This window comes from Pseudomonas sp. HS6-2, assembly GCF_049325675.2.
Taxonomy (GTDB): domain Bacteria; phylum Pseudomonadota; class Gammaproteobacteria; order Pseudomonadales; family Pseudomonadaceae; genus Aquipseudomonas; species Aquipseudomonas putida_N.
In genome coordinates this window covers 1,468,272-1,578,169 of record NZ_CM143906.1, presented here as the reverse complement: position 1 = coordinate 1,578,169, position 109,898 = coordinate 1,468,272, and the positions used below count along the sequence as shown (strand labels likewise).

Below are 109,898 nucleotides of genomic sequence, written 5' to 3'. Positions count from 1 at the left end.
TGCCGATGGGGGACTTGCTGGGCAATCCGCTGCTGGCGGCGGGGATGTGGTACTACCAGATGCTTGAGAAAATGCGCTGAATTCACCGGCCTCTTCGCGGGACAAGCCCGTGAAGAGGCCAATGAAATAGATCAGGCAATCTTCTTCAAGCCCTGCTTCTTCAGTTCTTCATCACGCAGTTCACGACGCAGAATCTTGCCGACGTTGGTGGTCGGCAGCGCATCGCGGAACTCGATGTAGCGCGGCACCTTGTAGCCAGTGACATTGGCGCGCATGTGCTCCATCACCTGCTCCTTGGTCACGGTCATGCCCGGCTTGACCACGATGAACACCTTGATCACTTCACCCGACTTCTCGTCCGGCACACCGATGGCCGCGCACTGCAGCACGCCCGGCAAGGCGGCGAGCACGTCTTCCAGCTCGTTGGGGTACACGTTGAAGCCCGAGACCAGGATCATGTCCTTCTTGCGGTCGACGATGCGCATGTAGCCATCCGGCTGGATCAGCGCGATGTCGCCAGTCTTCAGCCAGCCTTCGCTGTCGAGGATCTCGGTGGTGGCGTCTTCACGCTGCCAGTAGCCCTTCATGACCTGCGGGCCCTTGACGCACAGCTCGCCGGTTTCGCCCAGTGGCAGTTCGTTGCCGGCGTCGTCGATAACCTTGCACAGGGTCGATGGCACCGGGATGCCGATGGTGCCCACCTGGTTGGCCTCGGCCGGGTTCACCGCCGCCACCGGGCTGGTCTCGGTCATGCCGTAGCCTTCGCAGATGGCGCAACCGGTGACGCTCTTCCAGCGCTCGGCCACGCTCAGCTGCAGGGCCATGCCCCCGGACAAGGTGATCTTCAGCGCCGAGAAGTCCAGGGCGCGGAATGCCTCGTTGTTGCACAGCGCCACGAACAGCGTGTTGAGGCCGACAAAACCGCTGAACTTCCACTTGCCCAGCTCTTTGACCATTGCCGGCAGGTCGCGCGGGTTGCTGATCAGCACGTTGTGGTTGCCGATCAGCATCATCGCCATGCAATGGAAGGTAAAGGCATAGATGTGGTACAGCGGCAGCGGGGTGATGAGGATCTCGCAGCCTTCCTGCAGGTTGGAGCCCATCAGCGCCCGGCACTGCAACATGTTGGCCACCAGGTTGCGGTGGGTCAGCATCGCGCCCTTGGCCACGCCAGTGGTACCACCGGTATACTGCAGCACCGCCACGTCGTTGGCTTGCGGGTTGGCTTCGGTGACCGGCTGGCCCTTGCCCAGCGCCAGGGTATCGTTGAAGCGCACGGCACCCGGCAGGTTGTAGGCCGGCACCATCTTCTTCACGTACTTGATCACGCTGTTGATCAGCAGGCGCTTGAGCGGAGGCAGCAGGTCGGCCACTTCGGTGACGATGACGTGCTTGACCTGGGTCTTGGGCACCACCTTCTCGGCCAGGTGCGCCATGTTGGCCAGGCACACCAGGGCCTTGGCACCGGAGTCGTTGAACTGGTGCTCCATTTCCCGCACTGTGTACAGCGGGTTGGTGTTGACCACGATCAGGCCGGCGCGCATGGCACCGAATACCGCTACCGGGTATTGCAGGACATTGGGCAGCTGGACGGCAATGCGGTCACCCGGCTTGAGGTCGGTGTGCTGCTGCAGCCAGGCCGCAAAAGCGCCTGACAGCGCGTAGAGCTCGCCGTAGGTGATGGTCTTGCCCAGGTTGCTAAAGGCCGGTTTATTGGCAAAGCGTTGGCAGGATTGCTTGAGTACCGCCTGGATATTGGGGAATTCGTCAGGATTGATTTCCGCCGTAATCCCGGCTGGGTATTTATCCTTCCAAAAATTTTCGATCATGGAAGCCCACTCCTTCAGCAACAGCGAAGTTCGATTCGCGCGTCGATGCGCTTATTATTGATATGCGATGGCGGTTCGTTGCAAACCGAATCATCTGAAAGCGCGCCGAGAGTAACAGCTTTGATTGGGGTCGCCTAGGGGCCAAGATCGGCCCCGCAGTCACAAAAGTGACTCAATGAACGATACAAGTCATTTTTAGAGTAATTGACCAAAATGTCGCAAATCGGGCTGTAAGGTACATGCCAGAGCACCTTACAAACGCCGGTATCAAGCGATGTCGCGCAACTCCCTGCGCAAGATCTTGCCCACCGGGGTCATCGGCAGCGACTCGCGCACCACGATGTGCTTGGGCACCTTGTAGCCGGTGAAGTTGGCCTTGCAGTAAGCCTTCAGGTCTTCGACGCTCACCCCACCCTCACGCGCCACCACGAACAGCTTCACCGCCTCCCCGGTACGCGCGTCCGGCACGCCGATGGCCGCGCAGTTGGCCACCTGCGGATGGCCCATCACCACATCCTCGATCTCGTTGGGGTAAACATTGAAGCCGGAGACGATGATCATGTCCTTCTTGCGGTCGACGATGCGGGTGAAGCCGTCCGGGTCGATCACCGCGATATCGCCGGTCTTGAACCAGCCCTCGGCATCCAGCGCCTGCGCCGTGGCCTCCGGCTGCTGCCAGTAGCCCTTCATCACTTGCGGGCCCTTGATGCACAGTTCGCCGCGCTCACCCAGTGGCTGTTCGTTGCCGTCATCATCGATGACCTTGAACACCGTGCCCGGTACCGGCATGCCCACCGTGCCCAGCCGCGCCAGCTGGCCGTATGGGTTGGTACTTGCCACCGGCGAAGTTTCGGTCAGGCCGTAGCCCTCGACGATACGGCAGCCGGTGAGTGTTTCCCAACGCTCGGCAGTGGCCTTGACCAGTGCCGTGCCACCGGAGTTGGTGACTTTCAGTGCCGAAAAGTCCAGCTGGCGGAAGCCTGGATGGTCCATCATCGCAACAAACAAGGTGTTCAACCCCAGGAGCGCCGAAAAACGCCACTTGCCCAGTTCCTTGATGAAACCGGGGATATCACGCGGGTTGGTGATCAGCACGTTGTGGTTACCGGTGACCATCATGCACATGCAGTTCGCGGTGAAGGCATAGATGTGGTACAGCGGCAGCGGTGCAATCATCACCTCCTGGCCTTCCTTGATCAGCCGCTGCCCGTCCGGGCCATGCTGGGAGAAACAGGCCAGCACCTGCAGCATGTTGGCCACCAGGTTGCCGTGCGTGAGCATGGCCCCCTTGGCCAGGCCCGTGGTACCGCCGGTGTACTGCAGCACGGCGATGTCATCGAGCGACAGCGGCACCGGCTTGTGCACCAGGCTGCGGCCTTCGCGCAGTACCTGCTTGAACGGGATGGCCTGGGGCAGATGATAGGCCGGGACCATCTTCTTCACCTTGTCGACCACGGTATTGACCAGCCAGCCCTTGGCTGCGGGCAGCAGGTCGCCCATCTTCGCCTCGATCAGGTACTCGATGCCGGTATCGGGCAGCACCTCCTGCACGCGCTTGCCGAACATGTTCAGGTACACCAGCGCCCGGGCCCCGGCATCCTTGAACTGGTGACGCATTTCGCGCTCGGTGTACAGCGGGTTGGTGTTGACCACGATCAGCCCCGCGCGCAGGGCGCCGAACACGGCGATGGGGTACTGCAGGACGTTGGGCATCTGCACCGCGATGCGGTCACCCGGCTTGAGGTCGGTGTGCTGCTGCAGCCAGGCGGCGAACGCTGCCGAATGGCGTTCGAGCTCGGCGTAACTCAGGGTCAAGCCCAGGTTGCTGAACGCCGGGCGCTCGGCAAAGCGCTTGCAGGAGCGTTCGAACACCTCAACGACCGAAGCGTACGCGTGAAGGTCGATGGTGGAAGGCACGCCCTCGGGGCGTTTGTCATTCCAGAAGTCGGCTTGCATTTATTATTGTTCCTCTGCCTGAGCCCGTACGGATTCCTTGCCCCGTTTGCCTGATGGCAAAAAGGCGTTGAACCGACGTTAGCAGGTATGCCCGAGGTGGCATATACGCCAAGTGCCGCCATTAACATTGTGAATCTTATTTGTGCCCTTCCTGCAATTCGGCCGGTTGTGCATACACTGTCCGGGTCACCATCGCGCAAAGGATTCGCCATGCCCCATGACGCCTTCTGGCTGCCTGCCAGCGAGCATTGCAAGCTGTACGTGCACCAATGGCTGCCGGCCACACCGGTCAAGGCTGTGGTGCTGCTGGCGCATGGCATGGCCGAGCATGGCGGGCGCTACCAGCGCCTGGGCCAGGCCCTCTGCGATGCCGGCTACGCCCTGCTGGCACCGGACCTGCGCGGCCACGGGCGCACCGCCGAGCAGGGCAGCCTCGGCCTGTTCGCCCGGCAACATGGCTGGAATGCCGTGGTCAACGACCTTGGCCTGCTGGCCCAGCATATTGGCCAGCAGTTCCCTTGCACACCGCTGTTCCTGTTCGGCCACAGCATGGGCAGCTATATTGTCCAGGCCTACCTCACCCACCACAGCGGCAGCCTGCAAGGGGCAATCCTCAGCGGCTCCAACTTCCAGCCCGCTGCACTGTATCGGGCGGCGCGCCTGATTGCGCGGCTGGAAGCCTGGCGCCAGGGGCCACTGGGCAAGAGCGCACTGATCGAATGGCTGTCGTTCGGCTCGTTCAACAACGCCTTCAAGCCCACCCGCACGGCGTTCGACTGGCTCAGCCGTGACCCGGCGGAAGTGGACAAGTACGTCAACGATCCGCTGTGCGGCTTTCGCTGCAGCAACCAGCTGTGGCTCGACCTGCTGCATGGGCTGGCGCAGATCAGCCAGGCGCGCAACCTCGCGCAGATCGACCCGAACCTGCCCATGCTGGTGATTGGCGGTGAATGTGATCCGGTGAGTGCCGGCAAGCGTCTCACCCATCTGGCCGACGCCCTGCGCGCGACCGGCAATCGACATATACAGCTGCTCCTCTATCCTGAGGCGCGGCACGAAGTACTCAACGAACTCAACCGCGACGAGGTCACCGCTGATATCCTCGCTTGGTTAGCGCAAGCGCTGGCCCTTGGCCGCCCTGCCCGCAGTGAATGATAGGCGCCCTCGCCCGCCCTTTAAGGAAACCCAATGACCCAGGTCACCAACACGCCTTACGAAGCCCTTGAAGTCGGCCAGAAGGCCACCTATGAGAAGTCCGTCGAAGAACGTGACATCCAGCTGTTTGCCGCCATGTCCGGTGACCACAACCCGGTGCACCTGGATGCCGAGTTCGCCGCCAAGAGCATGTTCAAGGAGCGCATCGCCCACGGCATGTTCAGCGGTGCCCTGATAAGCGCCGCAGTGGCCTGCACCCTGCCTGGCCCTGGCACCATCTACCTGGGCCAGCAGATGAGCTTCCAGAAGCCGGTGAAGATCGGCGACACCCTGACCGTGCGCCTGGAAATCCTTGAGAAACTGCCGAAGTTCAAAGTGCGTATCGCCACCAACGTGTACAACCAGAACGATGAACTGGTGGTCGAAGGCGTGGCCGAGATCCTGGCACCGCGCAAGCAACAGACCGTCGAGCTGGTGTCGCCGCCGAACTTCGTCGCCAGCTGACATCGGTGATGGATTTTTCGCGGGGCAAGCCCGCTCCTACATCGACCGCGCGGATGCTTTACCTGTAGGAGCGGCGGTGCGGCGATCCGACTTGTCCCGCGAAGAGGCCAGAAAGGCACTCACATCAGTTCGCCTAAACGCCGCTCGATATGCCGCCGCTCCGGCTCCTGCCTGGTCAACTCCAGCGCCTGCTGCCAAGCTGCCCGCGCCTCTTCGACATTCCCCAATTGCTGGTGCAGCTCAGCCCGCGCCGCATGAGCCAGGTGATAGTCGCGCAACTCCCCCGCTGCCAGAATCGCCTCCACCGCGTCCAGACCCGCCTGCGCACCGTCGCGCTTGGCCAGTGCCACTGCCCGATTGAGCGCCACCACGGCTGACGGCCAGTGCCGTTGCAGTACATCGTACAGCCCGACAATTTCCGCCCAATCAGTCTCTTCAGCCGTCACCGCCTCGGCATGTACGGCCGCGATCGCCGCCTGCACGGTGTAGGCACCAAAGGCCCGGGTGGCCAAGGCCAGGCGCACCAGCTGGCAACCTTCGGCAATCAGCTCACGGTCCCACAGGCTGCGGTCCTGCTGGTCCAGCAGCACCAGGTTGCCCTCGGCATCGCTGCGCGCGCGTTGCCGCGATGCCTGCAGCAGCATCAGCGCCAGCAAACCCACCGCTTCGGCGTCTGGCAGCAGTTGCACCAGCAGGCGCCCGAGGCGGATCGCCTCGTCACTGAGTTCCTGCTGCAGCAACGCCTCGCCCGAGGACGCCGAATAGCCTTCGTTGAACACCAGGTAGATCACCCGCAGCACGCTCTCGAGGCGCTCGGGTAGCTCATTCAGCTCCGGGACCTGATAAGGAATGCCGGCATCACGAATCTTGGCCTTGGCGCGGACGATGCGCTGGGCGATGGTCGCGGGGCTTTGCAGGAAGGCCCGGGCGATCTGCTCGGTGGTCAGGTCGCAGACTTCGCGCAGGGTCAGTGGCACCTGGGCATCGGCCGCCAGGGCCGGGTGGCAGCAAGTGAAGATCAGCCGCAGCCGGTCATCGGCCAGCAGCTCATCATCGCTGGGGTCTTGCCCCTGGCCTTCGATCAGCATGATCAGGTCGGCCTGGGAGCGGTCGAAGCGAGCACGCCGGCGCAATGCGTCGATGGCCTTGAAACGCCCGGTCGACACCAGCCAGGCCCGCGGATTGTCCGGGATGCCATCACGCTGCCAGCGCTCGACAGCGATGAAGAAAGCATCGTGCAGGGCCTCCTCTGCCAGGTCGAAATCCCCCAGCAGGCGGATCAGCGTCGCCAGGATGCGCCGCGAATCCCGCCGGTACACCGCTTCGACCTCGGCCCGGACCTGGGCCAGCTCGGCCATCAGTCAGGCATCCGCTGGGTCACGACCTCCACCAGGCGGTCCAGGCTCTCTCCCCAGCCCTGATGGAAACCCATTTCTTCATGGGCGCGGCTGTCGGCTGCATTCCAGTGCCAGGCACGGGCGGTGTAGCGGGTCTTGCCCTGCTCTTCGTCAAAGCTGATCACCGCCGTCATGAAGGCCTTGTCCGACGGCACCCAACCTGGCCCGAAGGCATCGGTGAACACCAGCCGGCGTGGGGCGGCAATTTCCAGGAACACGCCCTGGGTCGGGTACTCGGAGCCATCTGGGGCACGCATGAGGGTGCGCAAAAGGCCGCCGACCCACAGCTGCATCTCGCATTCCGGGGTGGTCATGCCGTGTGGCCCCCACCACTGCATCAGCCACTCGGGCTCGGTCCAGGCGCGGAACACCTTGGCAGGCGGGGCATCGATCAAGCGGCTGATGGACAGCTCGTGCTGCGCGGGCGCAGGTTGGGCAAGGATCATTGTTGTTGTTCTCCTTCGCTGTCAGGGTTGCAGTTCGCGCACCGGCCGCACTTCGACGCTGCCGACTCGCGCCGCTGGTATGCCCTTGGCGATGTTCAGCGCCTCGTTGAGGTCACGGGCATCGACCAGGTAAAAGCCGGCGAGCTGCTCTTTGGTTTCGGCGAACGGGCCATCGGTGATGCTCATTCGCCCGGCGCGCATGCGCACGGTGGTGGCGGCCTGCACGGTTTTCAGCGCCTCGGCCGCGATGATGCGCCCGGAGCTCTGCAGCGATTCGGCGTAGGCCATGCACTCGGCATCTTCCGGGCTGTCGGGCAGGCTATGCAGCAGCCCTTCGTCACAATAGACCAGGCACAGGTATTTCATGGTCGTCTCCAGGCGTTGGCAACGTGCATTTGGCGATAGCCGATCAAGGCTTGAGATCGAACAGTGCTTTCTGGGTCTGCATGTCGAAGGGTGCCGACCAGTGTTCGTGGATCACCTGCCACTGGCCGCCAACCTTGCGGTAACCGACGGTGGCACGCATGAAGCCGCACTGACTCTCGTCATCCCCTGGGCCGCAGCGATTCAGCCAGTGAGCCAAACCCAGGTCACCGTCAGCGTGCACGGAGAGTTGAGCAAGCTCGAATACCATGGGCCCAGGACACATGCTCATGCACATTTCCCAATGGGCCTGGTAGGCGGCCTTGCCCTTGAACTGCAGTGACTGGATGGCATCGAAGGCGACGATGTCATCGGCGTAGGGCGCGGTGATGGCGGGGATGTCACGGTCACGCACGGCCTGCATCCAGCGTTCGATAAGCTGACGGATTTCATTTTCGGCTGCCGTGTTCATCGGGTGTTCCTCCAATCGTTCATGAGCGTTCGACACAGGGGTACCTGTGTCTTCAGCTTTTGGTCGAACGGTAGCCGGAGAAATCGACAGGGCTCAGGAAAATTTTGCCTCAGAGGTGCATCCCTTGAGTGCTGTGGGCGCCTATGAGATCGAGCGCCGCCCTAGAGGCTAACGCTTATGAATTCCCGATAACCGGAAACAATCACATACACCGCGAAATAGCAGAAAATCGCCGCCGACAGCAGGTACGACCAGGTCAGCAGGCGGTCCCCCAGCAAACGCCCGCCATGGCTGGCGATGCCACAAATGCCCATGCACCAGACCATTCCGGCAGCGAAGAAGCCCCCAAGAAACAGCCCTGCGTCCAGCAGGCTGCCAGCGCCGGAGCGGGCGATCAGCACGCCGCCGACCGCTGCGAACCAAAGGATGGCGCTGGGCGACGACATGGCCAGGAAGATGCCCCGCAGGAACTCGCGCCAGCCCGACTCCACCACCACCGTCGCGCTGGCCTCCATATGCCCGCCACGCCAGGCAGCCAGCAGCATCTTGATGGCGAACCACACCAGCAACGCCGAACCGCCAATCCACAAGGTCCAGCGCACGCTGTCGAACTGCAGCAGCACGGTCATGCCGGCAAGCGCCGCAATGGCGTAGATCAAGTCGCCCACGCAGGTCCCCAGGCCCAGCCAGAACCCCTGGAAGAAACCACGCTGCATGGCCAGGGTGATCATGGCGATGTTGGCCACGCCGATATCGAGGCACAACGACAGGCTGAGGAGGAAACCGTTGGAAAATGGCATGGGCTACTCATGGCAGGCTAACTGGCGCCGTAGAGCCTGCCACGAGTAATCCAGGGATTGGAAGGGCAACGCCTCAAGTCAGTTGCTGTTTGCCAGCACCTGCGCATAGCGCTCGCGATCCACGTTGGCCCCGCTCAGCACCACGGCCACGCGCTTGCCGGCCTGGCGTTCGCGCTCCTGCAGCAACGCGGCCAGCGCCGCAGCACCGGCACCTTCAGCGGTGTTGTGGGTGGTTTCGTGATAGATGCGCATGGCCGCTGCCACTTCGCTGTCGGTGACCCGCACGATACGTGCAGCATGCTCGCGAACCAGAGCAAACGCATCCGGGTGTGGTACCCGGCAGGCCATGCCATCGGCAAAGGTATCGGCCGTGGCTGTGGTGACGATGCGGCCCTGCTCGAAACTCTGCGCATAAGCATCGGCAGCACTGGACACAACGCCGACGATTTCGGTCTTCAGCCCCAGCAGGTTGCGCGCTTGGATCAGCCCGCAGATGCCCGAGCCCATGCCGATCGGCACGTACACGCAATCCAGGTCGGCCACGGCTTCGAAAAGCTCCAGAGCATAGGTGGCCACACCGCGCACCAGCTCAGGGTGGAATGACGGCACCATGTCGTAGCCCAACTCGTCCGCCAGGCGGGCCGCCTCTTCTCGGGCCACGTCGAAGTCGACACCGTGCTCCACCAGCTCGGCGCCCAGCGCGCGCATGGCGGCGTTCTTCTCTTTCGAGTTACCCTCGGGCACCACGATCACCAGCGGCACGCCGGCCTGGCTCGCGGCCAGCGCCATGCTCTGGCCGTGGTTGCCGCGGGTGGCGGTGACCAGGCCCCGCGGTGGCTTGCCGGCGGCCAGCAGCGACCGCACATACACCAACCCGCCGCGTACCTTGAAGGCGCCGGTGGGGGCGTGGTTTTCGTGCTTGACCCACAGTTTGCAACCCACCCGCTCGGCCAGCAGCGGCCAGGCGCGCTGAGGTGTCGGCGGAACGTGCTGGTGTACGAAATCGGCGGCTTCGCGCAGGGCAACAAGGTCGAACATGGCGATCATCCCTCTTCGATAGGTGGTTGATCCGATCCTAAGCGCCGGGCATTGTATGGGTACAACCTTATATTGCATGGGTAGCAATTTCGTGTGGATTCCGCAGCTGGTCGACGATGACCAACCCCGATATCTCGCCTTGGTCGATGCCATTGCCCACGCCATCGAAAGCGGCACCCTCAAGGTAGGTGACCGCCTGCCCCCGCAACGCCGGCTGGCCTGGAAACTGGGCCTCAACCCGAGTACCACCCAGCAGGCCTACCGCGAAGCTGCCGCGCGCCATCTGGTGGCTGGCGAAGTGGGCCGCGGTACCTACGTGCTGGCAGGCAGCAAGGAAGCGACCTTGTTCCGCATCAAGCATCACGACGGGCAACGCCCGCTGATCGACCTGTCGACCAACGTTCCGGTAGCCGATCCGCACAACCAAGACTTGCAAGACTGCTTGCGCAGCCTGCTGAAACGCCCCGACAGCAACTTGCTCGATCATTACCTGGGCCCCGAGCAATTGCTGCTAGGGCGCATTCGCGGCGCCCAGTGGATGGCAAACCGCGGCCTGGCCCTTTCAGCGGACGAGATGTTGCTGTGTGGCGCAGCCCAGCAAGCGCTGACACTGGTGCTGCAGTCGTTCTGCCAGGCTGGCGAGCCGGTCATGCTCGAGGCCCTGACCGCACCGGGCATCAAGGCGGCCTGTCGGCAACTGCGCCTGCCCGTGCATGGTGTGGCACTGGACGACCAGGGCCTGCGGCCCGATGACCTGGACCGTGTGGCGCGCGCCAGCGGTGCCCGCGTGCTGGTGACCACACCGACCCTGCACAACCCCACGGGCGCCTGCATGACGGATACTCGCCGAGCGGCAATTGCCGAGGTAGTCAAACGCCTGGGGCTGTTGCTGATCGAGGATGATGTGTATGGCGCATTCAGTGACCAAGCGCCGCTCTATCCACTACTGGGCGATCAAGGGATCTACATCAACAGCCTGTCCAAGACGGTGGCCGCTGGCCTGCGATTGGGATGGATTGCGGCCAGCCCGAAGCTGCTGGCACAGGTTGACCCGCATGCCCAGGCCAGCCACTGGTCGGTGTCGCCATTGAGCCTGGTTATCGCTTGCCAATGGATCGAAGACGGCACCGCTGCGCAGCGGCTAGCCTGGCAGAAAACGGAAATTACCGAACGATGGCGCCTGGCACGCAGACTGCTGGGTGATGGACTGCACAATACCGGGCAACCTTCGCCCCACGCGTGGCTGGCCACGCCGCAGGGCGCCGAGACGGTGGTCAGGCAATGTCGCGAGCACGCCGTGGAAATCGTCCCGGCCAGTGTGTTTGCCATTGGCGCGATCGAAGTGCAGGCAGTGCGCATCAGTTTGTCGGCGGCAAGTAGCCGAGCTGAACTGAAACAAGGCCTGGAGGTGGTACACAAGGTACTGTCGGGCCGATGAACCGGGGCACGCAAGCAGCTTCTTCGCTACGGCTCAACGCGAAGAGGCCGCCGCGGTAGGACGATCAACCCTGCTGGCAACCTTCGCCCATCGCCCGGTACTGAATGGTATGCACCTGGCCATGATGGTCTTCATAGGTCATGGTCGCAGGTACCACTTCGCAGACATTGGGGATGGTCGACAGGTTGATCACCCGTTTGATGTCAAGGTTCATGGAATAGTCGTACTGCTGAGCCACAGGCTCGCTGGAGACCGGCTTGGCCTCATCGGCGAGGGCGAACGAGGACATACCGACCAGTGCAAGAATCAGTAATGGTTTCATGGGGTTTGGCCTTTAAAGCAATCCAGCTGATCGCGTGACTTCTGATGCCGTCATGGCGCGGAGAAGTTGTCATCGACTGCGAAGATGACACGAAGTACCGTTCCCGCTTCGTCTACTGCCAGGGGGAATAGTTGAAATTCTACTCCTGGCCGGGAATAGTTGAACCCTGAACTCGGACATTCACCCTTGCAGGATTTGCAACAATCTGCGACAAAGCGCAACGGCTCGATGGCCTGAAATCACCGGGCTAGAGCCAACCGTTTCAGGTATACCCCATGACTGCCCTGCACTGCGCCCTGCTCATCGGGCCCGAGCGTCGATTGCTCGAACATTTCTACAAACAGCATGGTTCACGCATGCGCGCAGCCAATGATGGTGAATCGTGGGTAGCGCGCGGCGACGGGATCGTTGCCGGCCTTTGCCTCAGTGCCGTCGCCGACGGCCACTGGCTCACCGGGCTGTTCGTTGCCCCGCAGCAGCGCAAGCGTGGCGTGGCAACGCAGTTGGTCGAGGCGGCCCTGGCCGGGCACAGTGGCCCGACCTGGCTGTTCTGCCACCCCGACCTCGTGGCTTACTACCAGCGCCTGGGTTTCAACATCACCGCACACCTGCCCGAAGCCCTGGCCTCGCGCCTGCAACGCTACCAGCGCAGCAAAACCCTGCTGGCCATGGTGCGGGCTCAGTCGTCGCTGTCATCCAGCCCGGGGAACAGCACATCGGTATAGCCGAACTTGGCAAAGTCCTGAATACGCGAGGGGTACAAGCGGCCGATCAGGTGGTCGCACTCGTGCTGCACCACCCGCGCATGAAAGCCATCGGCAAAACGGTTGATCGGGTTACCCTGCGGGTCGATGCCTTCGTAGCTGATGTGCTTGAAGCGCGGCACCACACCACGCAGGCCGGGCACCGACAGGCAGCCCTCCCAACCGTCCTCGACTTCTGTGGTCAGTGGGGTGATCACCGGGTTGAGCAGGATGGTCTGCGGCACTGGTTCGGCATCCGGGTAACGCTCGCTGCGCTCGAAGCCAAAGATCACCAGCTGCAGGTCGATGCCGATCTGCGGCGCGGCCAGGCCAACGCCACCCACGTGCTGCATGGTTTCGAACATGTCGTCGATCAACTGCTGCAGTTCGCTGCTGCCGATCAGATGCTCAGGCACCGGGGGCGCGATGCGCAGCAGGCGCTCGTCGCCCATCTTGAGAATGTCACGGATCATCGCGGGTTCGGCTCGGTCGGTTGATGCTCGACCGGGTGTTCATGGCCGAGCACGGTGATGGTTTCCTGAGGTTTGGCGCCCTCGAAATCCTTCTCGCCCGGGTTCTTGCCCTCGCTCGACATGTGCTCGATCACCGCATTCATTTCCGCCCCCAGCAACAGCACGGCGGCAGAGATGTAGAAGTACAGCAACAGCACGATGATCGCACCGATGCTGCCATACATGGCGTTGTAGTCGGCAAAGGTCTTGACGTAGTAGGCAAAGCCCAGGGAGGCGATAATCCATACTACTACTGCCAGCACCGAACCGGGGGTGATGAAGCGAAACTTCTGCTTCACGTCCGGCATCACGTAATAGATCAATGCCACCGCGACCATCATCAGGATGATGATTGCGGGCCAGCGCAGCACGGTCCATACCGTGACGATCACTTCCTGCAGGCCGACCTGTGAGGCAATCCACTCCATCACCTGCGGCCCCAGCACCATCAGCGCGGCTGCCGCCAGCAGCATGCCGGCAATGCCGACGGTGTAGACGATCGACAGCGGAATGCGCTTCCACACCGGGCGGCCCTCGGGCACGTCATAGGCAGCGTTCATGGCGCTCATCATCAAGCGCACGCCGGCCGAGGCAGTCCACAGGGCGATGACGATACCCACCGACAGCAGCCCGCCCTTGGACTGCTGCAACTGGTCGATGACCGGGTTCACCTGCTCCAGCGCCTGGGGCGGCAACACCAGTTCCGATTGCAGGCGCAACCAGGAAAAAAAGTCCGGCAGGTGCAGGAAGCCGATCAGGGCGATCAGGAACAGCAGGAACGGGAACAGCGAAAACAGCATCTGGTAGGCCATCGCGGACGCGTAGGTCGACATCTCGTCATCGAGGAATTCCTTGACGGTGCGTACCAGCACGCGGTGCAGGGGCAGGCCGCGCAGGTCGGGGAAAATCATAGCGTCTCCTTTCGCCGCTTGATTCTTGAGTACAACGGGTGAGTCTAATAGACCACGCCGATGATGTACTGCTCCCAGCCATGCCAGAAGAAAATGCCTACACCTGTTTCTGCCTCTCACAGAGGCAGAAACAGGCCATCTCAGATCAAGGCTTCTTCACTGCATCCTTCACATTGCCCTTGATTTGCTGCGCTTCGCCTTTCAGTTCCTGGGCCTTGCCCTCGGCCCGCAGCTTGTCGTTGTCGGTCACCTTGCCGACGCCTTGTTTGACGTTACCGACCGCTTCGTTGGCCAGGCCTTTCGCTTTGTCCTTGGTGCCGCTCATGGCAAATCTCCTGCAAATGGAGACACGTGAACCGTGTCGACAGTCGGTGGACTGGGGACCTTGCGAAAGAGTTTCAACAATTTGCCTGGCCCAAGCCGAACGGCGAATCTGCGGGCGAATACCGCACCGAATAGGGCCAACTGCACTGCTCAATGCCCGGCGGCTCGCCTAGAATCGCTGCCAACCTGCGTATAAAAACAACAGTTTCCGGATATTTGTACCATGCGTCTGATGCCTCTGTTCGCGGCCCTGCTGCCGCTGTTGCCCTTACCTGCCCTGGCCGCCGCACCGGCCAGCGAAACCCTGAAAGTCGAGCGTTATGCCGACGATGGCCAACCCGGCACCCTGCGCTGGGCCATCGAAACCAGCAACCAGAACCCTGGCCACTACCGCATCGAGATCGCTGCCGTAGGCAAGCCGCCCTATGTGATTCGCCCGGCCCGCGCCCTGCCGGAAATCAAGGGCCCGGTGCAGATCACCGGCCTGCCCTTCACCCGTGACGGCCAGTACATCGCCATCGACGGTGCGGGATACATCAAGGACCAAGGCGTGCGCACCTGCCCCGGTGCCCTGCCCGGCCAGTTCGGCACCAACGTGCGCACCACCACCCACCCGGGGCTGGTGCTGCGCGACACCCAGGGCGTGCACCTGAGTGGCCTGGAGGTACGTAACTTCTGCATCGGCATCCTGGTCAACCGCGCCAGTGGCAACGTCATCGAAGACAACCGCATTGTCGCCAACAAAGGCGGCGCCGGCATCATGCTCACGGGCGACGACGGTGCCGGCAATCCGACCGCCACCACCACGGTCAACAACAAGGTGCTGCGCAACCAGCTGATCGACAACGGCGATGGCCTGGAACTGACCCGTGGCGCGGCCTTCAACCTGGTGGCCGACAACCTGTTCCGCTCCACCCCGGCCAACCCCGAGCCGTCCCAGGGCATCGAGATCCTGCTGGGCAATGACAACAGCGTGGTGCGCAACCGCTTCGAGAACTATTCCGACGGCCTGCAGATCAACTGGGGCAAGCGTAACTACCTCGCCGCCAACACCTTCAGCGGCAACTCGATCGGCGTCAGCATCACCGGCGAAGGCAACATCCTCGACAGCAACCTGATCCACGGCAACCGCATCGGCGTGGCCCTGCGCCCGGAGCCGGACGTCACCGCCACGCGCCTGAGCGGCAACCGCATCTGGGGCAACAACCAGGACATCCGCCGCTGCGAGGCCGGTGGTTCGTGCGTGCCGAACCAGCGGACCGGCGCCATCGTGTTCGGCGTGCCGGCCCAGGCCCATGCCTTGTATGTAGGCTCGCGTGGCGTCGGCGCGGATTTGCCGCAGAAGGACCAGGCGATCATCTGTGATGCCACGGGTGAACCCAAGCCATGCCAGCCACTGCCCAACCACAACCAGCAGCCGCCACGGCTGATCGCGCTGGACGGCAATGTGCTGCGGGGCGAGGTGCAGGGGCCGGTGTCGAGCCTGTTGCGCATCGAGGTGTTTGGCAATGCCCAGGCAGATGGGACCGAGGCAGAACAATATCTGGGGGATGTACTGGTGAACAGTGATGACAAAGGGCAGGCGCGGTTTGCCCAGGTGCTGGAGAATATCGGCGGGCTGAAGAGCTTTACGGCGACGGTGACCACTGCGGATGGGGCTACTTCAGAGTTGAGCAGGCCGCTCAGTCGTTGAGGCAACTGGCCCTTTCGCGGGACAAGCCCGCGCCTACAGGGATTGCGTATAGCCCGAGGCATGCGCTGTACCTGTAGGAGCGGGCTTGTCCCGCGAAAGGGCCGTCAAACCTTGCCGCGCCCTCTGCCACCCCTCACAATGCAGCCCTAATCAAGCGTCAACCCGCAGGAACCTGCATGAAACTCGACAAACCAGCCGCCATCGCCCGCCGCAACCAGGCCTTGGCCAACCCGGTGCTGACCAGCGCCAACACCTTGTTCGCCATCCTCGACCGCAAGCGCAACCTGTGGTGGTTCGAGGTGCCGGTGGCATTGCTGCGCAAGGGCCAGCCCGACTGGGTCAACCTGTTGCTGCACACGCCGGAAAGCGACGAGCTGCAGCACCTTAAGGTGCCGGTCAACTTCCTCCGTGCTCACCAGGAGCAGATGGAAGTGCGCAACCCCGGCAAGCGCCGCTCGACCATCAGCCTGGCCCTGAGCGCCGACCGTGACTCACTGCTGCGCGACACCCGTCCGGGTGGCGAGCAGCTGGACTTCCGGACCTTCGTGCAGGCCTGATCAGGCCTTTTCGATGCGCTCGTCATGGATGACGATGCGGCCCTGCTTGAACAACCCGCCAATGGCCTTCTTGAAGTTGCCCTTGCTGACGTTGAACATCTGGCTGATCACTTCCGGGGCGCTCTTGTCGCTCACCGCCAGCACCCCGCCTTCGGCCTCCAGGCGCGCCATGATGCGCTCCTGCAGGTCGTCGCCAAGCGCCTTGCCGACCGGCTGCAGGCTCAGGGCGATCTTGCCGTCATGGCGCACTTCCTTGATGAAACCTTCCACGTGCATGCCCGAACGCAGGAATTTGAACACCTCGTTCTTGTGGATCAGGCCCCAGTGGCGGTTGTTGATGATGGCCTTGAAGCCCATCGGCGTTTCGCCGGCCACCAACAATTCGACCGGCTGGCCAATCTGGTATTGAGCCGGGGTAACGTCCAGGTAGCGGTCCAGACGTGAAGTGGCGGTGATGCGGCGGGTGCGTTTGTCCAGGTAGACATGCACGACGCAGTAATCGCCGATTTTCAGTTGCCGGGCTTCTTCGGAATACGGCATCAGCAAGTCCTTGGGCAGCCCCCAATCGAGGAAGATACCGGCCCCGTTGATGTCCTTGACCTTGAGGCTGGCGAACTCGCCAACCTGCACCTTGGGCTTCTCGGTGGTGGCAATGAGCTTGTCATCGCTATCCAGATAGAGGAACACGTTCAGCCAGTCGTCTATCTCGGTTTCGGCGTTCTTCGGGATGTAACGCCCTGGCAGCAGGATCTCACCGTCGGAGCCGCCATCCAGGTACAGGCCGAATTCCACGTGTTTCACGATTTGCAAACTGTTGTAACGCCCAAGCAGAGCCATTTCCGATGTTCCTCAAGACAAGGCGGCTATTCTACACCTGAAGCCACTGCGCTGCCTGATCGCTGATGCGGCGGAACCGCGCCCCCCCCCCTTGCGTCTACCGATCAGCCAGCCACAGCCAGGACCTGCACATGCCTGTACGCCTGTCCAAAGCCCTGCTCATCGCCACCGCCTGCGCCGTTGCCTTGGCGGCCTGTAGCCGCATCGACCTCGCGTACCGCAACCTCGACCGCCTGGTGCCCTGGTCGCTGGGCGAGTACCTGGCGATGAACCGCGAACAGAAGGCAATGCTCGACGAACGGCTCAAGGAGCACCTGGCCTGGCACTGCAAGACCCAGCTGCCAGGCTACCTCGACTGGCTCGACCGGGTGCGCGACATGGTCGCCGAGGACCAGGTGACCGACCAGGCCCTGCAGCAGCGCACGGTCGAAGCGCGCCAGGCGATTGGCCGGGTAGCGGAAGAAATCACCCCCTCCGCCACCGAACTGCTGCGCGGCATGAGCGATGCGCAAGTCGCGGAAATGCGTGATGCCTTCCGCGACGATATCAACCAGCGGCAAAAGGAATATGTCGACACCCCCGTGGCCAAACAGATTGCACGCCGCACCGAGCGCATGGAAAAGCGCCTGATCAACTGGTTCGACGAGCTCAATCCTGCCCAGCGCCAGCGTGTGCAGGCCTGGTCGCAGGCGCTGGGTGACCAGAACCGCCAGTGGATCGCCAACCGCCAGCACTGGCAGCAACAGCTGATGCTGGCCATGAACCAGCGCAACGACGCCAGCTTCGAGCCGCGCCTGGCGACCTTGCTGCAACGCAAGGAAAGCCTGTGGACGCCCGAGTACCGGGCGGCCTATCAGAATACCGAGCAGCAGGCGCGCAGTTTGATTGTGGACCTGGTGCACTTGAGCACACCGGCGCAGCGGCAGTTCCTTCAGGAGCGGCTGGCCAAGGTGAGGACGGACTTCAGTGAGATGAAGTGTTTGAAAAGCTGAATGTTGGTAGCAGGCCGGGCCTGGAAACCCGCGATCACCGCCCCTTGCGCCGATAGGGAAACACATCGATCACCTTGCCTTCACGGATCGCCGCCTGCAGTCCCTTCCAGTAGTCCGCGTCATACAACTCGCCATGCAAGCTGCTGAACAACCGGCGCTGGCCAATATCGGCAAACAGGAACGGCGGGAACTCTTCGGGGAACACATCGTGCGGCCCGATCGAATACCACGGCTCGCCGGACATCTCATCCTCCGGGTAGCGCGGCGGCGGGATGTGCCGGAAGTTCACCTCGGTCAGGAAGCTGATCTCGTCATAGTCGTAGAACACCACCCGCCCGTGCCGGGTAACGCCGAAGTTCTTCAGCAGCATGTCACCCGGGAAGATGTTCGCCGCCGCCAGTTGCTTGATGGCCAGCCCGTAGTCGTCCAGCGCTTCGAGGACCTGCCCTTCGCTGGCGTGCTCCAGGTACAGGTTGAGCGGGGTCATGCGCCGCTCGGTCCAGCAGTGGCGGACCAGCACTGTGTCGCCTTCCAGCGCCACGGTCGAGGGCGCCACTTCCAGTAGCTCGGCCAGGCATTCGGGCTCGAACTTGCCACGCGGGAAGCGGAAATCGGCGAACTCCTGGGTATCGGCCATGCGCCCCACCCGATCGACACTTTTCACCAGACGGTACTTGTCGATCACCGTGGCGCGGTCGACGGTCTTGGACGGCGAGAAGCGATCCTTGATGATTTTGAACACGGTATTGAAGCCCGGCAGGGTAAACACGCTCATGACCATGCCGCGCACCCCGGGGGCCATGACGAAGCGGTCGTCACTGCTGGCCAGGTGGTTGATCAGGGCGCGATAGAACTCCGACTTGCCTTGCTTGTAGAAACCGATCGAGGTGTACAACTCGGCGATGTGCTTGCCCGGCAGGATGCGTTTCAAGAAGTTGACGAACTCCGCCGGTACCGGCACGTCGGCCATGAAGTACGAGCGGGTGAACGAGAAGATGATCGACACCTCGGCCTCGTCGGTGATCAGCGCATCGGCCTCGATGCCATGGCCTTCCCGGTGCAGCAGTGCGATTGCCAGCGGCCACTGCTCGTCAACGTTGTACAAGCGGCCGACCAGGTAGGCACCCTTGTTGCGGTACAACACCGGCACGAACAGCTCCACGGCCAGGGCCGGGTCCTTGCACACCCAGTCTGGCAGGCAGTCCTTCAGTTGTTCTTCAAGGCGTGCCACATCGCCTTCGAGATCGCCATAGGCGAAGGCATAGTCAGCGAAAATGGCCCGCAACAACCCCTTGAGGCTACCGCCGGGCGTGTAGGTACGGGTCTGCGCAGCGCGCTCATGGGTGCGGATCGAAGGCCGGGTGGTGTGGATGAACATGCAGCCGTCGCTGATCTGATCATGGCTGAACAAGCTGCAGAACAGCGAGTTGTACCAGGTCTCCGCCAGCTCGTCGTCCAGCCGTGGATCGATCAGGCGGATGTAGGCGTTTTTCACCAGCGGCCACTGTTCCACATCCAGCAGCACCTCTTCGTCGAAACCATCGCGCAGCCATGCGTTGACCTCGCCGACTTTCTGTTCGTACAGGTTGATCCGCACTGCCGACGCCCGCTGGATGTCCTGCCAGCGCGCCTGCTCGAAGCGCTCACGGGCGCCGAGGGTGATACGGCGAAAGTGCTCTCGGTAGTCGTCGAAGCCGTCGAGGATCATCCGCGCGATCTCGCCGGCGGGCCAATGCTGGGTCATGCGCAACACCTCGGGGCTGGGTGAGCTATGAGCTTAGCCCGCGAAGAGGCCGGTACAGGTTTACAGCGCAAGAAAGCACAAGAATCGCCCAGGCGAGTCACGTACACTCGCGCCCTGCCCTGTACCCGGAGACCGTTGTGAGCCCCATCGCCCTAGCCCGCCTGCTGACCCTTGCCGCTGTCTGGGGGGCGAGTTTCCTGTTCATGCGCATCATCGCCCCCGAGCTGGGTACCGTTCCTACGGCGTTCTTCCGTGTATCCATCGCCTGCCTGGGCCTGATCGCCATCCTCGCCGCCACCCGGGTGCGCTGGGATTTCGACGGCAAGCTCGGCGCCTGCCTGGTGCTGGGCATGATCAACTCGGGCATCCCGGCCACCTTCTACTCCGTGGCCGCACAAGTACTACCCGCCGGCTATTCGGCCATTTTCAACGCCACCACGCCACTGATGGGCGTGTTGATCGGCGCGCTGTTCTTCCGCGAGGCAATGACCCTGCCCAAGCTCGGCGGCATTTTCCTCGGCCTGTTCGGTGTCGGCATCCTCAGCGGCGCCGGCCCGGTAGCTTTGGACATGGCCCTGGTGCAAGGTGCTCTGGCCTGCCTGGCGGCCACCACCTGCTACGGCTTCGCCGGCTTCCTCGCACGGCGCTGGATCAGCGGCCTGGACAGCCGCCTGTCGGCCCTGGGCAGCATGCTCGGCGCCACCTTGATGCTGAGCCCGCTGTTCGCCTGGAGCGCCCTGACCCAGCCACCGGCAAGCTGGGGCGGCTGGCAGGTATGGCTGTCGCTGCTGGGCCTGGGCCTGCTGTGCACCGCCTTCGCCTACATCCTGTACTTCCGCCTGCTGGCCGAGATCGGCCCGGTCAAGGCCAGCACCGTAACCTTCCTGATCCCGGTGTTCGGTGTATTGTGGGGAGCGTGGCTGCTCGACGAGCCCTTGTCGATGGCCCATATGTATGGCGGTGTGCTGATTGCCCTGGCGCTGTGGCTGGTACTGCGCCCGGCGCGCACGTGAGGCGATGCGGACCATGAGCGACACATTCAAGAAGGTGCTGTTCCGCCTGGAACAGGACGCGAGCGGCTACCCGCCAGCCTCGGTGGAAGGCTTGTGGACACAGGCGGTCGCTGGAGGCTATCGGGTCGATAGCATCCCCTTCCACGTCTACGGTATCGCCCCCGGCGACATCATCAGCATTCGCCACGAGGGTGACCAGGCCTGGTTCGACGCCTTGCAGCAGAGCGCCGGAGGGTCGGTGTTCCGGGTTGTCGTCAGGCCACCGGAAACCCTGGAGCAGGTGCACGCAGCCCTGGCCGAATTCGGCTGCGCCTGCGAGGTGGAAAAAGCAGTCAGGATGCTGGCAGTCGAAGTGCCGGCCAGGCAATCGGCCGACACCCTGCTCTACTACCTGCTGACCCAGCGCGAAGCCGGCACCCTGGACTTCGAGGAAGGCGTATTGCGCCACGCCATCCCCGAAGAGTTTCGCTAGGCCTTACGCCTCAGCCAGCCGCGCCGCCGGCTTGCGGAACACGAACAGCAGGCCGACCACGATCAGCCCCATGCCCAGCAGGCTCAACGGCGCCAGGCGGTTGCCGAAGATCAGCAAGTCCATCACCGCGGTTACGGCCGGCACCAGGTAGAACAGGCTGGTGACATTGACCAGGTTACCCTTGGCGATCAGCCGGTACAGCAGCAGGGTAGCCAGCAGTGACACCACCAGCCCCATCCACAGCAGCGCGCCGACGAAGCCGCCGGTCCATTCCACGTGCAGCGGTTGCAGCGGCGCGAACACGGCGCACATGGCAAAGCCGGCGATGTACTGCAACGGCAGTGTGCCCATCGGGTTGTCGGTAATGCGCTTCTGCAGGATCGAGCCGAAGGTCATGCTGGCCAGCGCCAGCAGGGCGAACAGCATGCCAAGCAACGAAACCCCGCCGAGGTTGATGCCCTGATAGACCACCATCACCAGCCCGCCAAGCCCCAGGCCCAGGCCGAACAAGCGGCTCCAGGAACGCTGGCGCTCCATCAGCACCACGGTAAGGATCGGTTGCACCCCCATCACCGTGGCCATCACGCCAGGGGTAACGTGGGTGTTGAGCGCCAGCAGGTAGAAGATCTGATAGGCGCCAAGCAGCACGCAGCCGGTGCCCAGGGCACGCAGGATCGCCCCGCGTGTACGCGGCCAGCGCAGGCCCAGCAACGGGCCGATCAGCAGCAGGCCGGACAGGGCCAGCGCCGAGCGCAGCAGCAGGAAGGCGAAGGGGCTGGCATGGGCCAGGCCAAGCTTGGAAACGATCGCGCCACTGCTCCAGAGCAGGACGAACAGGCTGGTGGTGGCCGCCGAGGCCACGGATGCTTTGTTGAAGACAGACATGTATTGCCACCTGATATAAGGCGAATAAGCCAGACGGCGGGCGTGAACTTCAGCGAGGGAAGGTGCCGACCGTGTTCAGTAGGTTGCGGGTGCGAAGGGATGCGGCCAAAAGCCGATCAGCCCAGCACGACCACGCAAGGAGGCGGAGCTACGCCGCCTACGACGCCACTGACAGGTGGTGGTGGGTAGTGACTGATCATGACCGGCTGCTGGCTGCCACACACGACCATGCCCGCGACTGGCGCGATGGCAAAGCTTGCGGTGGAAGGGATGGCTGGCATGATCGGGTCTTCAGGGAAGAGAAGTGTTTCGGAATATAGCGGTGAATTCGGGGTTGGGCAATAGCCTGTTCCGGCCTCTTCGCGGGACAAGCCCGCTCCTACAGGGATAGCGTAGTCTGTGTAGGCGCGGGCTTGTCCCGCGAAGAGGCCGGCCCTGCAATCAGAACAACCAGCGGTACAGCAAGTAAGCCACCACCACCGCCAGCACCGGCCGCAGAATGCGGTAGGCCTTGGGGTTGGCACGCTTGAACTGCTTCATGCGGGTGCTGATCTTGTTGCTGAAGCGCTTGCTCCAGGCGTACGCCTGGTTGATCCCGCCCACACGTTCGTCATCGGTGTTCTGCGGCGCGGTGGCGCGGCCGAGGAAGGCGCTGACCTTGCGGTTGACGCGGGTCATCAGCGGGCTGCTCAGCGGGCGCTCGATGTCGCAGAACAGAATCACCCGGGTCACGTCGGTTTCGTTCTTGACCCAGTGCACGTAAGTCTCGTCGAACATCACGTCCTCGCCGTCACGCCAGGCGTATTCCTCGCCATCGACGTAGATGCGGCAGGCGTCGGAGTTGGGGGTCGACAAGCCCAGGTGGTAGCGCAGGGAGCCGGCAAACGGGTCGCGATGCGGGTTCAGGTGGCTGCCACCGGGCAGCAGGGCGAACATAGCCCCTTTCACGTTGGGAATGCTGCTGACCAGCTCGACGGTTTTCGGGCACAGGGCTTCTGCAGACGGCAGCGGCTTGTCGTACCACTTCAGGTAAAAGCGCTTCCAGCCTTTCTTGAAGAACGAACCGAAGCCAGCGTCGTTGTCCTTCTCGGCAGCACGGATGTAACCCTCGTCGAACAGGCGCATGGCCTCCTCGCGGATTACCTGCCAGTTGTCCTTGAGCACGTCCAGTTCGGGGAAACGCTGGCGGTCCAGGTAGGGCTTGGACGGCACACCGGAAAACAGGTACATCAGGCTGTTATAAGGTGCAAACAGCGCCGAATGGTTAACGAACTGGCGCAGTACCGGCAGGCGCGCCTTACCGCGCAGGTGCACGTACAGCACGCTGCCGAAGAACACCAGCAGCACACCTGCCTTGGCGAGGAAGGAAAAGGTCATGCATCACTCCTTGGAGTGGAAGCAGGCCAGCGCTGCCTGCTTCCAGAAAAATCATCCGGCCATCATAAACCCATCCCGCCCCGGTAAAAACAACCAGGGCGGGATCTCACTCATGAAGATTTTGCAATAAACCAGGCCGCCGAATGTTGCGCCGGATCAGCGACCGGGCTGATTACTGCTGGTTTTCCTGCTCGCTGAACAGGTCGCTGAACAGCATGCTGGACAGATAACGCTCGCCCGAGTCGGGCAGAATTACGACGATGGTCTTACCCTGCATCTCCGGTTTCTCGGCCAGGCGCACGGCTGCGGCCATGGCTGCACCACAGGAAATACCGCAGAGAATGCCTTCTTCCTGCATCAGGCGAATGGCCATGGCCTTGGACTCTTCATCGGTCACGGTCTCGACCTTGTCGACGATCGACAGGTCGAGGTTTTTCGGAACGAAACCGGCGCCGATGCCCTGGATCTTGTGCGGACTGGGCTTGAGTTCTTCGCCGGCCAGGGTCTGGCTGATCAGCGGCGAAGCCACCGGTTCGACCGCCACCGACAGGATCGATTTGCCCTGGGTGTGCTTGATGTAGCGCGACACGCCGGTAATGGTGCCGCCGGTGCCAACACCTGCAACCAGCACGTCGACTGCGCCGTCGGTGTCGTTCCAGATTTCAGGCCCGGTGGTCTTCTCATGGATCGCCGGGTTGGCCGGGTTCTCGAACTGGCCCGGCAGGAAGTACTGGGCCGGGTCGGAGGCAACGATTTCGTTGGCTTTCTCGATGGCGCCCTTCATGCCCTTGGCCGGCTCGGTCAGCACCAGCTCTGCGCCCAGCGCCTTGAGCACCTTGCGGCGCTCCAGGCTCATGGACGCCGGCATGGTCAGGATCAGCTTGTAGCCACGGGCGGCGGCAACGAACGCCAGACCGATACCGGTGTTGCCCGAGGTCGGCTCGACGATGGTCATGCCCGGCTTGAGTTTGCCGCTGCTCTCGGCGTCCCAGACCATGTTCGCGCCAATCCGGCACTTGACCGAGTAGCCCGGGTTGCGCCCTTCGATCTTGGCCAGGATGGTCACCCCGCGCGGGGCGATGCGGTTGATCTGCACCAGCGGCGTGTTGCCGATGGAGTGGGCGTTGTCTGCAAAGATACGGCTCATGGCAGGGTCCTTGAACATGAGAAACAGCAGGAGTGACTTAAAGGGTAAGCCCGCCCCGGTGGCCAGTAAAGCCTGTTCGAACTCCCAGGCTTTGCCTGCGGTCAACCGTGCAACCCGCTGCGGAGAGCCTTGCGATGAAAGCTCGCTACCGCTGGCCGCTGATTGGCCTGGCCAGCCTGATCGTGCTGCTGGTAGCCCTGCAGGTGGCCCTGCCCTACCTGGTGCGCGACTACCTGAACGACAAGCTTGCCCATATGGGCGAGTACCGCGGCCAGGTGGCCGACGTCGACCTGGCCTGGTGGCGCGGCGCCTACCAGATCAACGGGCTGAAGATCGTCAAGACCAGCGGCAAGGTACCGGTGCCGTTACTGAATGCGCCGCTGATCGACCTGTCGGTGAGCTGGCATTCGCTGATCTACGACAAGGCTGTGGTTGCCAAGGTGACCTTCAGGCGCCCCGAGCTCAACTTCGTCGATGGCGGCAGCAAGCAGGCCTCGCAGACAGGCCGGGGGACCGACTGGCGCCAGCAGCTGGAAAAACTGTTGCCGATCACCCTCAACGAAGTGCAGATCGAAAATGGCACGCTGACCTTTCGCAACTTCAACTCCAAGCCACCGGTCGACCTCAAGGCCACGCAACTCGATGCCAACATCCGCAACCTGACCAATGTGCGCGACGAAAAAGGCCGGCGCGATGCCAGCTTCGACGCCAACGCCCTACTGCTGGGCGATGCCAAGGTCGAGAGCCGAGCCACCTTCGACCCGTTCAGCGATTTTGACGATTTCGAATTCCGCCTGCGTGCCACCGGCATCGAGCTGCGCAAGCTCAATGATTTCTCCAGCGCCTACGGCAAGTTCGATTTCAATGCCGGGCACGGCGACCTGGTGATCGAGGCCCAGGCCGAAGACGGCCGGCTGCACGGTTACATCAAGCCGTTATTGCGCGACGTCGATGTGTTCGACTGGCAGCAGGACGTGGAGAACAAGAACAAGAACATCTTCCGCTCGGTCTGGGAGGCGCTGGTGGGAGCCAGCGAGACAGTCCTGAAGAACCAGCCGAAAAACCAGTTCGCCACCCGCGTCGAGCTCAGTGGCAGCGTGCACAAGCAGGACATCAGTGCCTTAGAGGCGTTTCTGCAGATCCTGCGTAACGGCTTCATCCAGGCGTTCAATGCACGCTATGAACAGCCTCCACCCAAGCCTGACTGAATCTTTGTGACGAGCCATTCAGGGACTGAATACCCGGTCTGCGTTTCCAGCTGCCTGGGCCCGCGTTATAGTCGTTGGCAAACTATAGGCACCCCGCAGAGGACAGACTCATGAAGTTCGAAGGCACCCGCGACTACGTCGCCACAGACGACCTGAAACTGGCGGTCAACGCGGCCATCACCCTCGAACGCCCGCTGCTGGTCAAGGGCGAGCCCGGCACCGGCAAGACCATGCTCGCCGAGCAGCTCGCGGCCTCGTTCGGCGCACGCCTGATCACCTGGCACATCAAGTCCACGACCAAGGCCCACCAGGGCCTCTACGAGTACGACGCGGTCAGCCGCCTGCGCGACTCGCAGCTGGGCGTGGACAAGGTCCACGACGTGCGCAATTACCTGAAGAAAGGCAAGCTGTGGGAAGCCTTCGAAGCCAATGAGCGGGTGATCCTGCTGATCGATGAAATCGACAAGGCCGACATCGAGTTCCCCAACGACCTGCTGCAGGAACTCGACAAGATGGAGTTCTACGTCTACGAAATCGACGAGACCATCAAGGCCAAGCAGCGCCCGATCATCATCATCACCTCCAACAACGAAAAAGAGCTGCCCGACGCCTTCCTGCGCCGCTGCTTCTTCCACTACATCGCCTTCCCCGACCGCGGCACCCTGCAGCAGATCGTCGACGTGCACTACCCGAACATCAGCCAGTCGCTGGTCAGCGAGGCGCTGGACGTGTTCTTCGACGTGCGCAAGGTACCGGGCCTGAAGAAAAAGCCATCCACCTCCGAGCTGGTCGACTGGCTCAAGCTGCTGATGGCCGACAACATCGGCGAAGCCGTGCTGCGCGAACGCGACCCGACCAAAGCCATCCCGCCGCTGGCAGGTGCCCTGGTGAAGAACGAGCAGGACGTGCAACTGCTCGAGCGCCTGGCCTTCATGAGCCGGCGCGGCAACCGCTGACAGGAGCCGGGCCATGCTGCTCAACCTGTTCAATGAAATGCGCGCGGCCAAGGTGCCAGTTTCGGTGCGCGAGCTGCTCGACCTGCACCACGCCCTGCAAAAAGGCGTGGTGTTCGCCGACATGGACGCCTTCTACTACCTCGCCCGCGCCATCCTGGTGAAGGACGAGCGCCACTTCGACAAGTTCGACCGCGCCTTCGCCGCCTACTTCAAGGGCCTGGAAAACCTCGACCGGCACATCGAGGCGCTGATCCCCGATGAATGGCTGCGCAAGGAATTCGAACGTTCGCTCACCGACGAGGAACGCGCGCAGATCCAGTCGCTGGGCGGCCTGGACAAACTCATCGAGGAATTCAAGAAGCGCCTCGAAGAGCAGAAGGAACGCCACGCCGGTGGCAACAAGTGGATCGGCACCGGCGGCACCAGCCCGTTCGGCTCGGGCGGCTTCAACCCTGAAGGCATCCGCGTCGGCGAGGCCGGCAAGCGCCAGGGCAAGGCGGTAAAGGTCTGGGACCAGCGCGAATACAAGAACCTCGACGACCAGGTCGAACTGGGCACACGCAACATCAAGCTGGCTCTGCGCCGGCTGCGCAAGTTCGCCCGCGAAGGCGCTGCCGAAGAACTCGACATCGACGGCACCATCGACCACACCGCGCGTGACGCCGGCCTGCTGAACATCCAGATGCGCCCGGAACGGCGCAACACGGTGAAGCTGCTGTTGCTGTTCGACATCGGCGGTTCGATGGACGCCCACGTCAAGGTCTGCGAAGAGCTGTTCTCGGCCTGCAAGACCGAGTTCAAGCACCTGGAGTACTACTACTTCCACAACTTCGTGTACGAATCGGTGTGGAAGAACAACCTGCGCCGCACCTCGGAGCGCTTCTCCACCTTCGACCTGCTGCACAAGTATGGCGACGACTACAAGGTGGTGTTCGTCGGCGATGCAGCCATGGCGCCGTACGAGATCACCCAGCCGGGGGGTAGCGTCGAGCACTGGAACGAAGAGGCCGGGTATGTGTGGATGCAGCGTTTCAAGGAGAAATTCAGGAAGATCATCTGGATCAACCCGTATCCCAAGCAGGCCTGGGACTACACGGCTTCGACCCATTTGGTGCGGGATCTGATCGAGGACAAGATGTATCCGCTGACCTTGCAAGGGCTGGAAGAAGGGATGCGTTACCTGTCCAAGTGATTTCTCCTGTGCCGGCCCTTTCGCGGGACAAGCCCGCTCCTACAGAAACCGCGCAATTCCTGACATTGCGCAATTTCTGTAGGAGCGGGCTTGTCCCGCGAAAGGGCCCGTGGCCTTACAACCAACGGCCCAGATAAACCTGCTGCTCGCGCCAAGCCTGGTCCTGCACCACCGCCCTGAACCGTACCACCGCCCCCGGCATGCACTGCGCCAGCTGCGCCAACGCCAACGGCGTCACTGCTCCCAGTCGCGGATACCCGCCAATGGTCTGCCGATCATTGAGCAGCACGATCGGTTGCCCGTCTGGTGGCACCTGCACCGCCCCCAGCGGGATCCCTTCGGAAATCATTGGCGCCCCCTGGTACACCAGCTCTGGCCCCAATAAGCGAATGCCCATGCGGTCGGCGCGGCTGTCCAGCGTCCAGTCACGGTTGAACGCTTCAAACAGACTGGTCCCGCTGAAATCACCGATCTGCGCGCCCATCACCAGGTCGAGCACAGGCTTGGCCACGTAGCTCGGGCGCATGGCCGCCGGTACTTCGCGCAAGGCCGGCGAACCACCGGCAAAAGTGAGAACCTGCCCTTTCCCCAGCGCTGACCCTCGCCCATCAATCCCCCCCAGCTCCTCGCGCACGACCGTGGCACAGCTGCCCAGCACATCCTCACCGACAAACCCGCCCGGAGCTGCCAGATACGCCCGCACACCTTGCTTTGGCTGCTTCAGGGCCAAGCGTTGCCCTTTAGCCAGAACGAAGCTGCGCCACGGTAGCAGTGGCTGATCATCCACCTGTGCCTCCAGGTCGGCCCCGGCCAGCGCCAGCACGCAATCCTGCTCGGCCACCAGCGCAAAACCACCCAGCGCCACCTCGACCACCGGCGCCCCCAACGGGTTACCCAGCAGCCAGTTGGCCCAGTGCATCGCCACCCAATCCAGCGCCCCACCCTGGGTCACGCCCAGGTGCCGCACGCCAAAGCGCCCGGCATCCTGCAACTGGCACAGGGCAGTACTGGCCTCGATCTTCAACTGCTTCATCCTTGCGCCTCCACATCACCGCCCAGGGCCAGGAATTCGTCACGCGACACCGCCACGAAACGCACCCGGTCGCCCGGCTGCAGCAGGCTGTAGCCTTCACGTTCGCGGTCGAACAGGCGTACCGGGGTGCGCCCGATCAGGTTCCAGCCTCCCGGCGACACTGCGGGATAAGCCGCCGTTTGGCGTTCGGCGATACCCACGCTGCCGGCCGCCACACGCTTGCGCGGGGTGCTCAGACGCGGGCTGGCCAGGCGTTCGTCAACCAGCCCCATGAAGCCGAAACCGGGGGCGAAACCCAGGGCAAACACCGGGTACTCGCGCTCGCTGTGCAGGTGGATCACCTCCGCTTCGCTCAGCCCGCTGCGCGCTGCGAGCACAGGCAGTTCCGGGCCGACGCTAGCGTCGTACCACACCGGGATTTCATGGCGCCGCCCCGCGCTGCCGGTGTCCGGCTGCAAGCCCTCCAGCGCCTGGGTGATCAGCGCCCGCGCCTCACCCGGTGGCAGATCGAACTGCACCATCAGCGTGGTGTAGGACGGCACCAGATCTACCAAGTGCTCGCCGAACGCCGCGCTCAGACGCTGGCTGGCGGCGAGCATCCAGGGCATGTTGGCTTCGTCGATACGGTCGAACAGGCGCACCATCAGGCTGTCGATGGCCACGACTTCGATACGCAGCTTCATCGCACCTCCAGCGCATCGAGGGCGTGGCGGATCTGCCGCACGGCCGCTACCGAGCTGTCGTTGTCGCCATGGACGCAGAGGGTGCTGGCGGCCAGTTGCAGCGCGCTGCCATCATCCGCCACCAGCGTTTCACCACGGGCCAGGCGCAGGGCCTGTTCGACCACCAGCGCCGAGTCATGGTGCACCGCGCCCGGCAGACGCCGCGAGACCAGGTGGCCGCTGGCGGTGTAGGCGCGGTCGGCGAAGGCTTCGAACCACAGCGGCACGCCGACTTCATCGCCCAGGGCCTGGGCCGCGCTGTTGTCAGCTGTGGCCATGAGCATCAGCGGCAAGCCACTGCCATAGGCCGCCACGGCTTCCAGCACGGTGCGCAGCTTGAGCGGGTCGGCCATCATGTCGTTGTACAGCGCGCCGTGGGGCTTCACATAGGCCACGCGGCCGCCGAGCACCTTGCAGATGCCATCCAGGGCACCGATCTGGTAATGCAGCAGGTCGCGGATTTCTTCAGGGCTGCAGGCCATGGAGCGGCGGCCGAAGCCGACCAGGTCCGGATAGGCCGGGTGCGCGCCGATGGTCACACCGTGCTCCAGCGCCATGGCCACGGTGCGGCGCATGATGCTCGGGTCGCCGGCGTGGTAGCCGCAGGCGATGTTGGCGCAGTCGATGTAGGGCATCACCTCGGCATCCAGGCCCATGCGCCAGCTGCCGTAACTTTCACCCATGTCGCAATTGAGTAGCAGGGGTTTCACCTGACGTGCTCCCGTGTCGATGGTCATAGGCCTACCTTAGCGCGCCTGAAGTTGTTTGCCGCGTGTTTCCGGCAGGCTCAGCGCTGCCACGATCACCACGCCATAGGACACTGCAGAGAACACGCCGATGCCCAGGCCCAGGGGGATCTTCTCGCCAAGCAGGCCGATCAGCAGCGGGAACAAGGCTGCGATGACCTTGCCGATGTTGTAGCAGAAGCCCTGCCCCGAGCCACGCACCCGGGTCGGGAACAGCTCGGTCAGGAACGCGCCCATGCCGCTGAAGATGCCCGAGGCGAAGAAGCCCAGCGGGAAGCCCAGCCACAGCATCACGCCGTCGCTGACTGGCATCTGCGTATACAGCAGCACGATGATGAACGAACCCACGGCGAACAGGATGAAGTTCTTCTTGCGCCCCAGCAGGTCGGACAGGTACGCGCTGACCACATAACCGATGTAGGAGCCGACGATCACCATGGCCAGATAGCCGCCGGTGCCCAGCACGCTCAGGCCGCGCTCGTTCTTGAGGAAGGTCGGCAACCACGAGGTGATGGCGTAGTAGCCACCCAGCGCGCCGGTGGTCAGCAGCGAGGCGCGTATGGTGGTCCAGAGCATGCCGGGGGCGAAGATTTCGTAGAAATGCGACGGCGCTTCGGCGGTTTCCCCGGCCTTGGCCTGGCGATACACCTCCGGGTCCTTGACCAGGCGGCGGACGAAGATCACGAAGATCGCCGGCACCAGGCCCAGCAGGAACAGCGCGCGCCAGGCCTGTTCCGCTGGCAGCCAGGAGAACAGCAGCGCATACAGGATCGCCGTCAGCCCCCAGCCAATGGCCCAGCCCGACTGCACCATGCCCACTGCCTTGCCGCGATCCTGAGCCCGAATCACCTCGCCGATCAGCACGGCGCCAGCGGTCCACTCGCCACCGAAACCGAAGCCCATCAAGGTGCGGGCGATCAGCAGCTGCTCATAGTTCTGGGCGAAACCGCAGAGGAAGGTGAAGAAAGCGAACCACAGCACCGTCAGCTGCAGGGTGCGCACGCGGCCAATGCGGTCGGAGAGGATGCCGGCGACCCAGCCACCGACGGCCGAGGCGATCAACGTGCTGGTGTGGATCAGCCCGGCTTCTGCGGTGCTGATGCCCCACAGCATGATCAGCGTCGGGATGACGAAACTGAGCATCTGCGTGTCCATGCCGTCCAGGCCATAGCCGATCTTGCAGCTCCAGAATGTGCGCCGTTGCTGTTGGTCGATGTCACGGTACCAGGCGAACGGCCCGGTCGAAGGGGGGGATTGCACCTGCTGCTGCACGCCGCTTGGGTTCATGCTTGCCTCGGCTTGTTGGTATTGTTTTATGGGCGACGTCGAGCGTCGCGGCCTGGGTGTCATGTTCAGAGGCCGTGCTGCCTGAGTCCAACGAGAAAAACCGCCGGTCTGGAACAAGAAAAACTGATCATGAACCTTCGCTTCCTCGAAACCTTTGTCTGGGTCGCCCGTCTCAAGAGCTTCCGCCTTACCGCCGAGAAGCTGTTCACCACCCAAGCCTCGGTGTCCAGCCGCATTGCTGCACTGGAGGCCGACCTTGGGGTGAAACTGCTGCTGCGCGACTCCCGGGGTGTCAGCCTGACGCCGGAAGGCAGCAAGGTGCTGGAGTACGCCGAGCGCATGCTCGACACGGCCAAGGCCATGAAGCAGTCGCTGGACAGCGACCGGGCCAAGGTCGGGCGCATTCGCGTCGGGGTGATGGACACGGTGATTCACACCTGGATGAGCGCGCTGGTGGCGGAACTGACCGAGCGCTACCCGCAGGTGGAGATCGAACTGGTCGCCGACACCGCACTGAACCTGCGCGAGCAGCTGCAGAAGGGCTTTCTCGACGTGATCCTGCAGACCGACCTGCTGCGCGAGCAATCGATCCGCAGCCAGGACCTGGCGCGCTACCCGATGGGTTGGGTGGTAGCGGCAGGCTCGGTGTACCAGCGCGACTTCGCCTCGCTGGCCGAGCTGGGCCGTGAGCGGATTGTCACCTTCTCGAAAAACTCTCGGCCGCACCAGGAGGTACTCAGCCTACTGCAGAGTGCCGGGGCCGAGACACCGCGGTTGAACTGCGTGAATTCGGTGGCGGCGATTACCCGGTTGCTGCGTGATGGTTTCGGGATTGGCGCCTTGCCACCGGCGTTGGTGGATGCGGAGTTGAGCCGGGGTGAGCTGGTGCTGCTGGAAGGCTTGCAGCCACCGCCGAGCCTGGAGCTGGTGGTGGCCTGGCAGACCGGGGTGGCATTGGTCGATGAGGTGGTCGGCGTGTGTCGGCAGGTGCTGGCGCGCTATGCGCGTGATGTGGGTGGGCAGCGGATTGTGCTGGTCTGAAAAATCAGCGCCAGCTCTCTTTCACCGCCCCGCGCCGCCCGCCAAGAATCACCCAGCCAATCCCCAGCAGCAGGCTCTCGACCACGAAAGCCAGCACAAACCCGGCCCCGACGCCCCAGCCAATCGCCTCGGGCACGAGCAGAATCTGGTAGCTGTAGCCCTTGAGCGTCTCTTCGCGCAGCTGCGGCTCCGGCTGCACCAGCACATGCCAGGTCCGGCTCACCCAGGAGCCTTGCAGCGCCTGCCATTCGTCTTCCAGCAGCTGATTACGAATCAGCAGGCTTTCGATGCTGTTGGCATCACTGAGGAACACCGGGTCGTCACTGGTCCGGTAATGCCGCACCAAGGCCTGCAGATCACCGTTGAAGAAGCGCTCGGCAGTCTGCTTGAAGCCATCCAGCGCCTGGCGCGATTCGAACAGGTGCGCCTCGGCCCGCTGGCTGTAGTCCTTGACCAGCCCAGGCACCTGGATACCGGCCAGCAGGCCGAAGGTGAACAGCAGCAACCGCAGGTAACTTCTGAACATGCAGCGTCCTTAGCTCTGGCCTTGCACAACGCACTCGCCGTGCCGCCACAGGCCCCATTGGCCGGGTTCGTAGCGCCGCCAGGTCTCGTTCTCGGTCAAGGCCTCGGTGGCGATCACTGTGACCACGTCATTGGGGGTGGTCTCGGTGTGAAAATCGACGATCAGGTCGACATCCTTCAAGCGGGCGGCACCAAACGGCGCACGCCGGGTAATGTGTACCAGCTTGGTCGAGCAGAAGCAGAACAGCCAGTCACCGTCGCTGAGCAGGCAGTTGAACACGCCCTTGCCGCGATACTCGGCACAGGCTTCGACCAGCACCGGCAGCAGCTGTTCCACCTCGACCGGCTCGGGGAAGGCCGCGCGGATGCGGTTGAGCAGGTCGCAGAAGGCGGCCTCGCTGTCCGTGTCGCCCACCGGGCGATAGAAAGTCGCTTCGCCCTTGAAGTCGCCAAGCTGGCCGTTGTGCGCGAAGCACCAGTTGCGGCCCCACATTTCGCGGACGAACGGGTGCGTGTTGGACAGGCACACCCGGCCGACGTTGGCCTGGCGGATATGGCCGATCACCACTTCGCTCTTGATCGGATAGCGCTGCACCAGGTTGGCGACTTCCGATTCACTGCTCGCGGCCGGGTCCTGGAACAGGCGCAGGCCGCGCCCTTCGTAGAAACCGATGCCCCAGCCGTCGCGGTGCGGGCCAGTACGCCCACCGCGCTGCATCAGGCCGGTGAAGCTGAAGACGATGTCGGTGGGGACGTTGGCACTCATGCCCAGCAGTTCGCACATGGGGTGTCTCCGCTTACAGGCGTGGCTCGACCCGGCCACGGCCACCGCTCGGTGCGGCAGGTGGCGAGTCGTCGCGGTAACGGTCATGGCGCTCGGCTGCCATTGGCGCGCCAGCCGTGACTGCAGTGTCCTCGACGGCACGGCGCTGGGCGGCGGCTTCGGCCTGCGCGCGGCGCTCGCGGGCGCGCTTTTCCAACGGCCAGCGGATCAGCACGAAGACAATGTACAAGGCGAAGGCGATCATGCCGTACATGGCGAAATCGGAGATCGCCCGCCAGGCGTTGTTGCCGACCTTGAACGCAAGGTCCAGGGCGGTGATGGCGATCGCCGGGGCGAAGCTGTCCTTGACCGGGTCGACGATGGTCGGGGTCAGCAGCAGCACTGCCAGGATCACCCGCAGCGGTTCACGCAGCCAGCGCCACATCCAGCCGGTGAGTTTGAAGCCCACCAGCAGGCAGCCCAGGGCGGCGACAGCATAGAGGCCCCAGGCGAAGGTGTAGTCGTTCTCGATCATGGTGTTCGTGCAAGCCAGGCAAAGAGATGCCTATGATAAACACTTTTCAGGGCGCAGACAGCGTCTCCCTGTCCCGGTCAAGAGATCCCCGATGCCAACCAAGCCCCAGCCCCCCATTGCCCGCCAGGACCAGGCCGCCGATCCCTATGCCTGGCTGCAGCAGCGCGACAGCCCGCAAGTGCTCGATTACCTGCAGGCGGAAAACGCCTATCAGGAGGCCTGCCTGGCCGATCAGGCCGCCCTGCGCGAGCAGTTGTTCGAAGAGATAAAGGGCCGCATCCTCGAAACCGACCTGTCGCTGCCCTCGCCCTGGGGCCCGTACCTCTACTACACCCGCACCACCGCGGGCGACGAGTACCCGCGCCACTACCGCTGCCCGCGCCCGGCGGACGATTCCAACACGGTCGATGAAAGCCAGGAGCAACTGCTGCTCGACCCCAACGCCCTGGCCAACGGCGGCTTCCTGTCGCTGGGCGCGTTCAGTGTCAGCCCCGACCACCACCTGCTGGCCTACAGCCTCGATACCAGCGGCGACGAAATCTACAGCCTGTACGTCAAGGACCTGACCAGCGGCAACCTGGCCGCCCTGCCCTTCGACGACTGCGACGGCAGCATGACCTGGGCCAACGACAGCCAGACGCTGTTCTTCGCCGAGCTGGACGATACCCATCGCCCCTGCCGCCTGCGCCGCCACACCCTTGGCGAGGCCGACGCGACCACGGTGTTCGAAGAGGCCGACGGGCGCTTCTTCCTGCACTGCTACCGCACCAGTTCCGAGCGCCAGCTGGTACTGCTGCTCAACAGCAAGACCACCAGCGAGGCCTGGGTGCTCGACGCCGCAACGCCGCAGGCGGCATTCACCTGCCTGGCGCCAAGGGTCGAGGGCCATGAGTACTTCCCTGACCACGGCCAGCTCGACGGCCAGTGGCGCTGGTTCATCCGCACCAATCAGGACGGTATCAACTTCGCCCTCTGCCATGCCCCGGCCACCCCGGTCCCCAGCCGCGACCAGTGGCAGGTGCTGGTGCCGCACCACGACGACATCATGCTCGAGGGCCTGAGCCTGAATGCCGACGCGCTGACCCTGAGCCTGCGTGAAGGCGGCCTGCCGATCATCGAAGTACGCCCGCAGGGCCTGGCACCCTACCGGGTCGAATTGCCCGACGCAGCCTACAGCCTGTACGTGCAGGACAGCCTGGAGTTCGCCAGCCGCCGCGTGCGCCTGCGCTATGAAGCGCTCAACCGCCCGGCCCAGGTGCGCCAGCTGGAGCTTGCCACGGGAGCCCAGGAAGTCCTCAAGCAGACGCCGGTGCTCGGCCAGTTCGACGCCGACGACTACGTCAGCCAGCGCCTGTGGGCCACGGCGCCAGACGGCACCCAGGTGCCGATCAGCCTGGTGCGCCGTCGCGAAGATCAGGGCAAGACCGTGCCGCTCTACCTGTATGGCTATGGCGCCTACGGCGAAAGCCTTGACCCGTGGTTCTCCCACGCCCGCCTGAGCCTGCTGCAACGCGGCGTGGCCTTTGCCATCGCTCACGTGCGCGGCGGCGGCGAGCTGGGTGAAGCCTGGTACCGCGCTGGCAAGCAGGAACACAAGCACAACACCTTCAGCGATTTCATCGCCTGCGCCGAACACCTGATCGCCGAGGGTGTGACCGCGCCAGAGCGCCTGGCCATCAGCGGCGGCAGCGCCGGCGGCCTGCTGATGGGTGCGGTGCTCAACCTGCGCCCGGAACTGTTCCGCTGCGCCATCGCCGAGGTACCGTTCGTCGACGTGCTCAATACCATGCTCGACCCCGAACTGCCGTTGACCGTCACCGAGTACGACGAATGGGGCAACCCCGAGGAGCCCGAGGTGTACGCGCGCATCAAGGCCTATGCGCCCTATGAGAATGTCAGCGCCCAGGCCTACCCGGCAATGCTGGTGGTGGCCGGCTACAACGACAGCCGCGTGCAGTACTGGGAAGCCGCCAAGTGGGTCGCCCGTTTGCGTACGCGCAAGACCGACGACAACCTGCTGTTGCTCAAGACCGAGATGGGCGCCGGGCATGGCGGGATGAGCGGGCGGTACCAGGGGCTGCGCGATGTGGCGCTGGAATATGCGTTCGTGTTTGGGGAGTTGGGGGTGGAGTGAGTCTTCCTGGGTTCGCCGTTAGGGTTTCTGCGCTGGAGGTTTCGGTGGATCCTGGTGCAGGCCGGGCAAGTCCTGGTCCTTCGGCGGCCCCGGTACCGGCATCGGCGGCAGCAGCGGCGCACCCGGTGTGCTGTCGTAGGCCTTGGGTGGCATGCTCGGGGTGATCTGCGGGTAAGGCGTGGGCGTCGGCGTGCCCGGCGCACCGGGTACCGGGGTGTTCAGCCGTGGTGGCGTGCCTGCAGCTTCGGCCAGGGGCATGGCGGCGACAAGCAGCGCGGCGAGGATCGCGTGGAACATCAGCAACCTCCTGTCGGGAACCTTTCTACAGGCTACGCCGATATTCGAGTTTTCGCCTGTCCGCCTGCCCTGCAAGCGCGCTAGACTCAATGGCATAACCGTCATCTGCCTGATCAGAACAAAGGAAACACCATGAGTTCGGCTTCCACCTCCGCCGCCACCGCCCGCCTCGATCGCATCCTCGCCGACGCCAAGCGCGACAAGGAGATGGGCTACCGCGACAAGGCCCTGAAAATGTACCCGCACGTGTGCGGCCGCTGTGCCCGCGAGTTCGCCGGTAAGCGCCTGAGCGAGCTGACCGTGCACCACCGTGACCACAACCACGACAACAACCCGCAGGACGGCTCCAACTGGGAGCTGCTGTGCCTGTACTGCCACGACAACGAGCACTCGCGCTACACCGACCAGCAGTACTTCAGCGAAGGCTCGACCAGCACCCCGAGCATCGCCAAGGCCACCCACAACCCGTTCGCCGGGCTGGCAGGCATGCTCAAGAAAGACTGATCGTCGCGACTGCTGTCTGCAAATCCCCGCCGCTGCCGGCAAGCCCGTATAATCGCGCTCTTTTTTTCGCGAAGGGCCCCGGCACGTGGCAAACAAACGGTACAGCTGCATCGGCCTGTTCAACCCCAAGTCTGCGGAGAACGTCGGTTCGGTAATGCGCGCAGCGGGTTGCTACGGCGTCAACTCGGTGTTCTACACCGGCAAGCGCTATGAACGCGCGCGTGACTTCGTCACCGACACCAAGCGGGTGCACTACGACATTCCGCTGATCGGCATCGACGACCTGCAACGCATCATTCCCCTGGGGTGCACGCCAGTGGCGGTGGAGCTGGTGGACGGCGCACGGCCGCTGCCTGAATACACCCATCCGGACCGGGCGATCTATATCTTCGGGCCTGAGGATGGCTCGTTGAGCGAGGAAGTGCGGGGCTGGTGTGAAGAGACCATCTACATCCCCACCGAAGGCTGCATGAACCTGGCGGCGACGGTGAATGTGGTGCTGTATGACCGCATGGCCAAAGGGCTGAATACCCGTTCGGGTCCCAAATTCAAATAAAAGACAAATAAGAAACCGCCCTTGCAGTAAAACTGCAAGGGCGGTCAGGTGCTGAGCTCCGTCAGAACAGCACCGGTCTTGCTCAGATCACGAAGCGTTGATCCAGATGGTCTTCAGCTCCGTGTACTGGTCATGGGCCCAGATGGACTTGTCGCGCCCACCAAAGCCAGACTCCTTGTAGCCACCGAACGGCGTGGTGACATCACCCTCACCGAAGCAGTTGACCGTCACCACGCCCGCGCGGATTTCACGCGACAGGCGCAGCGCATTGCGCAGGCTGCCGGTGTAGGCCGAGGCGGCCAGGCCGTAGACGGTGTCGTTGGCCAGCTCGATCGCCTCGTCAATGGTCTCGAAGCTGGTCACGCTCAGCACCGGGCCAAAGATTTCCTCGACGAACAGCTTGTTGTCGCGGCCAACGTTGTCGACGATGGTCGGCTTCACGAACACGCCTTCCTCGGTCTCGCCACCCTGAACGATGCTGAGTTTCTGCTCGGCAGCGTATTCCAGATACGACTTCACCTTTTCGAAGTGCGACTTGCTGACCATCGCGCCCAGGCGGTTGTCCGGGTCGAGCGGGTCGCCCAGTTTCCAGTCCTTCAGGTGCTTGGCGATCAGGCCCAGCAGCTCGTCCTTGACGTCCTTGTGGACGATCAGGCGCGAGGACGCCGAGCAGTTCTCACCCATGTTCCAGAACGCACCGGCGGTGACGAACTGGGCCACTTCGTCGAGGTCTTCGCAGTCGTTCATGACCACGGCTGGGTTCTTGCCACCCAGCTCCAGGACAATGCGCTTGAGGTTGGACTCGGCGGCGTATTTCAGGAACAGGCGGCCGGTGTCGGTCGAACCGGTGAAGCTGACCATCGGGATGTCCATGTGGCGGCCAATGGCTTCGCCCACTTCACGGCCACCGCCAGGCACCAGGTTGAACACGCCTGCAGGAATGCCAGCTTCATGGGCCAGCTCGGCCACGCGCAGGGCGCTGAGGGTGGTTTCCTTGGCCGGCTTGACCACGATCGAGCAACCGGCGGCCAGCGACGGGGCGATTTTCCACGCCAGCATCAGCAGCGGGAAGTTCCACGGCAGCACCAGGCCGACCACGCCAATGGCTTCACGCACCACCAGGGTCACGGCGGCATTGCCGGTCGGGGCCGTGGCGTCGTAGATCTTGTCGATCAGCTCGGCGTGCCAGCGGATGGTGTGAATGGTTTCCGGCACGTCCACGGTCTGGCACTCGCTGACCGGCTTGCCGCTGTCCAGCGCTTCCAGTACCGCCAGTTCGTGGGCGTTGTCTTCCAGCAGCTGGGCGAACTTCTGCAGCACGTGCTTGCGGTCGTTCGGCTGCATCTTCGACCAGGTGCCCTGTTCGAACACGCGCTTGGCCGCAGCCACCGCAACGTTGACGTCGTTGACGTCGCAGGCAGCGACCTCAGCCAGCTGCTTGCCGGTGGCCGGGTTGGTGGTGACGAAGGTGCGACCGCAGATGGCATCACGGAATTTACCGTCGATGAACGCCTGGGTGCGCAGTTGCAGGTCGGCGGCGATGGCCGCGTATTGTTCCTTGCTCAGCAAATCGGCCATTTTTCCAGCCTCCTTATTTGATCTGGGCGATGGTGGCCTTCAGTTCGCTGACCACACGCTTGAGTTCGGCCTTCTCGGCGTCATCCAGGTCGTACAGTGGCTTGCGCACGCCGCCAGTCTTCAGGCCGTTCAGGGCAACGCCGTTCTTGATCGCCTGGACGAACTTGCCACCTTCGAGGACGTCCATCAGCGGCATCATGGCGGCCATGATCTTGCGGCCCTTGTCGAAGTTCTTCTCGATCACGCAGGCCTCGTACAGAGCCACGTGCTCGCGCGGGATGAAGTTGGAGCCGGCGCAGACCCAGCTCTTGGCGCCCCAGGCGAAGAATTCCAGGGCTTGGTCGTCCCAGCCGCACGACAGCTGGATGTTCGGGCGTTTGATGGCCAGGCGGTGCAGCTGGGCCATGTCACCGGAGCTTTCCTTGATGGCGACGATGTTCTTCACGTCGGCCACGGCGTCGAAGAACTCTTCACCCATGTTCACGCTCATGCGGCCTGGGTAGTTGTAGAGCATGATCGGCAGACCGGCGGCGGCGTCGACCGCTTTGACGTGCAGGGCGATTTCCTGCTGGGTCGGCAGCGCATAAGGCGGGGTGCCGACCAGCAGCGCGTCAGCCTTGATTTCCTTGGCGTGCTGGGCGAAGGCCACGGCGTCTTCGGTGCGGATACCACCGGTGCCGACGATCAGTGGCAGGCGGCCGTTGAGCACGTCCTTGGCCTGGGCGGCCAGCTCGATGCGCTCCTGGGCGGTGTGGGCGTAGTACTCGCCGGTGGAGCCGCCGATGATGACGCCATGGATCTTCGACTCGACCAGGTATTCGAGCACTTCGGCGAACGCCGCCTTGTTGATCGAGCCGTCCGCAGCCAGCGGAGTGATTGCCGGGGTGTAGATGCCTTCGAATTTCACGGTAGGTTCTCCAGTGCGTTGATCAGTGCTGTAAAGGCCACGACGGATCGACGCCGTGGCGGGTTGTCAGTCAACTCAGCCCAGCGAAGCGGCCTGTTGCAGGTTCAGCGAACGGGTTTCCGGGGCCAGGGCAACCGAGAAGGCCAGACCGACGAACGTCACGGCGGCAGCGGCATACATGGTTGCGCCGATGCCGTAGCTATCCAGAGCGATAGGCACCAGCCAGGTGCCGACGGCGGCACCGATCCGCGACATCGAGGTGCCTACGCCAACGGCGCCAGCGCGAATCTCGGTGGGGAACAGTTCGTTCGGGTAGACCAGTTGCAGCACCTGGGCACCGCCAATGAACAAGGCGTAGGCGCCGAACAGCACGAGGATGAGCATCTCGTTGCCGTTGCTGAAGGCCCCCAGGCCGAGCAGTGCCAGCCCCGACCAGAAGAAGCTGTGCAGCAGCGTGGTGCGCCGGCCGAGGGTGTTCAGCAGGCGAGTGCCGATGATGCAGCCGACCACGAACAGGCAGGTGATGGCCACCGAGCCGATCGCCGCCCAGTCCCCTTTCAGGTTCAGCGCACCCAGGACTTTCGGAGCGAAAGCGTAGACAGCGAACACCGGGATCACCGAGCAGGTCCAGAACATGGTGACGAACAACATGCGTTTGCCGTAGCCGGAGTGCAGCAGGCTGAGGAACGACAGCTTGCGGGTCTTGGGTTCCTCGGGCAGGTTCTTCAGGCCGAAACCGTTGCCGTAGACTTGCTTGATCACCTGCTCGGCCTCAGCCGAACGGCCCTTGCTGATCAGCCAGCGCGGCGATTCCGGGGTGCCCAGGCGGATGGCGAACAGCAGTGCGCCAATCACTGCGGCACTGGCCAGCACCAGGCGCCAGGCGTCGTCGCCACCGTGACGCAGGATCGCTTCACCGGTCATGTAGGCCGTGGCGGCGCCGGCGAACCAGAGTACGGTCAGGGTGGCCAGGCGTGGGCCGCGGTTCTTCTTGGGCAGGAACTCCACCAACAGCGAAGTCGCCACCGGGTATTCGATGCCCACCGCGATGCCGATCACGAAGCGCAACAGGAACAAGGCCAGCGCCGACTCCACCCAGAACTGCGCGACCGAAGCCAGCATGAACAGGACCGGGCCGACGAAGAACACCCGTTTGCGGCCCAGGCGGTCGGTCAGCCAGCCGCCAAAGAAGCCACCAAAGAAGATGCCGATCAATGCCGAGGCGGCGATCATGCCCTGCCAAAAGCTGGTCAGGTTGAGGCCGGCGGACATCTGCACCATGGCCACGCCGATGATGCTCAGCACGTAGCCATCGACGAACGAACCGCCACCGGAACGCAAAGTCAGCAACTGGTGGAAGTTGTTGATCGGTACTTCTTCAATCGAAAGATTCGGACTTGTCATTGTTAGTTCCTACCTCTTCTTGCTTGCACATATTCAAGGCGAGCGCATCCGCGAAACTGAAAACCACATTCAGCCCCGGGTGACCGGACTACGCATGTCGATCATCAAATTCGGGCAAAGGGCGCCCGTGCCGGCAAATAACCACCGGCATCAAGTTGCTTCCTGTCTACTTCAAAGAACGGTCAGCTTTCCTTGCCAGCGCGGAACTGCCCCCACATCAGGTTGGCGTTCAAGCCCAGAGAAACCAGGGGCTGCGGCGGGTTCGCACAAGGCCCGGGGGCATTGAGCAGAAACTCGATCAGTTCGTTCTTGTCACCCGCCAGCCAGTCGGCCAGCAACTTGCCGGTGACGGTGCCACGGGTAACGCCCAAGCCGTTGCAGCACAATGCGCCCACCACATTCGGCGCCAACTTGCCGAAGAAGCCCATGTGATTGCGCGACAAGGCCAGTGCACCGCCCCAGGTATATTCGAAGTTCACGCCGGGCAACATCGGGAAGCGCCGGGCGAAGGATTCGCGGTGGCGCTCGACGAAGCGTTCCAGGTATTTGCGGTTGCTGCGCCCGTCCGGGTTGTAGCTGAAGCTGTTGCGGATCAGCAGGCGGTTGTCGACGGTACGGCGCATGGTGGTGCCGAATGGGTCGGCCGGGATTACACCCCAGAAGGGCTTGCCGCCCAGGCGCGCCTGTTCGTCCTCGGTCAGCGGGCGGGTGATGCTACCGTAGGTGAACACCGGCAGCATGCGGCCCTTGAGGAAGCCGAAGCTCATGCCGAAGGTATTGGTGGTAAGCACCAGTTTGTCGGCGGTGATCGAGCCATTGGCATGGCGCAGCACGACCTTGTCGCCGTATTCGACGTCGCTGATCGGTGTGTGTTCGTAGAGGGAAACGTTGCTTGGCAGGCTGTCGGCCAGGCCTTTGACCAGTGCCGAAGGCTGCAGCAGTGCCGTGCCCGGGGTGAACAGGCCCTTGCGGTAGAAGTGGGTGCCGATGTGCTCGGGCAGGTCCCGCCCTTCGATCACTTCATAGGGCTGGCCGAGCTTGTCCAGGCCACGGCGGTAGGCATCCAGCACGGCGATGCCACGGTCTTCAATAGCGGCCTGGTACTTGCCGCAATGGCGGAACTGGCACTCGATATCGTAGCGCTTGATCAGTTCCTTGAGGTACGACTGGCCACCCAGGTTGAGCTTGAGGATGGTCTTGGCGGTGCCGATGTCGCCGATGTAGTCCTCGGCGCCAATGTCGTGTGGCAGGTCGATGGCAAAACCGGCATTGCGCCCGGAGGTGCCGAAACCGACCTCCTGGGCCTCGATCAGTACGATCTCGTCACCCGGGAAGTTCGTTGCCAGCTGCCGCGCAGCGGCCAGGCCGGTAAAGCCGGCGCCGACCACCACCCAGCGCGCCTGGCTGTGGCCACTGTGGGCCGGCCTTGGCGTGCGGGGTTTGCTCAGGTGATACCAACCACAGGTGGCATCATCGGCAGGTAACGAACTTATTCTTGTCATGTCACTAACCTGGTTCTTGTTTCGACGGGTGGTCAGCGCTGGTGGCGACGACCGGGTAATTCATATCTGAATCGGTACATCCAGCCCTTGCGGTGCGGCGTATTCGGCCATGCGCCGACGCGACAGCTCCATATGCTCGCGGGCCAGCTGGCCGGCGGTCTGCGCATCACGGCGCTCGATGGCCTCGATCATCTGTTCGTGCTGCTCACAGGCGATCTCGAGGTCCCGCTGCATGTCGTCGGTAGTCGGATGGCGGTAGAAAATCTTGCCCAGGCGGGTATGGTCGATGAGCAGGCGGCGCAGGCTTGGCATCAGGTAATCGTTGTGCGCCATCTTGCCGATTTCCAGGTGGAAGGCGTCGTTGTAGAGCACGCGGTTTTCCACATCGCGCTGTTCGATGGCCTGGCGGAACTTGGCCTGGTTGGCCTTGAGCACTTCGATTTCGTCGGCACTGGCGTAAGTGGCGGCCAGCTGGGTGGTGGCGACGTAGATAAGCGGCGCGGCAACGTAGAAGCTGTGCAGCGATTCGTGGTTCATGGCGGCGACGCGAGGTGCGCGGTTGGCTTCCAGCTCGATGTAGCCTTCGGCGGCGATCTGGCGCAGCAGCTCACGGACCGGGGGGCGCGACAGGCCGAACTCGTCGCACAACGCCAGTTCGTCAACCACCGCGCCCGGAGCCAGTTCCATGCTGAGGATCCGGCGGCGCAGCGCTTCGGCAAGGACGGCTTTGCGGTCCTGCGGCACTTCTGCAGCGAGTGGTTGGACGGTGGCTTTCATGGCGGCCTTCTTTGTTGTCATAGCGCTATGTCTACTATTTGTATAACGACTATAGGTCACTGTTAGACAATGTGTCTACAGCATTTTCGATGGACGGTGAAATCTCTCAGGGCCCTTGTTTCAAGGGGTTTGAGGGCTTTTCAGAGGTGAGATTAAACACCCTGGAGACTGCATTGCCAAACCGGACAGGTAATTATCCAAACCAGACAAATGTGCCCCGCAAAGAACCCGACACAAACAAAATAGCCACCTGCAGGCAGATGGCTTTCTTCGCCCCAGCCCGAACACGATGACGAGGTACGCCCACCTTGGAGGTGCACTGGATGTAGCCCAGCGCGTCACCGCGGTACCCAATGGGAATGACCAGTCCCCAGCGCCAGCACAACCATCCGACGACACAGCGAATGAACGCCAGCCGCCTCAGGCGGGTCAGCTACTTACATTCCACAAGGAGGGCTTGCCATGCTCGATATCCATTCCGCCCCCGGGTCACGGGAGCACAATGTTCATGGCCTGGAACGCGCCGGGTCACTTGCTGGCGGTGCGCTGATGTTCAGCAAAGGGCTGCGCCACGGAGGGCTGATCGGGCTGTTGCAGATGGTGGTAGGCGGCCTGGCGGTGGCCCGTGGGGTCAGCGGGCATTGCTCGACCAAGGCCTGGTGGCAGAGGCATCGGCGGGAATACAACCGCTTGCGTTCGGATATCGAGCGCAGTGCAGCGGAGCTGGAGGTGCTCAGGGCCAATGCCGAGGCGGCTACCCGAGGGGTGAGCGTGACCGGCAAGGATCCTTTGACTGGCAGTTGAATCTGCTCTGCCAGTTCCGGCCTTTTCGCGTGTCAAACCGCGAAGAGGCCGGTGCAGGCTAGCGCAGGGCCTTGCTCTGCAGCACGTCGGACCGGCGCCCCAGCACATTCTCGCTGATCTGCACGAACTCTTCGGTGCTCACGCTGGGCAGGCGCATCAGCGCCCGGGTCACATCATCCAGCGAACGCTTGGCCTGGGTATGGATGCGGATTTCCTTGTCCAGCGCCTGTAACACCATCACCCCGCGGGCCACCTGCGCCGGGCTGGCATGCTCGGCACGCAGCTGGGTGACCTTGCCACCCAGCTTCTGCAGACGTGCCTGCCACACCTCGTAGCGGTCATCGCTGATGCCGCCAGCACGGCGCAACAGCTCGGTTGCGTAGTACTCGGTCAGGCCTTGCCCCAGCCAGTCGCTGTTGTCGCGCACTCGAATCTGCGCAAACAGCTGCACCAGCTCGCGCAGCAACGGGCTGCTGCCATTCTCGCTGACCATCGGCCTGCTGCTGTGCAGGTAGATCGAACCGTCGGCAGCCATCGCCCCACGCCACATGCCATCACGGGCCCCCACCAGCAGCAGCTTGGCCGGGTTGCGCGGGAACACCGCCTGCAATTGCGGCCAGACGAAGGTCAGCAAGGTCAGGCTGTCCATCCGCCGCATGCCCTGCCCTACCGGCGCGGCCACGGTCACGTCGGTCTCACCCAGGCGGGCGCGGCGGCTGCCAAGGTCGCCCGCGAGCATCCAGCCGGTCGGGCGGTCGAACAGGCGGGACACGTTGTCGATGCGGAACTTGTCCTTGCCGATGCGTGGCCAGGACGTTTCGATGCTCTTCCAGCCTTCAGGCAAATCGACCGTCAGGCGTGCCACCAGCTCGGTGCCGTCCTGCTGGTCGAGGCGCGCAGGCGGTACCAGCTGATCGCCGAGGAACAGCGCCCAATGCGGGGTGATGCGTGAGGAGTAGGCGCCGCTGCGCATTTTCTGGTCCAGCTTCACCCGGTAGCTGAGGCTGGTCTTGCCCGTCGCCGGGTGCCATACGCCGCGCTCGCCCTGTTGCTGCCACTGGCCATCGGCCTGGAAGCCACTATAGGTGTCGGCCTTGCCCAGGTCGAAGTCCAGGCTGCGCACGGCACTGCCTTCGGCCAGGGTCAGGCGCACTTCGGCCTGGCCATTGGCAGGCAGCAGGCGCACCTGATAATCGAGGTCGACTTTTTTCGCCCAAGCCGGCGAACAGGCCACAAGCCCGAGGAGCAACAACCACTGGCAACGCATACCGAAACTCCTTGTTCCTCAGAGGCGACGGGGCGCCGTTCAGCTGGCGCGGAAAATCAGGTGGTCTTCCCAGTCGTCTTCGTCCACATCATGTTCACTGAGCATACGCCCCGATTGCGATATGCGCTGTTCATGCACCTGTTTGCGGTCACCGCACACCAGGTGATGCCACTCGGGCAGGTCCTTGCCCTCGCTGACCAGGCGGTAACCACAGGTGCTCGGAAGCCATTTGAACTGGTCGGCCTTGCCCGGGGTGAGCTGGATGCAATCGGGCACATGGGCGAAGCGGTTGGGGTAGTCGCTGCACTGGCAGGTATCGAGGTCGAGCAACTTGCAGGCGATGCGCGTGTAATAGACGCTGTTGTCGTCTTCATCCTCAAGCTTTTGCAGGCAGCACAGGCCGCAGCCATCACACAGCGACTCCCACTCTTGCGGGCTGAGTTGTTCGAGGGTCTTGCGCCGCCAGAACGGCGCGCTGTCAGCGATCATCACACGGGTTTCCTGCAGTCATCTTGGTGGCCGCGGTGCGCGGCGGCGCCAGTCTAGAGCCTGGCCTTCGGCAACGCCAGACCGCTTGTCAGTGCCAGGCGGACGCAGTAGCGTGCGTGCTTTGCCATCCAATTGCAGGAGCAGCCATGAGCGCCACCCCCCGCATTGCCGATTACGCCATCAACGAGCAGTTCATCAACCGCTGGTCGCCACGCGCCTTCACCGCCGAACCGATCAGCGAAGAGACCCTGCTGAGCTTCCTCGAAGCGGCACGATGGGCGCCGTCGGCCTACAACTCTCAGCCGTGGCGCTTCCTCTATGCACGCCGCGATACGTCGAGTTGGGAGCGTTATCTTAGCCTGCTGGTGCCTTTCAACCGCAGCTGGGCGCAGCAGGCGTCGGCGCTGGTACTGATCATTTCCAAGACCACTTTCGCGGCGCCGGGCGCGACCGAAGAAAAGCCGGCGCTGTGGCACACCTTCGACACCGGTTCCGCCTGGGGCCACTTGGCCCTGCAGGCCAGCATCAGCGGCTGGCACACCCACGGCATGGCCGGGTTCGACCAGGCACTGGCACGCCAGGAGCTGAAGATTCCGGAAGGTTATGAGCTGCATGCCATGGTGGCGATCGGCAAGCTGGGCGACAAGGCCAGCCTGGACGAGGCGCTGCAGGCGCGTGAAGTGCCGAGCCCGCGTCGGCCGCTGAGCGAGCTGGCGGCTGAGGGCGATTTCAGCCTGTAAGGCTTGTACAGCCTGTACTGGCCTCTTCGCGGGACAAGCCCGCTCCTACAGGGGGTAGCGTACCTCTGCAGGAGCGGGCTTGTCCCGCGAAGAGGCCGGTACAGGCCAAAGAGATCAGTAACCCCGGGCGAAGTCGACTTCGCCGCGCAACCCCTGCCCCTCTGCATACGCCCGCACATTCCCGGCAAACAACCGCACCATCGCCGCCGGCGAGGTCGGCGCCGAGCTGTGCCCGGTCAGCAACAAGCCCCAGGCGGTCCAGAACGGATGCCGTTGCGGCAGCGGCTCCTGTCGGCACACGTCGATAACCGCCCCGGCCAGGTGCCCCTCCTTCAACGCTTCGACCAAGTCGGCATCGACCACCGCCGCGCCGCGCCCGGCGTTGATGAACAGCGCCGTGGGCTGGAAGCACTGGAACAGCGCCGCGTCATACAAGTCGTGGGTGGCCGGCGTGTCCGGCAGCAGGTTGAGCACGTAATCCACCTGCCCGACCATGCGCGGCAAATCCACCAGCCCCGCGACCTCGACGAACGGCGCCTGTTCACGGGCGCTGCTGGCGATGCCATAAAGGCTCACGCCGAACGGCACGAGGAACTCTGCCACCCGCTGACCTATATCGCCGGTACCGACGATCAGCACCTTGCGCCCTTCCAGAGTGCGCCCCGGGCGGTCATCCCAGCGTCGCTCGACCTGGCTGACCAGGCGCGACAGCACTTCGCGCTCGTGGCCGAGCATGTAGGTGAGCATGTACTCGGCCATCACCTGGCCGAATATGCCCACTGCGCGAGTCAGGCGGTAATCTCGTGGCAGGCCCTCGGCCAGCAACGGCGTGATGCCCGCCCAGGTCGACTGCATCCATTGCGGCTTGTGCCCCTGGCGCAGCAGGCTCGCCAGCAAATCCGGCTGGCCCAGCCATACCGGGCACTGCGGTGCCTGGCGAGCCAGTTCGGCGGAATCGCTGCTGGTCAGGATTTCCAGCTGCGGCGCTGCCTCGCGCAATAGCTCGGCGTATCGAGCATGATCATGCTCAGCGATCAGTACACGCATGATCAGACCGGGTCGTTACGGCGCAGCAGCTCTTCGGGCAAGTGCTCGATGTACTCGTCCTCGGCCGGTGGCATCTGCAAGTGATAACCCTGGGTCTCGAGGTTTTCCAGCACCTTGGCGATGTCTTCGCGGGCCAGTTGGCGCTCCGGGGTCAACACTAGGTCGAAGGCATGCACCGGCTTGCCAAAAAACGGCAGCAGCGCCTCTGGCACCCGCTCCAGGCCTTCGGCCTTGAGCACGTAGAGGTACATTTCGTTCTTGCGTGGGCTCTTGTAGATCGAGCAGATACGTTTCATTGCTTGTCTCCGGCGCCTGCGAGGTCGTCGAGCAGGGCCTGGCCCATCCGCTCACGGCGCCAGCCGCGCAGCGAATCGGGCAGTTGGTAGGGGCCGTTGGGGTAGCCGCTCTTGAGCAGGGCTTCCAGGGCCTTCTTGCGCAGCATCAGCTCCGGGGCGATCCCCAGGCGCTCGCCTTCGGCCTGGCCGATGGCGCGCAGGCGCTTGAGGATGCCGGCGGCTTCGATCGGCAGCGGCTCAGGCAGCGGCTCAGGCCACTGTTCGGGCGGCAGGCTGCCGGCGCGCTTGATCAGCTCGAGCAGGAAGGCGCCGTCCTGACGGATGGTGCGCGGGTGCATTTCTTCAATCTTGGCCAAGGCCGAAAGGTTGTCCGGCTGGCCCTTGGCCATGGGCCACAGCGAATGTTCCTTGAGGATGCGGTTGCGTGGCACGTCGCGGCTGCGTGCTTCGCGCTCGCGCCAGGCGCACAGTTCGCGCAGCACCGCCAACTGCTGGCGGCCCAGCTTCCAGGCGAGCTTGACGTCGCGATAGAGGATCTCGGGTTCGACCTCACGGCGCAGGGCGGCCACCAGCTCGGCGCCGTCGTCCAGCACCCAGGCGTACTTGTCGTCGGACAGGCGCGGCTGCAGGGCAGTGAACAGTTCGGCCAGGTGCACGGCATCTTCGGCGGCGTAGCTGACCTGGGTTTCCGACAGCGGGCGCTGCAGCCAGTCAGAGCGGGTTTCGCCCTTGGGCAGCTCGATGCCCAGCACTTCCTGCACCAGGCGCGAATAGCCCATGGAGAAGCCCAGGTTCAGGTAACCGGCCGCCAGCTGAGTGTCGAACAACGGTTGCGGCAGCTTGCCAGTCAGGCGCAGCAGCACTTCGAGGTCTTCGCTACAGGCGTGCAGCACCTTGACCACGTTGCTGTCGTCGAGCAGTTCGCCCAGCGGCTGCCAGTTGCCGATCAGCAGCGGGTCGATGAGGAAAGCCCGCTGCCCGTCACCGACCTGCACCAGGCCGGCTTTCGGGTAGAAGGTGTCGACCCGCATGAACTCGGTGTCGAGCGCCACGAAGGGCAGTTCACGCCACTTGCGGCAGTGTTCGGCCAGGGTCTGGTCGTCACGGATCCAGTGAATTTCGATGGCCACAAGGCTCTCCCACAAACATTGGCGCGCAGTATATACGGCGCGGGCCCTGGTGGTGAAACCTGCGCCATCCCTGGACTAGATGAACGGCCTCAGCGCTGGGCGGCCAACCACGGCCGGCAGCTGGCAAACATGTCCAGCGACTGCTGGTAGACCTCGGTGTGCACCTGCAGCAGGCCCAGCATCGAGTGGAACAGGTTGTCCTGCGACAGCGGTGCATCGCTGAGCTTGGCCAGGCAGTCGGTGTCGATACCGAAGTCCTCTTTGTAGCTGTCGGAGAACCAGGTCAGCAATGGCACGTGCTTTTGTTGTTCGGGGGCAATGGCATACGGGGTGCCGTGCAGGAACAGGTTGTACTCACCCAGCGACTCGCCATGGTCGGACAGGTAGATCATTGCCGTGTCGACCTTGTCCTGCTTGCTGCGCAGGGTGTCGATCAGCGAGGAGAGCACCTTGTCAGTGTAGGCCAGGGTGTTGTCGTAGCCGTTGATGATTTCCTGCTCGCTGCACTGGTCCAGCGCATTGCTCTGGCAAACCGGGGTGAAGCGCTCGTCGCCCTTGGGGTAGCGCTTGAAGTACTCGGGGCCGTGGCTGCCCATCTGGTGCAGCACCAGCACGGTGTCCTTGTCGAGGTTGTCGATCAGCTCGCCCAGGCCCTGCAACAGGACTTCGTCATGGCATTCGCCGCTGGCGCACAGCTGCGGGTCCTTGAGGTTGCTGACGTCGATGAACTGCACGCGGTCGCAGGTGCCTTTGCACCCCGACTGGTTGTCGCGCCACTGCACGGCCAGGCCGGCACGCTGGAGGATGTCCAGCAGCCCTTCGCGGTTCTTCGCCACGCGCGCATCATATTCCTTGCGCTTCATGCCAGAGAACATGCATGGCACCGAAACGGCGGTTTCGGTACCGCAGGAATGCACATCGGAGAAACTCACCAAGCCCTGTTCCTTGGCCAGGTTCGGGGTGGTATCGCGCTCATAGCCCAGCACGCCGAAGTGATCGGCCCGCGCACTTTCACCGACCACCAGCACGGTCAGCGATTTGCGCTCGTGTTTCTGCCAGGCGGCATCGCGTTTGGCATCTTCGCCATAATTCTGGAACGGACGCGCAGCGGTACCGACGCGCTCGTTGACATAACCGATGGTCGCGCCGACGACATTGCTCGGGGTAAGCATCAGGCGCAGTTCGTGGTGGTTGCGAAACAGCGACGACAGCCCTTGATAGTTGACCAGGGCCACCGAGCCCAGTGCCACCACGCAGGCCCCGCTGACCACCAGCTTGCCCAGCAGCTCGCGGGGCCACGGGCGGTAGGCGATCTGCGCTTTCCACAGCAGTACCGACGGCAATACGCCGAGCAAAAGAATATAGGCAGCGAACTTCAACGACATCAGGTCGCGCACTTCCGTAACATTGGTCTCGGCCATGTTGCGGAACATGCCGGCATCAATAAGCACGCCATACTGGTTCATGAAGTAAGCGGCACCCGCCCCACTCACGAACAGCACGATCAATAGCGGCTTCAATACATAACGGAAGGCGAACAGCGTCAATACCAGGTTGAACGCGAAGAGCATCAGCACGGCGAACGCCAGGCTCAGCCAAAGCCCCGATACCCCGGCGGGTACCACCTCTTGCAGGTGCTTCCAGAGGAACATGTTGAGACCGACCAGCAGGTAAACGCTGGCCAACAGCGTGACCCATTCAGTCCGCAGGGATTTGAAGTTGAGCATCGGCATTCGCAATCAAGAGTGGTTATCAACCCCCCAGGCCGGAAGGCACCGTGGGAAAGTCGGGCGAACTCTAGAAAGCGCACCATCAATTTTTCGTGAAAAAGACGGTAACAAATTCGTAAGCCGATGCATTTTTTTACATTAAATTAACTTCATTCAGCATTTGTTCAGCCGTGCAGACGTGCCTTGGCATAGGGTTCGCGATCGATGTCGAGCACTTCGACGCACAGCTGGATGTCCATACCGGCCTGGGCCGGGATGGATTCGCGCAACACCTCGAGCAGGCCGTTCGACAACTGCTGCTTCACCTCGGGTGACCGCCCGCTGAGGATGGCCAGGCGCACATGGGCGAAGGCCCGCTCACCCGGTGCGGTGCCGACCCGGTACTGCCTGAAGGCCTCGGCACGGCTCTTGATGTCGGCCTCGTCGGCGAACTGGCCACTGCCGACCAGGGCATGGTTCAGGCGCAGCAACAGCACATCGACGTTGAGTTCGCGCAGGTTGTCGCTGTATTCCAGGTTCAAGTGAGGCATGGCGCAGGTTCCAGGCACGGGAAAGGATGCGACAGCCTACCCCAGTCCCCCACCTGCGCAAAGGCGGCTATCCTCAAAGGTCAGGACCTTACCGACAACCCTGACAGAGGTGAAGAAATGCCAGTTCCGCACGATCTGCTCGCTGACCTGCACGTTACCGCTGACGCATTCCAGGCGCTCATAGACAAGGACCAGGACCTTCACAAGCTGCACAAGGAATACAACACCAAGGACAAGGAGGTGCTGGCCGCCGAGGCCAATGGCACCAACGACGAGGCGGTCAACCGCCTGCGCAAGGAAAGACTGCTGCTCAAGGACAAGATCGAACGGATCATCCATCCGCCGAAATCCTGATAGTCATGTTTTGAAGTCACCGGCCTCATCGCGAGCTGCGCTCGTTCCTACAGGATTACACATTCCCCGTAGGAGCGAGCGCAGCTCGCGATAGGGCCAGCAGCCCTTACACCGCAGCTGAAGCCTTCAAGGCTCCATCCAGGTCTTCGATCAGGTCGCGGTAATCCTCGATCCCCACCGACAACCGCAACAGGTTCTCGCTGATCCCCATCTCGCCCTTCTGCGCCGGGCTCAACGAGTTGTGCGACATGCTCCAGGAGTGGTTGATCATGCTCTCCACACCGCCCAGCGAGTCGGCCAGCACGAAGATCTGCAGGGACTCGACCAGCCGGTTGAGCGCCGCCCGATCAGCGCCCTTGACCTTCATCGCCACCACCGCTCCGCCAGCGCGCATCTGCCGCTTGCACAGGTCGTGCTGCGGGTGGCTTTCCAGCCCCGGGTAGAACACTTGCTCGACCTGCGGGTGGCCTTCGAGGAAGCGCGCCACCTGCAGCGCATTGGCGCACTGGCGCTCCATGCGCACATCCAGGGTCTTCAGCCCACGCAGGGCCAGGTAGCAGTCGAACGGCCCCTGGATCGCGCCTACCGCCATGCTGATCTTGCGCAACCGCGCCAGCAGTTGGTCATTGGCAGCGACCACCACGCCCCCGGTGAGGTCTGAATGGCCGCCGATGTACTTGCTCGCCGAGTGCATCACCAGGTCCACGCCAAGGGTGATCGGGCGCTGGTTCCACGGTGAGCAGAAGGTGTTGTCGATGCAGGTGAGGATGCCGCGGGCACGGGCCAGGTCGCACACCGCCTTGATGTCCACCAGGTGCAGCAACGGGTTGGTCGGTGACTCGATCCAGATCAGCTGGGTCTCTGGCTTGATCGAGGCCGCCAACGCCTCGACATCATTGAGGTCGACATAGGTAGTGGTCAGGCCCGAAGTACGCCCGCGGTAGTCTTCGAGGATGCGAAAGGTGCCGCCATATACGCCATTCATCACCACCACGTGAGCGTCCTTGGGCAGCAGTTCCAGGACCGTGGCGGTGGCATTCACACCCGATGCACAGGCCACCGCACCGACACCCTCCTCCAGCGCGGCAACACAGCTTTCATAGGCATGCCGGGTCGGGTTGCCGACACGGCTGTAAGCGTATTCGGGGTGATCGTCGAGGCTGCGCTTGATGTAGGAACTGGCGGTATAGATGGGCGGGAAGATGGCGTTGTCGGCAACGCTGAACTGCTCGCCGGCGTGAATGGTACGGGTGGCGAAATTACGCGGCTTATCGGACATGGTCGGGCCCATTGGCAGGATTCAAGCCTGCAACTATGGCAACAACCTGGCGTGCCGGCAATGCCGGCGCAATTCAGGAAAATTTCCTAGGCCTGAGGTAATCTGGGGAAAATTTTTCTCGATGGTTTTGCCCTGCCATGGACAGTTTCGACCAACACATCCTCACCCTCTTGCAGCGCGACGCCTCGATCTCGCTCAAGGACCTGGCCGAAGCGGTCAACCTATCGACCACGCCGTGCTGGAAGCGGGTCAAGCGCCTGGAAGAAGAAGGCTACATCCTCGGCCGTGTCGCCCTGCTCGACCCCGAGCGCTTGGGGCTGGGGCTGACTGTATTCGTCCAGCTCAAGACCCAGCGCCACGACAGCGCCTGGCTGGAACAGTTCGCGACGACGGTGAAGGGGTTCGAGGAAGTGATGGAGTTCTACCGCATGTCCGGGGACTGGGACTACATGCTGCGGGTAGTGGTGGGCGACATCGCAGCGTATGACCGTTTCTACAAGAAGCTGATCACCAGCACCGATGGGCTGTCGAACATCACCTCCAGTTTTGCCATGGAGCAGATGAAATACACCACGGCCTTTCCGGTGCATCGACCCTGAATCGGAGCCGGCCCTTTTACGGCTAAAGCCGCGAAGAGGCCGGCCCAGGCAGCCCATCAATCCGAAGCGAGCACCGCCCCGATCCGATTTCCGGCCTTGGCTTTCTCCAGCTTGATCGCAATGAACTTGGACGTCGGCGTGTAAGTCCCCTCGCCATAACTCTCCAGCGGCACCAGCGGGTTGGTCTCGGGGTAATAAGCCGCTGCCTGGCCATCCGGAATGTCATAGGGCACCAGGCGGAAGCCCGACACCCGCCGCTCCACGCCATCCTCCCACAGCGACACCAGGTCCACCTGCTCGCCCGGCTCGAAGCCCAGGCGGCGGATGTCCGCTTCGCTGACGAACACCACCTCGCGCAGGCCGAACACCCCGCGATAACGGTCATCGAGCCCGTACAACGTGGTGTTGTACTGGTCGTGCGAACGCATGGTCTGCAGGATCAGGTCCGGCTTGTCACCGCGTGCCAGCACCTTGGCGTTGACCAGTTCCTCCGGTAGCGCGTGGGGCATGAAGCGAGCCTTGCGTGTGGCCGTGCGGAAGTTTCGGTCCGCCGCGTTGTTACCGAGGTGGAAGCCACCCGGGTGCTGCAGGCGCTGGTTGAAATTGGCGAAGCCCGGGATAACGTCGGCGATCATGCTGCGAATGCGGTTGTAGTCGGCAACCGCGTACTCCCAGTCGATCGGCTGGTTGCCCAAGGTGGCCTTGGCCATGCCGGCGATGATCCAAGGCTCCGAACGCATGTGCGGCGAACGCGGGCGCAGCTGGCCGTTGGAGATATGCACCATGCTGAAGGTGTCTTCCACCGTCACGCCTTGCGGCCCCTCGGCCTGCATATCGATCTCGGTACGGCCCAGGCACGGCAGGATCAGGGCATCGCGCCCGGTGACCAGGTGCGAGCGGTTGAGCTTGGTGGAGATCTGCACGGTCAGCGCGCAGTTGCGCAGCGCCGCGTGGGTGCGCGGGGTATCCGGCGTGGCTTGGGCGAAGTTGCCGCCCAGGGCGACGAACACCTTGGCCTTCCCTTCTTCCATGGCCTTGATCGCCAGCACCGCGTTGTGCCCGTGGCCGCGCGGCACACGGAACTTGAAGCGTTTTTCGATGGCATCGAGCAGCGCCGCATTGGGCTTCTCGTCAATGCCCATGGTGCGGTCACCCTGTACGTTGCTATGGCCGCGCACCGGCGACAGGCCGGCACCGGGCTTGCCAACGTTGCCGCGCAGCAACTGCAGGTTGACGATTTCCTGCACGGTCGCCACCGAATGGCGATGCTGGGTGACGCCCATGGCCCAGCACATGATGACCCGCTCGGCCTTGCGGTACATGCGCGCGGCCAGCTCGATCTCGGCCAGGGTCAGGCCCGACTGCTTGACGATGTGCGCCCAGGAGGTGGCATCCACCGCCGCCAGGTAGTCATCGACGCCGCTGGTGTGCTCGGCGATGAAGGCATGGTCGAACACCGCCGGCTCGCCCTTGGACTGGGCTTCGCGTTCCCACTGCAAGAGGAACTTGGCGATACCGCGCATGGCTGCCATGTCGCCGCCCAGGGCCGGGCGGAAGTAAGCGCTAGTGGTCGGCTCGGAGCCGTTGCTGAGCATTTCGAACGGATGCTGCGGGTGCTGGAAGCGTTCCAGGCCACGCTCCTTGAGCGGGTTGAAGCACACCACCTGGGCACCGCGCTTGACCGCCTCGCGCAGCGGTTCGAGCATGCGCGGGTGGTTGGTGCCGGGGTTCTGGCCGATGACGAAGATCGCGTCAGCCAGTTCCAGGTCATGGAACACCACGGTGCCCTTGCCCACCCCGAGGGTTTCCGACATGCCGGCGCCGCTGGCTTCGTGGCACATGTTCGAGCAGTCAGGGAAGTTGTTGGTGCCGTAGGCGCGGACGAACAGCTGGTAAAGGAACGCCGCCTCGTTGCTGGCCCGGCCTGAGGTATAGAACTCGGCCTGGTCGGCCGAGTCGAGCGCGTGCAAGTGCTGGGCGATGAGCTCGAAAGCCTCTTGCCAACTGGTTTCGACGTAGTGGTCGGTGGCCGCGTCGTAGCGCATCGGGTGGGTCAGGCGGCCTTGGTATTCGAGCCAGTAGTCGGTCTGGTCGAGCAACGCGCTGACGCTGTACTTGGCAAAGAATGCCGGGTCGACCGAGCGGCCGGTGGCCTCCCAGTTAACCGCCTTGGCGCCGTTTTCGCAGAACTTGACCATGTCGCCTTCCGGCGACTCGCCCCAGGCGCAGCCCGGGCAGTCGAAGCCACCGTTCTGGTTGGTCTTGAGCATGGCCCGCAGGTTCTTGAAGGCGTTCTCGCTGCCCAGCCAGCTCTTGGTCACGCTCTTCAGCGCGCCCCAGCCGGCGGCGGGGCCCTTGTAGTCCCTGATGTGTTGGTCCTGGCTCATGCGGTCAATCCTCACGCGGCATGGAAATGTTCACCGATTCGATCTGCCCGGTGTTTTTTCCAGCCTATGGAGCCCGGCCCAGAGCCGTCCAATCGAAATACCTTACGGCACGATAAGCGCCCTCGATCATGCCCTGTAGCCCTTGCCGCACCTGGCCTGCAGCCGTGATAGAGGACATTGATCAAGCAGTCAGGGAAAGCGATTTGACGGGGCTGGCCACAGGCTATAGCTTGGATCCTGTAGCCCCCACTTCCTTTCGAGCGCCAACGTGGAACAGAACAGCAGGGCCCTGATCGACGGCTTCAACCGGAAAATCGACTACCTGCGGATGTCGGTCACAGACCGCTGCGACTTCCGTTGCGTGTACTGCATGGCCGAAGACATGCAATTCCTGCCGCGCCAGCAGATCCTCAGCCTGGAAGAACTGTTCCAGGTGGCCGAGCGCTTTGTCGCCCTCGGCACCCGCAAGATCCGCCTCACCGGTGGCGAGCCGCTGGTACGCCAGGGCATTGTCGACCTGTGCGGGCGCATTGCCGCCCTGCCCGGCCTGCGTGAATTGTGCATGACCAGCAACGGCTCGCAGCTCGGGCGCCTGGCCCAGCCGCTGTTCGACGCCGGCGTCACCCGCCTGAACATCAGCCTCGACAGCCTCGACGCCGAGCGTTTCAAGCAACTGACCCGCACGGGTGACCTGCATCAGGTGATTGCCGGCATCGACGCCGCACGCCAGGCCGGCTTCCAGCGCACCAAACTCAACTGCGTGGTGCTCAAGGGCCGTAACGACCACGAGCTGGTCGACCTGGTGCGCTTCGCCATCGACCGCGAGCTGGACATCACCTTTATCGAAGAGATGCCGTTGGGGGTGATCAACGAACATGAGCGCGGCGAGTCGTTCTGCTCCAGCGATGAGGTGCGCGAGCGCCTGGCCGAGCACTTCACCCTGATCGAATCCACAGAATCCTCCCAAGGTCCGGCGCGCTACTGGCGCCTGGCCGAAGCCGCCAGCACCCGGGTCGGTTTCATTTCGCCGCACAGCCACAATTTCTGCGCCACCTGCAACCGCGTGCGCCTGACCGTCGAAGGCCGCCTGCTGCTGTGCCTGGGCAACGAACACTCGATGGACCTCAAGCAGGTGCTGCGCGCCCACCCCGGCGATGCGGCACGGCTGGACAAAGCCATCCGTGACTCACTGCACCTCAAGCCCTACCGCCATCATTTCGAAGTCGGTGGCGAGGTGCAGATCCTGCGTTTCATGAACATGACCGGCGGCTGATCGGCTGCCTCTGGATCTCCATGATCGTCCATCCCCGCCCCGATGTGCTGCGCGTGCTGTTCACCCTCAAGGGCTCGATCGTCAAGCGCATTGCCCTGCGCTGCCTGATGGTGACCTTGCTCGCCGCGCTGATCGTGCTGGTCGAGCGGCACTTTCCGGCTTTCTTCTACCCGGTCAGCGCCACACCGTTCACCTTGCTTGGCCTGTCGCTGTCGATCTTCATGAGCTTTCGCAACAACGCCTGCTACGACCGTTGGTGGGAGGGGCGCAAGGCCTGGGGCAAGCTGATCATTGAAACCCGTTCGTTCGTGCGCGAGAGCGTGGTGATCGCCGACGAGAAACTGCGCGCCGAGCTGTTGCGCAGCCTGTGCGGGTTTGCCCATGGGCTGAATGCACGGCTGCGCAACGAGGACGAAGTGAACGCCACACGCTCATGGCTGAACGCGGCTGCTCCGGTGGCCGCGCACAACGTGTGCGATGGCATCCTGCGCGACATTGGCAGCCACTGCTCGCGGCTGGCAGAGCAAGGGCAGATCAGCGAATGGCGCTACACCCTGCTGGAGCAGCGTCTGGCCGGGCTGACCGAGGTGCAGGCCACCTGCGAGCGGATCAAGGGCTCGCCACTGCCGTTCCCCTATACCCTGCTGCTGCACCGCACCATCTACATCTTCTGCCTGTTGCTGCCGTTTGCGCTGGCCGAACCGCTGGGTTGGCTGGCACCACTGTTCACCACCATTGTCGGCTACACCTTCTTCGGGCTGGATGCGATTGGCAACGAACTGGAGGACCCGTTCGGGCGGGATGAAAACGACCTGCCGATGGATGCCATGGTGCGCACGGTGGAGCGGGATGTGCTGGGGGCCCTGGGGGTCGAGCCGCTGCCACCGGTGTTGCTGCCGGTGGATCATGTATTGAGCTGATGGCCTCTTCGCGGGACAAGCCCGCTCCTACAGGCAAGCACATCCCTCAGAAGGAGCGGGCTGTCCCGCGAAGAGGCCGGTATGGGCTAACCGCGGCTTTCGCAGGCTTCGATAGGCTTCAGATGCTTCACGAAATTACAGGGCCGATGCCGCGCATCCAGCTGCTCCACCAGAATGCCTTCCCAGGCCGTACGGCAAGCGCCGGTCGAGCCGGGCAGGCAGCACACCAGGGTGCCGTTGGAAATCCCCGCCAGCGCCCTGCTCTGCACCGTCGAGCTGCCGATATCGAGAATGGACAAGGCGCGGAACAGTTCGCCAAAGCCATCGACGCTCCGATCCAGCAGGCACTGCACTGCCTCCGGCGTGCTGTCACGCCCGGTAAAACCGGTGCCGCCGGTAATCAGCACCACCTGCACGTCGTCATCGGCGATCCAGGTCGCCACCTGGGCGCGGATCTTGTACAGGTCGTCCTTGAGCAGCGCCCGCGCCGCCAGGCGATGGCCGACCTCCACCGAGCGGCTGGCCAGCAGATCGCCAGAGGTGTCGTTGTCGTAGGTACGGGTATCGCTGACGGTCAGCACGGCGATATTCAGCGGTACGAAAACCGCATCGGGTTGGACGCGCACGGTGAAGCTCCTTGAATGGCATTGTCGTCACGCTAGAGGCAAGCCTGATCAGCGTCCAATCGAAATGGCGAACCGGCCGATCAATGACATCTATCGCAGACGTGGGTTAAGGTCTGCACAAACAGACCCCAGGCACTTCCATGGACATCAAGCAGCTCAAGTTCCTCATCGCCCTCGACCAGACCCGCCACTTCGGCCAGGCGGCGGCGCTGTGCCATATCACCCAGCCGACCCTGTCCATGCGCCTGCGCAACCTGGAAGACGAACTGGACCTGGTGCTGGTCAAGCGCGGCCAGCGCTTCGAGGGTTTCACCGAGGCAGGCGAGCGCATCCTGGCCTGGGCCCGCACCCTGCTCGCCGCCCATGACGGCCTGCAGGCCGAGGCCGCCAGTTGCCGTGGCCAGGTGGTCGGTAGCCTGCGCCTGGGCACCGTGCCGCTGGCCAGCTTCAACCCCATGCACCTGCTGCTGCCGCTGCGCGAGAAGTACCCCGAACTGCAGTTCCAGCTCAGTTCGCACAGCACCGAGCAGATCATGGACGGCCTGAGCCGCAACCAGCTCGACCTTGGCATCTGCTACCTCGACCAGGTCAACGCCAACTTCTTCGAAGTGATCGAACTGGGCACCACCACCATGGGCCTGCTGTTCGACACCCAGCACTTCCAGTTCGACACCGACTGCCTGCGCTGGGACGAACTCGCCGACATTCCCCTGGGCCTGCTGAGCAAGGGCATGCACTACCGTCAGTCACTGGACCTGAGCTTCCGCAGCCGCGGCCTCGAGCCCAATGCCGTGCTGGAAAGCGACTCGACCTTCCAGCTGGTGCAGGCCATCAACACCGGCGTGTGCTGCGCAATCATGCCACTCGGTTGCGGCCTGGAAGACCTCAGCGAACACATGCGCATCCTCCCGATCACCGACGCCAGCATTCACAGCCCGGTCGGCCTGCTGCTGCGCCGCAGCGAGCCACGCTCGGCGATTGCCGAGCAGTGCTTCGACGAAGCCAAACGGCTGTTTCAATCCGCCTGATTCGCCGTTGCCTGGCGGTACTGACGCGGAGTGAAACCGGTCAATTGCTTGAACTGGCGGCTAAACGCGCTGTGGTCGGTGTAGCCGCAGCGCAGCGCCACTTCGGTGATCGGCAAATCAGAATGCAGCAGCCGGTGGGCGTGCTCCAGGCGTGCCTTGTGGATCATCTGCCGCGGGGTGAGGTGGAACACCCGCTTGCAGTAGCGCTCCAGCTGCGCCACGGAAATCCCGGCTATGCGGGTCAACTCATTCATGCTGATGGGCTGGTGGAAATGCCGACGGATGTGCTCGTCCACGGCCGCCAGGCGCTGATAGGCGGGGTGGGTGTCGGCGGCGGACTGCAGGTCGACGGAGATGCCTACCAGGCCGATGATCTCGCCCGCCGGATTGCGCAGCGGGCGCTTGTGGGTCAGGCACCAGCCCGGTTCACGGCTGCCGTACAGGTGCAGTTCGAGCTGATCTTCCAGCACCAGCCCATCCTTGAGCACGCGGCGATCCTGCTCGGTATAGCCGGGGCCCAGTTGCGCCGGGAACACCTCGGCGCTGGTCTTGCCCAGTAGCGGCTGCAGGCGCTTGAGGCCACAACGCTGGACCAGCGTGGTGTTGGCCAGCACATAGCGGGCAGCTGGGTCCTTGATGAAGATCGCGGCGTTAGGGATCGCGTCGAGGATCGGTAGCAGCAGCGAAACACCGGCCAGCAGGGCTTCGAGTGTGGCCGGGCGGTGCTGGTCTAGGGACTGGTACAGGGTTGCCAGGGAGTCTTGTGTCATCTGCATGCTCTTGGTTGATGCTACTGGCCCTTTCGCGGGACAAGCCCGCTCCTACAGGTACACCACTGCCCTTTGGTCTTGTGCATTTCCTGTAGGAGCGGGCTTGCCCCGCGAAAGGGCCATCAATGCAAAAAAACTTCTAAACCCCTTATACAGCAAGGCCTGCAGCCTAATCATTCAACCGGCTTCTGCGCCAGTATTTATTACAACTGTGCCGATTTCGTCATCCCGCCTGCAGAAAACCATCAAGAACCCCCGCCCCGTTCAGGTCCACTCTATGCCCCACGCAAGCCGCCCAAGACCTACAAGAGCGCGGCCGTAAAAAGCCGCATCACGTGACATCAGACCTGCCTATCCAAAACCTACAAAAAGGCGCACCCATGTCAGGCAAATTCAAGAAACAGCTGTCATTGCTCGACCTCACCTTCATCGGCCTCGGCGCCATCTTCGGCTCCGGCTGGCTGTTCGCCGCCAGCCACGTCTCGGCCATCGCCGGGCCGGCCGGTATTCTCTCCTGGTTCCTCGGCGGCTTCGCCGTGTTGCTGCTGGGCATCGTCTATTGCGAACTTGGTGCCGCCCTGCCGCGGGCCGGTGGCGTGGTGCGCTACCCGGTTTACTCGCACGGCCCGCTGCTCGGCTACCTGATGGGCTTCATCACCCTGATCGCCTTCTCCAGCCTGATCGCCATCGAAGTGGTCGCCTCGCGCCAGTACGCCGCAGCCTGGTTCCCCGAGCTGACCAAGGCCGGCTCCAGCGACCCGACGGTGCTCGGCTGGCTGGTGCAGTTCGCCTTGCTGGGGCTGTTCTTCTTTCTCAACTACCGCAGCGTGAAGACCTTCGCCAAGGCCAACAACCTGGTCAGCGTGTTCAAGTTCATCGTCCCGCTGCTGGTGATCGGCGTGCTGTTCACCTTCTTCAAGCCAGAAAACTTCGAGGTCCAGGGCTTCGCCCCGTTCGGCCTGTCTGGCGTGGAAATGGCGGTGTCGGCGGGTGGCATCATCTTCGCCTACCTGGGGCTGACGCCGATCATCTCGGTGGCCAGCGAAGTGAAGAACCCGCAGCGCACCATCCCGATCGCACTGATCCTCTCGGTGCTGTTGTCCACCGCAATCTACGCCCTGCTGCAACTGGCTTTCCTCGGCAGCGTGCCGACCGAAATGCTCACCAACGGCTGGGCCGCGGTGACCAAGGAACTGGCCCTGCCCTACCGTGACATCGCCCTGGCCCTTGGCGTGGGCTGGCTGGCCTACCTGGTGGTTGCCGATGCGGTGATCTCCCCCAGCGGCTGCGGCAACATCTACATGAACGCCACCCCGCGCGTGGTCTATGGCTGGGCGCAGACCGGCACCTTCTTCAAGTACTTCACCCGCATCGACGCCGAGTCGGGCATCCCGCGCCCGGCGCTGTGGCTGACCTTCGCCCTGTCGGTGTTCTGGACCCTGCCATTCCCTTCCTGGGAAGCGCTGATCAACGTGGTGTCCGCCGCTTTGGTCCTGAGCTACGCCGTGGCGCCGGTCACCGTCGCCGCCCTGCGCCGCAATGCGCCAGACATGCCACGCCCATTCCGGGTCAAGGGCATGAGCGTGCTCGGCCCGCTGTCGTTCATCATCGCCGCACTGATCGTCTACTGGTCGGGCTGGAGCACCGTGTCCTGGCTGCTGGCCCTGCAGATCGTGATGTTCGTGCTGTACCTGCTGTGCGGCCGCTTCGTCCCGACCCAGCACCTGTCGCTGGCCCAGCAAGTGCGTTCGGCGGCCTGGCTGATCGGCTTCTACGCCGTGACCATCCTTCTGTCGTGGCTGGGCAGCTTCGGCGGCCTGGGCGTGCTCGGCCACCCGTTCGACACCCTGGCCGTGGCCGTCTGCGCCCTGGGCATCTACTACTGGGGCGCAGCCACCGGCGTGCCGGCTCACCTGGTGCACCTGGAAGGCGAGGATGAAAGCGAAGCCTCGGCTGAAACCTACAGCGGCCGCCCTGCCGTCGCCTCCTGATCCCATCAGCAATGGACAAGCCCATGAAACAGATTCACGTCATCGACTCGCATACCGGCGGCGAACCAACCCGCCTGGTAATGAAAGGCTTCCCGCCGCTGCAGGGGCGCAGCATGGTCGAGCAGCGCGACGAATTGCGCGAGCTGCACGACCAATGGCGCCGTGCCTGCCTGCTGGAACCGCGCGGCAACGATGTGCTGGTCGGCGCGCTGTATTGCCCACCGGTATCGGCCGACGCCACTTGCGGGGTGATCTTCTTCAACAACGCCGGCTACCTGAACATGTGCGGCCACGGCACCATCGGCCTGGTGGCCTCGCTGCAGCACCTGGGCCTGATCGAACCCGGCGTGCACAAGATCGACACCCCGGTCGGCCAAGTTAGCGCCACCCTGCATGAAGACGGCGCCATCACCGTCGGCAACGTGCCGTCCTACCGCTATCGCCAGCAAGTGGCGGTGGAGGTGCCCGGCCATGGTGTGGTGCGCGGCGACATCGCCTGGGGCGGCAACTGGTTCTTCTTGGTCTCCGAGCACGGCCAGCGCATCGAACTGGACAACCGCGAAGCCCTCACCGAGTACACCTGGGCCATGCTCAAGGCCCTCGACGCCCAAGGCATCACCGGCGAGCACGGTGCGCCGATCGACCATGTCGAACTGTTCGCCGACGACGCCCATGCCGACAGTCGCAACTTCGTCATGTGCCCGGGCAAGGCCTACGACCGCTCGCCCTGTGGCACCGGCACCAGCGCCAAGCTGGCGTGCCTGGCCGCCGACGGCAAGCTTGAGGAAGGCCAGACCTGGGTCCAGGCCAGCATCACCGGCAGCCAGTTCCACGGCCGCTACGAGCGCGACGGCGAGCGCATTCGCCCGTTCATCACCGGCCGCGCCTACATGACCGCCGACAGCACCCTGCTGATCGACGAACGGGATCCATTCGCCTGGGGCATTTGAACCCGGCTTTTTAAACCACTGAATATCGCCAGGAGTGACAACAATGACTGACAACATCTTCACCGGCACCATGCCTGCCCTGATGACCCCATGCACCGCCGCGCGCAAGCCGGACTTCGACGCCCTGGTGCGCAAGGGCCGCGAGCTGATCGAAGCCGGCATGAGCGCCGTGGTCTACTGCGGTTCGATGGGCGACTGGCCGCTGCTGACCGAAGCCGAACGCCAGGAAGGCGTGGCCCGCCTGGTGGCCGCCGGCATCCCGACCATCGTCGGCACTGGTGCGGTGAACACCCGCGAAGCCGTCGCCCACGCGGCCCACGCCGCCAAGGTGGGTGCCGCCGGCCTGATGGTCATCCCCCGTGTGCTCAGCCGCGGTGCTTCGCTGATCGCCCAGAAACACCACTTCTCGGCCATTCTCGCCGCCGCGCCGAAGCTGCCGGCGGTGATCTACAACAGCCCCTACTACGGCTTCGCCACCCGCGCCGACCTGTTCTTCGAACTGCGTCGCGAATTCCCCAACCTGATCGGTTTCAAGGAGTTCGGCGGCGGTGCCGACCTGCGCTACGCCGCCGAGCACATCACCTCGAAGGATGACGACGTGACCCTGATGGTCGGCGTCGACACCCAGGTGGTGCATGGCTTCGTCAACTGCGCCGCCACCGGTGCCATCACCGGTATCGGCAACGCCCTGCCGCGTGAAGTGCTGCAGCTGGTGAGCCTGAGCAAGCAGGCCGCCAAGGGCGACGCCAAGGCCCGCCGCCTGGCACGCGAACTGGAAGCAGCGTTGGCGGTGTTGTCGTCGTTCGATGAAGGCTGCGACCTGGTGCTGTACTACAAGCACCTGATGGTGCTCAACGGCGACACCGAGTACAGCCTGCACTTCAACGAAACCGACGTGCTCACCGATGCCCAGCGCAACTATGCCGAGCAGCAGTACGCGCTGTTCCGCAAGTGGTACGCCAACTGGTCGGCTGAGCAGAACTTGGCATAAGAAACAACGCACGCCCTGTGTAGAGGCGAGCTTGCCCCGCGAACACCGGCAAAGCCGGTGCGATGCTCCGCGTCGCCTTCTTCGCGGGGCAAGTCGGATCGCCGCACCGCCGCTCCTACAGGGATCACCTCAGTTTCAAGATCTTCTCCTGAAAGAAGGACGCCCCATGACCCTGACAGGCAACCTGCTGATCGGCCAGCGCGCCGTACCCGGCAGCCGCGACGCGATCCGCGCCATCGACCCGGCCACCAACCAGGCCCTCGAACCCGCCTATGCCGGCGGCACCGGCGAACACGTGGCCCAGGCCTGCGCACTGGCCTGGGCGGCGTTCGACGCCTACCGCGAAACCGCGCTGGAACAGCGCGCCAGTTTCCTCGAAACCATCGCCAGCGAAATCGAAGCGCTGGGCGATGCACTGATCGACCGCGCCGTGGCCGAAAGCGGCCTGCCCAAAGCGCGCATCCAGGGCGAACGTGGTCGCACCTGCACGCAACTGCGCACCTTTGCCCGGGTGGTCCGCAGCGGCGAATGGCTCGATGTGCGGGTCGACAATGCCCTGCCCGAACGCCAGCCGCTGCCGCGCGCCGACCTGCGCCAGCGCCAGGTGGCCCTGGGCCCGGTGGCGGTGTTCGGCGCCAGCAACTTCCCGCTGGCATTCTCGGTGGCAGGCGGCGACACCGCCTCGGCACTGGCCGCCGGTTGCCCGGTGGTGGTCAAGGCCCACGCCGCGCACCCTGGCACCAGCGAACTGGTCGGCCAGGCCGTGGCCCGCGCGGTCAAACACTGCGGCCTGCCTGAGGGCGTGTTCTCGTTGCTGTATGGTGCCGGCCGCGAGGTCGGCATCGCTCTGGTCAGCGACCCACGCATCAAAGCGGTCGGTTTCACCGGCTCGCGCAGCGGCGGTATTGCTCTGTGCCAGGCGGCCCAGGCACGTCCGGAGCCAATTCCGGTGTATGCCGAGATGAGCTCGATCAACCCGGTGTTTCTCTTCGACGCCGCGCTGCAGGCCCGTGGCGCAGCACTGGCACAAGGCTTCGTCGCCTCGCTGACCCAGGGCGCCGGGCAATTCTGCACCAATCCAGGCCTGGTGATCGCCCGCCAGGGGCCGGCGCTACAGCGCTTCATCGAGGCGGCCAGCGAACATGTGCGCCAGGCTGCCGCGCAGACCATGCTCACCCCGGGCATTGCCAGCGCCTATGCCGCTGGCGTCGGCGCCTTGGTCAACAACGCCAACGCTACGGTAGCCGCCAGCGGCCAGGCGCAGCAAGGGCCGAACCAATGCCAGGCGCAGCTGTTCGTGACTCAGGCCGAAGCGTTTCTCAGCGACCCAGCGTTGCAGGCCGAGGTGTTTGGCGCCGCTTCGCTGGTGGTGGCCTGCGCCAGCGACGAGCAGGTCCGCCAGGTGGCCGAGCACCTTGAGGGCCAGCTGACCGCCACGCTGCAACTGGACGATGCCGACATCGACAGCGCCCAAGCCCTGCTGCCGACCCTGGAACGCAAGGCCGGGCGCATCCTGGTCAACGGCTGGCCGACCGGTGTCGAGGTGTGTGATGCGATGGTCCACGGCGGGCCGTTCCCGGCCACCTCCGATGCCCGCACCACCTCGGTCGGCACGGCGGCGATCCTGCGCTTCCTGCGCCCGGTGTGCTACCAGGACTTCCCCGATGCCCTGCTGCCGCAGGCACTCAAGCACGGCAACCCGCTGCAGCTGCGGCGCTTGCTCGACGGTCAGCGGGAAGCCTGAGCATGGTCGACACCCCTGAAACCGATATCGCTGTGGTCGGCGCCGGCATCGTCGGCGTGGCCTGCGCCCTGCAACTGGCCCGCCAGGGCCGTCGGGTGCTGCTGCTCGATCAGCAGGCGCCCGGCCAGGGTGCCTCGTACGGCAACGCCGGGCACCTGGCCACCGAGCAGGTGTTTCCGATCGCCGACCTGTCGATCCTCAAGCGCCTGCCGCGCATGCTGCTCGACCCGATGGGCCCGCTGCGCCTGGACTGGAAGTACCTGCCCAAGGCCATGCCGTGGTTCACCCGGCTGCTGCTCAACCTGCGCCCGGCGCCATTCCGGCGCAGCGTGGCCGGTATCCGGGCATTGAACGAAGGCAGCCTGGGGGCCTGGCAGCGCTTGCTGGGCTCGATCGGGCGCAGCGAGCTGTTCAAGGCAGATGGCTCGTTGCTGGTGTTCGAGCGGCCCGAGTCGCGTCAGGCGTTGCAAGCCTTGCAGGCGCGCATGCAGCAACAGGACGTGGCGGTGGATTTCTGGTCGGCCGAGCACGTGCGCGAGGCAGCGCCGCAACTGAACCCTGCGCTGTTGGGCGGTTTGTTCTTCCCGCGTACCGGGCACTTCATCGACCCGTACCAGGTGGTCTGCGCGCTGTTCGAGGCGGCCAAAGCCAGCGGTGTGCGTTTTGTCCAGGCGCGGGTTTCGGGTGGGCAAGTGCAGGGCGACGGGGTCAGACTGGCCAGTGACCAGGGGACGTTCAAGGCGCGCCAGGTGCTGCTCAGTTGCGGCGCACATTCTGCACAGCTGACGGCAGCGCTGACCGGCAAGCGCGTACCGCTGGACACCGAGCGCGGCTATCACCTGATGCTGCCGCAGGAGCAGCAGCGCCTGCCGTTCGCGGTCACCTCGCTGGAGCGCAAGTTCATCATGACGCCCATGGCTGGCGGGTTGCGCCTGGCCGGCACGGTAGAGTTCGCCGGCCTCGATGCACCGCCCAGCATGCAGCGGGCGTGGCAGTTGCACCGGTTGAGCAAGGGCTTGTTCCACCAGGACCTGAGCGTTGAAGGCGCGACGCCATGGATGGGTTTCAGGCCATCGTTGCCGGACTCGTTGCCGGTGATCGACCGGGTGTGTGATGGGCGGGTGCTGCTGGCGTTCGGGCATCAGCATCTGGGCTTGACCCAGGCAGCGGTGACCGCGGAATGGGTGGGGCATCTGGCTGCGCAGGCCAGCGCCCCCGACCTGGGGGCCTACCGGCTGGATCGCTTCTGATGCGCAGGGGTACGCTCGGCACTCAAGGGTGCTGCGGGTCGTGCCCCAACGATTGCAGGAACAATGAAAACAGCTCTGGCTGTGAAGAGATATCCAGCTTGGCATACAGGTGGCGACGATGAACCTTGATCGTCTCGGGTGAAATCGCCAGGCGCTCGGCCATGGCCTTCGAGGAAAACCCGCGCAAGATCAGCCGGGCAATCTCCAGCTCGCGCTCGGACAACACCCCAGCGCCGAACTGGCTGAGGGCATCACGCACCTGCACCGCCACCGGCTCATCCTGCGCCAGCACGCGCTTGCTACCGGCCTGCCAATGTTGCTGCATCAGCGCCAGCACCCACGGGCAGAGCATCGCCAGCAAGCCGCACTGCTCGTCATCAAAGGCCTCCCCCCGCCCCAGCGACAAGCTCAGCGCGCCCTGGCCTGGGAGCTGCAGGATGAACTGCACCTCATCCGCCAGCACATGGGCCTGGAACCAGCTGATGTAGTACTCGCTCTGGTGGAACTGGTCCGGCGCCACCTCGTCGAGCCGATACAGGCCACTGCCCACACCGTCCTGGCACGCCAGGTAGAACGGGTCGAGCTGATACAGCCCGCTCAGGTACAAGGACATTGCCACCGGCCCTGCCTGCGGCGTTGCATCGTGCTCTTCCAGCACCACGGGGGTACCGCTGCCGGGGTAGTACGCCGCCAGGGCGTTATCGAACGGCAACCAGCGATGCAGCAACAGGATCAGTTGCTTCCAGAAGCGTGGCTGACCGATCTGTTCGATGGTACGGCCAAGATTGGCATGCATGCCGACTTCATGAAAAACGTTGTGCACCGTGCCGGCTCCCCTGAAAAGGTGATGCGATTTCCCTCCTTTGCAGCGCCCGCGTCAAGGGGCGTAACCCCAAATGGTAATTGGCCGGCCACAGCACCAGGCCTAGATTGCAGCCCATGCAGCACCCCATCCGCGGGTGTTCGCGCCTTTCGTCACTGCCTCAACCCCCAATAACAATTCGAGGAAAACGACATGCACGACAGTGCGCTAAAGCCCAGCCTGGGCATGCTCGATGTGGTCGCGATCACCGTTTCGGCGGTGACTCCGGCCAGTTCCGTGTTCGTGATTGCACCCTTCGCCATTGCCCAGGCCGGCAGCGGTGCCGTGCTGGCCTTCGTATTGGCAGCAGCGCTGGCACTGATGTTCGCCTGGTGCTATGCCGAGCTGGGCCGGGCCCACAGTTCTGCTGGCGGCGAGTATGTGTATGCCAAGCGCGTGTTCGGCGGCATAGCCGGCTACGCCACCTTCCTCACGGTGCTGGTCTCGCTGCTGTTCATTCCACCGGTGCTGGCCACCGGGGCCGCGACCTACCTGAACAACGCCCTGGGCACGGCCTTCGATACCCAGACCGTGGCCCTGGCGATCGTCACCGGCAGCTATGCCCTCGGCATCCTCAATATCCGCCTCAACGCCTGGGTCACGGGCGTGTTCCTGTTATGCGAAATGGCGGCGGTGCTGGTCATCGTGGCGCTGGGCTTGGGTAACGTGAGCCAGCCGCTGAGCGTGTTGATCACGCCCCAGCACATCGACCACGGCCTGCTCAGCGCTACCCCCTGGGCGCTGGTGTTCGCCTCGATCGGCACGGCCCTGTTCGCCTACAACGGCTTCGGCGCCGCCGTGGTACTGGCCGAAGACATGAAGGACGGTGGCCGCAGCACCCATCGGGCAGTGCTCTGGTCCCTGGCGCTGGTGGTGGCCATCGAGCTGATACCCATCTGCGCGTTGTTGCTGGGCGCGCCATCGCTGGAGGCGATGCTGGCCAGCAGCGACCCGATCGGCTACCTGCTCAACGCCCACGGCAACCCGACGCTGTCACGGCTAGTGAGCGCGGGCATTTTCCTTTCGGTTTTCAATGCCATCATCGCCATCGTCATCCAGTCTGGCCGGGTGATCTTCAGCAGTGGCCGCGATCAGCTGTGGACGCCTACCCTGAACCGCCTGTTCACCCGCATCCACCCACGCTGGGATTCGCCCTGGCTGGCCACCCTGCTGCTGGCCATACCGTCCGCTGCCCTGAGCTTCAGCTCCAATCTGGAAGAGATGACCTCGTTCACCGTGCTGCTGCTCCTGATGGTGTACCTGGCGGTCGCGCTGTGCGCTCTGTTCAGCCGTGTGCTGCGCAGCGACCGCGAACACCCCTATCGCATGCCCTTGTGGCCGGCGCCAGCGCTGCTGGCGGTGGTCGGCGCGGGTTACCTGCTGCTCAGCGGCCTGCTTGGCGCCCCCCTTCGTGACATTCTCATCATTCTTGTACTGCTGGCCGTCTCGGTGATGCTCTATAGCACCTACGGCAAGTTCAGCCCAGCCTTCCAGAAGCTCTGACTCACAACGCTCTGACCCACAGGAGTCCTTATGCGCGCTCGTCAACTTGGTATCACCCTGGGCCATGGCGTGCCCGGTCAATTCAACGCCATCACCGATGTACCCGGCATCCGAGTCGGCCACAGCACCTTGATGGCCGACAGTGCCGACAAACAGGTCCGCACCGGCGTGACGGTGATCCAGCCACGCCCGGCAGCGGCCCGCCTGGCGCCTTGCTTTGCCGGGGTCCACGTACTCAACGGCAACGGCGACGCCACAGGCCTTGAGTGGATCCGCGAAGCCGGCCTGCTGACTACCCCGATTGCCATCACCAACACCCACAGTGTCGGGGTGGTGCGCGACGCACTGATCACCGCAGAACGCGACACCCTGGCCGACCCGTCGGTGTACTGGTGCATGCCCGTGGTGCTGGAGACCTACGACGGCCTGCTCAACGATATCTGGGGCCAGCACGTAGGGCCCGACCAGGTGAACGAAGCGCTGGCCCGCGCCGAGTCCGGGCCAGTTGCCGAAGGTGCGGTGGGCGGTGGCACCGGCATGATCTGCCATGAGTTCAAGGGTGGTATCGGCACGGCTTCACGGCGCCTGCCACCTGACCAGGGGGGCTGGACGGTGGGCGTGCTGTTGCAGGCCAACCACGGCCAACGGCGGGAGCTGCGGGTCGATGGTTACCCGGTCGGCCGGGTGCTCGACGAGATCCCCTCACCCTTCGCCGAACGGGGCGAGCCGGGCATGGGCTCGATCGTGGTGATCATCGCCACCGATGCCCCGTTGCTACCCCACCAGTGCCAGCGTCTGGCGCAGCGGGCTTCGATCGGCATCGCCCGGACCGGGGGCGGTACCGAAGATGCCAGCGGCGATCTGTTCGTGGCGTTTTCCACTGCCGACCAGCAACTTCCCCCTGCGGCCTATGGACGCAAAGGGGTGCCATTCAGTCAGCCGGTACAGATGCTCGCCAATGACCATATCACGCCGCTTTTCATGGCGGCGGCTGAGGCGGTGGAGGAGGCGATCGTCAACGCACTGGTTGCAGGCGAAGACATGCTTACAGCGGATGGGGTGCTGGTGCCGGGGTTGGGTGGGCAACGCTTGCTGAGCGCGATGCGCCAGGTTGGCTGGCGCATCGGCGAATAACCTGCGCCCCACAAGCGCGGTAGTGCCTGTGGGGCTGCTTCAAGGCTCAGCGATAACGCTCGAGCCAGTGCGCATACGGTGCTGGCAAGGTCCAGGAGGCCTTGTCCACGCCCAGCTCCTTGGCTGCGAAGTACGCCCAGTGCGGGTCGGCCAGGTGCGCACGGCCAACCGATACCAGGTCCAGCTGACGTGACTGCAGCGCTTCCTCGGCGAGCTGCGGCGTGCCAAAGCCCCACGCCGAGGTCACCGGCAGCCCTGCCTCACGACGAACGCGCTCGGCAATCGGGCCCATGAATGCAGGGCCCCAAGGAATGTTGGTTTCAGGAATGGTGAAACCGACACTGACGCTCAGCAGGTCCAACCCGCCCGCCTTGAAGCGGCGCGCCAGTTCAATCGACTCTTCCAGGGTCTGCTCATCGCGACCGTCATACTCCAGCACACCAAAGCGCGCGGTCAGCGGCAGGTTCTCCGGCCAGACCTCACGCACAGCGGCCAGGGTTTCCAGCAGGAAACGGCTGCGGTTGTCGAAGCTGCCACCGTAGGCATCGGTGCGCTGGTTGGAGTGCTCGGAGAAGAAGCTCTGCCCCAGGTAGCCGTGGGCGAAATGCAGCTCGATCCACTCGAAACCGGCATCACGCGCACGGCGCGCGGCGTCGACGAAATCCTGTTTGACCCGGGCGATGTCGTCCAGGGTCATCGCGCGCGGTACTTTCGGCAGGTGCGCGCCAAAGGCGATGGCCGACGGCGCAATGGTGTCCCAGCCGCGGGTATCGTCGCCGGCGATGTGGTCATCCCCTTCCCATGGGCGGTTGGCGCTGGCCTTGCGCCCGGCGTGGGCAATCTGGATACCCGGCACCGAGCCTGCGGCCTTGATCGCCTGCACCACCGGCACGAAGGCCTGGGCATGGGCGTCGCTCCAGATCCCGGCGCAACCGGGGGTAATGCGCCCTTCCGGCGCCACGGCGGTGGCCTCGACCACCAGCAGGCCGGCACCGCCACGGGCCAGGCCAGCCAAGTGCACATGGTGCCAGTCGTTGATCATGCCGTCCTCGGCCATGTACTGGCACATCGGCGGGATGGCGATGCGGTTGCGCAAAGTGACATCTTTGAGGGTGTAGGGTTGGAACAGGGCAGACATGGGCAGCTCCGGATCATCTGGATACGATTGTTCGATCATAATCGAACTATGGCAATTAATGAAACCCCCGTTATCATGTCGGCCATGCGAGCCTACCAACACCCCAACCCTGAAGACCTGATTCTCGAGCGCGTACTCTACGCCCTGAGCGACCCGGTGCGCCTGGGCATCGTCCGCCACCTGGCCGGCGTGGCCGAGGCCAGCTGCGGCGAGCTCGATGGCGGGCGGCCGAAGTCGAGCATGTCGCACCATTTCCGCGTGTTGCGTGATGCGGGGTTGGTGCATACCCGCAATGTCGGCACCACCCACATGAATTCGCTGCGCAGCGAAATGCTGGGCGAGCGGTTTCCTGGGTTGCTTGACTGCATTCTACGGCAGAACTGATTTTTCCTGTGCCGGCCCTTTCGCGGGGCAAGCCTGCTCCTACAAGGGATCACATAGGAGCGGGCTTGCCCCGCGAAGAGGCCGGTACAGGCAACCTCAATGCTGATCCTTGCGCAGAGCAAAGCGACACACCTGCCCGCCCCTGAGCATGCATTCCTCATGACTTGCCTCGGGGCCGCCAAGCGTGCCGATCAAGGCCAGGTCCAGCTCACACACCACCGGATGCGCCTTGGCCAGATGATGAAACACGCAGTTGTGCGCCACAATCTGCGGCTCGCCTGAAGAACGGAAGAACACTTCGGCCTCATACCCCGGCGCATTCATGTGCTCGCCTAGTCACCGTCGGCCAGCTGGTCGATCTGCGCCACGAGAGGCTTCCCGTGGCTTATGCGCCCGGCGCAGCAAGGTCAGGCGCTGATGGCGTCCAGGCTACGGATGGGTGTGGGGACCGCGCAGAACAGCGGGAACTCCTCTTCGATGATCCACGGTTCTTTCATGACCAGGTAAACATCGAGAAAGTCGGAGAAACCCGGCCAGATGAACAGGTCATTGGCCTCGGCAACCGCCCGCGACAGCACGCCCACGCCGCCAAAACTCTTGATCATCGATACGCTGACGATCTCGCTGCCGGAATGGAACACGGTTGCCCCGTCCAGCATGCCTGGCCGGCGCTCGGCGAAGCGGGTAAAGATCGAATGATACGGGCATTCCGGCAAAGGCTTGATCACCGCGCACGGCGCTGAGCGGTCATTGCTGGTTGACGAGGCAACGACTTCGATGCGCAAGCCCTTCAGCGGTACCGAATGGTAGTTTTCACCCATGCTGTCGCCCAGCACCACCACCATGTCTGCTTCGTCCTTGGCCAGCTTGACCAGGTTGTCGGGCGACTCCGAGCAACTGAAGATCGGATTGTAGCCAGACAACTTGCTGACCACGGCGCCCATTATCTGCTGGTTGATTTCCATCGACAGCGTGCTGTTCAAGGCAACCCGCAACGGCAGGCGCTGGTTGCGGCTCTGGCGCAGCTGATTGATCTTCAACTGCATGCGCTCGGATGAACGCACGATTTCCAGGACATGCGGCAGGATGCCCATGCCCTCCTGGGTCAGCGATACCCCTTTGTTGGTCCGGTCGAACAATTTGAAGCCGCAATGATCTTCGAGCTTTTTCAACTGAGCAGCCAAGGCCTGGACCGTGACGTGTACCTGTTCGGCCGCATCGGTGATAGAGCCCGTGCGGGCTACGGTCACGATGTTTTTAAGCACCTTGATGTCCATTCACTCTCCCTCCCGTTCCGTTGACGCAGGCCGTCAACGAAAGGCATGAGGATATCGCACAACCGCCAGCACTGTCTGCCCGATAACGGTGCACGCCGTCTGGGTAGCAAGCAACGGTTGAGGCACGTCAAAAAAAAGTGAAGTTTCGGCGGGCGATTCAACTGTTAGATTTTTGGCAGCTTTTACATAAAAAGAGATTTGCCATGCTGACACTGAATAGAAACATCGATACGGCCCTGCGACAAAACAAGACCGTTAACGTCCTGGGCAGCGATTATGTGTTGAACGGGGGCTTCAACGAGTTTGTCGAGTTTTCCAAAAGTTGGGAAACCATGGGCGTCGACCGTTATTACGGCCAGGCCGAAAAAGGCACCCGCTATCGCCGTTACAGCGACTTCGACTTCAACCCGGTCACCGGCGAACTGTGCCAACTCAATCACCGCGCCTACGAACAATCCGAAGCGCACAACAACTATGTCGGTGGCATGGCACGTCATTTCGATGACATCAGTGCCGATGTGTTCAACTCACCGATTCTGCGCGCGTTGATTCGCCTGGATTTCGACGTGTACAAGGCGGTATTGCCTGAAGAACTGCACACGGTCACCTGGCAGTGCCAAGTGCACCAGATCCGTATCGAAATCAAACCGGGGGCGCAGATCGAAATTACCCCTGAAGGTATTCACTGCGACGGTTATCCGTTCAGCGGCGTGCACTTCTGGGGCCGTCACAACGTCGAGGGCGCTACCAGCAACATCTATGACAAACAGTCGAATGTGATCGACTCCGGCACCTACCTGAACATTCTCGACACCACTTACTTCCTCGACCGCGAACTGCAACACTATGTCACTCCGGCGATCAACCCGAGCCCTTCGGAAATGGGCTATCGGCAGATCATTGCAATTTCCTTCTCTCGACCGGGCAGCGAGCATGACATTATCGACTAGTTACATCGGCCCGGTGCCGAAGTTGTTTCCGAGTGAACACATCAATGGCCTGAGCATCAAGAAAGCCACGCCTTTCCATGCCCGCAAGATCGTCGACTTCTTCCGTCGCTTCGAGGAGACCTCATTCTGCGACTGGCAGGATGAGGGGCTGCTCAAAGGCTTGCTCGGCTCGGAGCATACCTATTGCTACATGGCTGAAAACCACACTGGCACCATCGTCGGTGCGGTCGCAGGGGGCTTGATGGGCACACGGGGCACCATCAATCACATGGCGGTGGCGCCGGACTATCGCCAGAGCAGGATCGGCACCTCATTGGCCAACTCGATACTCAGCGATTTCCGCCAGCACGGCATTCGTCGGGTGTTTCTGTTCGTCGAGAATGACAACACCAACGCACTGAGCTTCTGGCAGAAGCAAGGTTTCCTGCAAACCCGTGGTGAAATCACCTGCGAGGTCGACCTGTGACCTCGTCGGTGCTGCTAACCACCTCGCGCAAGGAAAGCCTGGTCGACGCCCTGCCGATCGTTACCGGCTATTTCGTCGTCAGTTTCGTGTTTGGTGTCATGTGCATCAACGCCGGCCTGCCCTTGTGGCTGCCGGCCGCCATGTGCCTATTCGTCTACGCCGGTGCGGCGCAGTTCGCCGCACTGGCACTGATGACCACCAGCGCACCGCTGATCACCATCGCCTTGTCGACTTTGCTGATCAATTCGCGGCACATGCTGATGGCGATGTACATGTCCAAACGCAGCGCGCAACTGCCGATCAGCAAGCCGCAGAAGCTGCTGTACGCATTCGGCCTGACCGATGAGTCCTTTGCCTTTCACAGCCAACGCCTGGAGAACGGCAAGCCGACCTCACCGGGTTATTTGCTGCAGTTCAATACCTATTGCCATGCCAGCTGGATCGTCGGCGCGGTGTTTGGCGCGGTGGCATCGGATGCCTTGAACCGGTTTTCCCAGTTCAAGCTGGACTATGCCCTGACGGCCATGATGATCTTCGTGCTGATATCGCTGTGCAGCACCTTCACCAAAGCCGTCATCGCCCTGGTGGTTATCGTGACCACCTGCCTGCTGAACATGTTTGCGCCCTCGCCCTTGAACGTATTCATCGCAACCGCCGTTGGCTGTGGAGCAGGGCTATGCCTGAAAAGAACTACCTGATCGCAGCGGTGATGCTGATGGCCGCCATCACCTACCTCACCCGCGCGACACCGTTTCTGCTGAAGATGGAGAACTCCCCCAAGTGGTTCAATGACGTCATTGAATACCTGCCGGTGGCAATCATCGCCAGCATCACCGTACCCGCCTTGCTGGTGGCCAAGGACGGCTCGCTGCTGGGCCTGAATGCCGACCTGCTGGCAGCGATTCCGGTGGTCATTGTCGCGTACTGGTCGCGCAGCTTGATCTACAGCGTGTGTGCCGGTGTCGCCGGGCATGTGGCGATCACGTTGCTGGCTTGAGGCCCGGATCTGAGAAGGAAACCGCTATGAGCCTTGCCCGCCGGAAAGTCACGCTGACCAATCTGAGTGAATTTTCCCGCCTGATGCCCCAGGTTCCACGCGACCGGGTGATCGATGAAATGGCTGACCTGTCACTGGAATGCTCGCTGGCCTATGCCTTGAGCAAGACGTTCCTGCGCGATGGCTGGATTGCCGAGTATCGCCACCTGCGTGCGGCTGCACACTTGAGCCCGGGCAACGATCTGCTGCTCTTCGCCACCTCGGGCAGCTTGAAGCTGGAAATGCCCGATGGCTCGGAACTGCACATCATGCACGGCGATCAGGTGGTGCTCAGGGCTGCCACCGAAGCGAAGGTATTCCCCGTCAGCGATGCAGGTGACGTAAGTTTCCTGGCGCTGGCCGTGGACCTCGACCTGACCGAGGTGCTGCAGGAGCTCGCCATCGACAGTCCCCTGCCGAAACCGCAATAAAAAAGCCACGGGGATCACCCGTGGCTCTTTGTGACCCACATCGCCTGATTACAGCGCCATGTCGTTCTCTGGCTTGCTTTCAACCGGCTTGCTCGGCGCCACGGCGGTGCCGACGCTGTCGTCGATCACCGGTGGCTTCTCCAGCTGCAGCACTTCAGCGGTATAGTTCCACTCTTTCTGGGTGGCCGCCGCCGAGTCGTTCAGCTTGGTACCGTAGCTCGGTACGATTTCCTTGATCTTGGCCTGCCACTCAGGGGTAGCGACCTTTTCCTTGAACACGGTTTCCAGCACGTTCAGCATGATCGGCGCGGCGGTCGAAGCACCTGGCGAGGCGCCCAGCAGGCCGGCGATAGTGCGGTCCTGAGAAGCCACCACTTCGGTGCCCAACTTCAGCACGCCGCCCTTCTCTTCGTCACGCTTGATGATCTGCACACGCTGGCCAGCCTGCCACAGTTTCCAGTCTTCCTTCTTGGCGTTCGGGAAGTAGGTACGCAGGGCTTCGAAGCGATCGTCATCCGACAGCATCAGCTGGCCGGCGAGGTATTCGACCAGCGGGTACTGGTCGATACCGACCTTGGTCATCGGCCACACGTTGTGGGTGGTGGTGCTGCTCAGCAGGTCCAGGTACGAACCGTTCTTCAGGAACTTGGTCGAGAAGGTGGCGAATGGGCCGAACAGGATCACGCGCTTGCCGTCCAGCACGCGGGTGTCCAGGTGCGGTACCGACATGGGTGGCGCGCCGGTCGAGGCGATGCCGTAGGCCTTGGCCATGTGCTGCATGGCAATGGTCGGGTTTTCGGTTACCAGGAACGAACCGCCCACCGGGAAACCAGCATATTCCTTGGCTTCAGGAATGCCCGACTTCTGCAGCAGCTTCAGCGCGCCGCCGCCGGCACCGATGAACAGGAACTTGGCGTCGGTGGCCGATTCGGTACCGTCCTTGAGGTTCTTGTACTCGACGTGCCAGGAGCCGTCTTTGTTGCGGGTGATGTCCTGCACTTCGCTGGACAGCTTCAGGTCGAAGCCTTTCTGGGTCTGCAGGTGGCCAACGAACTGGCGGGTGATTTCGCCGAAGTTGACGTCGGTGCCGATGGGCGTCCAGGTGACCGCCAGCTTCTGGTTCGGGTCACGGCCTTCCATCATCAGCGGGACCCACTTGGCGATCTGCGCGTGGTCCTCGGAGTACTGCATCGGGCGGAACAGCGGGCTGGCCTGCAGCGCATCGTAACGCTTCTTGAGGAACTTGATGTTGTCATCGCCCCACACGAAGCTCATGTGCGGAGTGGTGTTGATGAACGAGTGCGGGTTCTTCAGCACGCCCTGGCGAACTTGCCACGACCAGAACTGGCGGGAAATCTGGAAGGCTTCGTTGATTTCGATGGCCTTGGAGATGTTGACCTTGCCGTCTTTGTCTTCCGGGGTGTAGTTCAGCTCGGCCAGCGCGGAGTGGCCGGTACCGGCGTTGTTCCAGCCGTTGGAGCTTTCTTCGGCGACGCCGTCCAGGCGCTCGACCATTTCCATCGACCAGCTTGGCTCCAGCTCGTGCAACCACACGGCCAGGGTGGAGCTCATGATGCCGCCGCCAACCAGCAGCACATCGACTTTCTTGGTTTCTGCGGCGTGCGCTTGCATGAAGCTCGCAGCGACAGCCAGACCCAGCAAGGTCTTGCCAGCTTTCTTGAACATTGATCAATTCCAGTCAGTAGAACGGAGGGTGGGCCTGTGGCTGGCCCAAAGTGTTCCATGTCCTTCAGCGCAGGTTTGTTATTGATGATTGTTCAGCAGCCAGAGAACCAGAAAACGACTCAGGCTTTTGTCGAATTGACCGACAAGGCTGAATCGTTTCGCCGATTGTAACCGAAATGCCAGCACAAACAAATTGGCGGCCAGGGGTCAACGCGGCGGGTTGTCTCAGCGGGGTCAGGCTTTTCGCAAACCCTTCAGCCAACAAAAACCCCCGGCCATCTGCATGACCGGGGGCTTCGGATCAGGCCGCTAGCGGCGAGATCTGGGGATCACCAGGCTTACTGCTGCTGAGGCAGTTTATCGATCGGGCCGCAACCACCGATGACCTTGGAGATGGAAACCGAAGGGTGGAACAGGTAGTCATACGAGCAGTTTTTCTGCTGGTTGTAGACTTGGCCAGTGCAGCCCGACAGCAGGGCAACGCCGGATACTACAGCAACGGCGACAGTGGCCTTGAACAGCTTTTTCATACTAAGTCCTTTAAATGCATATCTTCGGCCATCTTTCTGATGGCGGCGGGATGATACAGAACTCAGGCATTGGATCCAAGTAGCCGCAAGCCATCGAACCTATGGGTCGCGCCCGTCCACGCCCCCACCACCCAATTCTGGCGTTGCACCCCCACAACTGGGCTGCCCAATTGTTAAAAAGATGGGTTGTGAATAAATTTTTTACAATTGGTAACAGTTTTTCCGGGGTTCGCCATTTCAACCTGGCACTGGCACAACCCGTGCTTTGACCGTTATGGCTCAAGGAACTTCCTCTCGCGACCATGTCCGGAACCGGCCAGTACATCGCCGCTCGAGATCGATGGAAATCCCTAGGGAATCTCCGAACAAGCCTTCAGTTATGCGAGAATCCCCGCAACACCTGATCCGAGCCGCCCATGAGCCAGATGAGCTTTTCCGACTTTGAGTACGCCGGCAAGCGCAAGCAAACCCGCCGAGAGCGCTTCCTCGCCGAAATGGATCAGGTGGTGCCCTGGGCAGGCCTGCTGGAGCTGATCGAACCGTTCTACCCCAAGGCCGGCGGCGGTAGAAAACCCTATCCTCTGGAAACCATGCTGCGCATCCATCTGTTGCAGAACTGGTTCTCCCTGAGCGACCCGGCCATGGAAGAAGCGCTCTACGAAATCACGCCCATGCGCCAGTTCGCACGCCTGACGCTGAGCGCGCCAATCCCCGAAGACACCACGATCATGAACTTCCGGCACTTGCTGGAGAAGCATCAGCTCGCACCGGCAATCCTTGCGGTCATCAATGGTTATCTGCAGGAAAAAGGCCTGTCGCTGCGCCAAGGCACCATCGTCGATGCCACCATTATTCATGCCCCCAGCTCGACCAAAAATAAAGAAGGCAAGCGTGATCCCGAGATGCACCAGACCAAGAAAGGCGGTCAGTATTTCTTCGGGATGAAGGCGCACATCGGTGCCGATGTCGAGTCCGGCCTGGTGCATCACGTCCATGGCACCGCTGCCAATGTGGCCGATGTCACGCAGGTGGCTGAACTGCTGCATGGCGAAGAAAACGCCGTGTATGCAGATGCCGGTTACACCGGTGTCGAAAGGCGCGAAGAGCATGAAAATCGGGGGGTGATCTGGCAGATTGCAGCGCGTCGCAGCACCTATTCCAAGCTGAACCAGCGCAGCGTACTGTACAAAGCCAAGCGCAAGATCGAGTTCTGCAAGGCTCAGACACGGGCCAAGGTCGAGCATCCGTTTCGCGTGATCAAGCGGCAGTTTGGTTACGTGAAAGTACGTTTTCGTGGGCTGATGAAAAACACGGCTCAGTTGACCACGCTGTTCGCCCTGGCAAACCTGTGGAGGGTTCGAAAACAGCTCATGGGTATGGGTGAGGTTCGCGTTTAACACGGAGAACCGGTCGAAAAAGCTCTCCGTACATGATTTTTCGGTCACTTTTCGTCCAATGACGCTGTAGGTGCCTGGAAAATTGCAACTTGCCGCGGCTGCACGACAAGTTGATCGGAGCATCCCTAGTTCGGAAATCCAGGCGAGCCGTTTATTCGATATCCGTCTCGCTCCGTAGTTATTGCACAGGCGTTCGTGCAACACGAGCCCTCTAACGGTAGATCGAATGCTTGCAAAGAGGCTGGCAGCATTTCGGAGACCATTATGAGCACACCTGCAGGATTAAAAACTTCAGCAGCAGTCCCCGCTCTAACGCGGCTCAGCACGCTTGTCGCTCGTCCGGCAGTGCTTGCCGGGGCCGTAGTCGCCGCCCTGGCATTGAGTATTGCCGGGCCTGGAGAGGCCTGGGCCAAGGGTGGGACTGACAAGCCAGTCAAGGGGACGCCATCCCCCTTCACTACGCCCACATTACCTGACCCGATTTTCGTCGACCCCTTGGCTATCCATGGCTTCGACATTACCGGCTTCATTCAGGACATGACTGTCGACAGCAGCAATAGCAACTGCCCGAATACCAGCAACCCGAACCGTTTGGGCGGTACGGTAGTGGTCAACGGCACAACCATTACCGTGCCCTGCAACTCGGTCATCCAGATGCCCGCCAATACACTCACTTGGGCCGAGTTCGTACAGGGCGGCCCGCTGGGTCTTAAACAACTACCGGCTACTTATCCTTCATTTGAAGTGCATGTTGTCGGCAACACCGTCGCTGGCAAACAAATTGCCGGGCTGATCTTTGTCTCCCAGCAATCGGCCCAGGTCGGCAGTGGCTATATCAGCAGGATTGATCAGACCACTGGGAACATAGAAGTAACGAGTACCAACTCGCCGCAACCGACCGTCTTGCAGATCAACGACCCCAACGGGCGTTTCGGTCGGGCCCAGAGCCCCGACGCGCGCTTCTCGGTAGATGACGCCAACCCGACCATTCATGCGGCAACGGGTTACCCAATGTGCGTACCTCGTACCGGTGACGACCCGCTCTGCCCACAGAAAAACCGGCCTAAAGTGGTGACACCGACCACCACCAACAACTGCCGCAACTTTGCCCAGGCTGGCGTGGCGTTGCCTGCCTCAGGTGAATTGACACCCCCGAAGGCAGGCCAGTTGTATTGCAGCCAGTTCGTCATGAAGCGCTTCAGTGACCCGACCCGGACCGCTACCGACCCGGACCCGACGCAACAGGTACCGTTTGAAGTCGGCGACTTCATCACCTACTCCGGCACACTGTTCAAATCGAACACGGCCGGTGTGCCGGACTTCATTTCCGCCCACACCATCGAGGCCAACCTCGGCATCTACACCCAGCCGGGCTCTCAGCCCAGCTATCTGGCCATTGGCGAATTCGGCGTCGGCACTGCTGACCCGGCCGCGGTCGCAGTCAACGGTGCAGCTCAGGAAACCCAGGACCGGATCTTCCTCGAAGCCGAGACGACCGACGTCAAGACCCCGGTGGACATCTACCTGATCGATGTCGACCCTGCCACCGGCGTACAACGCAACCGCTGGATCACGCCGTTTGAAATGACGGGGGAATGCGACCCTGCCAGCGTGCTGGCGGCTACCTGTGCCGGCGCTTCCGGCGGGATCACCACGCAAAACGTTGGCCCCCAGCCACAGCGCGCACGGTTGCGTGCCTCCAAGGCACCGACCGGCCTGCTCAGCCAGCCAAGCCGTACCTTGCGGGTGGTCGCTCGCTCACTGTGCGTGCCCACCAATACCCTGCCGCAACCTGGGGTCGATAGCTGCCTGCAGAACGCCGGCCGCCTGACCGTCGCCAACGGCCTGACTGCCGGGCAGTACGTGGCACCGGTGTTCGAGTTCATCTTCCCGGAAAACGTCAAGCCAGGTGACGAGATTGTACCCAACGACTTCTGGCACCTGGCATTCCTGCGCAATGGCGAAGGCAGCACCACCCCTACCGGTGTCGGCGCGCTGGAACCAACGCCTTGGTAACTTGAAACGCAGCTAAAGCGCTGGAAACGAAAAAGCCCCGCAGACGTTAATCTGCGGGGCTTCATCTTGTATGGCGGAGAGATAGGGATTTGAACCCTAGGTACTGTTGCCAGTACAACGGATTTCGAATCCGTTTTCGAGACTATATTTTTTTGGGATCATTTTTCCCAACCCAGTAAAATCAAGGACTTCAACGCATGTTAACGTAGCAGAACTCCACACCGTTCGGGGGAGCGATTCCCCCAAAATTCCCCCAGGGAAATTGGTAGGATCTCACCCGTTAAAAAGCTGGCTGTCTGCCCATTCTCGGCGAGGCCACCAACGATGGAGCGGTGTGAGGCATGGGTTCTGAGGTAGCGCGGGTCAAACAACGAGCAGCGAACCGGAAGCTGGTTGAGGATCTATACGATAATTCGCAGCAGGTGTACGTGGTGCACTACTCGTGCGAGTCCTTCTACGAGAACTCCACGGGCGGCTCCACCAGGGTAACCTCGATCGCGGTCCGTAATCTGCAGTCGGCTCAGACCAGATCGTGGTCCATTCACAAGGCAGCCGAGCTTCAGAATTGCCTTGACAAGATCAACGAAAACTTCCCCGAGCTGGAAAAGGCGATGCTCGCAGGATATTTCGATTTCCTTCGGCAGCACAGCAGCTGCAGGTTCCTGCACTGGAATATGCGGGATGAGAACTACGGTTTTTTCGCCCTGGAACACAGGTTCCGGACTCTCGGAGGCCAGCCCTTCGAACTCCAAGACGACCGGAAAGTCGACCTCGCTCGCGTATTGGTGGCGATTTACGGCCGTCAGTATGCCTCTCACGAATCGAAGTCAGGTCGGAAAGGCCGAATTTTCAGCATCGTCGAGCTCAACCAGATCGCTGACAAGGATGGCCTCACCGGAGCACAAGAGGCCGAAGCGTTCGTCAACGGCGAGTACCTAAAGCTTCATCAGTCCACGCATCGAAAGCTCGACATGTTCTGCAATATCTTCGAGCGGATGCATGCGAAAAATTTGAAAACCCTCGGCAGTTGGTTCGACGTGAACGGCATCCACCCCGTTTACATCCTCGAACAGGTAAAGACTCATTGGATCACGACTTTGATCGTACTTTTGGCTTCCCTTCTCGGAGCCGGCTACAAGTACTGGGACGTGATTTCCAAGCTCTGGGGCGGCTCAGGCGGAGCGGCATAGAGCTCCTGATCACCTACAAGCACTGGTGGCCGCTACCAGCTGACGCTCGTATCCGATTCGCTGCCGACGTTCAGCCAGCAGCGCCCGCACCTTTACCTCCAGGCTGTCGGCCTTTCGAAGGCCGTCAGCCGCCCAGGCCGGTATCGCTACCTCTGGCACCCGGCACGGCACCTGCACTGGAACCTCAACGCGCACGTATTTCACTTGCGGCTCCACCTCCCCTGCGCACCCGGCCAGCGCCAGCAACAGCACCAGCCCGCTCCCACAGGTGAGCGGTTTCAGGACCAGCTTCATAGTCCAAGCTCCTTGTCGATGATCGAGGTGGCCGCTGCGCATTGATCGCCGCCGGTACGCTCCTGCTGCAGCCGGTTCGCTGCGGCGTAGTCAGCCTGAGCGATGGCCTTGGCTTCGGTCACAGCCTGCTCTGCCCTGGCCTGGCGCTCGTTCGTGGCCAAGGCCAAGTCGCCCAGGGCCTTGCCCTGCTCCGCGGCTAGGCCGGCCAGGTTGTCGCGCGCAGCCTTGCAGGTGGCCACCTGGCCCTGCTCGGCGTCGAGCAGCGGGCGGAAGTGGCGGGTGGTGGCCCAGGCGCCCACCACCATGCCGAGCAGGATCAGCAGGCCGGCGCCAGCGGCTCGCAGCAACCAGGCATTCACGCCAGCGCCCTCCGCACGCCCTCATCAATGACTGCCGGCGTATACGGGTTGCCGCCGTTCTCGTGGATGATGATGCCGAGCACCATGCCGCGCAGCGTGGCCGCGTCCTTGATGTTGATCGGGTCGGTGGTGCGCACGCCCAGGCGCTTCGCCACGGCGCCGGCGTAGGCCTGGGTGTCGTTCTCGTTGCTCGGCGCCCAGCGGTTGATGGTTTCGAGCACGGTGTCGATGCCCTTCCCGCCCACACCGGGCATACCGTCCTTGCCCCGGTAGTTGATCAGCAGCTTGCCCAGGGCGCGAATGCCGTTCTCGGGCGTGTCGAAGATGGCGAAGCGGCCACCAGGTTCCTTGCCGATCTGACCCTGCCAGTCGTTGCGGGGATTGAAATCGATGTTGCCTGGATTGCGGTTGCGGACGCCGCGCGGAGTGCTCATTGGCCAGCCTCCTCTGCCGGCGCCTCAGGCGCGATGTCTGCCGCTTCCTGCTCGGTAACTTCGACCTTCGCGGAGTAGCGCTTGAGCAGCTTGGCGGTCAGCACTTCGGACCCGGGCTGGCTGCTCAGCAGATTGCGGGCAGCCGCGTCAGCTTCAGCTTCGGTGGCGTACTCCACGGTGCGGATCGGGTCGAGAGCGTTGGTACGGTTGATGACGATGAAAGGCATGGGTTTTCTCCAGGCAAAAAAATACCGCCAGGCGGCGGTCTCGGGGTTGTTGCGGGATCGGGTCAGGCCGGTGGCGCGGGCCAGTCGATTTCGGTTGGGTAGCCTTCCTGCTCGTGCAGACGGCTCAGCGCCACGCGGTAGCGCTTCCATAACTTGAGCTGGTCGGTCTCGGCCTCGGTGGCCTCCTCCAGGTCGACAGCATCCTGCAGGGGCGCGATGGCCTGGTCAGCTGCAGCGCGGCGCTGGGCGACCTCAGCAGTGACGCCGGCCAGCAGCAGCTCCTGCTGAGCCTGGGCTTTGGCCTCGGCGGTGATGACCTGCGACCAGTCGATTACACCGGCGGCCACGAGAGGCGGCGAACTCTGCTCAATGCCTGGCACGAGGATTGGGCCGGCCGGCGGATCAATGATGTCGCCAGGGAAGCGGGCGACCTCAGGCGCGTCCACAGGATGGCGGAGAAACAGCGTGATGCGCAGCTTGCCATCACGACGCTCCACTGGACCAAGCACGTCGTTACAGCTGATTGCACCCGCAGGCAGCGTCGCGCCCTCGGGCAGCTTGGCGAAGTCCAGGGCCAAGCCATTGATAGTCAGCATGTCACCCAGCCGGGAAAGGCTAAACGGCTGATCAGAGAAGACGGTACAGAACTTGATAATCATCAGAACCACCTACCGAATGCGACCCACTGATAGCCGTAGGTCTGGATAACATCCCAAGAGTGAATGATCTGGAACGATGTGGTGTTGGTTGCGGCCGTCCGTGCGTAGCCCTTGAACTCGTTAGAGACGTTGACCGACGTGATATTCAGGACGATGTGATAGGCGCCAGCCAGCGCCACAGGTAGTGCAAAAGAGCCCGCCTTTACCCCCATGCTCGCTTGGTCAAGATTTGCCACGCCACGCATGATGATGGTGCCATCAGCAAACTTGGTGTAGCTGCCGCTGGAGTTGCTGCCGGCCTCGATAATCGCGCCAGTTGGAACGCCGCCGGCTTGACTGACCGCCCCTAGGGCATTTGCCCTGCGGTATCCGCCGACATTGTCGAGAGCAGCCGCGAGGCTGGCGGGGAGTGACGCAGCATTCGCGGCGCCCGCCAGGAAGTCATAAAGCTCGGTGAAGTTGGCGATAGCCTTCGTCCACGCGCTGCGCCGATCATCACCACCCGCACCTGTGGGCGCGGTGCCGAGGTTGATATTTTGCTTTGCCATATCTCTACCTTAAAGAGGCTTCATTGGCCTGGAGGCAAAAAGCGTCCTGCCGTTTGGAGTAACCGGGTTAGTACCGCCGCCGTTGTAGGTATACATCTGCAAGACTGATCGGTTACCGGGAAGGAAACCACCAAAGTTCTCGCGAAATGGCTGGCCAGTCGCACCAATGTTCGTCGCTGAGAACAAGGCATTAGCCAGAACATAGTCCTGATAACTTCCTGTCCAGGCCATCTGAAATCCTGGCGAATATGAAGGACCGGCAACGATGGGATTTCCCGAAAGCGCGAATGAGTTGGAGGCAGGCTGCCCGTTCAGTAGCGACAAATTTGCCGTCGTCACGAACGTCCGCACCCCAGCGGCGTTTTTCACTGACGCCCCGTATGCCCCCACAGCTGAAGTCGGTGCCTGGTAGCTCGCGCAGTACCAGTTGATGTACATCGGATAGAGCGCTGTATCGCCGTGCGCTGGCTGGTTGTTCCAGGCCTTTAACCTGAAACCGGTCCAGTTACCCGGGCTTCCCTTAACCGAGAAATTTCCAACCATCATGTAGTTGTCCGCATTCAGGAACACCAGCGGCCTTTCGTACGTGGTGATCGGCGCGGGAAAGGTCACGTCAGCCCATTGGATCTGGTTTGCACTGCCTGGCCCCTGAAATCCGATGTTGAACCGACCGTTGTAGCGGACTGACAGCACCTGGTTGACCGAGTCGATCTGGGTCCTGATGTTGTTGTTCGAGGCTCGGATGCCGTAGGACCCTGGAGCCGCGAATGGCTCACCGCCCAGTGACAGAATCATCACCTGCCAGGTGTTGTTGAATGGCTGCCTCAGCTGCAGCTGGCCAGTGCTGTACCACGCCAGAGGGCTCCAGGTGTATTCGCCATTGTCGGCCAGGGTATCCACCACAACGAACGACTGCGCCTTGATCTCCGGTATCGAGATGTACTGGTCGAAGGCTCCATTCCCAACCACCTGCATCATTTTCAACGATCGCACCGGTGTGATCGTTGTATCGAGGGTGATGACCCCGGACGCATCCCGCGTCCGGAGCCCGTACAGATCAGCCATCAGGTAAGCCTCCCCACTGCAGTCCTCTCGATGCCAGCGGCGTCGTACACGTATAAGCCGCCGTTGTTGAGCAGGGTCGAACCGTTGGCGTCCTGCCCGCGGATGCTCACTGCGCCGGTCACGAAGTTCAGCTCCAGGAGCGGTAACCCTTGCGAGTTGACCGCCTGGGAGCGGATGGTCATGCCTGCCACAATCTGCTGGATGAATGCCGTGTTGATCACCGCCTGGTTGATGAAGACCTGGCCGTTGGAAACCACGAACGGCAGCACCATCTGCCCTGACGACTCGTCAACGATGGCGAAGCGCTGCGCGTAGGCCAGGATCTCGCTGGTCTGTCCGTCGCTTCCCAGCGCCAACCCGGCCATCACCCTGCGGCCGCCAGCGATCGTCTCGGCCTTGATGGTCGTCATGGCCGAAACCTTCCCATCCACACCTGCGACTGTCTTGCTAACCGTTTGCACGGAAGCGCTGACATCGCCCATCTGCGACTGGACGGTATCGATGCGTTTGCCGGTGGCTATGCCGTTCTCGACCACAGCCGACTGCACAGTCCAGACACCAACCAGTCCACCAGTGGCTCCCGCCAGTCCAGTCGAATCACCTTCCATCTCCGGGTTCACCTGGACATAGATGCCGTCCAGGCGTTGCGCCTGGGCAGTTAGAGCGGTGCCCTGCTGCTGGACTGTGGTGTCGATCTGGCTGATGGCCGAAGCCTGGGCGCTGTTCACGCCCTCGGTGTCGGTGACGCGGTTGGTGAGCGCCAGCAGTGCCTGGGCCTGACTGGTGAGCGTAGAACCCTGCTGGGTTACGTCTGAAGACAGCGACTGTACGGCCTTGCTCGATGCGCCAGGCCCTACCCTACCGACTGCAATCCAGTCGACATCGAACACCGCATCCAGCGCATTGGCGAAGTTGAAGCGAAGGCGCTGGATCGTGTTGTCCACCCAGTCAGTGCCGCCCGCAGCCAGGTTGGCCATGTTCCATTCCACAACGGCGGATTGCCCGATTGCGATGTTCGGGTTCGCTGCGCTGGCCCGATAACTCGTCGCAAACCCGTGAGAGCTGGTCGAGTAGTACAACGTGCCGGTCCAGGCCGAGCCGCCGCGGCGCGTCAGGCCAACCCTGACCCTGGTGTAGGTCTTGCCGTCGATAGCTGCCGACGCTGTCGGGCTGTGCAGCTGGGGGTCAGCGGTAGTCGGCGTGATCTTGACGAAGCCCGTATTGGCCGCCAGCGTCGCGTTCACACCCGACCACCCCTCGACAGTGGTATCGAACTGCCAAGCCGCTCCCGGCGCCGGATCAAGCCCGGAGGCACCCAGGCCGCTCTGAATCGCGCCGACGGTATTGGTCAGGTCGGTGATGCTGGCGGACTGACTGGCGTTCACGCCCTCTGCCGCAGATACCCGGTTCGTCACCGCGTCCAGCGCCGAGGCTGAGGCTTTTGTGGCCAGGCCATTGGTGGTGCTGTTCACCGCGTTTTCCAGCGTCGTGGTGCGGCCGGCGACGCTGGTCAGGGTGCTGCCCTGCTGGTCGACAGCCGACGACAGGCTGTCTACTGCTGCCGACGTGGCACCGATGTTGGCCGCGTTCACCTGGCCGTTGTCTCGCCATCCAGTGGCACGAGTACCGTACTCGAACTGCGGCCGCGCCATCTCCACGTATCCAGCAGTTACCGCGCCAGTGGCGCTGTAGATACGCAGGTAGACGTAGCAAGTCACCGCCCCAGCGGGCGCGACGGCGCTGAACTGCTCACGCTTGCCTGCTGCGGTGATGGTAAACATCCCCGAGTTAGGAGCGCTAACCACGGAGCCGGCCGCATTGATCCATTGAATGAAGAACCTGAACCCCAAGCCAGCGGTGCCGCGAAGATAGATAGACGTTGCAATGGTTTGCCCTTCGGCCACCATTGGTCTGCGATCTTTCGTGCCACCAGTTGGGCGAATGGATTTGTACGGCGTGCCGGTGCCAACGGCGGATACCTCAACACGTACTGCCTTCTCACCTGCATTCAGCCAGGAAGTGACCAGAGATTCGACGCTGGTCGCAGGCCCCTCGGTAGCCCAGCCATCCGCGATATCAGTACCTGTCCCCGCTTTGTTGAAAGTTGGGTTGTAGAACAGGTTCTCGCCGCCGACATCCCCAATGCTGTTGTCCAACTGGGTCAGCTGGTTGGATGCGCTGGTCAAGCCCTGTTCTGTCAACGCTACGCGCCCCGTGAGGGCCGTGGTGGCAGAAGCATTTGCAGCTGCAGCCGCCGCGTTTGCCTTGCCGTTATCACGCCACCCAGTCACGACCGAACTGTGCTCGAACTGCGCCTTGTCGAGGTCCACGAAGCCGGCTGCAATCCCTGCTGCGCCGACCGAGGAACGAAGCCTGAAGAGTACATCCACGCGAACTGAACCGGCCGGAGCTGCAGTGCCAGTGAACACAGCGCGCTGATACGCGGGCGTGAGGTTGAAGTTTCCTGGCCCATGAGTAGCAATGGTTACCCCTGCCGCATCCTTGTATTGCAGGTAGATCTGGCAGAGCAAACCCGTGTTACCGCGAACGTGCACAGAAGCGGTCCCAACTACCCCTTCATAGATCGCTGGCCGGTTGTCCGGATTCGTCGACGTTGGAACGAAGTCGATGTAGTCGGTGCCCGTGCCTACCGACAAACCGGACAGGTCGAGACGCTGACACTTGCCCTCGGCCCCCAAGTCGGAGTCACGCAGTGTCGGAGTTACGACCACCGGGGTAGTCTTTCGCCATCCCCACCCGTCTGCGATGTTCCCGGCATTGGACCCGGTGGTGCTAGGCACGTCGAACGATGGGTTGTACAACAGGTTCTCGCCACCCACCTGATTCAGCGAGGCGTTGACGTTGGTGATCGCCTGGCCATTGGCGGTGATCGCCGCGCCCTGCTGGTCTACGGTGTTGCTCAAGGACTGCACCGTCGAAGCGTCGGCCTTGGTCGCTACCTGGGTAAGCGCGCTGGCAGCCGCGGCAGCGGCGTCCGTTGCAACCTTGTCCGTGACCGCAACCCAGGCGGTGCCGTTCCAGCGTTTCGGCGTGTTGGCCCCGCCAGTGATATCGATCCACAGGTTCTGTGGCAGCCGGTCAGCCACGGCTGGGGCTGTAGCTTGAACGATCGTCTTGCCTTTGCTCCCGGCTAGGGTTGCCGCATCATCGGCCGCCTTCTGCGCTGCGCTGACGTTCTGGTTGGTGGTGTTCAGGCTGTTCTGCAGGCCGGTCATGGCCTGCCCCTGGCTCGAAAGGCCCTGCTCGTTCTGCGTGACACGGCTCGACAGGCTGTCGACCACTGACGAATCAGCCTTTCCGGCGATGCTGGTTCGCAGGCCGTCGAGCTGCTGGGCCTGCGCGTCCACTTCGCCGTTCAGCTCGGTGACGGTCGTTTCCAGCGTACCCACCCGCGCCGCCGTGCCGTTCGCCGTCTGCACCGCCTGACCGACGTCGATCCAGTAGGTGGTGTTCGGCGGCGGGTTGCCGGCCGGCACAGCGCCCTTGGCCTGGTACAGCTTTCCATCGGCACCCAGCACACCCTGGCCAGCGGTGTAGGCCTGGTCTGGCTTGTACGGCATCGAGTCGGCCAGGTCGGCAATTGTGTCGATCTGCCGCTGCAGCTCGCTCTGCACGTCGTTGACGTGGTTGCTCACCTCGGTGATCTGCTCGCCCAGGTCGGCGCGCACGCCCTCCACGCGCTGGTTGACCGAGCCAGGCACGGTCGGCGGTGCGGTGATCAGCGCGATGTCTTCGCGCAGTTCAGGGTACAAGGCGCCGTTGCCGATCTTGTCCTTGAAATACTCCTCATACTCGGACTCGTCGCTGCTCGTCGCACCGCTCACACCGACTCCAGTCGGGTACCAGGGACCGATGTTGCCGGTACGGTCGACCAGGCGCGCCCAGAAAAAGTACTGCACGCCGGCCGCGCCAAGCTGCAGGGTATGATCCTTCTGCGGGTAGGCGAAGTCGCTCAACTTGATGGCGTCCTCGCGGGAGCTGGAGGTGCTGTACCAAATCTCCGTGCGTTCGGTGTCCTCCGCGCCAGCAGGGAAACCCCACGCCAGACCGATGGCGTACACCAACGGCTTGGTCGTCAGGTGGGTGACCGCCGGCGGTGGCGTGGTCTTGCCGGCGACGTTGGTCAGTATGGAGGTGGTCGGGATTGACGAAACATCCATAGCGCTGACCGCGCGCACGCGGGCCAGGTACTGGCCGGCATATGCGCCACGCACATCGGCGGCAAGCTCGCCGGTTCTTGGCACCTTCACCCAGTCCCGCGAACCCCAGCGCCACTCGACGTCGTAAGCCACAGCACCAGGTGCCGCATCCCACGAGATCGTCATGGTGGTGACGGCAATACCCTGGTCCACAGCGGAATGACTGCTGATCAGCACCCGCGCCGGGGCGTCCTGCACGCCTGGCGGCAGCACGCTGATTGGCCTGTCATCGATAACCGTGCCGTAGTCGATGGCGTCAAACTTGCTCGGCTCGTACTGGATGCATTCCAGCTGAAACTGGTGCCATTCCGGGCGCGTGACGTTGCGCACGTAGAACTGCATCAGCTTCAGATCATCGAAGTCCAGCACCCAGCCGGATTCAGGCTGCGGCACCTCGCTGAAGTCCGCCATGACAGTGATCTGGCGGCCGGCCACAGAGCGCACCTGGCGCGCCTCGGACTTGCCGCTGGGCAGGTTGACCAGCAGGCGGGCACCAGTCGGCACCTCGATGTCACGGTCGACCGTCACGACGCGCCCGACCACGGCGGCGATACGCCCACCATTGGCGCGGCCTGCCAGCATCGGGTCGGACAGGGTGACCACCTTGCCCGGCTTCGGGATGTAGCCATCCAGGCCGACGCGGAAGCTGGCACCGCGCAGCTGCAGCTGCTCGGTCATGAGCGCCCACTGGCCGGCGCGCTGGGCCTGGCCGCGTGACGTGCACCCTACCGCCTCCACGGAGATCTCGCGCACGCCGTACTCGGCGATGGCATCTTCATCGAATACCGGCTCTTTGTCGGTGTCGTAGCCACGATCCGGGTCATCGAACGACACCATGGCCTGGCTGTGCCGCTCGCGCAGCTTGCTGCCGGTGTACTTGACCGCGCCGTCGTCGAGGATCTGCGACAGGGTGTAGTTGTACACGGGGTCCTGTGGCATGTCGGCGTTGACGGTGATCTGGCTGCCGTCCCAGAAGGCCAGGCCGTGGAAGATGGCGGCCAGGTCTTGGAGCACCGCCCAGGCCTCGGCCTGCTTCTGCAGGTACAGGTTGCAGGTGAAGCGCGGCTCCTCGCCACCCTTCCCATCCGGCACCAGCTGGTCGCAGTACTGCCCGATGCGGTACAGCGACCAGCGGTTGATCATGGTCGCGTCGATGCGGTCGCCCAGGCCGTAGTACGGGTGCAGGGCCAGGTCGTAGAACACCCAGGCCGGATTGTTGGTGTAGGCCTCCTTGTAGGTACCATCCCAGACACCGTTGGTGGTGCCGGCGCCGCTGGTGGCGTAGGTGCGGGTCACCGGGTCGTAGTTCATCGGGACGCGCACGATCCTCCCGCGCATCAGCACGGCGATCTTGGCGATGTCACCGCCGAACTGCTCGGCGTCGTACTCCACGCAACTGACAGCGGTCAGCGGGTATTCCTGATCGCTGTCGACCACCTCGGCGATGGCCTCGACGTACATCCCGTCTTGCACCAGCGAGCTGTTTGCCTCCGGCGTGATCCGGCGCGCACGGATCGCCCAGCGGGAGCCGGCGGGCAGCTCGATGCGGTGCGAGCGCTCGTACTTGGTGACGTTCTTGCGATTGACCTCGGAGACCAGCACCTGCTGATAAGGGCCGTTGTCGGTGGACACGTCGACCGCATACTCGATGCGCACGCCATCGATGTTGCCGCCGGAGTCCTGGGACTGCAGCTGCGGCCACGAAAAGCGCAGGCGCACTGCGTCCAGCATCGAGTTGGTGATGGTGTAGATGTAGGGCGTGGTGCTGAGCAGCTGCTGGCCGACCGCGATCTCGTTGCTCGACTCGCTGATGCCGGTCATGCGCTCCTGGTTCAGCTCACCGGAGCGGAACTGCCATTTGACGCCCGGATAGTTGAGGGTGCCGTCTTCCGCCATGACTGGCGTACCGTCCAGCTTCACCGAGCGCAGGTCGTTCACCGGGCCGACGATTGGCCCCCAGCTCCACAGGTAGAGCATCCGCACCGTGGCGATTGACGGAACGCTGTTGGACGCGATGCTGGGCTGCTTCTGCTTGGCGGAACCGCCCTTGCTGCCGGCCACCTGCCGCTTGCTGGTTGCAGTGGCGCGCCGCGGCGCGCGCTTCAGTGCTTGACCCATTCCACTCTCCAAAAACGAAAAAACCCGCCGAAGCGGGTCAGGTGTTGCCGCCGGTCAAAGCCGGTCTTGCGTGTAAATCCCCCCGGACTCGACGGCCCCGCCGATCTCCCGCTCGCCGTACAACAGCGGATAGGGGTTGCCCTGAGCAATCGTCGTTACCGCGCCACCGAAGCCATAGCTGGGATTGTTGCCATCCTCGTTGCGGTCGAGGCTGCCGGTCTTCGGGGTGGGTGAAAGCATTTGCACGACGCCCGCCGCAGCCATGGCAGCGCCGCCGACCATCATGCCAACGCCGATCGCAGAGGTTGTCCCGAATGTGAAGGCGCCAGCGACAATCAGCACCGCGCCGAGAATGGTCGTGAATAGCCCTGCCTGCTTGCTGCCCTGGATGATCGGCGCGATGCGGATGTCGCCAGCATCGTCGCCTTTCAGATCCAGATCGTCGGCCGACAGGTTCCGGTTGCCGGAGAATACGGTGAACACCAAGCCCCGCTCCTCGCCGTTGGACAGGAATTTTTCGAAGCCCGGGACCATGTTGCACAGGGCCTGGATGGCGTCGCGGGTGCTGTTAACATCCAGAAAGTACTCGCGCCCGAAGTGCTTGCGCAGCACACCGTACAGTTTCACCGTGCGCTTCATGGCTGGTAGTCCTTGTGCCGCAGGATCAGCCGGCAGCGGCTGGCCATCGACCAACCGTACACCTCGCGGGTCGAGGCTCGGCCGGCCATGTGGTGGTAGATGAATGGCCCGCTACCGCCGAGCGATGCCGCCGGCTCACTGGTAAGGTCCGGTTGACTACCCAGGTAGATGGCCGCGTGGTTCGGGTGGAAGCACGGCCGGCCAGGCGATGGCACCATGAACACCAGCATGTCGCCACGCTGCGGCACGTCCACCTGGTAGAAGCCGGCGCCAGCGAAGTTCGCCTCGTACAGGCTCGGGCCATCCTCCTGCTCCCACCACAGGTCATCCCGTTCGAAGTTGGGCAGCACCAGGCCGGCCTCGCGGGCGTACCAGTCGCGGCAGGCGCCCCAGCAGTCGAGCAAGCCGTGGGCGAACTCACGGCCCAGCAGCGGGGCCTGGTAGCCGGACGGCTTGAACCACTGCATATCGCCGCCGGGCCAGCCGACGATACCCCAAGGCACCTCGTGCAATTCACAGCTGACCAGGTCGGCCATGCTCGGCATGGGTGCAGCGTCGGGGTGGCTGTGCACGATCGCCAGCAGCTCGCCCTGGTCTTCGGCGTTGGCCAGGTCCTCGTGGTGCAGGCGGAAGTTCTCCCGCGGCGTCTTCGCCAGGTTGCGACAAGGCACGTAGCTACGCCCCTGGTCGGTCTTGATCAGCACCCCGCAGGCTTCGGCCGGGTACTCGCGTTCGGCATGCTCGCGGATCGCGGCCTGCAATGTCTGGTTGATGCGCATCGATTACCTCGAACTGGCGATCAGGCTCGCGCCCATGGAGCCGCCGAAACGGCGGGTGTTGCCGCGGAGCTTGCAGCTCTTCCAGCGCCCCGGGCAGCGGTCGAGCGCCGGGTTGTCGGTGGGCTCGTCCTGCTTGGTGTACATGGCCGCGCCGGTGTAGGCGCAAGCCTCGCCCCGGTACTGACCCCGGCAGGCCCAGCGGCACAACTTGGTGATCTGCTGGCTCGGCAGCATGATGCCGCCCATATCCAGCGGGCTGGACAGCTGAAACGTCACCTGCTGGCGGTCTTCATCGGTCTTTTGCTCGATGTACCAGAGGTTTTCCCGCGCCTGGTTGGACGCCTCCGGGTTCCCGTCGGGGAAGTTGGCCGCATCGAGGAAGTGCCGGAAGGTTTCGATGACCTTCACCTTGGAGCCGACCAGGTCCTTCAGGGCCAGGCACAGCGCGGTGACCGCGCCCCTCACCCCGTTGATTTCGTTGACCAGCTGCAGCGTCGGCGTGGCGGGCCGGCCGTCGCCACGGATGTCGAAGCCCTTGGCTTCCAGCTGCATCGCCGAGTACAGCTGGCCCTGCCAGATGATGTCGGCCTCTTGGGCGTGGCCGTGGAAGCGCATGATGTTGCCGCCCAGGCGCGTCGCGTCCACTTCGAACAGCCGGATCTGGTTGCCCGGCTCGAGCTTCTGGATATCGGATTCGAATGTCATGGGGCCTCAGAAAGAAAAACCCCGCAGTGCGGGGTCAGTAGGGGGTGAATGTCTGCTTCATGGTGAAGCTGATCTCGAAGAGCCCGGCGCCCTTCGGGTCGAGCTTGTAGCCGTTGGCCTTGTACCGGCCCTGCGTGCCGCCCGGCGGCGTCCAGAGGAAGGACTTGTAGCCTTCGTGCCGGTCGAGGAAGTCGCGCATCAGGCGCAGTTCTTCGCCGGCGTCGAGGCTGCCCACGGCCTTGTGCGACCACTCCTGGGTCTTGGTGTTGATCCCGGTACCGCCGGCCTGGGTGTAACCGTCACCGAAGTCGTTCTCCCACACCCGCTGCTTGATCTCACCAGCCGCACCCACCCGGGTGCAGAAGCTGAACGTTTCCGCCATCACCGTCTCCAGAGAATGCCGCCCTGCTGGGTGGCCTTGTAGATCGCCTGCTCCATCTGCTCCTCCAGCCCCTTGGCCATCATTTCACCCTGCCGGCGCGCGGCGTCGTCACTCATGCCGGGCTGCGCCTGGACAGTGACAGGGGCGTTGATGGTGACACCGCCGCCCCCTCCGCTGCCGGCGTCAGAGTTGTTCGCATTACGCAAGTACTGGGTCAGGTCCTGGTTCTGGTTCGGGTTAAGCACGCGCTCGCCGCCATCGAGCAGCCAGGTACCTTCTCGGGGGATGTTGTCGATACCGTCGTGCGCCATGCCCATCAAAGCGCTAGACGCTACGCCGGCCACCAAAGGTGCTGCAGTAGCAGCGGCAGCCGCTGCGGCTGCGGGAGCCATTGCCGGGCCAACGATCGGTATTGCTGCAGTAGACGCGAACGCAGCCAGGCTCGCCTGAAACGCGGTAGCCTGCGCATTGGCAACCATCGCCAGCCCTGCTGACACTTGAGTCGTCTTGCCGACCGTTAACTGCACGGCCTGGTAAACAAGCCATTGCGCCGCCATGTCTGACAGAGCCTGAACGAATGACTTGGCGAAGCCTGTCACCATGTCGATCAATCCGTCGCCGGCATCCTTCGAACCAGTGGCCACATCCGACATGAACGAACTGAGCTCGCTTCTGGCACTCCCGAGAACAGAGCTCGTGGCATCGGAAGCCATGGCGGAGTAGTTTTTCGCTTCATCAGCAAAGTTCTGCCACGCATCTCGCACGCCATTGAGCCAATTGCCCTGCATCTCGTCCTGCTGCTCGTAGAAGTTACGCTGATGCTCAAGGCGAATCGCCAGGGCATTGTCGAGAGCATCGGTCTCTTTCTTGTAATTCGCCTCTGCGTCCGGATCTTCAGCAAGTACCGCCTCTTTGTACTCCTTGTACATCTCGCGACGCTGCTTGTTGAAATCCTGCTCAATGGACAGAATCTCTCGGAAGCGTTCGCGGTACTTGTCGCCCTGGCCAGCGCCAGCAAGCTCCATGTCCAGGCCTTCCTTGGCAGTTCGGTTATCCTCACCGAGGTTGAACTGGAGCGCAGCGAGCTTTTTGGCATCCTGATCTGCTTTGAGCAGAGCCTTCTTGGCGTCCAACTCTGCCGCCAGTCCTTCCAGTCGCTTACGCTGCTGTGCGTTAACGCCCTCCAACTTCCCCGCCGAGATCTCGAAGGCCAACTTATCTACTTCGGTGGCGTTCTTGCGCTTGTCGGTCGTTGTGTTGATCAGCTCGATCTGTCGCTGATATCCCTCTTCCATGTCTTCAAAGCGGCGGCCTAGAGCTTTGCTATCCTTGTCGCCCGCCTTCGACTCCTTCAAAGCCTTGTTCGCCTTGTCGATTGCGGCGGCGGCATTCAGGGCCTTTTTCTCGTCGTCCGGCGAAAACTTCACTGCGCCGGCGGCGATCTGCGCCCGCAGCTTCTCGACCTCGGTCAGCTTGCCCGCGACAACTGCCTGTTTTTCTAGATTCTTGAGGTAGGTGCTGCCCTCCTTGTCAGACGCCAGGCGGGAGCTGTTCAGCTCCTTCTGCACCGACTGGATGGCCAGCTTGAGCGCGTCAGCTTTCTCCTTCGAGGCATCGAGCGACGTTTCGAACGGTACATCGCTCTTGTCGTCGACCCCTTTCTGGAAGCGCTCCTGCAGCTTTTCGGTTTCCTTGAGCTCGGCCTGCAGACCTTTCAGCCGATCCTGCAGCTGGTCGTAGGACTGGGTGCTCAGGTTCTCTGGCAGCATCGACCTGGAGGCCTGCCGAATGCGCGTCGAGGCATCCTCGAAGGCGTTCGCCGCCTTGCCAGCGCCCTCCTCGGCTTTATCGCCAAAGTCGATGAAGGACAGCGCCAGCGCGCCGACGGTTAGAATCAGGCCTGGCCATCCGGCGGCCATGCGCAATACAGCTGCGCCAGCTGTCCGCAGCGTCACGAGAGCAGCGCCCATTGTGGTGGCGGCCGAGAACCATGCTCCCATTGCTACAGTCGATGCCGTCTGGGCAACGGTAACCTGTGTGGTCGCCACGGCCAGGGCTTCCTTGGCCACCGTTTGCTGATTGATCGCCGCAGTCATCTGAGCAGATGTTGCAAGCGTCGTGGCTGCCAGTTTTGCCTCTGCCGCTGCAAGCTGATTGGTAATCGCAACCTCAGCCAGCCGCAACTCGGCCATTCTTGCCACCGCCTGTTGACGGCCAACATCGGTGATCTGCGCTTGGAGCCTTTGGGCTTCCAGCACTTTCTCAGCAGCCAATGCTGCCTGAACTGATTGCAGCCTAGAAACGTCCGAGGCCAAGACCTGGCGATCGGCGCTTACCCTAGCTTTAGCGCTCGCCACAGCCCGTGCCGCGGCTTCCACATCAGCAGCAGCCCCAGCACGAACCGCCTCCGCCCTGCGCAGCTCTCCGGCAGCGGCGACCGAGGTCATGTAAGTCTGCTGTTTAGTGGCCTGGAAGTCCGCCCATTTTGCAGCGCTGGCATTTACAAAACCGGTAGCCACACGCGCCAGAGCCACATAGAGCCCGGTTTTCAGCAACTGGGTATAGGTTTGAACGCCATTGGTGTCCCATGCCTTGGATAGCTCAAGGACTGAGCTTACGAAGGTTTTCGTCACCCCAAGCGACTCGTCAAGCGTGCCAATCACCCTCATTGCGCTGTTCTCCATCACCTGGAAGGCTCCGGAGATGGTGGTTTGCGATCGCGCAAACGAATCATCAATCGCCCTGGTCTGGTTGAGGATCGCGGCGAACACCTCCTTGGAGGTCAGCTTTCCTGCCTCGCCCATAGAGCGAAGAGACTCGCGCGCGACACCAAGACCATCTGCAATCGCCTGTGCCAGGCCTGGTGCCTGCTCAAGGACAGAGTTCAATTCTTCCCCGCGAAGCACGCCGGAGGCAAATGCTTGGCCCAATTGCACCAAGGCGCCCTGGGCCGCTTCCGCAGAAATACCGCTCGCGGACATTGCTTTACTGATGTTCTGCGTTACCTGGGCGATTTTCTCTTGGCTTGCGCCAAGCTGGCCGGAGGACGCTGCGATGCGTTGGTAGAGCTCCGCAGTTGCGTCCAGCGACGACTGAGAGTTCTGCGCGATCGAGAAGACTGCTTGGGACTGTCTGGAAAAATCTTCGAAGGTTTCCGAAACTTGCTTGATTCGGTTTTGGACGCCAACCCACGCCTGCGAATAGTGGACGATCTGCTGGGCGCCAAGATATGCAGCAGCGGCACCGGCGATGGCTTTGAAAGAGGACATGACGGCCGCTGAAGCACTGTCCGCGTGACGCTCAACATGAGCCATGCTCCTCTGAGTTGATCTGGCGGCTTGATCCATGCCCTGCTGGAAACCGCCAATCCTGGCGATCAGGTCGAGCGTCAGTGTGCCCAGGGAGCGACTCGCCATGCTTTCCTCCAGGCGAAAAAAAACCCGCCGAAGCGGGCTTTGTTAATTCATTACTGATATGGGTTCGCCATATCGGTTGTTGTGTAGCTGACTACCTTGCCGGATGAGTCGAGTATCACGCTCAGCCCCTGGCTCTTGTAGTTGCTCCCAGCGAAGCCAACATACGAGTAACCCCAAGACATGATCTGGGTGCCGTCAGAGTTCTTTGTCACAGCCAGTGGCTTGCCGAAGCTGGCAACCAGATCGTCGCGGGTCGTCGTTCCCTGCTGAATAGCATCCAGCTGTGCCTGGGTAACCGGTTTCCCGTAGCTCGCGCAAGCGGACAAAGCGAGCACAGCGGCTGCCGTAAATACCTTCCTCATGATTGCCTCCTGGCAAAATGAAGGAATCTACCACGTCAGTTCCATTCCGCCATTGCCTGTTCCAGTGAAGTCCCCGGCCGAGGGTGATGTGGCATGAAATCGTACAGCTCCGATTTTCCACCAGCGCCGCGGTTGATCTGCAGCGCTATTAGGGCTCCGGTGAGCTCGGCTCGGCGCGCAACGTTTAGCGATCCGTGCTTGTCTCGGTAAGCGACCCAGGCCAGCACTTCCGCATAGGAAAGCGTGGCCTTTGCCTCGGCGATCGTATTCCCACCCACTCCATTCAGAACCAATTCATGCCACAGTTCGTCGGCCAGGGTTAGCTCTTTGCCGGCGGGTTGTTCACCTCGTTGACGGCATTGAGCAGGACGATGCCCAGGGCCGAGTCGAGGTTGACGGCATCATCGAACGGCAGCTCCTCGGTGCCGTCCTTGCCCAGCATGATCGAGGCGGCCAGGTAGCGGGCGTTCTTGAAGCGCTCGGCCTCGCCGCCGGCGAACATGGCCTCCATGACGCCGAAGGCGTGCCGGCGCACGTGCACGGTGAACTTGTCGGTGATGGGCTTGCCGTTCTTGTCGGCGTGCTTCCACTCGACTTCCTTCGGCACCAGGGCGTCGGCGATGACGCCCCCTTTCTTCTTCAGTTGCGCGAGATCCATGGTTACCCCTTAAGCGGTTTTCGGTACCCAGGCGGAGCCGCCCGAGCGCTGGATGGAAACCGCGGTGCTGACCACGGTGTTGGCGGCGAAGTCGAAGGGGAAGTCAGCGACATAGCCCTGGAACAAGAACCAGGTTCGACTCGCTGGCAACTCGAAGTCATCGCCGTCTGCGTTTACTGTCGGCAGCGCGGTCGGCTTACCTTCAGCATCCCGCGGGCCGTCGGACCAACCCACTGCCCATTTCAAGGTGGTGTCACCATTTGCCTCGGACAGCTGATGCAGCCGGACATGGCTCGGGCTTTTCGGATCAGCGTTGATGGTCAACGAAGCCTGGCCCGGAGTACGAAGCCCCGGCTTGTAGGTGCGTTCGTCGGAGCTGAGGCAGGTATCCTCGATCTGCTCTTTGGGGGAGCCGCCGGGGTTGAAGGCGGTGGCGCACTCCACCTCCATCACGGTCATCGGGCCGGTACCGGTGGCAGGCGGTACCAGGGCAAAGACCTGGGTGCCTTGGGTCAAAATCGACATGGTGGTCTCCTGTCGGGTAAAAGAAAGCCCGCACTGGGCGGGCTCGGTTGGTTCATCGGGGGACTATCCAGTCCACGTCGAAACTTCGGTGGAAGTCCTTGGTATCCGGGTCGCGGTCAGTGGCTCCCCAGCGGACGACATAGGCGCGCGGCTCGATCGCTGCACACAGCGCCTTGGTGACGGCCAGCACCGGCGCGCCGGTTGCGGCATACACGTCCAGCTGCAGGGTGAAGCCGTCGGTGTCTGGCCTGCCGGCCAGGTAGTTCTCAGGACTACCGGAAATCACGCTCCAGACGACATATGGCTTCAGCGGTTTTTCCGGCCCTTCCCCGAAGGAATACAGGCGGCAATCGATGCCTGAGCCGATGAGCGCGGCCACCCCGGGGTCTGCCGAGCAAACGGCGAAAATTGGCGCTTCCATGGATTCCTCACAGTGCTGCGTCGATTTCCTGAGCGAACACCTGCACGAAGCGCTCAGTCACGGCGTTGACGTTCGTGGAGAACGCCGGCCGCATGAATGGGGCGGGCGGGTTGTGCTGGGTGCCGAACTCCAGGTAGCGCCAGTGTCGGGTGTCGCCGCCGGGATTGCCGCTGGCGTCCTGGCTGTGTTGGTTGGAACTGGCGCCACCGCGAACACCGACCTTCATCACCACGCCGCCTTCGCGCCGCCCCTGGCGGGCAGATTCCTGGGTGACGATGTTCTTCCAGACCTTCTCGGCGGTTTCTGGATCGTCGAGCGTCCGCGCCCGCGCCTTGGCGTCGTCCCTGACGATGTTCATGGCCTGCCGGGCAGCCTTACGCAGGCCACTGCGGCGCAGCTTGGGAGCCAGGCCAACCATCTTGTCGGTGGCAGCCTTCAACCCCTGCAGGCTGGCACTGATACCGTCAGCCATCTTTCACCCCCTTCGATACCAGGATCGTCAGGTACTCCAGCCCCGAGTTGGGATCCGCCAAGGGCGGCCCCTCCATGCTGTAAACCTCATCGCGGTAAACGATGCGCATAGTGGGCAGCAGGCCGGGCCGGTATCGGATCACCATTCTCGCCGTGGCTTCGGACTGGGCTGCCTGAGCCGCCACCAGATCGCGGGCCGATAGCGGCTCGACACGCGCCGGACACTTCGTCCAGCGCGCCAACCACTGGGGTTCGCCGTATTCACCGGTAACCGGATCCCGGGGAATGGTCATTTCCTCGATGTCGATGCGGTGCCGGAGCTTACCGGCCTGCATCACACACCCATCCGGATGCGGTACGGCATCAGCAGGTGCTGGGACGCCAGCGGCAACTCGACTGCGGTCGTCCCGGTTACCACTTCCTCACGGTTGGCGAACAGGTGACCCAGCTTCAGCAGACAAGCAGCCTGGATCGCAGGGTTGATTACCATGCCGTAGGCGACGGCGTCGGCTTGATCGTAGGCGTCGGCCAGCGCCTGGCGGGCATGCTCAAGCAGGCGGCAGCGCAGTGTATGATCCTGCTCGCCATCAGCAGCAGCAACCGCCGCCGCGTTTGCCTCCCTGGCTTGCTGCATCGAAGCCGATACGCCGGCGCGGGCCTGGTCGAGAGCCACCTGATCCAGGTAGAAACGACGATTGAGGAAATTCATCGCCGCATCCTCCGCCGCGCCAAGTTGCGCCTCGACCAGCACCTGGTCTTCCGGCTCGGCCAGCAGGTGATGCATGGCCAGATCGATGGCGATTACTGGCATGGGTCAGTCCTCGGCCTGCACCGGCTCGCCGCCGGCGCTCAGCCGCTCAGCTTCCGCGTGGGCTTCTTCCTGATTTCCGGAGAACTCGCCAACCTGATTGCCTTCGGCGTCCACGACGATGTACTTGCCTGCGCCCTTGTGCTTCGCCTTGAAGGCGGCGACTGGCTGCGCGATCGGCAGAGTAGCGGCGCCCAGGCTGTCGGTGGTCAGTACGCCAGCGCCAGCAGCATCTTCATGCGAAATGGTCACCACCACCTCGCCTTCGGAGTCGTCCAGCTCGGCATAGCCCTTCTGGATCAACTGGCGCCCGTGCTGCTCGATGGTTTCGAAGGACGTTCCCGCAACCAGCGTCTGGCCGCCCAGGTACAGAGGTTTCAGGGTCTTCAGTTTCATGAATGCCTCCAGGGGCCGCCGATGGGGCGGCCCTCGTTCAGGGTTACGGGGCGACCGGCGCGGCGAAGTCACCGAAGATGAACGCTTCCGGACGTTTCACCGCCAAGGCGGCACGCTCTTCGCAACGGATCGAGATCAGGTTCTTCTCGAAGTCGTCGGCGTTCTCGGTCGAGATGACCACGTTGGCGTCTTCGCGGTCGAACAACTGAGCGCCGGTCTGGAATGCGCCAGTCAGGAACTTGCCCATGAAAGCAGCGACCTCGGTAGCCACAACAGGCAGCCCCCACAGCACAGGGCCAGCCAGGCCCAGCGGGTTGGCGAGGATGTAGCGGCCCAGCGTATCTTTGGTCAGCTCGATCTTGGCCCAGTCCATGAAGTGCAGGACATGGCCGGAAGCCGGCAAGCGCGCCAGCTGGGCTTGCAACATCGCCAGGCGGAGATCATCGATGCCCGAACGATCCTCCACCTCGAAGGCCGGGACATATTTCGAGGCCTGAGGGACGATGCCGTGCAGGTGCACGCCAGTGCCGTCACCGAACAGGATCTCCTGCTCTTCGACGTACTTGAGGCCGTAGCGCATTTCTACGTCGATGGTCGAACCCAGCTGGGCGAAGTCGTCCAAGATCTGCTTGGAGGCCTTGAACATGTGGGCGATGGTCGATACCGCGGTGAGCTTCGACGCGAATTCGATGCTCGAGTACGGCTTGGCAGTGCCCTCGGCCACGACTTTGGCGGCGTTGGTGAAACCGGTCTGCTGCACCCAGAAGATCGCCGGGGCGGTAGTTCGACCCGGGGCGATCAGGTCGCGGATGAACAGCCGCTGCTTCGGCGCGGTGTCGATCCCAGGCAGGCGCTGAGGCTCGACGATGCCGGCGGGAACATCGGTGGACAGCAGCGCGGCGCTGACCGGGATGTTGACGCGCTTGCCGCCCTCGATGCTGGCCGCGAACTGTTTGAGAGCTTCGCTCTTGATCACCACGCCGCCGAGGCTGTCCTGGGTTTGCGGGGTGCCTGGCGAAGGCAGGCGTGCGAACTCCTGTTCGAGCTCGCCAAGCTGGGCTTTCAGCTGCTTCTCGGCCTCGGTCAGGCTGTTGAACTTGGTGGCCATCTCATCGACGGCGGCCTTGGTCTCTTCGGACAGGCTGCCGGCCTTCTTGGCCTCGGCCAGGGCGTTTTCGGCCTGTTTACTGAAATCGCTGGTGGCCTGTTTGAGCTCGGCGGAAACCTGCTTGAGCAGGTCAGCGGTATTGTCTGCCATGGGATTGTCTCCGGTTACTTGAGGGCTGCTGCCGAGAACCGCGACATGGCGGCCTGTAGTTCGGCAAAGTGGGTGGCCAGATCGGCCTGGTTTTCGGCAGCGCTGCGCGTACCGGAGGGGGCAGCGCCTGGCGTACCACCCTTGAGTTCTTGAATGAGGGACCGCCGCTCGGAGCGGGGCATGCCCTGTTTGGCCAGAATCGCGTCCAATCGGCGAGCTGCGATCTGGTGCGGCGCCCTGGCTTGCGGGTCTTCCTGCGCGGCATCCGATGGGAGAAGCCCGTCAGCGAAGCCGGCGTCGACAGCCGCGCTGCCGCCCATCCACGTCTCGACGTCCATAAGGGCGCGCATCGCTGCGGCCTCATCGCCGGTCCTGACCGAGTAGATGTCTGCCAGGGTGCCGTCGATCTGGTCGAGGAAGTCAGCGACTTCGGTGAAGTCGTTTCGGTCCCCTGCAGCAATGGTCCAAGCGTTGTGGATCATCATGAAGCCGGCTCGGGCGATCTGGATTTCATCGCCAGCCATGGCAATGAACGATGCCGCCGAGGCTGCCAGGCCAAGCACCTGTACGGTCACCTTGCCCTTGTGCTCGCGCAGCAGGTTGTAGATCGCCAAGCCTTCGAAAACATCGCCACCGGGACTGTTGATCTTCACGGTGATGTCTTTGTCGCCGATGCTGCGAAGTGCAGCACTGACACGCTTGGCGGTGACGCCCTCGCCCGTCCACCAGTCCATGCCGATCGGGTCGTACATGGTGATGGTGGTGGAGTCGTCACCGGCCGCCGCCTTGATCGCTGGATTCCAGCGCTCCATGGCCTTCGGCAGTAGGTCGGACTCGACGCGCGCGTGCGGTCGCACCGCCGGCGCCGCCGGTAGTGTCTTGAGAGTCATGGGTTACTCCAGGTCAGGCCGCTTTGAGCAGCGGCATCGATATCAGCGCGTGGGCCATCATGGGTCCGTCTGGGTTCCCGGCTTCCAGAGCCTGGGATGCAAGCTCGACCGCCTTGTCGATGGCCTCTCGGTCATCGTTATTGCGCGCCGAGACCAACCGCAGCATGAATGCCGAGGCCGCTGGCGAGACGCCTGCACTCGGCTTCCCGAGCTGATCTAGGGGCACCAGTGCAGACTGGACCGTGTAGGTGTCGCCACCCGGTATAGGCGGCAGGTTCTCCAGTCGGCGCACCTCGTTGCGGGACATCCAGCCATTTTGCAGGGCCGTGTTGTACCAGGCGCCGCGGCCGGCGCTGTCCGCGCGCAGTAGGCCTTCCACCGCAAACTCAGCGAAGTAGTCTTCAGCATCGGCTTCACCGATCAGGCAGCGAGTGATCTCCTGCTCGATGTTGACCAGCAACGGACGTAGGCTGTTGGTGAGGAAGTGCAGGTTCTGCGCCTCAACTGAGGCAGCCCAGCTCGACTGCTTGTCCATATGCCCAACCATGAACGGTGGCACGCGGAACCAGCGGCACATTTCCTCGATTCCGAATGACCTGGACTCCAGCATCTGGGCCGCCTCAGGGTTCATCGTAATGCCCTGATACTTGAAGCCCGCTTCCGCCACCATGATCTTGCCGGCGTTCTTCGATCCCATGAACGCCTGCATGCTGGCCCGCAGCTGCTCGCGCTGTTGGGGCGTGATCTTGGCGTCGCTACTCAGGATGCCGGACGCCTGCATGCCCTGTGCGAACACCTTCGCCGCGGCTTCCTCGATCGCCATCGCCGAGCCGAAGATCTCGCGCCCGGTGGTGACCGGAAGCATCCCGCACACCCCGTCCAGGCCAAAGCCACGGATGTGCATCAGGTTCTTCTCGGGAATGTCGCGGTCCACGCCATTCTCGTTGTAGGTGTACTTCAGGCGCCCGTTATCCTGCCGCTTCACCCTCATGGACTGGGGCAGAAGCGGCACCAGGGCGATGATCCGGCTGCCGATCATCTTCTTCTCGACGAACGCATTGCCTCGAAGGCAGATGCTCGCTACCACCAGCAGCATGAAGCGCTGCGGGGTCATCTCGGCGTTCGGGATGCGACAAAGCACGCGGAACAGCGGATGGTCTTTGGCGACCTCGCGTGATCCATCGGGAAGGCGCCGGTAAAGCTTGAGCGGCAGGGTAGAGACGGACTCTGACAGCAGCCTTACACACGCCCATACCGTGGACAGCTGCATGGCCTTGTCGACCGATACGTGCTTACCAGATGCAGAGCTGCCGAACCATTCTTGCCAAAATGCGCCGTCCTTCAGGCCGATGGGCACCCCGAGCCAGTTTTGCAGCGCAGCCTTCACCCGGCCCGGTTTCTTGTCGGCCATCAGATTCCTACCATGATCGGGTTATCAAAGAAGCCCTGGAGATCACCAGAGCCTTCCGGATTCAGCGCCATCAGCGAAACAGCATCGAATGTCGACATCAACGGGTCGATCTTCGCCGAGCCGCTGGCCTGCTTGGTGATCGTGATGGCATTGCCTTGCGGAACGACACGGGCATTACCGACGCACCAGTTCATCAGCGCGCTGCCGCAGTGGACCAGCTCGCCCCCGGCCACTTTGCGCTCGGTCGTCTTGATCGCGCCGTTGAGCTTCCAGCCCTGCGAGATGGCCACGATCTGTTCCATGGTGATCCCGCGCTCTTGGGTGGTGAGCTCGTCGACGATGTCGCCGATACCGGCCGAGTCCACGCCGATTGCCAGCTTCTCCGGCAGCAGGCCGCGGTCCCTGATGTCGCAGATGATGTCGGCTACCTGCTGGACATCATCACCTGGTAGATCAACGACGGTCAGATCGCCCGCCTTCTCGAAGTCCCTCAGCGCACTGGCGATATCCTTCCGCCGCTCGAACACGATGTTGTGCGCCCAGGCGTGCGCCCAGTGGAGCCATTGGCGAGTGAAGGGCTCGCGACCGAGCACAGTCAGGCCGAGCAAGTCGTCAAGGCCGCCTCCGTCGATCCCCACCGTGACCACTTCAGAGCGCTGCAGCAGGCTCTCCAGAGTCAGGCCAGCCTCGGCTCCAGCTTCCCAATGATCAGCGCCCGCCCAGCGGTCAGATCGCAGGTCAAGCCCGATTTCGACGTTGAGGTGTTTCGCCAAGAAACCGCGAATTGCCCCCTCGCCCTCTGCCTGCGCCTCCTGATACTTCTGCTCGATCACCTCCTGATCGACAGAAAGCCCCCAGTTGGGGTTGGTCACATGGGCGTTTGCCAGGTCACGATGCTCGTTCCGCTCGATCATCTCTTTCGGGAACTCGTAGATCACCGGCAGGAAGCGCCGGTCCTCTATCTCCCCGTCACGCACTTTGCGCGCGTAGTCCAGCTTGGCCTTGAAGGCGCCGGCCGGCGGCTCATCGGACTGGGTGGTGCAGTAGAAAACGAACCCCTCTGGGCGTGACGCCAGGCCGCCGGTGGCCTCGACCAGCATCTTCGCCGACTTGGCCTGCTTACCGAACTCCCAGAGCTCGTCGATGAACACACCAGTCGCTTTCTTGCCAGTGACAGTGGCCGAGTCGGCCGCCACCACCTTCAGGTTTGCCTTGTTCAGGTTGTCGGTGACGATCCGGTTGTATTCCTGCACATGGAACCTGGCCTGCAGGTCTTCGTCCGCATCGATCATGTCTCGGATCGGTTTGAAGGCGTTGTCAGCCGCTTCCTTCGTCGGCGCCAGGATCAGGAACTCGCCAGAGGGTCGGGTGTTCAGGATCAGGGCCGTGAGCATGATGCCCGCGGCGATCGTCGACTTGCCGTTCTTCTTGCTGACCATCAGGAAGTAGTTGGTGATCAGCCTGCGGCCGGCGTCGGCGTCATACGCGCCGAAGAGCGCGGCCACAACGTCGAGCACCCAGCTGCGGCAGGTATCCCCCATCAGGGGGCTGCCGTCGGCATCAACCATTCGAAGGTTGCAGAACACGTCGAGAGCATCTTCTGCCTGCTCGGGGAAGATGGGCTCCACCGGCACAAGTGCCTGGCCACGGACGATCCTGCTCTCCCAATCGGGGCACGCGGTAGTCCACTTCTTCATTTGACGGCCTTCAGGTGGCGCTCACGCAGCCCGAAGCGGTTGCCGCTGGCTCCCACCTTCGCCGCTTCTTCGAGCTTCTGTTCCTTTTTGCCCATGCCGGACTTCTTGCCGTGAAAGTACGGGAGCGCCGACTGGGCAGCATTGCGCCGATCAAAGATCTTGGCCTGGGGATCGTTCATCAGCGCCAGCAGCCAAACGAGCGGATCGTCGGTGTTGGGCAGGTCGACCAGGTCGCCCGACTCGTCACCCGCTGGGTCGGACTCGAACGCCTCTCGCTCTGGCTCCGGCTTAACATTTCGGGGCGCCTTTAACTTTTCCAGGGCGGCAACAACGTCAGGGTCTTTGGCGAGTCGAGAACCTGCTGCCG

At 62.9% G+C, this 109,898-nt stretch carries 114 protein-coding genes and 3 pseudogenes (2 of these 117 cut by a window edge); 41 read left to right on the top strand and 76 right to left on the bottom strand.

Annotated elements, in window-relative coordinates; genetic code table 11:
* A protein-coding gene (locus tag ACOKS3_RS07545) for an NAD(P)/FAD-dependent oxidoreductase (RefSeq protein ID WP_103446371.1) crosses the window boundary here: on the top strand, nt 1-80 show its end. 1,228 nt of this gene lie to the left of the window's left edge; the window shows 80 of its 1,308 coding nt (coding positions 1,229-1,308); the start codon falls outside the window, past its left edge; the stop codon is at nt 78-80.
* Nucleotides 81-131: 51 nt separating this feature from the next.
* Here the strand turns inward: ACOKS3_RS07545 and fadD1 are convergent, their stop codons facing one another.
* Nucleotides 132-1,829, bottom strand: coding sequence for a long-chain-fatty-acid--CoA ligase FadD1 (fadD1, locus tag ACOKS3_RS07540; RefSeq protein ID WP_103446370.1), 1,698 nt, complete (start codon nt 1,827-1,829; stop codon nt 132-134).
* Between the two features lie 267 nt (nt 1,830-2,096).
* Nucleotides 2,097-3,785 (bottom strand): long-chain-fatty-acid--CoA ligase FadD2, encoded by a 1,689-nt coding sequence (gene fadD2, locus ACOKS3_RS07535; RefSeq protein ID WP_422764249.1) that lies wholly within the window; start codon nt 3,783-3,785, stop codon nt 2,097-2,099.
* 210 nt (nt 3,786-3,995) lie between these two features.
* Between fadD2 and ACOKS3_RS07530 the strand changes: the two genes are divergently transcribed.
* Together ACOKS3_RS07530 and ACOKS3_RS07525 are read left to right on the top strand one after the other, a co-directional pair.
* Nucleotides 3,996-4,940 carry an alpha/beta hydrolase gene (locus ACOKS3_RS07530; RefSeq protein WP_103446368.1) on the top strand — a complete coding sequence of 315 codons (945 nt, stop codon included), beginning with the start codon at nt 3,996-3,998 and terminating at the stop codon, nt 4,938-4,940.
* Nucleotides 4,941-4,973: 33 nt separating this feature from the next.
* A complete protein-coding gene (locus tag ACOKS3_RS07525; protein ID WP_054885695.1) occupies nt 4,974-5,444 on the top strand; it encodes a MaoC family dehydratase in 471 nt (156 codons plus the stop codon).
* 119 nt (nt 5,445-5,563) lie between these two features.
* On the opposite strand, the gene ACOKS3_RS07520 is transcribed toward ACOKS3_RS07525, so the two are convergent.
* The 6 genes from ACOKS3_RS07520 to ACOKS3_RS07495 form a co-directional block, all read right to left on the bottom strand.
* Nucleotides 5,564-6,802, bottom strand: a complete 1,239-nt coding sequence (locus ACOKS3_RS07520) for an RNA polymerase sigma factor (RefSeq protein WP_103446367.1) — start codon at nt 6,800-6,802, stop codon at nt 5,564-5,566.
* A complete protein-coding gene (locus ACOKS3_RS07515; protein WP_103446366.1) occupies nt 6,802-7,287 on the bottom strand; it encodes an SRPBCC family protein in 486 nt (161 codons plus the stop codon). Before ACOKS3_RS07515 ends, ACOKS3_RS07520 begins: the two co-directional genes overlap by 1 nt.
* Before the next feature lie 21 nt (nt 7,288-7,308).
* On the bottom strand, nt 7,309-7,653 hold the full coding sequence (locus tag ACOKS3_RS07510; RefSeq protein ID WP_103446365.1) for a YciI family protein: 345 nt from the start codon (nt 7,651-7,653) through the stop codon (nt 7,309-7,311).
* Between the two features lie 43 nt (nt 7,654-7,696).
* On the bottom strand, nt 7,697-8,122 hold the full coding sequence (locus tag ACOKS3_RS07505) for a YybH family protein (RefSeq protein WP_103446364.1): 426 nt from the start codon (nt 8,120-8,122) through the stop codon (nt 7,697-7,699).
* Nucleotides 8,123-8,283: 161 nt separating this feature from the next.
* Complete coding sequence (locus ACOKS3_RS07500; RefSeq protein ID WP_103446363.1) at nt 8,284-8,922, bottom strand: LysE family translocator; 639 nt, start codon at nt 8,920-8,922, stop codon at nt 8,284-8,286.
* A 78-nt stretch (nt 8,923-9,000) separates the two neighbouring features.
* Nucleotides 9,001-9,960 carry a threonine dehydratase gene (locus tag ACOKS3_RS07495; RefSeq protein ID WP_103448211.1) on the bottom strand — a complete coding sequence of 320 codons (960 nt, stop codon included), beginning with the start codon at nt 9,958-9,960 and terminating at the stop codon, nt 9,001-9,003.
* Nucleotides 9,961-10,036: 76 nt separating this feature from the next.
* On the opposite strand from ACOKS3_RS07495, the gene ACOKS3_RS07490 reads away from it, so the two are divergent.
* Nucleotides 10,037-11,398, top strand: a complete 1,362-nt coding sequence (locus tag ACOKS3_RS07490) for an aminotransferase-like domain-containing protein (protein WP_103446362.1) — start codon at nt 10,037-10,039, stop codon at nt 11,396-11,398.
* 64 nt (nt 11,399-11,462) lie between these two features.
* On the opposite strand, the gene ACOKS3_RS07485 is transcribed toward ACOKS3_RS07490, so the two are convergent.
* Nucleotides 11,463-11,720 (bottom strand): DUF2790 domain-containing protein, encoded by a 258-nt coding sequence (locus ACOKS3_RS07485; protein ID WP_054885703.1) that lies wholly within the window; start codon nt 11,718-11,720, stop codon nt 11,463-11,465.
* Between the two features lie 275 nt (nt 11,721-11,995).
* On the opposite strand from ACOKS3_RS07485, the gene ACOKS3_RS07480 reads away from it, so the two are divergent.
* Complete coding sequence (locus ACOKS3_RS07480) at nt 11,996-12,445, top strand: GNAT family N-acetyltransferase (RefSeq protein WP_181004459.1); 450 nt, start codon at nt 11,996-11,998, stop codon at nt 12,443-12,445.
* Here the strand turns inward: ACOKS3_RS07480 and def are convergent.
* The 3 genes from def to ACOKS3_RS07465 form a co-directional block, all read right to left on the bottom strand.
* Entirely contained in the window at nt 12,400-12,936 is a 537-nt protein-coding gene (gene def / locus ACOKS3_RS07475) for a peptide deformylase (protein WP_103446361.1), read from the bottom strand. The genes ACOKS3_RS07480 and def overlap by 46 nt on opposite strands.
* Nucleotides 12,933-13,886 (bottom strand): YihY/virulence factor BrkB family protein, encoded by a 954-nt coding sequence (locus ACOKS3_RS07470; protein ID WP_103446360.1) that lies wholly within the window; start codon nt 13,884-13,886, stop codon nt 12,933-12,935. Before ACOKS3_RS07470 ends, def begins: the two co-directional genes overlap by 4 nt.
* 145 nt (nt 13,887-14,031) lie before the next feature.
* A complete protein-coding gene (locus tag ACOKS3_RS07465) occupies nt 14,032-14,211 on the bottom strand; it encodes a CsbD family protein (RefSeq protein ID WP_060510377.1) in 180 nt (59 codons plus the stop codon).
* A 222-nt stretch (nt 14,212-14,433) separates the two neighbouring features.
* Here ACOKS3_RS07465 and ACOKS3_RS07460 point away from each other — a divergent pair, with 222 nt between their 5' ends.
* Nucleotides 14,434-15,903, top strand: a complete 1,470-nt coding sequence (locus ACOKS3_RS07460; RefSeq protein ID WP_103446359.1) for a right-handed parallel beta-helix repeat-containing protein — start codon at nt 14,434-14,436, stop codon at nt 15,901-15,903.
* Between the two features lie 176 nt (nt 15,904-16,079).
* Entirely contained in the window at nt 16,080-16,460 is a 381-nt protein-coding gene (locus ACOKS3_RS07455; RefSeq protein ID WP_060510375.1) for a hypothetical protein, read from the top strand.
* On the opposite strand, the gene ACOKS3_RS07450 is transcribed toward ACOKS3_RS07455, so the two are convergent.
* On the bottom strand, nt 16,461-17,297 hold the full coding sequence (locus ACOKS3_RS07450) for a CvfB family protein (RefSeq protein ID WP_103446358.1): 837 nt from the start codon (nt 17,295-17,297) through the stop codon (nt 16,461-16,463).
* A 131-nt stretch (nt 17,298-17,428) separates the two neighbouring features.
* Between ACOKS3_RS07450 and ACOKS3_RS07445 the strand changes: the two genes are divergently transcribed.
* The gene (locus ACOKS3_RS07445) at nt 17,429-18,289 is read left to right on the top strand and encodes a DUF6279 family lipoprotein (RefSeq protein ID WP_103446357.1); all 861 of its coding nucleotides are present in this window, start codon (nt 17,429-17,431) and stop codon (nt 18,287-18,289) included.
* Nucleotides 18,290-18,323: 34 nt separating this feature from the next.
* On the opposite strand, the gene aceK is transcribed toward ACOKS3_RS07445, so the two are convergent.
* The gene (gene aceK / locus ACOKS3_RS07440; RefSeq protein ID WP_103446356.1) at nt 18,324-20,033 is read right to left on the bottom strand and encodes a bifunctional isocitrate dehydrogenase kinase/phosphatase; all 1,710 of its coding nucleotides are present in this window, start codon (nt 20,031-20,033) and stop codon (nt 18,324-18,326) included.
* A 137-nt stretch (nt 20,034-20,170) separates the two neighbouring features.
* Here aceK and ACOKS3_RS07435 point away from each other — a divergent pair, with 137 nt between their 5' ends.
* Nucleotides 20,171-21,046 (top strand): DMT family transporter, encoded by an 876-nt coding sequence (locus ACOKS3_RS07435; protein WP_103446355.1) that lies wholly within the window; start codon nt 20,171-20,173, stop codon nt 21,044-21,046.
* A 13-nt stretch (nt 21,047-21,059) separates the two neighbouring features.
* On the top strand, nt 21,060-21,518 hold the full coding sequence (locus ACOKS3_RS07430) for a DUF4265 domain-containing protein (protein WP_103446354.1): 459 nt from the start codon (nt 21,060-21,062) through the stop codon (nt 21,516-21,518).
* Nucleotides 21,519-21,521: 3 nt separating this feature from the next.
* Here the strand turns inward: ACOKS3_RS07430 and ACOKS3_RS07425 are convergent, their stop codons facing one another.
* From ACOKS3_RS07425 to ACOKS3_RS07415, 3 genes are all read right to left on the bottom strand, one after another.
* A complete protein-coding gene (locus tag ACOKS3_RS07425; RefSeq protein ID WP_103446353.1) occupies nt 21,522-22,403 on the bottom strand; it encodes a DMT family transporter in 882 nt (293 codons plus the stop codon).
* A gap of 116 nt (nt 22,404-22,519) precedes the next feature.
* Nucleotides 22,520-22,684 carry a hypothetical protein gene (locus tag ACOKS3_RS07420; protein ID WP_181004458.1) on the bottom strand — a complete coding sequence of 55 codons (165 nt, stop codon included), beginning with the start codon at nt 22,682-22,684 and terminating at the stop codon, nt 22,520-22,522.
* 160 nt (nt 22,685-22,844) lie between these two features.
* Nucleotides 22,845-23,780, bottom strand: a complete 936-nt coding sequence (locus ACOKS3_RS07415; protein WP_103446352.1) for an aspartyl/asparaginyl beta-hydroxylase domain-containing protein — start codon at nt 23,778-23,780, stop codon at nt 22,845-22,847.
* Here ACOKS3_RS07415 and ACOKS3_RS07410 point away from each other — a divergent pair.
* Nucleotides 23,779-23,910, top strand: coding sequence for a hypothetical protein (locus tag ACOKS3_RS07410; RefSeq protein ID WP_258035844.1), 132 nt, complete (start codon nt 23,779-23,781; stop codon nt 23,908-23,910). The two genes, ACOKS3_RS07415 and ACOKS3_RS07410, sit on opposite strands and share 2 nt — an antisense overlap.
* Before the next feature lie 42 nt (nt 23,911-23,952).
* Here the strand turns inward: ACOKS3_RS07410 and cysK are convergent, their stop codons facing one another.
* Entirely contained in the window at nt 23,953-24,927 is a 975-nt protein-coding gene (gene cysK, locus ACOKS3_RS07405; RefSeq protein WP_103446351.1) for a cysteine synthase A, read from the bottom strand.
* Between the two features lie 134 nt (nt 24,928-25,061).
* On the opposite strand from cysK, the gene ACOKS3_RS07400 reads away from it, so the two are divergent.
* The 3 genes from ACOKS3_RS07400 (at nt 25,062) to ACOKS3_RS07390 (ending at nt 28,283) form a co-directional block, all read left to right on the top strand.
* Nucleotides 25,062-26,135 (top strand): DUF748 domain-containing protein, encoded by a 1,074-nt coding sequence (locus tag ACOKS3_RS07400; protein WP_103446350.1) that lies wholly within the window; start codon nt 25,062-25,064, stop codon nt 26,133-26,135.
* A gap of 110 nt (nt 26,136-26,245) precedes the next feature.
* The gene (locus ACOKS3_RS07395) at nt 26,246-27,091 is read left to right on the top strand and encodes an AAA family ATPase (RefSeq protein WP_103446349.1); all 846 of its coding nucleotides are present in this window, start codon (nt 26,246-26,248) and stop codon (nt 27,089-27,091) included.
* A 13-nt stretch (nt 27,092-27,104) separates the two neighbouring features.
* Nucleotides 27,105-28,283 (top strand): vWA domain-containing protein, encoded by a 1,179-nt coding sequence (locus ACOKS3_RS07390; protein WP_103446348.1) that lies wholly within the window; start codon nt 27,105-27,107, stop codon nt 28,281-28,283.
* A 115-nt stretch (nt 28,284-28,398) separates the two neighbouring features.
* On the opposite strand, the gene ACOKS3_RS07385 is transcribed toward ACOKS3_RS07390, so the two are convergent.
* Genes ACOKS3_RS07385 through ACOKS3_RS07370 form a run of 4 tightly spaced genes read right to left on the bottom strand, consistent with a single transcriptional unit; the run spans nt 28,399 to nt 32,071 of the window.
* Nucleotides 28,399-29,316, bottom strand: coding sequence for a 5-oxoprolinase subunit C family protein (locus ACOKS3_RS07385; RefSeq protein WP_422764250.1), 918 nt, complete (start codon nt 29,314-29,316; stop codon nt 28,399-28,401).
* Nucleotides 29,313-29,999, bottom strand: coding sequence for a 5-oxoprolinase subunit PxpB (gene pxpB, locus ACOKS3_RS07380; RefSeq protein WP_422764251.1), 687 nt, complete (start codon nt 29,997-29,999; stop codon nt 29,313-29,315). The genes ACOKS3_RS07385 and pxpB overlap by 4 nt, the downstream gene beginning before the upstream one ends.
* The gene (locus ACOKS3_RS07375) at nt 29,996-30,775 is read right to left on the bottom strand and encodes a 5-oxoprolinase subunit PxpA (RefSeq protein ID WP_103446345.1); all 780 of its coding nucleotides are present in this window, start codon (nt 30,773-30,775) and stop codon (nt 29,996-29,998) included. The genes pxpB and ACOKS3_RS07375 overlap by 4 nt, the downstream gene beginning before the upstream one ends.
* Before the next feature lie 9 nt (nt 30,776-30,784).
* Nucleotides 30,785-32,071: an MFS transporter gene (locus ACOKS3_RS07370; protein ID WP_103446344.1), complete on the bottom strand. Its 1,287-nt coding sequence runs from the start codon at nt 32,069-32,071 to the stop codon at nt 30,785-30,787.
* A 129-nt stretch (nt 32,072-32,200) separates the two neighbouring features.
* Between ACOKS3_RS07370 and ACOKS3_RS07365 the strand changes: the two genes are divergently transcribed.
* Nucleotides 32,201-33,112 carry a LysR family transcriptional regulator gene (locus ACOKS3_RS07365; protein ID WP_103446343.1) on the top strand — a complete coding sequence of 304 codons (912 nt, stop codon included), beginning with the start codon at nt 32,201-32,203 and terminating at the stop codon, nt 33,110-33,112.
* Between the two features lie 4 nt (nt 33,113-33,116).
* Here the strand turns inward: ACOKS3_RS07365 and ACOKS3_RS07360 are convergent, their stop codons facing one another.
* From ACOKS3_RS07360 to ACOKS3_RS07350, 3 genes are read right to left on the bottom strand one after another with little or no spacing between them, the layout of a single operon-like run.
* Nucleotides 33,117-33,638, bottom strand: coding sequence for a DUF2937 family protein (locus tag ACOKS3_RS07360; protein WP_103446342.1), 522 nt, complete (start codon nt 33,636-33,638; stop codon nt 33,117-33,119).
* A gap of 9 nt (nt 33,639-33,647) precedes the next feature.
* Nucleotides 33,648-34,421, bottom strand: a complete 774-nt coding sequence (locus ACOKS3_RS07355; protein WP_103446341.1) for a class II glutamine amidotransferase — start codon at nt 34,419-34,421, stop codon at nt 33,648-33,650.
* Between the two features lie 13 nt (nt 34,422-34,434).
* Nucleotides 34,435-34,935, bottom strand: a complete 501-nt coding sequence (locus ACOKS3_RS07350; RefSeq protein ID WP_422764252.1) for an MFS transporter — start codon at nt 34,933-34,935, stop codon at nt 34,435-34,437.
* A gap of 91 nt (nt 34,936-35,026) precedes the next feature.
* On the opposite strand from ACOKS3_RS07350, the gene ACOKS3_RS07345 reads away from it, so the two are divergent.
* A complete protein-coding gene (locus ACOKS3_RS07345; RefSeq protein ID WP_422764253.1) occupies nt 35,027-37,069 on the top strand; it encodes a S9 family peptidase in 2,043 nt (680 codons plus the stop codon).
* Between the two features lie 18 nt (nt 37,070-37,087).
* On the opposite strand, the gene ACOKS3_RS07340 is transcribed toward ACOKS3_RS07345, so the two are convergent.
* Entirely contained in the window at nt 37,088-37,366 is a 279-nt protein-coding gene (locus ACOKS3_RS07340; RefSeq protein WP_103446338.1) for a hypothetical protein, read from the bottom strand.
* A 132-nt stretch (nt 37,367-37,498) separates the two neighbouring features.
* Here ACOKS3_RS07340 and ACOKS3_RS07335 point away from each other — a divergent pair, with 132 nt between their 5' ends.
* The gene (locus ACOKS3_RS07335; RefSeq protein ID WP_060510327.1) at nt 37,499-37,870 is read left to right on the top strand and encodes a YajD family HNH nuclease; all 372 of its coding nucleotides are present in this window, start codon (nt 37,499-37,501) and stop codon (nt 37,868-37,870) included.
* An 85-nt stretch (nt 37,871-37,955) separates the two neighbouring features.
* Nucleotides 37,956-38,426, top strand: a complete 471-nt coding sequence (locus ACOKS3_RS07330) for an RNA methyltransferase (protein WP_079229290.1) — start codon at nt 37,956-37,958, stop codon at nt 38,424-38,426.
* Nucleotides 38,427-38,513: 87 nt separating this feature from the next.
* On the opposite strand, the gene ACOKS3_RS07325 is transcribed toward ACOKS3_RS07330, so the two are convergent.
* From ACOKS3_RS07325 to ACOKS3_RS07305, 5 genes are all read right to left on the bottom strand, one after another.
* Nucleotides 38,514-40,004, bottom strand: coding sequence for an aldehyde dehydrogenase (locus tag ACOKS3_RS07325; protein WP_422764254.1), 1,491 nt, complete (start codon nt 40,002-40,004; stop codon nt 38,514-38,516).
* Between the two features lie 13 nt (nt 40,005-40,017).
* Nucleotides 40,018-40,911, bottom strand: a complete 894-nt coding sequence (locus ACOKS3_RS07320) for a dihydrodipicolinate synthase family protein (protein ID WP_103446336.1) — start codon at nt 40,909-40,911, stop codon at nt 40,018-40,020.
* Nucleotides 40,912-40,986: 75 nt separating this feature from the next.
* Entirely contained in the window at nt 40,987-42,315 is a 1,329-nt protein-coding gene (locus ACOKS3_RS07315; RefSeq protein WP_422764255.1) for an MFS transporter, read from the bottom strand.
* A gap of 182 nt (nt 42,316-42,497) precedes the next feature.
* A complete protein-coding gene (locus ACOKS3_RS07310; RefSeq protein ID WP_422764256.1) occupies nt 42,498-43,817 on the bottom strand; it encodes an NAD(P)/FAD-dependent oxidoreductase in 1,320 nt (439 codons plus the stop codon).
* Nucleotides 43,818-43,877: 60 nt separating this feature from the next.
* Entirely contained in the window at nt 43,878-44,594 is a 717-nt protein-coding gene (locus ACOKS3_RS07305) for a GntR family transcriptional regulator (RefSeq protein ID WP_422764257.1), read from the bottom strand.
* 462 nt (nt 44,595-45,056) lie between these two features.
* Here ACOKS3_RS07305 and ACOKS3_RS07300 point away from each other — a divergent pair, with 462 nt between their 5' ends.
* A complete protein-coding gene (locus ACOKS3_RS07300; RefSeq protein WP_103446332.1) occupies nt 45,057-45,398 on the top strand; it encodes a DUF2892 domain-containing protein in 342 nt (113 codons plus the stop codon).
* A 58-nt stretch (nt 45,399-45,456) separates the two neighbouring features.
* Here ACOKS3_RS07300 and ACOKS3_RS07295 read toward each other — a convergent pair whose 3' ends face one another.
* Nucleotides 45,457-46,665, bottom strand: a complete 1,209-nt coding sequence (locus ACOKS3_RS07295; protein WP_103446331.1) for a hypothetical protein — start codon at nt 46,663-46,665, stop codon at nt 45,457-45,459.
* 39 nt (nt 46,666-46,704) lie between these two features.
* On the bottom strand, nt 46,705-47,154 hold the full coding sequence (locus tag ACOKS3_RS07290) for a YcgN family cysteine cluster protein (protein WP_060510309.1): 450 nt from the start codon (nt 47,152-47,154) through the stop codon (nt 46,705-46,707).
* Nucleotides 47,155-47,300: 146 nt separating this feature from the next.
* Between ACOKS3_RS07290 and ACOKS3_RS07285 the strand changes: the two genes are divergently transcribed.
* Entirely contained in the window at nt 47,301-47,894 is a 594-nt protein-coding gene (locus ACOKS3_RS07285; RefSeq protein WP_103446330.1) for a nitroreductase family protein, read from the top strand.
* A 114-nt stretch (nt 47,895-48,008) separates the two neighbouring features.
* On the opposite strand, the gene ACOKS3_RS07280 is transcribed toward ACOKS3_RS07285, so the two are convergent.
* The 5 genes from ACOKS3_RS07280 to ACOKS3_RS07260 form a co-directional block, all read right to left on the bottom strand.
* Complete coding sequence (locus ACOKS3_RS07280; protein WP_103446329.1) at nt 48,009-48,941, bottom strand: D-2-hydroxyacid dehydrogenase; 933 nt, start codon at nt 48,939-48,941, stop codon at nt 48,009-48,011.
* A 2-nt stretch (nt 48,942-48,943) separates the two neighbouring features.
* Nucleotides 48,944-49,237: a YcgL domain-containing protein gene (locus tag ACOKS3_RS07275; RefSeq protein ID WP_103446328.1), complete on the bottom strand. Its 294-nt coding sequence runs from the start codon at nt 49,235-49,237 to the stop codon at nt 48,944-48,946.
* Nucleotides 49,234-50,367 carry a ribonuclease D gene (rnd, locus tag ACOKS3_RS07270; RefSeq protein ID WP_103446327.1) on the bottom strand — a complete coding sequence of 378 codons (1,134 nt, stop codon included), beginning with the start codon at nt 50,365-50,367 and terminating at the stop codon, nt 49,234-49,236. Before rnd ends, ACOKS3_RS07275 begins: the two co-directional genes overlap by 4 nt.
* Before the next feature lie 89 nt (nt 50,368-50,456).
* Nucleotides 50,457-52,094 (bottom strand): phosphoethanolamine transferase, encoded by a 1,638-nt coding sequence (locus ACOKS3_RS07265; RefSeq protein ID WP_103448209.1) that lies wholly within the window; start codon nt 52,092-52,094, stop codon nt 50,457-50,459.
* A gap of 167 nt (nt 52,095-52,261) precedes the next feature.
* Complete coding sequence (locus ACOKS3_RS07260; RefSeq protein ID WP_103446326.1) at nt 52,262-52,627, bottom strand: 5-carboxymethyl-2-hydroxymuconate Delta-isomerase; 366 nt, start codon at nt 52,625-52,627, stop codon at nt 52,262-52,264.
* A gap of 117 nt (nt 52,628-52,744) precedes the next feature.
* Between ACOKS3_RS07260 and ACOKS3_RS07255 the strand changes: the two genes are divergently transcribed.
* Nucleotides 52,745-52,981, top strand: a complete 237-nt coding sequence (locus ACOKS3_RS07255; RefSeq protein WP_103446325.1) for a YdcH family protein — start codon at nt 52,745-52,747, stop codon at nt 52,979-52,981.
* A gap of 106 nt (nt 52,982-53,087) precedes the next feature.
* Here ACOKS3_RS07255 and ACOKS3_RS07250 read toward each other — a convergent pair whose 3' ends face one another.
* Nucleotides 53,088-54,272, bottom strand: coding sequence for a trans-sulfuration enzyme family protein (locus ACOKS3_RS07250; RefSeq protein ID WP_103446324.1), 1,185 nt, complete (start codon nt 54,270-54,272; stop codon nt 53,088-53,090).
* Between the two features lie 125 nt (nt 54,273-54,397).
* On the opposite strand from ACOKS3_RS07250, the gene ACOKS3_RS07245 reads away from it, so the two are divergent.
* Complete coding sequence (locus ACOKS3_RS07245; protein WP_103446323.1) at nt 54,398-54,859, top strand: Lrp/AsnC family transcriptional regulator; 462 nt, start codon at nt 54,398-54,400, stop codon at nt 54,857-54,859.
* Nucleotides 54,860-54,915: 56 nt separating this feature from the next.
* On the opposite strand, the gene ACOKS3_RS07240 is transcribed toward ACOKS3_RS07245, so the two are convergent.
* Entirely contained in the window at nt 54,916-57,246 is a 2,331-nt protein-coding gene (locus tag ACOKS3_RS07240) for an FdhF/YdeP family oxidoreductase (RefSeq protein ID WP_103446322.1), read from the bottom strand.
* Nucleotides 57,247-57,514: 268 nt separating this feature from the next.
* Here ACOKS3_RS07240 and moaA point away from each other — a divergent pair, with 268 nt between their 5' ends.
* Both moaA and ACOKS3_RS07230 read left to right on the top strand, forming a co-directional pair.
* Nucleotides 57,515-58,519, top strand: coding sequence for a GTP 3',8-cyclase MoaA (gene moaA, locus ACOKS3_RS07235; protein WP_103446321.1), 1,005 nt, complete (start codon nt 57,515-57,517; stop codon nt 58,517-58,519).
* A 20-nt stretch (nt 58,520-58,539) separates the two neighbouring features.
* Nucleotides 58,540-59,439 carry a bestrophin family protein gene (locus ACOKS3_RS07230; RefSeq protein ID WP_103446320.1) on the top strand — a complete coding sequence of 300 codons (900 nt, stop codon included), beginning with the start codon at nt 58,540-58,542 and terminating at the stop codon, nt 59,437-59,439.
* A gap of 86 nt (nt 59,440-59,525) precedes the next feature.
* Here the strand turns inward: ACOKS3_RS07230 and moaB are convergent, their stop codons facing one another.
* On the bottom strand, nt 59,526-60,065 hold the full coding sequence (moaB, locus tag ACOKS3_RS07225; protein WP_103446319.1) for a molybdenum cofactor biosynthesis protein B: 540 nt from the start codon (nt 60,063-60,065) through the stop codon (nt 59,526-59,528).
* Nucleotides 60,066-60,205: 140 nt separating this feature from the next.
* Here moaB and ACOKS3_RS07220 point away from each other — a divergent pair, with 140 nt between their 5' ends.
* On the top strand, nt 60,206-61,093 hold the full coding sequence (locus tag ACOKS3_RS07220; RefSeq protein WP_422764258.1) for a LysR family transcriptional regulator: 888 nt from the start codon (nt 60,206-60,208) through the stop codon (nt 61,091-61,093).
* Here ACOKS3_RS07220 and ACOKS3_RS07215 read toward each other — a convergent pair.
* Nucleotides 61,081-61,863, bottom strand: a complete 783-nt coding sequence (locus ACOKS3_RS07215; protein ID WP_422764259.1) for an AraC family transcriptional regulator — start codon at nt 61,861-61,863, stop codon at nt 61,081-61,083. The two genes, ACOKS3_RS07220 and ACOKS3_RS07215, sit on opposite strands and share 13 nt — an antisense overlap.
* A gap of 380 nt (nt 61,864-62,243) precedes the next feature.
* Here ACOKS3_RS07215 and ACOKS3_RS07210 point away from each other — a divergent pair, with 380 nt between their 5' ends.
* The 5 genes from ACOKS3_RS07210 (at nt 62,244) to ACOKS3_RS07190 (ending at nt 68,789) form a co-directional block, all read left to right on the top strand.
* Nucleotides 62,244-63,854, top strand: a complete 1,611-nt coding sequence (locus ACOKS3_RS07210) for an APC family permease (RefSeq protein ID WP_103446316.1) — start codon at nt 62,244-62,246, stop codon at nt 63,852-63,854.
* Between the two features lie 23 nt (nt 63,855-63,877).
* Nucleotides 63,878-64,804 carry a 4-hydroxyproline epimerase gene (locus ACOKS3_RS07205; RefSeq protein WP_422764260.1) on the top strand — a complete coding sequence of 309 codons (927 nt, stop codon included), beginning with the start codon at nt 63,878-63,880 and terminating at the stop codon, nt 64,802-64,804.
* A gap of 43 nt (nt 64,805-64,847) precedes the next feature.
* Complete coding sequence (locus ACOKS3_RS07200; protein ID WP_103446314.1) at nt 64,848-65,795, top strand: dihydrodipicolinate synthase family protein; 948 nt, start codon at nt 64,848-64,850, stop codon at nt 65,793-65,795.
* A 166-nt stretch (nt 65,796-65,961) separates the two neighbouring features.
* On the top strand, nt 65,962-67,539 hold the full coding sequence (locus ACOKS3_RS07195; RefSeq protein WP_103446313.1) for an aldehyde dehydrogenase (NADP(+)): 1,578 nt from the start codon (nt 65,962-65,964) through the stop codon (nt 67,537-67,539).
* A 2-nt stretch (nt 67,540-67,541) separates the two neighbouring features.
* The gene (locus ACOKS3_RS07190; protein WP_103446312.1) at nt 67,542-68,789 is read left to right on the top strand and encodes an NAD(P)/FAD-dependent oxidoreductase; all 1,248 of its coding nucleotides are present in this window, start codon (nt 67,542-67,544) and stop codon (nt 68,787-68,789) included.
* Between the two features lie 22 nt (nt 68,790-68,811).
* Here ACOKS3_RS07190 and ACOKS3_RS07185 read toward each other — a convergent pair whose 3' ends face one another.
* Complete coding sequence (locus tag ACOKS3_RS07185) at nt 68,812-69,585, bottom strand: helix-turn-helix transcriptional regulator (protein ID WP_374755312.1); 774 nt, start codon at nt 69,583-69,585, stop codon at nt 68,812-68,814.
* A gap of 219 nt (nt 69,586-69,804) precedes the next feature.
* On the opposite strand from ACOKS3_RS07185, the gene ACOKS3_RS07180 reads away from it, so the two are divergent.
* On the top strand, nt 69,805-71,154 hold the full coding sequence (locus ACOKS3_RS07180; RefSeq protein WP_422764261.1) for an APC family permease: 1,350 nt from the start codon (nt 69,805-69,807) through the stop codon (nt 71,152-71,154).
* Between the two features lie 30 nt (nt 71,155-71,184).
* Nucleotides 71,185-72,288 carry a DmpA family aminopeptidase gene (locus tag ACOKS3_RS07175; protein WP_103446309.1) on the top strand — a complete coding sequence of 368 codons (1,104 nt, stop codon included), beginning with the start codon at nt 71,185-71,187 and terminating at the stop codon, nt 72,286-72,288.
* Nucleotides 72,289-72,334: 46 nt separating this feature from the next.
* On the opposite strand, the gene xenA is transcribed toward ACOKS3_RS07175, so the two are convergent.
* A complete protein-coding gene (gene xenA, locus ACOKS3_RS07170; protein ID WP_103446308.1) occupies nt 72,335-73,426 on the bottom strand; it encodes a xenobiotic reductase XenA in 1,092 nt (363 codons plus the stop codon).
* A gap of 48 nt (nt 73,427-73,474) precedes the next feature.
* Between xenA and ACOKS3_RS07165 the strand changes: the two genes are divergently transcribed.
* Nucleotides 73,475-73,810, top strand: a complete 336-nt coding sequence (locus tag ACOKS3_RS07165; protein WP_103446307.1) for an ArsR/SmtB family transcription factor — start codon at nt 73,475-73,477, stop codon at nt 73,808-73,810.
* Between the two features lie 96 nt (nt 73,811-73,906).
* Here the strand turns inward: ACOKS3_RS07165 and ACOKS3_RS07160 are convergent.
* Together ACOKS3_RS07160 and ACOKS3_RS07155 are read right to left on the bottom strand one after the other, a co-directional pair.
* Nucleotides 73,907-74,140 (bottom strand): annotated as a pseudogene (locus ACOKS3_RS07160) (helix-turn-helix transcriptional regulator); the annotation flags it as partial.
* A 77-nt stretch (nt 74,141-74,217) separates the two neighbouring features.
* Nucleotides 74,218-75,087 (bottom strand): LysR family transcriptional regulator, encoded by an 870-nt coding sequence (locus ACOKS3_RS07155; RefSeq protein ID WP_103446306.1) that lies wholly within the window; start codon nt 75,085-75,087, stop codon nt 74,218-74,220.
* Between the two features lie 203 nt (nt 75,088-75,290).
* On the opposite strand from ACOKS3_RS07155, the gene ACOKS3_RS07150 reads away from it, so the two are divergent.
* From ACOKS3_RS07150 to ACOKS3_RS07130, 5 genes are read left to right on the top strand one after another with little or no spacing between them, the layout of a single operon-like run.
* On the top strand, nt 75,291-76,037 hold the full coding sequence (locus ACOKS3_RS07150) for a 2OG-Fe dioxygenase family protein (RefSeq protein WP_103446305.1): 747 nt from the start codon (nt 75,291-75,293) through the stop codon (nt 76,035-76,037).
* Nucleotides 76,021-76,503 carry a GNAT family N-acetyltransferase gene (locus ACOKS3_RS07145; protein ID WP_103446304.1) on the top strand — a complete coding sequence of 161 codons (483 nt, stop codon included), beginning with the start codon at nt 76,021-76,023 and terminating at the stop codon, nt 76,501-76,503. The genes ACOKS3_RS07150 and ACOKS3_RS07145 overlap by 17 nt, the downstream gene beginning before the upstream one ends.
* The gene (locus ACOKS3_RS07140; RefSeq protein WP_422764262.1) at nt 76,500-77,201 is read left to right on the top strand and encodes an AzlC family ABC transporter permease; all 702 of its coding nucleotides are present in this window, start codon (nt 76,500-76,502) and stop codon (nt 77,199-77,201) included. The genes ACOKS3_RS07145 and ACOKS3_RS07140 overlap by 4 nt, the downstream gene beginning before the upstream one ends.
* Nucleotides 77,180-77,500, top strand: a complete 321-nt coding sequence (locus tag ACOKS3_RS07135) for an AzlD domain-containing protein (protein ID WP_103446303.1) — start codon at nt 77,180-77,182, stop codon at nt 77,498-77,500. The genes ACOKS3_RS07140 and ACOKS3_RS07135 overlap by 22 nt, the downstream gene beginning before the upstream one ends.
* Before the next feature lie 26 nt (nt 77,501-77,526).
* Complete coding sequence (locus tag ACOKS3_RS07130) at nt 77,527-77,970, top strand: hypothetical protein (protein WP_103446302.1); 444 nt, start codon at nt 77,527-77,529, stop codon at nt 77,968-77,970.
* A 48-nt stretch (nt 77,971-78,018) separates the two neighbouring features.
* Here ACOKS3_RS07130 and mqo read toward each other — a convergent pair whose 3' ends face one another.
* Together mqo and ACOKS3_RS07120 are read right to left on the bottom strand one after the other, a co-directional pair.
* Nucleotides 78,019-79,656 carry a malate dehydrogenase (quinone) gene (gene mqo, locus ACOKS3_RS07125; RefSeq protein WP_103446301.1) on the bottom strand — a complete coding sequence of 546 codons (1,638 nt, stop codon included), beginning with the start codon at nt 79,654-79,656 and terminating at the stop codon, nt 78,019-78,021.
* Nucleotides 79,657-79,994: 338 nt separating this feature from the next.
* Entirely contained in the window at nt 79,995-80,186 is a 192-nt protein-coding gene (locus ACOKS3_RS07120) for a DUF4223 family protein (protein ID WP_027918621.1), read from the bottom strand.
* A 416-nt stretch (nt 80,187-80,602) separates the two neighbouring features.
* Between ACOKS3_RS07120 and ACOKS3_RS07115 the strand changes: the two genes are divergently transcribed.
* From ACOKS3_RS07115 to ACOKS3_RS07105, 3 genes are all read left to right on the top strand, one after another.
* Nucleotides 80,603-81,583, top strand: coding sequence for an IS5-like element ISPa41 family transposase (locus tag ACOKS3_RS07115; protein WP_014003920.1), 981 nt, complete (start codon nt 80,603-80,605; stop codon nt 81,581-81,583).
* Between the two features lie 495 nt (nt 81,584-82,078).
* Nucleotides 82,079-83,599, top strand: a complete 1,521-nt coding sequence (locus ACOKS3_RS07110) for a hypothetical protein (RefSeq protein WP_422764674.1) — start codon at nt 82,079-82,081, stop codon at nt 83,597-83,599.
* 341 nt (nt 83,600-83,940) lie between these two features.
* Nucleotides 83,941-84,789 carry a hypothetical protein gene (locus tag ACOKS3_RS07105; protein WP_181004457.1) on the top strand — a complete coding sequence of 283 codons (849 nt, stop codon included), beginning with the start codon at nt 83,941-83,943 and terminating at the stop codon, nt 84,787-84,789.
* A 9-nt stretch (nt 84,790-84,798) separates the two neighbouring features.
* On the opposite strand, the gene ACOKS3_RS07100 is transcribed toward ACOKS3_RS07105, so the two are convergent.
* The 28 genes and pseudogenes from ACOKS3_RS07100 to ACOKS3_RS06965 all read right to left on the bottom strand — a co-directional run.
* Complete coding sequence (locus ACOKS3_RS07100; protein WP_103446299.1) at nt 84,799-85,083, bottom strand: hypothetical protein; 285 nt, start codon at nt 85,081-85,083, stop codon at nt 84,799-84,801.
* A complete protein-coding gene (locus ACOKS3_RS07095; RefSeq protein WP_103446298.1) occupies nt 85,080-85,442 on the bottom strand; it encodes a hypothetical protein in 363 nt (120 codons plus the stop codon). Before ACOKS3_RS07095 ends, ACOKS3_RS07100 begins: the two co-directional genes overlap by 4 nt.
* Nucleotides 85,439-85,876, bottom strand: a complete 438-nt coding sequence (locus ACOKS3_RS07090) for a structural protein P5 (RefSeq protein ID WP_103446297.1) — start codon at nt 85,874-85,876, stop codon at nt 85,439-85,441. Before ACOKS3_RS07090 ends, ACOKS3_RS07095 begins: the two co-directional genes overlap by 4 nt.
* Nucleotides 85,873-86,103: a hypothetical protein gene (locus ACOKS3_RS07085; RefSeq protein WP_103446296.1), complete on the bottom strand. Its 231-nt coding sequence runs from the start codon at nt 86,101-86,103 to the stop codon at nt 85,873-85,875. Before ACOKS3_RS07085 ends, ACOKS3_RS07090 begins: the two co-directional genes overlap by 4 nt.
* 62 nt (nt 86,104-86,165) lie before the next feature.
* Nucleotides 86,166-86,762: a tail fiber assembly protein gene (locus tag ACOKS3_RS07080; RefSeq protein WP_463581474.1), complete on the bottom strand. Its 597-nt coding sequence runs from the start codon at nt 86,760-86,762 to the stop codon at nt 86,166-86,168.
* Complete coding sequence (locus ACOKS3_RS07075) at nt 86,762-87,310, bottom strand: hypothetical protein (protein ID WP_422764679.1); 549 nt, start codon at nt 87,308-87,310, stop codon at nt 86,762-86,764. The genes ACOKS3_RS07080 and ACOKS3_RS07075 overlap by 1 nt, the downstream gene beginning before the upstream one ends.
* Before the next feature lie 9 nt (nt 87,311-87,319).
* The gene (locus ACOKS3_RS07070) at nt 87,320-88,375 is read right to left on the bottom strand and encodes a hypothetical protein (protein WP_463581471.1); all 1,056 of its coding nucleotides are present in this window, start codon (nt 88,373-88,375) and stop codon (nt 87,320-87,322) included.
* Nucleotides 88,375-88,824: pseudogene (locus ACOKS3_RS07065) on the bottom strand (phage tail tip fiber protein); the annotation flags it as partial. The pseudogene ACOKS3_RS07065 and the gene ACOKS3_RS07070, both read right to left, overlap by 1 nt.
* A gap of 2,763 nt (nt 88,825-91,587) precedes the next feature.
* A pseudogene (locus tag ACOKS3_RS07060) lies at nt 91,588-94,713 on the bottom strand (TipJ family phage tail tip protein); the annotation flags it as partial.
* A gap of 54 nt (nt 94,714-94,767) precedes the next feature.
* Nucleotides 94,768-95,352, bottom strand: a complete 585-nt coding sequence (locus ACOKS3_RS07055; RefSeq protein WP_103446295.1) for a tail assembly protein — start codon at nt 95,350-95,352, stop codon at nt 94,768-94,770.
* Nucleotides 95,349-96,131, bottom strand: a complete 783-nt coding sequence (locus ACOKS3_RS07050) for a C40 family peptidase (RefSeq protein WP_029885684.1) — start codon at nt 96,129-96,131, stop codon at nt 95,349-95,351. Before ACOKS3_RS07050 ends, ACOKS3_RS07055 begins: the two co-directional genes overlap by 4 nt.
* A gap of 3 nt (nt 96,132-96,134) precedes the next feature.
* The gene (locus ACOKS3_RS07045) at nt 96,135-96,836 is read right to left on the bottom strand and encodes a phage minor tail protein L (RefSeq protein ID WP_029885683.1); all 702 of its coding nucleotides are present in this window, start codon (nt 96,834-96,836) and stop codon (nt 96,135-96,137) included.
* 34 nt (nt 96,837-96,870) lie between these two features.
* Nucleotides 96,871-97,218, bottom strand: a complete 348-nt coding sequence (locus ACOKS3_RS07040) for a phage tail protein (RefSeq protein WP_103446294.1) — start codon at nt 97,216-97,218, stop codon at nt 96,871-96,873.
* Complete coding sequence (locus ACOKS3_RS07035) at nt 97,218-100,634, bottom strand: phage tail tape measure protein (RefSeq protein WP_103446293.1); 3,417 nt, start codon at nt 100,632-100,634, stop codon at nt 97,218-97,220. The genes ACOKS3_RS07040 and ACOKS3_RS07035 overlap by 1 nt, the downstream gene beginning before the upstream one ends.
* A 50-nt stretch (nt 100,635-100,684) precedes the next feature.
* Nucleotides 100,685-100,996: a hypothetical protein gene (locus tag ACOKS3_RS07030; protein ID WP_103446292.1), complete on the bottom strand. Its 312-nt coding sequence runs from the start codon at nt 100,994-100,996 to the stop codon at nt 100,685-100,687.
* 35 nt (nt 100,997-101,031) lie between these two features.
* Nucleotides 101,032-101,301, bottom strand: a complete 270-nt coding sequence (locus ACOKS3_RS07025; protein WP_371418630.1) for a phage tail assembly protein T — start codon at nt 101,299-101,301, stop codon at nt 101,032-101,034.
* A 14-nt stretch (nt 101,302-101,315) separates the two neighbouring features.
* On the bottom strand, nt 101,316-101,654 hold the full coding sequence (locus ACOKS3_RS07020) for a phage tail assembly chaperone family protein, TAC (protein WP_054886651.1): 339 nt from the start codon (nt 101,652-101,654) through the stop codon (nt 101,316-101,318).
* Between the two features lie 9 nt (nt 101,655-101,663).
* Nucleotides 101,664-102,179 (bottom strand): phage tail tube protein, encoded by a 516-nt coding sequence (locus ACOKS3_RS07015; protein ID WP_103446290.1) that lies wholly within the window; start codon nt 102,177-102,179, stop codon nt 101,664-101,666.
* Between the two features lie 52 nt (nt 102,180-102,231).
* On the bottom strand, nt 102,232-102,600 hold the full coding sequence (locus ACOKS3_RS07010) for a DUF3168 domain-containing protein (protein ID WP_103446289.1): 369 nt from the start codon (nt 102,598-102,600) through the stop codon (nt 102,232-102,234).
* Between the two features lie 7 nt (nt 102,601-102,607).
* On the bottom strand, nt 102,608-103,072 hold the full coding sequence (locus tag ACOKS3_RS07005; protein WP_103446288.1) for an HK97-gp10 family putative phage morphogenesis protein: 465 nt from the start codon (nt 103,070-103,072) through the stop codon (nt 102,608-102,610).
* Nucleotides 103,065-103,406 carry a phage head closure protein gene (locus tag ACOKS3_RS07000; protein WP_103446287.1) on the bottom strand — a complete coding sequence of 114 codons (342 nt, stop codon included), beginning with the start codon at nt 103,404-103,406 and terminating at the stop codon, nt 103,065-103,067. Before ACOKS3_RS07000 ends, ACOKS3_RS07005 begins: the two co-directional genes overlap by 8 nt.
* Nucleotides 103,406-103,882 carry a head-tail connector protein gene (locus ACOKS3_RS06995; protein WP_103446286.1) on the bottom strand — a complete coding sequence of 159 codons (477 nt, stop codon included), beginning with the start codon at nt 103,880-103,882 and terminating at the stop codon, nt 103,406-103,408. Before ACOKS3_RS06995 ends, ACOKS3_RS07000 begins: the two co-directional genes overlap by 1 nt.
* Nucleotides 103,883-103,885: 3 nt before the next feature.
* Nucleotides 103,886-104,275 carry a DUF7210 family protein gene (locus tag ACOKS3_RS06990; protein ID WP_103446285.1) on the bottom strand — a complete coding sequence of 130 codons (390 nt, stop codon included), beginning with the start codon at nt 104,273-104,275 and terminating at the stop codon, nt 103,886-103,888.
* Nucleotides 104,276-104,318: 43 nt separating this feature from the next.
* Complete coding sequence (locus ACOKS3_RS06985; RefSeq protein ID WP_103446284.1) at nt 104,319-105,533, bottom strand: phage major capsid protein; 1,215 nt, start codon at nt 105,531-105,533, stop codon at nt 104,319-104,321.
* A gap of 14 nt (nt 105,534-105,547) precedes the next feature.
* A complete protein-coding gene (locus ACOKS3_RS06980) occupies nt 105,548-106,423 on the bottom strand; it encodes a head maturation protease, ClpP-related (protein ID WP_103446283.1) in 876 nt (291 codons plus the stop codon).
* A 13-nt stretch (nt 106,424-106,436) separates the two neighbouring features.
* Nucleotides 106,437-107,834, bottom strand: a complete 1,398-nt coding sequence (locus ACOKS3_RS06975) for a phage portal protein (protein WP_258035841.1) — start codon at nt 107,832-107,834, stop codon at nt 106,437-106,439.
* Nucleotides 107,834-109,531, bottom strand: a complete 1,698-nt coding sequence (locus ACOKS3_RS06970) for a terminase large subunit (RefSeq protein WP_103446281.1) — start codon at nt 109,529-109,531, stop codon at nt 107,834-107,836. The genes ACOKS3_RS06975 and ACOKS3_RS06970 overlap by 1 nt, the downstream gene beginning before the upstream one ends.
* Nucleotides 109,528-109,898, bottom strand: the 3' portion of a protein-coding gene (locus ACOKS3_RS06965; RefSeq protein ID WP_103446280.1) for a terminase small subunit. It continues 103 nt past the right edge of the window; 371 of the gene's 474 nt are visible here — the last part of the coding sequence; its start codon lies beyond the right edge, outside the window; it ends in the stop codon at nt 109,528-109,530. Before ACOKS3_RS06965 ends, ACOKS3_RS06970 begins: the two co-directional genes overlap by 4 nt.

Bases quoted from the DNA above. Each gene is read 5' to 3' on its own strand.
- fadD1 (WP_103446370.1), bottom strand. From the start codon at position 1,829: ATGATCGAAAATTTTTGGAAGGATAAATACCCAGCCGGGATTACGGCG.
- fadD2 (WP_422764249.1), bottom strand. From the start codon at position 3,785: ATGCAAGCCGACTTCTGGAATGACAAACGCCCCGAGGGCGTGCCTTCC.
- ACOKS3_RS07530 (WP_103446368.1), top strand. From the start codon at position 3,996: ATGCCCCATGACGCCTTCTGGCTGCCTGCCAGCGAGCATTGCAAGCTG.
- ACOKS3_RS07525 (WP_054885695.1), top strand. From the start codon at position 4,974: ATGACCCAGGTCACCAACACGCCTTACGAAGCCCTTGAAGTCGGCCAG.
- ACOKS3_RS07520 (WP_103446367.1), bottom strand. From the start codon at position 6,802: ATGGCCGAGCTGGCCCAGGTCCGGGCCGAGGTCGAAGCGGTGTACCGG.
- ACOKS3_RS07515 (WP_103446366.1), bottom strand. From the start codon at position 7,287: ATGATCCTTGCCCAACCTGCGCCCGCGCAGCACGAGCTGTCCATCAGC.
- ACOKS3_RS07510 (WP_103446365.1), bottom strand. From the start codon at position 7,653: ATGAAATACCTGTGCCTGGTCTATTGTGACGAAGGGCTGCTGCATAGC.
- ACOKS3_RS07505 (WP_103446364.1), bottom strand. From the start codon at position 8,122: ATGAACACGGCAGCCGAAAATGAAATCCGTCAGCTTATCGAACGCTGG.
- ACOKS3_RS07500 (WP_103446363.1), bottom strand. From the start codon at position 8,922: ATGCCATTTTCCAACGGTTTCCTCCTCAGCCTGTCGTTGTGCCTCGAT.
- ACOKS3_RS07495 (WP_103448211.1), bottom strand. From the start codon at position 9,960: ATGTTCGACCTTGTTGCCCTGCGCGAAGCCGCCGATTTCGTACACCAG.
- ACOKS3_RS07490 (WP_103446362.1), top strand. From the start codon at position 10,037: ATGGGTAGCAATTTCGTGTGGATTCCGCAGCTGGTCGACGATGACCAA.
- ACOKS3_RS07485 (WP_054885703.1), bottom strand. From the start codon at position 11,720: ATGAAACCATTACTGATTCTTGCACTGGTCGGTATGTCCTCGTTCGCC.
- ACOKS3_RS07480 (WP_181004459.1), top strand. From the start codon at position 11,996: ATGACTGCCCTGCACTGCGCCCTGCTCATCGGGCCCGAGCGTCGATTG.
- def (WP_103446361.1), bottom strand. From the start codon at position 12,936: ATGATCCGTGACATTCTCAAGATGGGCGACGAGCGCCTGCTGCGCATC.
- ACOKS3_RS07470 (WP_103446360.1), bottom strand. From the start codon at position 13,886: ATGATTTTCCCCGACCTGCGCGGCCTGCCCCTGCACCGCGTGCTGGTA.
- ACOKS3_RS07465 (WP_060510377.1), bottom strand. From the start codon at position 14,211: ATGAGCGGCACCAAGGACAAAGCGAAAGGCCTGGCCAACGAAGCGGTC.
- ACOKS3_RS07460 (WP_103446359.1), top strand. From the start codon at position 14,434: ATGCGTCTGATGCCTCTGTTCGCGGCCCTGCTGCCGCTGTTGCCCTTA.
- ACOKS3_RS07455 (WP_060510375.1), top strand. From the start codon at position 16,080: ATGAAACTCGACAAACCAGCCGCCATCGCCCGCCGCAACCAGGCCTTG.
- ACOKS3_RS07450 (WP_103446358.1), bottom strand. From the start codon at position 17,297: ATGGCTCTGCTTGGGCGTTACAACAGTTTGCAAATCGTGAAACACGTG.
- ACOKS3_RS07445 (WP_103446357.1), top strand. From the start codon at position 17,429: ATGCCTGTACGCCTGTCCAAAGCCCTGCTCATCGCCACCGCCTGCGCC.
- aceK (WP_103446356.1), bottom strand. From the start codon at position 20,033: ATGACCCAGCATTGGCCCGCCGGCGAGATCGCGCGGATGATCCTCGAC.
- ACOKS3_RS07430 (WP_103446354.1), top strand. From the start codon at position 21,060: ATGAGCGACACATTCAAGAAGGTGCTGTTCCGCCTGGAACAGGACGCG.
- ACOKS3_RS07425 (WP_103446353.1), bottom strand. From the start codon at position 22,403: ATGTCTGTCTTCAACAAAGCATCCGTGGCCTCGGCGGCCACCACCAGC.
- ACOKS3_RS07420 (WP_181004458.1), bottom strand. From the start codon at position 22,684: ATGCCAGCCATCCCTTCCACCGCAAGCTTTGCCATCGCGCCAGTCGCG.
- ACOKS3_RS07410 (WP_258035844.1), top strand. From the start codon at position 23,779: ATGCATCACTCCTTGGAGTGGAAGCAGGCCAGCGCTGCCTGCTTCCAG.
- ACOKS3_RS07415 (WP_103446352.1), bottom strand. From the start codon at position 23,780: ATGACCTTTTCCTTCCTCGCCAAGGCAGGTGTGCTGCTGGTGTTCTTC.
- cysK (WP_103446351.1), bottom strand. From the start codon at position 24,927: ATGAGCCGTATCTTTGCAGACAACGCCCACTCCATCGGCAACACGCCG.
- ACOKS3_RS07400 (WP_103446350.1), top strand. From the start codon at position 25,062: ATGAAAGCTCGCTACCGCTGGCCGCTGATTGGCCTGGCCAGCCTGATC.
- ACOKS3_RS07395 (WP_103446349.1), top strand. From the start codon at position 26,246: ATGAAGTTCGAAGGCACCCGCGACTACGTCGCCACAGACGACCTGAAA.
- ACOKS3_RS07390 (WP_103446348.1), top strand. From the start codon at position 27,105: ATGCTGCTCAACCTGTTCAATGAAATGCGCGCGGCCAAGGTGCCAGTT.
- ACOKS3_RS07385 (WP_422764250.1), bottom strand. From the start codon at position 29,316: ATGAAGCAGTTGAAGATCGAGGCCAGTACTGCCCTGTGCCAGTTGCAG.
- pxpB (WP_422764251.1), bottom strand. From the start codon at position 29,999: ATGAAGCTGCGTATCGAAGTCGTGGCCATCGACAGCCTGATGGTGCGC.
- ACOKS3_RS07375 (WP_103446345.1), bottom strand. From the start codon at position 30,775: ATGACCATCGACACGGGAGCACGTCAGGTGAAACCCCTGCTACTCAAT.
- ACOKS3_RS07370 (WP_103446344.1), bottom strand. From the start codon at position 32,071: ATGAACCCAAGCGGCGTGCAGCAGCAGGTGCAATCCCCCCCTTCGACC.
- ACOKS3_RS07365 (WP_103446343.1), top strand. From the start codon at position 32,201: ATGAACCTTCGCTTCCTCGAAACCTTTGTCTGGGTCGCCCGTCTCAAG.
- ACOKS3_RS07360 (WP_103446342.1), bottom strand. From the start codon at position 33,638: ATGTTCAGAAGTTACCTGCGGTTGCTGCTGTTCACCTTCGGCCTGCTG.
- ACOKS3_RS07355 (WP_103446341.1), bottom strand. From the start codon at position 34,421: ATGTGCGAACTGCTGGGCATGAGTGCCAACGTCCCCACCGACATCGTC.
- ACOKS3_RS07350 (WP_422764252.1), bottom strand. From the start codon at position 34,935: ATGATCGAGAACGACTACACCTTCGCCTGGGGCCTCTATGCTGTCGCC.
- ACOKS3_RS07345 (WP_422764253.1), top strand. From the start codon at position 35,027: ATGCCAACCAAGCCCCAGCCCCCCATTGCCCGCCAGGACCAGGCCGCC.
- ACOKS3_RS07340 (WP_103446338.1), bottom strand. From the start codon at position 37,366: ATGTTCCACGCGATCCTCGCCGCGCTGCTTGTCGCCGCCATGCCCCTG.
- ACOKS3_RS07335 (WP_060510327.1), top strand. From the start codon at position 37,499: ATGAGTTCGGCTTCCACCTCCGCCGCCACCGCCCGCCTCGATCGCATC.
- ACOKS3_RS07325 (WP_422764254.1), bottom strand. From the start codon at position 40,004: ATGGCCGATTTGCTGAGCAAGGAACAATACGCGGCCATCGCCGCCGAC.
- ACOKS3_RS07315 (WP_422764255.1), bottom strand. From the start codon at position 42,315: ATGACAAGTCCGAATCTTTCGATTGAAGAAGTACCGATCAACAACTTC.
- ACOKS3_RS07310 (WP_422764256.1), bottom strand. From the start codon at position 43,817: ATGACAAGAATAAGTTCGTTACCTGCCGATGATGCCACCTGTGGTTGG.
- ACOKS3_RS07305 (WP_422764257.1), bottom strand. From the start codon at position 44,594: ATGAAAGCCACCGTCCAACCACTCGCTGCAGAAGTGCCGCAGGACCGC.
- ACOKS3_RS07300 (WP_103446332.1), top strand. From the start codon at position 45,057: ATGCTCGATATCCATTCCGCCCCCGGGTCACGGGAGCACAATGTTCAT.
- ACOKS3_RS07295 (WP_103446331.1), bottom strand. From the start codon at position 46,665: ATGCGTTGCCAGTGGTTGTTGCTCCTCGGGCTTGTGGCCTGTTCGCCG.
- ACOKS3_RS07290 (WP_060510309.1), bottom strand. From the start codon at position 47,154: ATGATCGCTGACAGCGCGCCGTTCTGGCGGCGCAAGACCCTCGAACAA.
- ACOKS3_RS07285 (WP_103446330.1), top strand. From the start codon at position 47,301: ATGAGCGCCACCCCCCGCATTGCCGATTACGCCATCAACGAGCAGTTC.
- ACOKS3_RS07280 (WP_103446329.1), bottom strand. From the start codon at position 48,941: ATGCGTGTACTGATCGCTGAGCATGATCATGCTCGATACGCCGAGCTA.
- ACOKS3_RS07275 (WP_103446328.1), bottom strand. From the start codon at position 49,237: ATGAAACGTATCTGCTCGATCTACAAGAGCCCACGCAAGAACGAAATG.
- ACOKS3_RS07265 (WP_103448209.1), bottom strand. From the start codon at position 52,094: ATGCTCAACTTCAAATCCCTGCGGACTGAATGGGTCACGCTGTTGGCC.
- ACOKS3_RS07260 (WP_103446326.1), bottom strand. From the start codon at position 52,627: ATGCCTCACTTGAACCTGGAATACAGCGACAACCTGCGCGAACTCAAC.
- ACOKS3_RS07255 (WP_103446325.1), top strand. From the start codon at position 52,745: ATGCCAGTTCCGCACGATCTGCTCGCTGACCTGCACGTTACCGCTGAC.
- ACOKS3_RS07250 (WP_103446324.1), bottom strand. From the start codon at position 54,272: ATGGGCCCGACCATGTCCGATAAGCCGCGTAATTTCGCCACCCGTACC.
- ACOKS3_RS07245 (WP_103446323.1), top strand. From the start codon at position 54,398: ATGGACAGTTTCGACCAACACATCCTCACCCTCTTGCAGCGCGACGCC.
- ACOKS3_RS07240 (WP_103446322.1), bottom strand. From the start codon at position 57,246: ATGAGCCAGGACCAACACATCAGGGACTACAAGGGCCCCGCCGCCGGC.
- ACOKS3_RS07230 (WP_103446320.1), top strand. From the start codon at position 58,540: ATGATCGTCCATCCCCGCCCCGATGTGCTGCGCGTGCTGTTCACCCTC.
- ACOKS3_RS07220 (WP_422764258.1), top strand. From the start codon at position 60,206: ATGGACATCAAGCAGCTCAAGTTCCTCATCGCCCTCGACCAGACCCGC.
- ACOKS3_RS07215 (WP_422764259.1), bottom strand. From the start codon at position 61,863: ATGACACAAGACTCCCTGGCAACCCTGTACCAGTCCCTAGACCAGCAC.
- ACOKS3_RS07210 (WP_103446316.1), top strand. From the start codon at position 62,244: ATGTCAGGCAAATTCAAGAAACAGCTGTCATTGCTCGACCTCACCTTC.
- ACOKS3_RS07205 (WP_422764260.1), top strand. From the start codon at position 63,878: ATGAAACAGATTCACGTCATCGACTCGCATACCGGCGGCGAACCAACC.
- ACOKS3_RS07200 (WP_103446314.1), top strand. From the start codon at position 64,848: ATGACTGACAACATCTTCACCGGCACCATGCCTGCCCTGATGACCCCA.
- ACOKS3_RS07195 (WP_103446313.1), top strand. From the start codon at position 65,962: ATGACCCTGACAGGCAACCTGCTGATCGGCCAGCGCGCCGTACCCGGC.
- ACOKS3_RS07190 (WP_103446312.1), top strand. From the start codon at position 67,542: ATGGTCGACACCCCTGAAACCGATATCGCTGTGGTCGGCGCCGGCATC.
- ACOKS3_RS07185 (WP_374755312.1), bottom strand. From the start codon at position 69,585: ATGCATGCCAATCTTGGCCGTACCATCGAACAGATCGGTCAGCCACGC.
- ACOKS3_RS07180 (WP_422764261.1), top strand. From the start codon at position 69,805: ATGCACGACAGTGCGCTAAAGCCCAGCCTGGGCATGCTCGATGTGGTC.
- ACOKS3_RS07175 (WP_103446309.1), top strand. From the start codon at position 71,185: ATGCGCGCTCGTCAACTTGGTATCACCCTGGGCCATGGCGTGCCCGGT.
- xenA (WP_103446308.1), bottom strand. From the start codon at position 73,426: ATGTCTGCCCTGTTCCAACCCTACACCCTCAAAGATGTCACTTTGCGC.
- ACOKS3_RS07165 (WP_103446307.1), top strand. From the start codon at position 73,475: ATGGCAATTAATGAAACCCCCGTTATCATGTCGGCCATGCGAGCCTAC.
- ACOKS3_RS07155 (WP_103446306.1), bottom strand. From the start codon at position 75,087: ATGGACATCAAGGTGCTTAAAAACATCGTGACCGTAGCCCGCACGGGC.
- ACOKS3_RS07150 (WP_103446305.1), top strand. From the start codon at position 75,291: ATGCTGACACTGAATAGAAACATCGATACGGCCCTGCGACAAAACAAG.
- ACOKS3_RS07145 (WP_103446304.1), top strand. From the start codon at position 76,021: ATGACATTATCGACTAGTTACATCGGCCCGGTGCCGAAGTTGTTTCCG.
- ACOKS3_RS07135 (WP_103446303.1), top strand. From the start codon at position 77,180: ATGCCTGAAAAGAACTACCTGATCGCAGCGGTGATGCTGATGGCCGCC.
- ACOKS3_RS07130 (WP_103446302.1), top strand. From the start codon at position 77,527: ATGAGCCTTGCCCGCCGGAAAGTCACGCTGACCAATCTGAGTGAATTT.
- mqo (WP_103446301.1), bottom strand. From the start codon at position 79,656: ATGTTCAAGAAAGCTGGCAAGACCTTGCTGGGTCTGGCTGTCGCTGCG.
- ACOKS3_RS07120 (WP_027918621.1), bottom strand. From the start codon at position 80,186: ATGAAAAAGCTGTTCAAGGCCACTGTCGCCGTTGCTGTAGTATCCGGC.
- ACOKS3_RS07115 (WP_014003920.1), top strand. From the start codon at position 80,603: ATGAGCCAGATGAGCTTTTCCGACTTTGAGTACGCCGGCAAGCGCAAG.
- ACOKS3_RS07105 (WP_181004457.1), top strand. From the start codon at position 83,941: ATGGGTTCTGAGGTAGCGCGGGTCAAACAACGAGCAGCGAACCGGAAG.
- ACOKS3_RS07100 (WP_103446299.1), bottom strand. From the start codon at position 85,083: ATGAAGCTGGTCCTGAAACCGCTCACCTGTGGGAGCGGGCTGGTGCTG.
- ACOKS3_RS07090 (WP_103446297.1), bottom strand. From the start codon at position 85,876: ATGAGCACTCCGCGCGGCGTCCGCAACCGCAATCCAGGCAACATCGAT.
- ACOKS3_RS07085 (WP_103446296.1), bottom strand. From the start codon at position 86,103: ATGCCTTTCATCGTCATCAACCGTACCAACGCTCTCGACCCGATCCGC.
- ACOKS3_RS07080 (WP_463581474.1), bottom strand. From the start codon at position 86,762: ATGATTATCAAGTTCTGTACCGTCTTCTCTGATCAGCCGTTTAGCCTT.
- ACOKS3_RS07075 (WP_422764679.1), bottom strand. From the start codon at position 87,310: ATGGCAAAGCAAAATATCAACCTCGGCACCGCGCCCACAGGTGCGGGT.
- ACOKS3_RS07070 (WP_463581471.1), bottom strand. From the start codon at position 88,375: ATGGCTGATCTGTACGGGCTCCGGACGCGGGATGCGTCCGGGGTCATC.
- ACOKS3_RS07055 (WP_103446295.1), bottom strand. From the start codon at position 95,352: ATGAAGCGCACGGTGAAACTGTACGGTGTGCTGCGCAAGCACTTCGGG.
- ACOKS3_RS07050 (WP_029885684.1), bottom strand. From the start codon at position 96,131: ATGCGCATCAACCAGACATTGCAGGCCGCGATCCGCGAGCATGCCGAA.
- ACOKS3_RS07045 (WP_029885683.1), bottom strand. From the start codon at position 96,836: ATGACATTCGAATCCGATATCCAGAAGCTCGAGCCGGGCAACCAGATC.
- ACOKS3_RS07040 (WP_103446294.1), bottom strand. From the start codon at position 97,218: ATGGCGGAAACGTTCAGCTTCTGCACCCGGGTGGGTGCGGCTGGTGAG.
- ACOKS3_RS07035 (WP_103446293.1), bottom strand. From the start codon at position 100,634: ATGGCGAGTCGCTCCCTGGGCACACTGACGCTCGACCTGATCGCCAGG.
- ACOKS3_RS07030 (WP_103446292.1), bottom strand. From the start codon at position 100,996: ATGAGGAAGGTATTTACGGCAGCCGCTGTGCTCGCTTTGTCCGCTTGC.
- ACOKS3_RS07020 (WP_054886651.1), bottom strand. From the start codon at position 101,654: ATGGATCTCGCGCAACTGAAGAAGAAAGGGGGCGTCATCGCCGACGCC.
- ACOKS3_RS07015 (WP_103446290.1), bottom strand. From the start codon at position 102,179: ATGTCGATTTTGACCCAAGGCACCCAGGTCTTTGCCCTGGTACCGCCT.
- ACOKS3_RS07010 (WP_103446289.1), bottom strand. From the start codon at position 102,600: ATGGAAGCGCCAATTTTCGCCGTTTGCTCGGCAGACCCCGGGGTGGCC.
- ACOKS3_RS07005 (WP_103446288.1), bottom strand. From the start codon at position 103,072: ATGGCTGACGGTATCAGTGCCAGCCTGCAGGGGTTGAAGGCTGCCACC.
- ACOKS3_RS07000 (WP_103446287.1), bottom strand. From the start codon at position 103,406: ATGCAGGCCGGTAAGCTCCGGCACCGCATCGACATCGAGGAAATGACC.
- ACOKS3_RS06995 (WP_103446286.1), bottom strand. From the start codon at position 103,882: ATGCCAGTAATCGCCATCGATCTGGCCATGCATCACCTGCTGGCCGAG.
- ACOKS3_RS06990 (WP_103446285.1), bottom strand. From the start codon at position 104,275: ATGAAACTGAAGACCCTGAAACCTCTGTACCTGGGCGGCCAGACGCTG.
- ACOKS3_RS06985 (WP_103446284.1), bottom strand. From the start codon at position 105,533: ATGGCAGACAATACCGCTGACCTGCTCAAGCAGGTTTCCGCCGAGCTC.
- ACOKS3_RS06980 (WP_103446283.1), bottom strand. From the start codon at position 106,423: ATGACTCTCAAGACACTACCGGCGGCGCCGGCGGTGCGACCGCACGCG.
- ACOKS3_RS06975 (WP_258035841.1), bottom strand. From the start codon at position 107,834: ATGGCCGACAAGAAACCGGGCCGGGTGAAGGCTGCGCTGCAAAACTGG.
- ACOKS3_RS06970 (WP_103446281.1), bottom strand. From the start codon at position 109,531: ATGAAGAAGTGGACTACCGCGTGCCCCGATTGGGAGAGCAGGATCGTC.